The 115,343-nt window shown below is 62.7% G+C and carries 98 protein-coding genes, 1 other RNA gene and 1 riboswitch (1 of these 100 running past the window's edge); of the genes, 51 read left to right on the plus strand and 48 right to left on the minus strand.

Annotated elements, in window-relative coordinates:
* Positions 1-350: 350 nt before the first annotated feature.
* On the plus strand, positions 351-3,044 hold the full coding sequence (gene aceE, locus EKH80_RS07715; RefSeq protein WP_126684168.1) for a pyruvate dehydrogenase (acetyl-transferring), homodimeric type: 2,694 nt from the start codon (positions 351-353) through the stop codon (positions 3,042-3,044).
* Between the two features lie 165 nt (positions 3,045-3,209).
* On the opposite strand, the gene EKH80_RS07720 is transcribed toward aceE, so the two are convergent.
* From EKH80_RS07720 to EKH80_RS07730, 3 genes are all read right to left on the minus strand, one after another.
* Complete coding sequence (locus tag EKH80_RS07720) at positions 3,210-3,524, minus strand: hypothetical protein (RefSeq protein WP_126684169.1); 315 nt, start codon at positions 3,522-3,524, stop codon at positions 3,210-3,212.
* A 156-nt stretch (positions 3,525-3,680) separates the two neighbouring features.
* Positions 3,681-4,925, minus strand: a complete 1,245-nt coding sequence (locus EKH80_RS07725; RefSeq protein WP_126684170.1) for an MFS transporter — start codon at positions 4,923-4,925, stop codon at positions 3,681-3,683.
* A gap of 643 nt (positions 4,926-5,568) precedes the next feature.
* Complete coding sequence (locus EKH80_RS07730) at positions 5,569-6,396, minus strand: hypothetical protein (protein WP_126684171.1); 828 nt, start codon at positions 6,394-6,396, stop codon at positions 5,569-5,571.
* A 508-nt stretch (positions 6,397-6,904) separates the two neighbouring features.
* Between EKH80_RS07730 and EKH80_RS07735 the strand changes: the two genes are divergently transcribed.
* The 3 genes from EKH80_RS07735 to EKH80_RS07745 all read left to right on the plus strand — a co-directional run bounded on the left by EKH80_RS07735 (position 6,905) and on the right by EKH80_RS07745 (position 8,448).
* Positions 6,905-7,642 carry an outer membrane protein assembly factor BamD gene (locus EKH80_RS07735; protein WP_126684172.1) on the plus strand — a complete coding sequence of 246 codons (738 nt, stop codon included), beginning with the start codon at positions 6,905-6,907 and terminating at the stop codon, positions 7,640-7,642.
* Positions 7,643-7,705: 63 nt separating this feature from the next.
* Positions 7,706-8,179 carry a DUF6491 family protein gene (locus EKH80_RS07740; protein ID WP_126684173.1) on the plus strand — a complete coding sequence of 158 codons (474 nt, stop codon included), beginning with the start codon at positions 7,706-7,708 and terminating at the stop codon, positions 8,177-8,179.
* On the plus strand, positions 8,179-8,448 hold the full coding sequence (locus EKH80_RS07745) for a hypothetical protein (RefSeq protein WP_126684174.1): 270 nt from the start codon (positions 8,179-8,181) through the stop codon (positions 8,446-8,448). Before EKH80_RS07740 ends, EKH80_RS07745 begins: the two co-directional genes overlap by 1 nt.
* Before the next feature lie 61 nt (positions 8,449-8,509).
* On the opposite strand, the gene EKH80_RS07750 is transcribed toward EKH80_RS07745, so the two are convergent.
* Together EKH80_RS07750 and EKH80_RS07755 are read right to left on the minus strand one after the other, a co-directional pair.
* On the minus strand, positions 8,510-9,331 hold the full coding sequence (locus tag EKH80_RS07750) for a ferritin-like domain-containing protein (protein ID WP_126684175.1): 822 nt from the start codon (positions 9,329-9,331) through the stop codon (positions 8,510-8,512).
* Positions 9,332-9,509: 178 nt separating this feature from the next.
* On the minus strand, positions 9,510-9,926 hold the full coding sequence (locus EKH80_RS07755) for a universal stress protein (RefSeq protein WP_126684176.1): 417 nt from the start codon (positions 9,924-9,926) through the stop codon (positions 9,510-9,512).
* 306 nt (positions 9,927-10,232) lie between these two features.
* Between EKH80_RS07755 and EKH80_RS07760 the strand changes: the two genes are divergently transcribed.
* The 7 genes from EKH80_RS07760 to EKH80_RS07790 all read left to right on the plus strand — a co-directional run bounded on the left by EKH80_RS07760 (position 10,233) and on the right by EKH80_RS07790 (position 14,500).
* Positions 10,233-10,694 (plus strand): hypothetical protein, encoded by a 462-nt coding sequence (locus EKH80_RS07760; RefSeq protein ID WP_126684177.1) that lies wholly within the window; start codon positions 10,233-10,235, stop codon positions 10,692-10,694.
* Between the two features lie 387 nt (positions 10,695-11,081).
* Complete coding sequence (locus EKH80_RS07765; RefSeq protein WP_126684178.1) at positions 11,082-11,633, plus strand: peroxiredoxin; 552 nt, start codon at positions 11,082-11,084, stop codon at positions 11,631-11,633.
* Positions 11,633-12,163 (plus strand): hypothetical protein, encoded by a 531-nt coding sequence (locus EKH80_RS07770; RefSeq protein ID WP_126684179.1) that lies wholly within the window; start codon positions 11,633-11,635, stop codon positions 12,161-12,163. The genes EKH80_RS07765 and EKH80_RS07770 overlap by 1 nt, the downstream gene beginning before the upstream one ends.
* A gap of 87 nt (positions 12,164-12,250) precedes the next feature.
* Entirely contained in the window at positions 12,251-13,003 is a 753-nt protein-coding gene (locus EKH80_RS07775; RefSeq protein ID WP_126684180.1) for a DUF2884 family protein, read from the plus strand.
* Positions 13,004-13,115: 112 nt separating this feature from the next.
* Positions 13,116-13,559 (plus strand): DUF2383 domain-containing protein, encoded by a 444-nt coding sequence (locus tag EKH80_RS07780; protein WP_230473493.1) that lies wholly within the window; start codon positions 13,116-13,118, stop codon positions 13,557-13,559.
* Between the two features lies 1 nt (position 13,560).
* A complete protein-coding gene (locus EKH80_RS07785; protein ID WP_126684181.1) occupies positions 13,561-14,136 on the plus strand; it encodes a DUF924 family protein in 576 nt (191 codons plus the stop codon).
* A gap of 46 nt (positions 14,137-14,182) precedes the next feature.
* The gene (locus EKH80_RS07790; protein ID WP_158628792.1) at positions 14,183-14,500 is read left to right on the plus strand and encodes a hypothetical protein; all 318 of its coding nucleotides are present in this window, start codon (positions 14,183-14,185) and stop codon (positions 14,498-14,500) included.
* 93 nt (positions 14,501-14,593) lie between these two features.
* Here the strand turns inward: EKH80_RS07790 and EKH80_RS07795 are convergent, their stop codons facing one another.
* The gene (locus tag EKH80_RS07795) at positions 14,594-15,607 is read right to left on the minus strand and encodes a 2-dehydropantoate 2-reductase (protein ID WP_126684183.1); all 1,014 of its coding nucleotides are present in this window, start codon (positions 15,605-15,607) and stop codon (positions 14,594-14,596) included.
* The gene (locus EKH80_RS07800; protein ID WP_126684184.1) at positions 15,604-17,259 is read right to left on the minus strand and encodes an FAD-binding dehydrogenase; all 1,656 of its coding nucleotides are present in this window, start codon (positions 17,257-17,259) and stop codon (positions 15,604-15,606) included. Before EKH80_RS07800 ends, EKH80_RS07795 begins: the two co-directional genes overlap by 4 nt.
* 223 nt (positions 17,260-17,482) lie before the next feature.
* On the opposite strand from EKH80_RS07800, the gene EKH80_RS07805 reads away from it, so the two are divergent.
* The 4 genes from EKH80_RS07805 (at position 17,483) to lpdA (ending at position 22,683) form a co-directional block, all read left to right on the plus strand.
* Positions 17,483-18,286 (plus strand): DUF2884 family protein, encoded by an 804-nt coding sequence (locus tag EKH80_RS07805; RefSeq protein WP_126684185.1) that lies wholly within the window; start codon positions 17,483-17,485, stop codon positions 18,284-18,286.
* 253 nt (positions 18,287-18,539) lie between these two features.
* The gene (locus EKH80_RS07810; protein WP_126684186.1) at positions 18,540-19,376 is read left to right on the plus strand and encodes a mechanosensitive ion channel family protein; all 837 of its coding nucleotides are present in this window, start codon (positions 18,540-18,542) and stop codon (positions 19,374-19,376) included.
* A 143-nt stretch (positions 19,377-19,519) separates the two neighbouring features.
* The gene (aceF, locus tag EKH80_RS07815; protein ID WP_126684187.1) at positions 19,520-20,878 is read left to right on the plus strand and encodes a dihydrolipoyllysine-residue acetyltransferase; all 1,359 of its coding nucleotides are present in this window, start codon (positions 19,520-19,522) and stop codon (positions 20,876-20,878) included.
* A gap of 20 nt (positions 20,879-20,898) precedes the next feature.
* The gene (gene lpdA, locus EKH80_RS07820; RefSeq protein WP_126684188.1) at positions 20,899-22,683 is read left to right on the plus strand and encodes a dihydrolipoyl dehydrogenase; all 1,785 of its coding nucleotides are present in this window, start codon (positions 20,899-20,901) and stop codon (positions 22,681-22,683) included.
* A 49-nt stretch (positions 22,684-22,732) separates the two neighbouring features.
* Here the strand turns inward: lpdA and EKH80_RS07825 are convergent, their stop codons facing one another.
* The 3 genes from EKH80_RS07825 to EKH80_RS07835 all read right to left on the minus strand — a co-directional run bounded on the left by EKH80_RS07825 (position 22,733) and on the right by EKH80_RS07835 (position 24,312).
* The gene (locus EKH80_RS07825; RefSeq protein WP_126684189.1) at positions 22,733-23,413 is read right to left on the minus strand and encodes a hypothetical protein; all 681 of its coding nucleotides are present in this window, start codon (positions 23,411-23,413) and stop codon (positions 22,733-22,735) included.
* A gap of 109 nt (positions 23,414-23,522) precedes the next feature.
* On the minus strand, positions 23,523-23,957 hold the full coding sequence (locus tag EKH80_RS07830) for a DUF302 domain-containing protein (RefSeq protein ID WP_158628793.1): 435 nt from the start codon (positions 23,955-23,957) through the stop codon (positions 23,523-23,525).
* Between the two features lie 13 nt (positions 23,958-23,970).
* On the minus strand, positions 23,971-24,312 hold the full coding sequence (locus EKH80_RS07835) for a carboxymuconolactone decarboxylase family protein (protein ID WP_126684191.1): 342 nt from the start codon (positions 24,310-24,312) through the stop codon (positions 23,971-23,973).
* Between the two features lie 99 nt (positions 24,313-24,411).
* Between EKH80_RS07835 and EKH80_RS07840 the strand changes: the two genes are divergently transcribed.
* On the plus strand, positions 24,412-25,341 hold the full coding sequence (locus EKH80_RS07840; protein ID WP_126684192.1) for an AraC family transcriptional regulator: 930 nt from the start codon (positions 24,412-24,414) through the stop codon (positions 25,339-25,341).
* A gap of 67 nt (positions 25,342-25,408) precedes the next feature.
* Here EKH80_RS07840 and EKH80_RS07845 read toward each other — a convergent pair whose 3' ends face one another.
* The gene (locus EKH80_RS07845; RefSeq protein WP_126684193.1) at positions 25,409-26,011 is read right to left on the minus strand and encodes a hypothetical protein; all 603 of its coding nucleotides are present in this window, start codon (positions 26,009-26,011) and stop codon (positions 25,409-25,411) included.
* A gap of 220 nt (positions 26,012-26,231) precedes the next feature.
* Between EKH80_RS07845 and EKH80_RS07850 the strand changes: the two genes are divergently transcribed.
* Positions 26,232-27,119, plus strand: a complete 888-nt coding sequence (locus EKH80_RS07850) for a patatin-like phospholipase family protein (RefSeq protein ID WP_126684194.1) — start codon at positions 26,232-26,234, stop codon at positions 27,117-27,119.
* Positions 27,120-27,132: 13 nt separating this feature from the next.
* Here EKH80_RS07850 and EKH80_RS07855 read toward each other — a convergent pair whose 3' ends face one another.
* From EKH80_RS07855 to EKH80_RS07865, 3 genes are all read right to left on the minus strand, one after another.
* Positions 27,133-29,304: an alpha-glucuronidase family glycosyl hydrolase gene (locus tag EKH80_RS07855; protein ID WP_425481137.1), complete on the minus strand. Its 2,172-nt coding sequence runs from the start codon at positions 29,302-29,304 to the stop codon at positions 27,133-27,135.
* The gene (gene dinB / locus EKH80_RS07860; protein ID WP_268991837.1) at positions 29,301-30,398 is read right to left on the minus strand and encodes a DNA polymerase IV; all 1,098 of its coding nucleotides are present in this window, start codon (positions 30,396-30,398) and stop codon (positions 29,301-29,303) included. Before dinB ends, EKH80_RS07855 begins: the two co-directional genes overlap by 4 nt.
* Before the next feature lie 95 nt (positions 30,399-30,493).
* Positions 30,494-31,399, minus strand: coding sequence for an ATP-grasp domain-containing protein (locus tag EKH80_RS07865; protein ID WP_126684196.1), 906 nt, complete (start codon positions 31,397-31,399; stop codon positions 30,494-30,496).
* Positions 31,400-31,629: 230 nt separating this feature from the next.
* On the opposite strand from EKH80_RS07865, the gene EKH80_RS07870 reads away from it, so the two are divergent.
* A complete protein-coding gene (locus EKH80_RS07870) occupies positions 31,630-32,970 on the plus strand; it encodes an APC family permease (RefSeq protein WP_126684197.1) in 1,341 nt (446 codons plus the stop codon).
* A gap of 114 nt (positions 32,971-33,084) precedes the next feature.
* On the opposite strand, the gene ahcY is transcribed toward EKH80_RS07870, so the two are convergent.
* Positions 33,085-34,533, minus strand: a complete 1,449-nt coding sequence (gene ahcY / locus EKH80_RS07875) for an adenosylhomocysteinase (RefSeq protein ID WP_126684198.1) — start codon at positions 34,531-34,533, stop codon at positions 33,085-33,087.
* A gap of 63 nt (positions 34,534-34,596) precedes the next feature.
* Positions 34,597-34,677: riboswitch (S-adenosyl-L-homocysteine riboswitch) on the minus strand.
* A 99-nt stretch (positions 34,678-34,776) separates the two neighbouring features.
* Here ahcY and ppc point away from each other — a divergent pair.
* Positions 34,777-37,482 carry a phosphoenolpyruvate carboxylase gene (ppc, locus tag EKH80_RS07880; protein ID WP_126684199.1) on the plus strand — a complete coding sequence of 902 codons (2,706 nt, stop codon included), beginning with the start codon at positions 34,777-34,779 and terminating at the stop codon, positions 37,480-37,482.
* A gap of 40 nt (positions 37,483-37,522) precedes the next feature.
* Here ppc and EKH80_RS07885 read toward each other — a convergent pair whose 3' ends face one another.
* Positions 37,523-39,403 carry an ATP-binding cassette domain-containing protein gene (locus tag EKH80_RS07885; protein ID WP_126684200.1) on the minus strand — a complete coding sequence of 627 codons (1,881 nt, stop codon included), beginning with the start codon at positions 39,401-39,403 and terminating at the stop codon, positions 37,523-37,525.
* A gap of 266 nt (positions 39,404-39,669) precedes the next feature.
* Here EKH80_RS07885 and EKH80_RS07890 point away from each other — a divergent pair, with 266 nt between their 5' ends.
* Entirely contained in the window at positions 39,670-40,755 is a 1,086-nt protein-coding gene (locus EKH80_RS07890; protein WP_230473494.1) for a D-alanyl-D-alanine carboxypeptidase family protein, read from the plus strand.
* 106 nt (positions 40,756-40,861) lie between these two features.
* On the opposite strand, the gene metK is transcribed toward EKH80_RS07890, so the two are convergent.
* The 5 genes from metK to EKH80_RS07915 form a co-directional block, all read right to left on the minus strand.
* Positions 40,862-42,061, minus strand: a complete 1,200-nt coding sequence (gene metK, locus EKH80_RS07895; protein ID WP_126684201.1) for a methionine adenosyltransferase — start codon at positions 42,059-42,061, stop codon at positions 40,862-40,864.
* A gap of 249 nt (positions 42,062-42,310) precedes the next feature.
* Positions 42,311-43,141: a class I SAM-dependent methyltransferase gene (locus tag EKH80_RS07900; RefSeq protein ID WP_126684202.1), complete on the minus strand. Its 831-nt coding sequence runs from the start codon at positions 43,139-43,141 to the stop codon at positions 42,311-42,313.
* Positions 43,142-43,196: 55 nt separating this feature from the next.
* Positions 43,197-44,141: an alpha/beta hydrolase gene (locus EKH80_RS07905; RefSeq protein ID WP_126684203.1), complete on the minus strand. Its 945-nt coding sequence runs from the start codon at positions 44,139-44,141 to the stop codon at positions 43,197-43,199.
* Positions 44,142-44,209: 68 nt separating this feature from the next.
* The gene (dusB, locus tag EKH80_RS07910; RefSeq protein ID WP_126684204.1) at positions 44,210-45,196 is read right to left on the minus strand and encodes a tRNA dihydrouridine synthase DusB; all 987 of its coding nucleotides are present in this window, start codon (positions 45,194-45,196) and stop codon (positions 44,210-44,212) included.
* Positions 45,197-45,231: 35 nt separating this feature from the next.
* Positions 45,232-46,491 carry a nucleoside permease gene (locus tag EKH80_RS07915; RefSeq protein WP_126684205.1) on the minus strand — a complete coding sequence of 420 codons (1,260 nt, stop codon included), beginning with the start codon at positions 46,489-46,491 and terminating at the stop codon, positions 45,232-45,234.
* Positions 46,492-46,801: 310 nt separating this feature from the next.
* Here EKH80_RS07915 and EKH80_RS07920 point away from each other — a divergent pair, with 310 nt between their 5' ends.
* Positions 46,802-47,431 carry a LysE family transporter gene (locus EKH80_RS07920; RefSeq protein WP_126684206.1) on the plus strand — a complete coding sequence of 210 codons (630 nt, stop codon included), beginning with the start codon at positions 46,802-46,804 and terminating at the stop codon, positions 47,429-47,431.
* 27 nt (positions 47,432-47,458) lie between these two features.
* Here the strand turns inward: EKH80_RS07920 and EKH80_RS07925 are convergent, their stop codons facing one another.
* Genes EKH80_RS07925 through EKH80_RS07940 form a run of 4 tightly spaced genes read right to left on the minus strand, consistent with a single transcriptional unit; the run spans position 47,459 to position 51,635 of the window.
* Entirely contained in the window at positions 47,459-48,052 is a 594-nt protein-coding gene (locus tag EKH80_RS07925) for a uracil-DNA glycosylase family protein (RefSeq protein ID WP_126684207.1), read from the minus strand.
* Entirely contained in the window at positions 48,049-49,419 is a 1,371-nt protein-coding gene (locus EKH80_RS07930; protein WP_126684208.1) for an FAD-binding oxidoreductase, read from the minus strand. The genes EKH80_RS07925 and EKH80_RS07930 overlap by 4 nt, the downstream gene beginning before the upstream one ends.
* A 9-nt stretch (positions 49,420-49,428) precedes the next feature.
* Entirely contained in the window at positions 49,429-49,785 is a 357-nt protein-coding gene (locus EKH80_RS07935) for a YraN family protein (protein WP_126684209.1), read from the minus strand.
* Complete coding sequence (locus EKH80_RS07940; protein WP_126684210.1) at positions 49,785-51,635, minus strand: penicillin-binding protein activator; 1,851 nt, start codon at positions 51,633-51,635, stop codon at positions 49,785-49,787. The genes EKH80_RS07935 and EKH80_RS07940 overlap by 1 nt, the downstream gene beginning before the upstream one ends.
* A gap of 87 nt (positions 51,636-51,722) precedes the next feature.
* Here EKH80_RS07940 and rsmI point away from each other — a divergent pair, with 87 nt between their 5' ends.
* From rsmI to lpxC, 17 genes are all read left to right on the plus strand, one after another.
* Complete coding sequence (gene rsmI / locus EKH80_RS07945; RefSeq protein ID WP_126684211.1) at positions 51,723-52,550, plus strand: 16S rRNA (cytidine(1402)-2'-O)-methyltransferase; 828 nt, start codon at positions 51,723-51,725, stop codon at positions 52,548-52,550.
* A 74-nt stretch (positions 52,551-52,624) separates the two neighbouring features.
* An RNA gene (gene rnpB, locus EKH80_RS07950) (RNase P RNA component class A) lies at positions 52,625-52,988 on the plus strand.
* A gap of 315 nt (positions 52,989-53,303) precedes the next feature.
* Positions 53,304-53,750, plus strand: coding sequence for a division/cell wall cluster transcriptional repressor MraZ (gene mraZ, locus EKH80_RS07955; protein ID WP_126684212.1), 447 nt, complete (start codon positions 53,304-53,306; stop codon positions 53,748-53,750).
* A gap of 50 nt (positions 53,751-53,800) precedes the next feature.
* Positions 53,801-54,721, plus strand: coding sequence for a 16S rRNA (cytosine(1402)-N(4))-methyltransferase RsmH (rsmH, locus tag EKH80_RS07960; protein WP_126684213.1), 921 nt, complete (start codon positions 53,801-53,803; stop codon positions 54,719-54,721).
* Positions 54,718-54,990: a cell division protein FtsL gene (gene ftsL, locus EKH80_RS07965; protein ID WP_126684214.1), complete on the plus strand. Its 273-nt coding sequence runs from the start codon at positions 54,718-54,720 to the stop codon at positions 54,988-54,990. The genes rsmH and ftsL overlap by 4 nt, the downstream gene beginning before the upstream one ends.
* On the plus strand, positions 54,987-56,807 hold the full coding sequence (locus EKH80_RS07970) for a peptidoglycan D,D-transpeptidase FtsI family protein (protein WP_126684215.1): 1,821 nt from the start codon (positions 54,987-54,989) through the stop codon (positions 56,805-56,807). The genes ftsL and EKH80_RS07970 overlap by 4 nt, the downstream gene beginning before the upstream one ends.
* Positions 56,804-58,282, plus strand: coding sequence for a UDP-N-acetylmuramoyl-L-alanyl-D-glutamate--2,6-diaminopimelate ligase (locus EKH80_RS07975; protein WP_126684216.1), 1,479 nt, complete (start codon positions 56,804-56,806; stop codon positions 58,280-58,282). The genes EKH80_RS07970 and EKH80_RS07975 overlap by 4 nt, the downstream gene beginning before the upstream one ends.
* Positions 58,279-59,646: a UDP-N-acetylmuramoyl-tripeptide--D-alanyl-D-alanine ligase gene (locus EKH80_RS07980; protein ID WP_126684217.1), complete on the plus strand. Its 1,368-nt coding sequence runs from the start codon at positions 58,279-58,281 to the stop codon at positions 59,644-59,646. Before EKH80_RS07975 ends, EKH80_RS07980 begins: the two co-directional genes overlap by 4 nt.
* The gene (gene mraY / locus EKH80_RS07985) at positions 59,636-60,718 is read left to right on the plus strand and encodes a phospho-N-acetylmuramoyl-pentapeptide-transferase (protein WP_126684218.1); all 1,083 of its coding nucleotides are present in this window, start codon (positions 59,636-59,638) and stop codon (positions 60,716-60,718) included. Before EKH80_RS07980 ends, mraY begins: the two co-directional genes overlap by 11 nt.
* A gap of 3 nt (positions 60,719-60,721) precedes the next feature.
* A complete protein-coding gene (gene ftsW / locus EKH80_RS07990) occupies positions 60,722-61,960 on the plus strand; it encodes a putative lipid II flippase FtsW (RefSeq protein ID WP_126684219.1) in 1,239 nt (412 codons plus the stop codon).
* Positions 61,957-63,030: an undecaprenyldiphospho-muramoylpentapeptide beta-N-acetylglucosaminyltransferase gene (murG, locus tag EKH80_RS07995; protein ID WP_126684220.1), complete on the plus strand. Its 1,074-nt coding sequence runs from the start codon at positions 61,957-61,959 to the stop codon at positions 63,028-63,030. Before ftsW ends, murG begins: the two co-directional genes overlap by 4 nt.
* A complete protein-coding gene (gene murC, locus EKH80_RS08000) occupies positions 63,027-64,469 on the plus strand; it encodes a UDP-N-acetylmuramate--L-alanine ligase (RefSeq protein ID WP_126684221.1) in 1,443 nt (480 codons plus the stop codon). Before murG ends, murC begins: the two co-directional genes overlap by 4 nt.
* Positions 64,466-65,404, plus strand: a complete 939-nt coding sequence (locus tag EKH80_RS08005) for a D-alanine--D-alanine ligase (RefSeq protein WP_126684222.1) — start codon at positions 64,466-64,468, stop codon at positions 65,402-65,404. Before murC ends, EKH80_RS08005 begins: the two co-directional genes overlap by 4 nt.
* Positions 65,401-66,138, plus strand: a complete 738-nt coding sequence (locus EKH80_RS08010) for a cell division protein FtsQ/DivIB (protein ID WP_126684223.1) — start codon at positions 65,401-65,403, stop codon at positions 66,136-66,138. The genes EKH80_RS08005 and EKH80_RS08010 overlap by 4 nt, the downstream gene beginning before the upstream one ends.
* A complete protein-coding gene (gene ftsA / locus EKH80_RS08015) occupies positions 66,135-67,367 on the plus strand; it encodes a cell division protein FtsA (protein ID WP_126684224.1) in 1,233 nt (410 codons plus the stop codon). Before EKH80_RS08010 ends, ftsA begins: the two co-directional genes overlap by 4 nt.
* Positions 67,368-67,491: 124 nt before the next feature.
* Positions 67,492-68,673, plus strand: a complete 1,182-nt coding sequence (gene ftsZ / locus EKH80_RS08020; protein ID WP_126684225.1) for a cell division protein FtsZ — start codon at positions 67,492-67,494, stop codon at positions 68,671-68,673.
* A gap of 510 nt (positions 68,674-69,183) precedes the next feature.
* Complete coding sequence (gene lpxC, locus EKH80_RS08025) at positions 69,184-70,098, plus strand: UDP-3-O-acyl-N-acetylglucosamine deacetylase (RefSeq protein WP_126684226.1); 915 nt, start codon at positions 69,184-69,186, stop codon at positions 70,096-70,098.
* A gap of 217 nt (positions 70,099-70,315) precedes the next feature.
* On the opposite strand, the gene EKH80_RS08030 is transcribed toward lpxC, so the two are convergent.
* Positions 70,316-70,795 (minus strand): DciA family protein, encoded by a 480-nt coding sequence (locus tag EKH80_RS08030; RefSeq protein WP_126684227.1) that lies wholly within the window; start codon positions 70,793-70,795, stop codon positions 70,316-70,318.
* A gap of 31 nt (positions 70,796-70,826) precedes the next feature.
* On the opposite strand from EKH80_RS08030, the gene EKH80_RS08035 reads away from it, so the two are divergent.
* The gene (locus EKH80_RS08035; RefSeq protein ID WP_126684228.1) at positions 70,827-71,759 is read left to right on the plus strand and encodes a M23 family metallopeptidase; all 933 of its coding nucleotides are present in this window, start codon (positions 70,827-70,829) and stop codon (positions 71,757-71,759) included.
* Positions 71,760-71,929: 170 nt separating this feature from the next.
* Positions 71,930-74,653, plus strand: coding sequence for a preprotein translocase subunit SecA (gene secA / locus EKH80_RS08040; RefSeq protein WP_126684229.1), 2,724 nt, complete (start codon positions 71,930-71,932; stop codon positions 74,651-74,653).
* A 118-nt stretch (positions 74,654-74,771) separates the two neighbouring features.
* Here the strand turns inward: secA and EKH80_RS08045 are convergent, their stop codons facing one another.
* From EKH80_RS08045 to EKH80_RS08070, 6 genes are all read right to left on the minus strand, one after another.
* Positions 74,772-75,620, minus strand: a complete 849-nt coding sequence (locus EKH80_RS08045; RefSeq protein WP_126684230.1) for a symmetrical bis(5'-nucleosyl)-tetraphosphatase — start codon at positions 75,618-75,620, stop codon at positions 74,772-74,774.
* A gap of 52 nt (positions 75,621-75,672) precedes the next feature.
* Complete coding sequence (gene apaG, locus EKH80_RS08050) at positions 75,673-76,056, minus strand: Co2+/Mg2+ efflux protein ApaG (RefSeq protein WP_126684231.1); 384 nt, start codon at positions 76,054-76,056, stop codon at positions 75,673-75,675.
* A gap of 100 nt (positions 76,057-76,156) precedes the next feature.
* The gene (gene rsmA, locus EKH80_RS08055; protein ID WP_126684232.1) at positions 76,157-76,951 is read right to left on the minus strand and encodes a 16S rRNA (adenine(1518)-N(6)/adenine(1519)-N(6))-dimethyltransferase RsmA; all 795 of its coding nucleotides are present in this window, start codon (positions 76,949-76,951) and stop codon (positions 76,157-76,159) included.
* On the minus strand, positions 76,951-77,943 hold the full coding sequence (pdxA, locus tag EKH80_RS08060) for a 4-hydroxythreonine-4-phosphate dehydrogenase PdxA (RefSeq protein WP_126684233.1): 993 nt from the start codon (positions 77,941-77,943) through the stop codon (positions 76,951-76,953). The genes rsmA and pdxA overlap by 1 nt, the downstream gene beginning before the upstream one ends.
* A gap of 23 nt (positions 77,944-77,966) precedes the next feature.
* Positions 77,967-79,313, minus strand: coding sequence for a peptidylprolyl isomerase (locus tag EKH80_RS08065; RefSeq protein WP_126684234.1), 1,347 nt, complete (start codon positions 79,311-79,313; stop codon positions 77,967-77,969).
* Between the two features lie 109 nt (positions 79,314-79,422).
* On the minus strand, positions 79,423-81,918 hold the full coding sequence (locus tag EKH80_RS08070; RefSeq protein WP_230473496.1) for an LPS-assembly protein LptD: 2,496 nt from the start codon (positions 81,916-81,918) through the stop codon (positions 79,423-79,425).
* Between the two features lie 246 nt (positions 81,919-82,164).
* Between EKH80_RS08070 and msrB the strand changes: the two genes are divergently transcribed.
* The gene (gene msrB / locus EKH80_RS08075; protein WP_126684236.1) at positions 82,165-82,581 is read left to right on the plus strand and encodes a peptide-methionine (R)-S-oxide reductase MsrB; all 417 of its coding nucleotides are present in this window, start codon (positions 82,165-82,167) and stop codon (positions 82,579-82,581) included.
* Between the two features lie 75 nt (positions 82,582-82,656).
* Here msrB and EKH80_RS08080 read toward each other — a convergent pair whose 3' ends face one another.
* The 3 genes from EKH80_RS08080 to EKH80_RS08090 are packed head-to-tail and all read right to left on the minus strand — an operon-like array spanning position 82,657 to position 84,751.
* Complete coding sequence (locus EKH80_RS08080) at positions 82,657-83,577, minus strand: histone deacetylase family protein (RefSeq protein WP_126684438.1); 921 nt, start codon at positions 83,575-83,577, stop codon at positions 82,657-82,659.
* Positions 83,578-83,581: 4 nt separating this feature from the next.
* The gene (locus EKH80_RS08085; protein WP_126684237.1) at positions 83,582-84,148 is read right to left on the minus strand and encodes a cob(I)yrinic acid a,c-diamide adenosyltransferase; all 567 of its coding nucleotides are present in this window, start codon (positions 84,146-84,148) and stop codon (positions 83,582-83,584) included.
* Between the two features lie 3 nt (positions 84,149-84,151).
* Entirely contained in the window at positions 84,152-84,751 is a 600-nt protein-coding gene (locus EKH80_RS08090; RefSeq protein WP_126684238.1) for a hypothetical protein, read from the minus strand.
* Between the two features lie 187 nt (positions 84,752-84,938).
* Here EKH80_RS08090 and ubiH point away from each other — a divergent pair, with 187 nt between their 5' ends.
* The 3 genes from ubiH to EKH80_RS08105 all read left to right on the plus strand — a co-directional run bounded on the left by ubiH (position 84,939) and on the right by EKH80_RS08105 (position 88,256).
* Positions 84,939-86,165: a 2-octaprenyl-6-methoxyphenyl hydroxylase gene (gene ubiH / locus EKH80_RS08095; protein ID WP_126684239.1), complete on the plus strand. Its 1,227-nt coding sequence runs from the start codon at positions 84,939-84,941 to the stop codon at positions 86,163-86,165.
* Positions 86,162-87,364, plus strand: coding sequence for a UbiH/UbiF/VisC/COQ6 family ubiquinone biosynthesis hydroxylase (locus EKH80_RS08100; RefSeq protein ID WP_268991838.1), 1,203 nt, complete (start codon positions 86,162-86,164; stop codon positions 87,362-87,364). Before ubiH ends, EKH80_RS08100 begins: the two co-directional genes overlap by 4 nt.
* Positions 87,365-87,461: 97 nt before the next feature.
* Positions 87,462-88,256: a dienelactone hydrolase family protein gene (locus EKH80_RS08105; protein ID WP_126684240.1), complete on the plus strand. Its 795-nt coding sequence runs from the start codon at positions 87,462-87,464 to the stop codon at positions 88,254-88,256.
* Between the two features lie 40 nt (positions 88,257-88,296).
* Here EKH80_RS08105 and EKH80_RS08110 read toward each other — a convergent pair whose 3' ends face one another.
* Positions 88,297-89,301 (minus strand): polyprenyl synthetase family protein, encoded by a 1,005-nt coding sequence (locus tag EKH80_RS08110; protein WP_126684241.1) that lies wholly within the window; start codon positions 89,299-89,301, stop codon positions 88,297-88,299.
* A 209-nt stretch (positions 89,302-89,510) separates the two neighbouring features.
* Here EKH80_RS08110 and EKH80_RS08115 point away from each other — a divergent pair, with 209 nt between their 5' ends.
* The 5 genes from EKH80_RS08115 (at position 89,511) to ssb (ending at position 95,280) form a co-directional block, all read left to right on the plus strand.
* Positions 89,511-90,314 (plus strand): DeoR/GlpR family DNA-binding transcription regulator, encoded by an 804-nt coding sequence (locus tag EKH80_RS08115; protein ID WP_196240351.1) that lies wholly within the window; start codon positions 89,511-89,513, stop codon positions 90,312-90,314.
* A 163-nt stretch (positions 90,315-90,477) separates the two neighbouring features.
* Positions 90,478-91,986 (plus strand): glycerol-3-phosphate dehydrogenase, encoded by a 1,509-nt coding sequence (gene glpD / locus EKH80_RS08120; protein ID WP_126684242.1) that lies wholly within the window; start codon positions 90,478-90,480, stop codon positions 91,984-91,986.
* 172 nt (positions 91,987-92,158) lie between these two features.
* The gene (locus tag EKH80_RS08125) at positions 92,159-93,004 is read left to right on the plus strand and encodes an MIP/aquaporin family protein (RefSeq protein WP_126684243.1); all 846 of its coding nucleotides are present in this window, start codon (positions 92,159-92,161) and stop codon (positions 93,002-93,004) included.
* A gap of 14 nt (positions 93,005-93,018) precedes the next feature.
* Entirely contained in the window at positions 93,019-94,515 is a 1,497-nt protein-coding gene (glpK, locus tag EKH80_RS08130) for a glycerol kinase GlpK (protein WP_126684244.1), read from the plus strand.
* 240 nt (positions 94,516-94,755) lie between these two features.
* Positions 94,756-95,280 carry a single-stranded DNA-binding protein gene (gene ssb / locus EKH80_RS08135; RefSeq protein ID WP_126684245.1) on the plus strand — a complete coding sequence of 175 codons (525 nt, stop codon included), beginning with the start codon at positions 94,756-94,758 and terminating at the stop codon, positions 95,278-95,280.
* 299 nt (positions 95,281-95,579) lie between these two features.
* Here the strand turns inward: ssb and EKH80_RS08140 are convergent, their stop codons facing one another.
* The 12 genes from EKH80_RS08140 to EKH80_RS08195 all read right to left on the minus strand — a co-directional run bounded on the left by EKH80_RS08140 (position 95,580) and on the right by EKH80_RS08195 (position 112,168).
* Complete coding sequence (locus tag EKH80_RS08140) at positions 95,580-96,566, minus strand: hypothetical protein (protein WP_126684246.1); 987 nt, start codon at positions 96,564-96,566, stop codon at positions 95,580-95,582.
* Between the two features lie 455 nt (positions 96,567-97,021).
* Positions 97,022-97,600: a 2-hydroxychromene-2-carboxylate isomerase gene (locus EKH80_RS08145; protein WP_126684247.1), complete on the minus strand. Its 579-nt coding sequence runs from the start codon at positions 97,598-97,600 to the stop codon at positions 97,022-97,024.
* Between the two features lie 21 nt (positions 97,601-97,621).
* On the minus strand, positions 97,622-98,533 hold the full coding sequence (locus tag EKH80_RS08150; RefSeq protein WP_230473497.1) for a CmcJ/NvfI family oxidoreductase: 912 nt from the start codon (positions 98,531-98,533) through the stop codon (positions 97,622-97,624).
* Between the two features lie 137 nt (positions 98,534-98,670).
* Complete coding sequence (locus tag EKH80_RS08155) at positions 98,671-99,576, minus strand: LysR substrate-binding domain-containing protein (RefSeq protein WP_126684248.1); 906 nt, start codon at positions 99,574-99,576, stop codon at positions 98,671-98,673.
* 91 nt (positions 99,577-99,667) lie between these two features.
* A complete protein-coding gene (locus EKH80_RS08160; protein ID WP_126684249.1) occupies positions 99,668-100,867 on the minus strand; it encodes a glycoside hydrolase family 27 protein in 1,200 nt (399 codons plus the stop codon).
* A gap of 211 nt (positions 100,868-101,078) precedes the next feature.
* Complete coding sequence (locus tag EKH80_RS08165; RefSeq protein WP_126684250.1) at positions 101,079-102,278, minus strand: glycoside hydrolase family 27 protein; 1,200 nt, start codon at positions 102,276-102,278, stop codon at positions 101,079-101,081.
* A 45-nt stretch (positions 102,279-102,323) separates the two neighbouring features.
* Complete coding sequence (locus tag EKH80_RS08170) at positions 102,324-104,168, minus strand: glycoside hydrolase family 35 protein (protein ID WP_230473498.1); 1,845 nt, start codon at positions 104,166-104,168, stop codon at positions 102,324-102,326.
* Positions 104,169-104,199: 31 nt separating this feature from the next.
* Positions 104,200-107,067, minus strand: coding sequence for a TonB-dependent receptor (locus EKH80_RS08175; RefSeq protein WP_158628794.1), 2,868 nt, complete (start codon positions 107,065-107,067; stop codon positions 104,200-104,202).
* 373 nt (positions 107,068-107,440) lie between these two features.
* On the minus strand, positions 107,441-108,658 hold the full coding sequence (locus EKH80_RS08180; RefSeq protein WP_126684252.1) for an AGE family epimerase/isomerase: 1,218 nt from the start codon (positions 108,656-108,658) through the stop codon (positions 107,441-107,443).
* Positions 108,655-109,632 carry a carbohydrate kinase family protein gene (locus EKH80_RS08185; RefSeq protein ID WP_196240352.1) on the minus strand — a complete coding sequence of 326 codons (978 nt, stop codon included), beginning with the start codon at positions 109,630-109,632 and terminating at the stop codon, positions 108,655-108,657. The genes EKH80_RS08180 and EKH80_RS08185 overlap by 4 nt, the downstream gene beginning before the upstream one ends.
* 148 nt (positions 109,633-109,780) lie before the next feature.
* The gene (fucP, locus tag EKH80_RS08190; RefSeq protein ID WP_126684254.1) at positions 109,781-111,103 is read right to left on the minus strand and encodes an L-fucose:H+ symporter permease; all 1,323 of its coding nucleotides are present in this window, start codon (positions 111,101-111,103) and stop codon (positions 109,781-109,783) included.
* A gap of 15 nt (positions 111,104-111,118) precedes the next feature.
* On the minus strand, positions 111,119-112,168 hold the full coding sequence (locus EKH80_RS08195; RefSeq protein ID WP_126684255.1) for a LacI family DNA-binding transcriptional regulator: 1,050 nt from the start codon (positions 112,166-112,168) through the stop codon (positions 111,119-111,121).
* A 227-nt stretch (positions 112,169-112,395) separates the two neighbouring features.
* Between EKH80_RS08195 and EKH80_RS08200 the strand changes: the two genes are divergently transcribed.
* Positions 112,396-114,726, plus strand: a complete 2,331-nt coding sequence (locus EKH80_RS08200) for a GH92 family glycosyl hydrolase (RefSeq protein ID WP_196240353.1) — start codon at positions 112,396-112,398, stop codon at positions 114,724-114,726.
* 316 nt (positions 114,727-115,042) lie between these two features.
* A protein-coding gene (locus EKH80_RS08205) for a sensor histidine kinase (protein ID WP_126684444.1) crosses the window boundary here: on the plus strand, positions 115,043-115,343 show its start. Its footprint extends 1,466 nt past the window's final position; only the first 301 of its 1,767 coding nucleotides appear in the window; the start codon lies at positions 115,043-115,045; its stop codon lies beyond the right edge, outside the window.

Consider the following 115,343-nt stretch of genomic DNA (forward strand, 5'->3'; position numbering starts at 1 on the left):
GCGATGCTCGCAGACCTGGCTGCCGGCTTACTCCGATCCCGCCCCTTGCCGGAGCGGGATCTTCGAAACCCTACTGAGACTCGACGCTAATCAAGTCTCCTTGGGAGAGAGGGGTATTGTGCGCCGCCACAAACCCTGCGCATACGTATGTATGGTCCGACAATTGGCGAGATCGTTGCGCCGAGGCTAGAATCGGGCGGTTAGCTCGTCTTGCGGCGAACACGCCACGCGGTCCCTCACTGTTCCGTGCCGGCCCTAGCCGACGGATCGATGCCTGCCTCGGCTACGTCGCTGTCCCCGGCGACGCGCACCCACCGCAATGGCGGCGCATGGCGCCGCGGAGACGCTTCATGGATCAGCTCGACGACATCCTCCACCAGGACCTCGACCCCACCGAAACCCAGGAATGGGTCGAATCGCTCAACGCCGTCATCGATCGCGAAGGGACCGAGCGCGCGCATTTCCTGCTGGAGCGGCTGGTCGACTCCACCCGTCGTTCGGGCGGCTATCTGCCGTTCGATCCGACCACCGAATACGTCAACACCATTCCGCCGCATCGGGAAGCAAAGATGTCCGGCGATGCCGCGATGGAGTGGCGCATCCGCACCCTGATCCGCTGGAACGCGATGGCGATGGTGGTGCGCGCCAATCGCAAGCCGGGCGAACTGGGCGGCCACATCGCCAGCTTCGCATCGTCCGCTACGCTCTATGACGTAGGCTTCAACCACTTCTGGCGCGCGCCAAGCGCCGAGCATCCGGGCGACCTGGTGTTCCACCAGGGCCATTCCAGCCCCGGCGTGTACGCGCGTTCCTTCCTCGAAGGCCGCATCACCGAGGACCAGCTCGACCTGTTCCGCATGGAAGTGCTCGGGGGCGGCCGCGGCCTTTCCTCGTATCCGCACCCGTGGCTGATGCCCGACTACTGGCAGGTGCCGACGGTCTCGATGGGCCTGGGGCCGATCCAGGCCATCTACCAGGCGCAGTTCTGGAAGTATCTGGAACACCGTGGCCTGATGCCGAAGACCGACCGCAAGATCTGGTGCTTCATGGGCGACGGCGAATGCGACGAACCCGAGTCGCTCGGTGCGATCTCGCTGGCCGGTCGCGAAGGCCTGGACAACCTCGTCTTCGTGATCAACTGCAACCTGCAGCGCCTTGACGGCCCTGTGCGCGGTAACGGCAAGATCATCCAGGAACTGGAAGGCGTGTTCCGCGGCGCCGGCTGGAACGCCATCAAGGTGGTCTGGGGCAGCTACTGGGACCCGCTCCTGGCGCGCGACAAGAACGGTGTGCTGCGCAAGCTGATGATGGAAACCGTCGACGGCGAATACCAGGCCTGCAAGGCATTCGGCGGCGCGTACACGCGCGAACACTTCTTCGGCAAGTACCCGGAGACGCGCGAGATGGTCGCCAACCTCAGCGACGACGACATCTGGCGCCTCAATCGTGGCGGCCACGACCCGCACAAGGTGTACGCGGCCTATCACGCGGCGGTGAATACCAAGGGCATGCCCACCGTGATCCTCGCCAAGACGGTGAAGGGCTACGGCATGGGCGCGGCCGGTGAATCGCAGAACCCCACGCACCAGCAGAAGAAGCTGGACGATGAGGCCGTGCGCCACTTCCGCGACCGCTTCAACATCCCGGTGCCGGATGACAAGCTCAAGGACGTGCCGTACTACCATCCCGGCAAGGATTCGCCGGAAGTGCAGTACATGCTTGAGCGCCGCAAGGTCCTGGGCGGTTCGCTGCCGCAGCGCCGCCGCCACACGGACGTGAAGCTCAAGGCGCCGGAACTGGCGGCGTTCGAGCAGATCACCAAGGGTACGGGCGACCGCGAAATCTCCACCACCATGGCCCTGGTGCGCGGCATGAACCTGTTGCTGCGCGACAAGGGTATTGGCCCGCGCGTGGTGCCGATCGTCGCCGACGAAGCGCGCACCTTCGGCATGGAAGGCATGTTCCGCCAGATCGGCATCTACGCGCCGTTCGGCCAGAAGTACCGTCCGCAGGACGCAGACCAGCTGCTGTACTACCGCGAAGACCAGAAGGGCCAGGTGCTGCAGGAAGGCATCTCCGAAGCCGGCGGCATGGCCGCGTGGATGGCGGCGGCGACCAGCTACAGCATCAGCAACCAGCCGATGCTGCCGTTCTTCATCTACTACTCGATGTTCGGCTTCCAGCGTATCGGCGATCTGGCCTGGGCGGCCGGCGACATGCGTTCGCGTGGCTTCCTGATCGGCGGCACCTCGGGCCGCACCACGCTCAACGGCGAAGGCCTCCAGCACGAAGACGGTCATTCGCACCTGATGGCCGGCGCGATTCCGAACGTGCGCGCCTACGACCCGACTTTCTCCTACGAAGTGGCGGTGATCCTGCAGGACGGCACCCGCCGTATGCTGGAGGATCAGGAAGATGTGTATTACTACATCACCGTGATGAACGAGAACTATGCCCATCCCGATCTGCCGCAAGGGGTCGAGGAAGGCATCGTCAAGGGCATGTACCTGTTCAAGGATGCCGGCAAGCCGAAGAAGGGCGAGCCGCGCGTGCAACTGCTCGGCTCGGGCACCATCCTGCGCGAAGTGATCGCCGCGGCGGAACTGCTGGAGAAGGACTTCGGCGTCAGCGCCGACATCTGGTCCGTGCCCAGCTTCATCGAAGTGCGACGTGACGGTTTCGATGCCGAGCGCTGGAACCGCCTGCATCCGGAAGCCGAGCAACGTGTGCCGTACATCACCGGCCTATTGCAGGGCCGTCAGGGTCCGGCGATTGCTGCTACCGACTATGTTCGCGAATACGCCGACCAGATCCGCGCCTTCATGCCGGACGGCATGAACTACACCGTACTCGGCACCGATGGCTTCGGCCGCTCGGATACGCGCGAGCACCTGCGCGGCTACTTCGAAGTGGACCGCTACTGGATTGCGCATGCCGCCCTCGCCGCGTTGGCAAAGGACGGCAAGGTCAACGCCAAGGATGTATCGCGTGCGATCCGCGAATACAAGCTCGATCCGGACAAGCCCAACCCGCTGTCGATGTAAGAAATGAGAAGCCCGCCGAAAGGCGGGCTTTTTTATGTACGTCCGTCATTTCCGCGCAAGCGAAGGCGCTTTTCAATGGCGAATGCCGGTCAATCCATTTTCATTGGCACATCAGAGAAAAATGGCTTCCCGCTTGCGCGGGAATGACGTCTTCACAGGAGCCGCTCAATCCTCTTCTCGGCGCAGCGCGCGATAAAGCAGGAACAGCGCACCCACGGTGCCGGCAACGATCGCCGCCGTGGCCACCGGGTGCCGGCCCGCATGGCGGCGCAGGCGGCGGTACTGGTAATTGGCTTCGTCGGCCAGGTCTTCGGCGCGGCGCGCAATGCGCTTGCTGGCATTGCTGCTGCTGAGCCTGCCTACTGCCCGGCGACCGCGAGAAAGCCAGTCGTCGGCGGTATCGGCGGCACCGTCTGCATACTCGCGCACACGGTTGCCAAGGTGGTCGAGTCGGCGTTCGATGTCGGCTTGCCTGCTCATGGCATTGTTCCTTCTCTCGGTGTTTCCAGGGTTTTAAGAACTTGCCAGCGCTAACGTGAGCAGGACGTTAACCGAAAGTCGACATTCGGGCTTTGATTTGCGTCATCTGCACAGTTGCCACGCGCAGGCTGGAATGGCCATTTCAGCCTACACGATTCATGCCGACGAAGACGCCATGTGCAGCCGCTGCCTGCGTCGCAGGGTAGGGAACAGCAGCACCCACAGCCCGACCACCGCCAGAGTGCCGATGCCGCCAACCACGGCCGAGCCGACCGCGCCCAGCCAGGCGGCCACCATGCCGGATTCGAACTCGCCGAGCTGATTGGAGGTGTTGATGAAAATCGCATTCACTGCACTTACGCGACCGCGCATGGCGTCGGGCGTATCCAATTGCACCAGCGAGCCGCGGATCACCATGCTGACCATGTCGAAGGCACCCAGCGCAAACAGTGCCAGCAGCGACAGCCACAGCACTTTGGACAACGCAAACACCAGCGTCGCCACGCCAAAGCCGGCCACCGAGGCGAACATGATCTTGCCCACGTTGCGCTCCATGCTGTGCCGCGCCAGCCACAACGACATCAGCAAGGCGCCGAAGGCGGGGGCCGCGCGCAACAAGCCCAAGCCCCATGGCCCGGTATGCAAAATGTCCTTGGCAAAGATTGGCAGCAGCGCGGTTGCGCCGCCCAGCAGCACGGCAAAAAGGTCCATCGAAATCACGCCAAGCACGTCTTTGCGCTCGCGGATGAAATGGACTCCGGCAAACAAAGTCTTCAGCGTAGCCGGTTCGCGCTTCGGCGGTGCCTGCTCGTAGCGCAGCTGCGACACCATCACGGTGGAAACCAGATACAAAGCCGCCGCCGCTGCATAGACGACGCCAGGGCCGGCGACATACAGAAGGCCGCCCAACGCCGGTCCCATGATCATGGCCGCCTGCATTGCCGAAGCGTTTACCGCCATGGCGCGCGGCAGCAGGGTGGTAGGAACCAGCGCTGGTACCATGGACTGCAGCGATGGTGACTCGAACGCCTTGGCGGTGCTGACTGCAAAGATCAGCAGCAGGACGCCCGCTTCGTTGATCGCATGCAGCAAGGTCATCGTCGCCAGCATTACGATCGCCAGCCATTCCACGATCTGCCCGATCAGCACGATGCGCCGCCGATCGAACTGGTCGGCCAGGTGGCCGGCAGGCAGCGCCAGCAGAACCGACGGAAAAAATTGCACCAGGCCAATCAGCCCCAGATCGAATGCGCGACCGGTGATCGCGTAGATCTGCCAGCCCACCGCCACGGAGAGCATCTGGAAGCCGAAACTGGAGGCGGTGCGGGCGCACCAGAAAGCAAGGTAGGCGCGGTGGTGGAGCAGCGAATCGGCCGAGTTCGGCGCGGATTTGGGTGACATGCGGGGTCCCTGGCTGGAGCAGGCATTATCGGGGGATTGGGGTGTTCTGATCTATTCAATCTACCCGTCACCGCTCCATATGCGATCCCGGCTGCACTCCAACGCGTAGGCTGGGGTGCAAACCCCAGCATTGCCATCCGCACACATCGCTATGTTGGGGTTTGCACCCCAACCTACACGCTGCAAGCCTCCGGCTCATACGTAAACCTGCACGTACGTGGCCGAGACTCCCGGCTGCGCGCCAACATGGCTGGCTTCGAAGCGCGGCTCGACGCGCACTTTTTCGTGCACATGCACCGCAACTAGTGTAGTTAACCTCGACTTTCAGGCCGAAATCGACTCCCTGGATACCGACGATGCCCGCCTTACGCGACGCGACGGCATCCACGTCCCCTGCAGCAGACGCTACCGTGCGGCATTGTGGGAGCGCTTCGGTCGGTCATCGGCGGCCTAGCGACGCTCTGATCGATGCAATCAGCTGGCTGGGTGCGGTGATGAAGTGGTCCAGATCAAGCTGGATTTCCAGGCTGCTTGCAGCTGCGGTTGACGTGATTGCGCCCGCGCCCAGATCAATGAAGACGAGCCGCGTGCGACGCCTACACCCCGCCCAACGCTCTGTCGGACGGGGAAAACGCACTGACGATTATTGAAAAACAGCAACCTGTCCCATTCCCGTACGGCAGAAAGCAGGAATACACCCCTCCAAGGTGGTGGGGTAGAAACCAGCGGTGGGACCGGAAAGACAATTCACATACGCGGAAATGGATCCTGTTTGGCCCGCGCTGGCGGGGTCAGCGGACCGCATAATGCATCTCCCCATGATCGTCAGTTTTGCAGAAACCATGCCAACAACTATGGTGCCATAATAGGAAGTGCCGATAGTGTAGAAATTTTGGTTAATAATGGTGCTGGTGCTAGGGGCTACAGGATTTACATAATTGGAAGTCGCCTGCAGGCTGCCGGAGATATTAGCCTCGCTTCCGTCATTTATTTTGAGATCGGGCGACTCTTTGAATGTGCCGTTCACTATGGCGCCCGCTTTAGGCAGGTGCTTGGAAGCTTTTGAGTTGGGTTGTTTGCAAGACCCTCCATCCAATGTCTCTTCGCCAATGACGACGTTAGACTGGTTGGTAACGTCTATGCCTCCGATTTTTTGACAAATTTTCTGCCGGTATACATCGGCATTTTCCGGCTGTTGCCCGGGTATCAAGAGCAGCTCGCCATTTTCCTGCTTTTCCAGCACCTGCCCGATCACGATTTTTTTGCCAGCTTCGTCAGGGCTGTCGACTTCAATCGAACGATGAATGATGACCTTGCCATCGGCATTGGTATTTTCGGTATAAGAAACGACGCCAGGTACCGTGGCGGGAGTGAAGTGGTCGTCTTCGGCGCTTTGCTGTTGGGCCATACTGAACGAGGGAGTGGTGGCAGCGGCCAAACCCAGGACCATGTATTTGATTGGCAGATGCATAAGAGTCGCCTCAATCGGAAGGGGTAAGGGTGACTATAAAAAAGCACGGCGGCGAAAGTGCAAGGACTTTTCCTTAAAATTTAGGCTTGGCATGCAAAATAAAGTAATTGAGATAAATCTCAGGTCATGTGACATTGTTTGTTGCGCGTATGCGAGTTAAACGGCCTGATATTTCGATTGCGCGGGGCCGAGCTTTGTCTGTCGGGAACCGTTCGCCATCGAGCGCCGTCATGCGGCCTATGCCTGCATGCTCGAAGAGGTGTTCAATCACATTCTCAAGGAAGCAACCCACATAGCACGTAGGCTGCGATGGCAATCCCAGCATTGCGACACCCTAGACACGAAGCTGGGATTTCATCCCAGCCTACGCGGTTCGTCGCCGGGCACTGCCAAACGCGCATAGAGTGTAGCGTCGGCTGCGTGGCATACATCAGGGCATCTGTAACGGTTGCATCTGGGCTGGTGCTCGTTTCAAGCTAGAGGCCTCACTTCGCTGGGACCGCCGCCGATGACCCGTACGCCTTTCCGCCATGCCCTGGTCGCGACCGCTGCCTGTGGCTGGCTGCTGCTTGCCGCCTGTTCACCGGATCAGAACTCCCCGTCGCCGGAGGATGCCGCCAAAGCGCAGGCGCAGCAGATGACCCAGGAAGCGAACCGGGAACTTGAGACCTACCAGCAAGCGCTGCAAGCTAAGAACGATGAGCTTGCAGCTCAGATCGGCGAGACCATCGTCAAGCAATTCCCGGCATCCGATGCGGCCAAGCAAGTCCAGCAAAGCTTGCCCGAGGTGGCGCAGCGGGCGAAGGAATCGGCCGAAAAACGGCGCCTGGAGGCGAATTGGAGCTACCAGGTCGGCCCGATGGAAGGCGGTACGCAATCGACCGCCAGCCTCTACAGCACGCGGCCCAGCGGCGATCGCTCAGTGCGGCTGGTATTGCGCCGCCATACCCAATGGGGCCAGAGCGTATTCCTGTTCGGCACCGGGCACGGCTTTGCATGCAAAGGCAATTGCACGATCACCGCCCAGTTCGACGGCAAGCCGCATCCGCTGCGCGCCTTCCTGCCGACCACCGGCAGCGAGCCGGCGATTTTCATCCGCGATGACAAGCCTTTCATTACCGCCCTGGAGAAGACCAGGCGCATCAGTATGAACGTCACCACGCGCGATGGCGACCAGCAGGAACTGGTGTTCGAGGTAGGCGGTTTCGATGCGTCCAAATGGCAGCCGGTGGGCGGCAAGAAGTAGGCCCGTGCACCGGTAGTTGGCTCGCGCGTTAGGGTGACTACCTGGATCAAGGAGGCAGGTGTCATGTCGAAGCTACGCATTCTGGCTCTCGTGCTTCTTGGTGTGCTGCTGACAGCATGCGAAACCGCGCCGTATGCGCAGCGCCTCCAGCAACGCCAACAGGCCTACAACGCTGCTGCCGGCGCGCCGGTACGCAGCTTCCGTCTGATCATGGGGATGCAGATCTATTCGTGGGAGCCGCTCAGCGATTCGCAGCTGGTGATCTACACGCTACCCAGCAAGGCCTATCTGCTTGACGTGTGGCCTTGCAACAATCTCACCTTCACCAATTTCATCGGCTTGACCAGTTTTACCAATGAAGTGCAGACCGGCTTCGACAAGGTACTCACCGGCCGACCTTATATTCCTTGCGTGATCAAGCAGATTCGCCCGATCGACCTGGCGCAGTTCAAGCTCGAAAAGGAAAGCCAGCGTCACATCGACAGTTTGCCGCGCGATAACAGCGGCAATGCGCCCGCGTCCAGCAGCAGCCGATAATGGCTGAGCCGGAAATCTACTGCCCACTGTGCGCCTGGCGTCCGCTGGGCAGCAGCCGTTGGCTTTGCTCGCGGCGCATGGGCGGCTGCGGTACGCAGTGGAACACCTTCTGGACCGGCGGCGTCTGCCCGGGTTGCGGCTATCGCTGGGAGATCACCGCTTGCCTTGCTTGCCGGAAATTTTCCCTGCATCGCGACTGGTATCACTGGCCTGAGCCGCAGACGCAGGGCGAACAGCAAGAGCAGGAGCTTGAAACTTCATCGCATTGAGGGCGAGAAGGCTGGGATGGCGATCCCAGCTTTCACCCCCGGTTTGCCGTTGCTTCCCAGCCTACTGCAGGAAGAAACGCTCGCTGATCCGCGCGAGCGGCTTTTCCAGCGTCTGCTGCAGGCGCGGTGGCAGGTCCAGCGGCTTGAGCAGCATCTTTACGGTCATTTCCGCGGGAATATGCCGCCGCAGCAGTGCCTGCGCGGGACCGGCCACTTTCAGGAATTGCGACTGGTCGGCCTTGTGTTGCGGGTAGCACTGGTTGAAGACGTGGCGCAGGGCAATGTCGCTGTCTTCGTTCCTGATTTCGTTGACGCGGCGCAGGATGGTGCGGAACACCTGGTAGCGGCTCAGCTTTTCCTGCGTGCGATAACGCTGGAAGTGCTGGTAGAAATGCTTGAAGTGCCGTACCTCGTCGCTCTTGATGTGGTTGGTGAGCTGCTTGAGCACCGGCTCGTCGACGATGTCGTTCAAGGCGCGGTACAAGCTGGCGGTACCGGTTTCCACTACGCAACGGGCGGCCAGTTCCAGGCCGCGCGAGGGTTCCAATTGTTCATTGGTGCAGAGCGCGCCGTAATCTCTCCAGAACGCCTGGAATCCGGCTTCCCAGTCGAACTCCGGCCACACGTGGCGCACGTAGGTGGCAAGGGCGCGGCCGTGCTGCAGTTCCTCATGCTCCCAGTGATCGCGCAGCCAGGCCTGCAGCTCCAGGTCGCCGTCGAAATGCTCGATCAGGTTGCTGGTGTACAGGTCCGAGCCGCTTTCCACGAATGACGCGCTGCACAGCAACAGGAACAGGTTTTCGTTGTGGCGCACGCGCGCCATGTCAATCTCGGCAAAATCCAGACTTTCCAGAGTCCATGGAAGGACGGTGCTGTAGTCCACGTAGGGGTTCCTGTGCAAAAAAAAGCCATCGGATCTGTGACAGATCCGGGACAACAGGATAAATGGTGAACGCTGGAACGGATTAATGCCAGCTTTGCGGGAAGAGCAAGCCCAAACCGCCCATCGCAAGACGGGGACGGCTTTGGTGGGAGCTGCCTGGCCGCTGTGTTCTTCTGCGCTACCGCACCACCGTCACGGGTACGTGGGCGCCGGCCAGCACCTCTTCCGATACCGAGCCCAGTAGCCAACGGCCGAGAGCACCGCGTTCGGTGTGCCCGATCACGATGTGGTCGATGGGGTGCTGCTTGACCTGGTTGAGCAGGATATCGCCAGGACTGCCGTGGGTGATTTCCAGGTCCACCAGTGCGTCGGTATCGGAGTCGAGCGCACGCAGTTCCAGCAGAGTTTCCCGGGTTCGCTCACTGGCAGAGTCGGTCATGACCAGGGCGCAGGCATCCGCCCCGCCCTGGGTGACCTGCAGCACCGACACCACTCGAACCCGGCCCTTGCAGGCACGTGCCAAGGCCATCGCGAAACGGTAGGCGCGTCGCGAGGTTTCCGAACTGTCATAGCCGACCAGCGAATACTTGGGCATGATTACTCCGGATCAAAAAAGCCGCCCAGCTTCAGTGTGCGCGGCGCATTGTTAGTTAAGCATCAAGGGATGCCCTGATCCATTCCACCCACCCGGCATCAGGTGCAGAAGGCCTGCAGGGGGGGGCTGGGCGGGCACGTCACACGCTAATTTCTGGGCAAAAGACCGCCACAGCCCTCTACGCGCACCTCACGGGGGGCTTGCCAACACTGAACGCGGCCAGCCGTGCTTGGCGATCTGTTCAGTTTTTGGATCCCACACTCTTGCTACGGCATGGCTGATCCATGCCAGCGTCCAGGAGGCTTTATGAGCAAGCGTACTTTTGGATTGACGGCCGCCGTGCTGCTTTGTGCAGGTGCCCTGGCTGGTTTTTCCACCAGTTCGGTCCAGGCGGGCGAAGCGCCGGTGAAATGCCACCTGACCTACAGCCTGTCCGGGTGGTCAGTGATCTACCAGCACGCCGAGGGGCGCGGCGATGTCAAATGCGATAACGGCCAAAGCGCTGCTGTCAGCATCAGCATGTATGGCGGCGGGCTGACAGCGGGCAAGTTCCATGTCACCGGCCATGGCGACATCAGCCATGTCTATGGCATCAAGGATGTTTATGGTGGTTACGCGCAAGCAGGGGCTTCCGCTGGCGTGGTGCGCAGCGGCACGCTCCAGGTGCTGACCAAGGGCACTACTTCGATTGCGCTGTCGGGTAGCGGCGAAGGCATCAATCTTGGTGTGGCCGTCGACAAGTTCGATATTGAACCGATCGGTCGCTGAGCAGTTGCTGCCCCGCACCCAACGAAAGGCGCCGCAAGGCGCCTTTCGCTTAGGGACGCTCTGATCTATTCCACGTACCCGTCACCGCACTGTATGCGCGTCTGGCTGCGCCCCAGGGGTGAAGGCAGACTGGCTGTCTGTCTAGGCACTGGGGCGCAGCCAGACACGCATACAGTGCGGCCCCAGCATTTTAAATTTTGATGACGGGGTGACGCCCAGAAGGCCCGCAGGCCGTGCCCCGCGGCTTGAACAGACGGCCAGTCTGCCCTGTGCCGCGCGACACACCCTGCGAGCCTTCTGGACGTCATGCCGGGTGCGTGGAATAGATCAGAGCGTCCCTACGTTGGCCGCGCGTATACTCAGCCCTTCTCTAGGCGGGAGCGCTTTATGCGTCGTTGGTTGACCTTGCTTGCGACGATCGGCCTGCTGGGCCTGTCGGCGATTCCTGCGCTTGCCGGCACCGGACCGCAAGGCAATCCGCAAGTCGGGCAGGTGGCGCCCGCGTTCCGCCTGCAGGACCAGAACGCCCATTGGCGCAGTCCCGCCGACTTTCACGGGCATTGGCTGGTGGTGTATTTCTACCCGAAGGATTTCACGCCCGGCTGCACGACCGAGGTCTGTACCTTCCGCGACGAGATCGTAAAGTTGCGTCAGGCCGGGGCGGACGTGCTGGGCGTAAGCCTCGACGACGTGAAGTCGCATGCCGAGTTTGCCGCGAAATACCACGTGCCGTTTCCGCTGCTGTCCGATGCCAGCCGCCAGGTCGCTATCAAATATGGTGTACTCACTTCGGCCGTCGGTTTTCATTTCGCCAAACGCACCACCTTTCTGATCGACCCCACCGGCAAGATCGCCAAGATCTACCGTGACGTCGATCCGAAGGAAAACGCTACGCAGGTGCTTGGCGATCTGGCCACCTTGAAGAAGGCTGCGGCCTGATGCTGATCTCGCGCTTCGATTCGGACCTGCACAGTAGGAAGCCCGGCTTTGCATGGTGGCGAATGTTCACCTGGATCATGCTGTTGGTGGCCGGCTTTCTCGGTTCGCAGTACCTTCGCCACGCCCAGCAGGTATGGGCGGAGTTGCACAAGCTGCCGGCGAGCGACGCGGAACAGGCATTGGGGCTGCGCTTCATGCTGGGCTGGGACCTAGGCTATCTCGCCGCCGCCTTCGTGGTGATCATTGCCACCGCGGGGTGCATCCTGCGCCAGCCGTGGGCGCGTTCGGTACTGCGTGTCGTAGCGTTGGTACTGGGGGTGTGGCTCGCGTTTCGAGGCGTATCGCTCTGGCACCAGTGGAGCGCGCTGGAGCAAGTTGGCGATAGCTCGGTCCAGCAGCAACTGGATGCGTTCAAGCGTCCGTTGCTGATCGCGCTGGGAATGCAGGTGTTCGCAGTGCCCGCCCTGATATGGCTTGCGTGGCAGTTGGGCCAGCCCGCCGTGCGCCTGCAATTCCGGCCACGGCCGTAGGGCGCTCCGTAGAAAGGCCCTGATTCAGCGACCGTTGTCCCGTTGGGCATTATCGCTGTCGGGCCTTGCTCGACGGAGATCCCTGCCATGCGTTCCAATCGCCTGCTCGTTGCCTGCCTGTTCCTGTTCGCGGCCGGTAGCCTGCAAGCGCAGGACCTGTCGCAAATCTGCCATGCCACCAGCAGCTACGACCTCAGCCTGCAGCAGGGGCGGCTGGTCTTTGACCGCGCCCAGCCCGCGCCGCTGCGGGTGGTCATCGCCTCCGGCACGCTGCAGACAGACGGGCAAAACGTGCCGCTTAATGCCGAGGACCAGGACCGCCTCAGCTTGTTCCAGCGCGAACTGCTGGCCTTGGAGCCGCGGGTGAAAGCCGTCATCAACCATGGCGTGGACGTGGCAGTACAAGCGGTGCAGCAGGAGACAGAGGGTCTCAATCTCGATCCGGGGACTCGAGCCGAGCTGCAACGCCGCCTGGCGGCCCATGCCGCCGATCTGCATCAGCGCGTCGCCGCCAGCCAGAGTACGCACGACTGGCATGGCGACACTGCCGATCAATACGCCAATCAGGTGGCCAGCGATATTGCGCCGTTGATCGCCTCGGCGTTGGGGCAACAGGCCATTGCCGCAGCCATGAGCGGCGATTTGCAGCAGGCTGCCGCACTGCGTGATCAAGCCGCCGATCTCACCACGGGATTCCAGCCCCGCTTGCAGCAGCGGCTGCAGGTATTGCGCCCCGAAATCCAGGCGCTCTGTCCTGCTATCCAGCGCCTGGCCGAGCTCCAGCAAGGCATTGGCGCAAGTCATGGACGCCCGCTTAACTTACTTGATGTCGCGCGGTGAAACGCCAGCTGAGCGAAGGCCGCTCGTGACAGCTGGATTTATCCGCCGCTAAGTGCTTGTCCTGCAACATGGCGACGGTTTTAGATCCACGCGCGGACGGGAGGCGAACTTAGTGTCGCTGGCGATCCAACATCTATGCAATGGCCTGATCCGCCGCAGCATCGAGCTGCGTGCGATGTATCGTCGTGCTTCGACCCAGGTGGGCGAGCCCGGGTTGCGCACCGTGCTGGATGAGGAAGCGCAGTCCCTGAGCCTGGTGATCGCGGCCTTGCAGGATCAAATCCGCAGCCACGAAGGCACCCCCGCTACCCGCCGCCGCGTGCTCGGCGCAGTGCGCTACCGTTTCGACGCCATGCTGCCGCGCAGCGATGACGCCTGGATTCGCCTGCTGGCGCGCCACGAGCAAAGCCTGCTGCGCTCGTTCGAGCGTGTGATCACACGGGTGGGAGCTGGCGATGTGGAGATGAAGGCGGAGCTGCACCGCCAGTTGCCGCGCCTGCACTCGATCGACCTGGATATGCACAGCCTGGCTAAGGCCATCGGAGTCGGACATTAAAATGCCGAACGAGGCGCTGGCGGTACTCGCTTTCTGGTTCGATTCAACCCATCACGAATTTTGGTTCGCAACAGATCCGGCATTCGATGCGGAGATCCGCACCCGTTTCGCCGACACCTTGCGGCTGGCCGAGGAAGGCCGGCTCAAGCATTGGGCCGATACGCCACAGGGCTGGCTGGCGCTGTTGATCGTGCTGGACCAGTTTTCGCGCAATCTTTACCGCCACGATGCACGCGCATGGATGCAGGACCTTCATGCACAGCGGCTTGCGCTGTGGGGGATCGAGGAAGGTTTCGACCGCCAATCGCCACCCCTGCAGCGCGTCTTCGCCTACCTGCCGCTTGAGCATGCCGAAGACATCGGACTTCAGCAGCGATGCGTCGCCCTGTTCGAAGCCCTGTGCCGGGATCTGCCGGCCGAACTGCGTGAGCCCTACATCGTCCATCTCGACTATGCTCGCCGGCACGCGGCGGTGATTGCGCGCTTCGGCCGCTTTCCCCATCGCAATGTGTTGCTTGGCCGAACCAGCAGCCCGGAGGAGCTGGCATATCTTGCCGAAGCCGGCGCTGGTTTCTGAGCGGAAAGTCACGCCAGGGGTGGCCGGATACGTCAGGGAACCGATCATGCGTCGCTATGTTTTGCTTGCCTTGCTGATTACGACCTGCAGTGCGCGTGCCTTGCAAAGCATTCGCGTGGGCAGTCAGCTGCTGGTGGTCGGTGACAGTACCGCGCGCGTCAAGGAACTGCTGGGACAGCCCTCGGTGCGCGCCAGCAGCAGTTCCGGCCAGTGCAAGGCGCGCAAAGCGGTTTCCGGAGCGTCCGGCAGGGGCAAGCAGCGGAAAGCCGGCTGCCAGCAATGGCAATATCGGCGCGACGGGCACACCACCACGTTCTTCATCGTCGACGGAAAGATCGCGCGTATCGACGACGTGGCACGCTGAACGCGTAGGCTGGGATTACGATCGTGGGCTGGAGTGCAAACCCCAGCATTGCCATGCATGCCACCCGCGCGATGCTGGGATTGTCATCCCAGCCTATGAATCGCGTAGCTCCCTCAATAGCGACTGGGCGTTCCAGCGCACATACGACTGCTCGGCTTCACGAATCAGTGCCACGATGCGCGCATTCGCCGGCGCGCGTCGTCCTTTCGACTTCGCCAGCGCCACGATCTCGCCATTGATGTAATCCACCTCGGTGCGGCGACCAGCCTGCAGGTCGTCCCACATCGAGGAGCGTGCCAGTGGATCGATCGCCAACATGCGTGCGGCAATGCCGTGAAAGAGCCGATCCGGCAGCGATAGCACCCTCGGCAGCCAGCGCGTGGGCAGGCTGGTTAGGTGGGCGGGGCGGATACCTGCAGATTCCAGCACCTGCAATCCTTCCTGCTGCAGCAAGGCCAGGCATTGACGCCAGGCACGCTGGGCCAATTCTTCGCGCAAGGGCAAGCCGCTCAGTGCATTCAACGGGTTGTTGAGATTGATCAGCAACTTGGCCCACAGCACTGCCTGCATGTCGTTGCGCTGCTGCAACGGAAGGCCACCAGCGGCGAAAGCGGAAAGCACAGATGGTGTAAGCGCTGCAGAGCGCTCCACCATCAGCGAGCCGGACGATCCTTGGTGGAAGTGTGCCGGTTCCGGCTGTGTCACATTGAACGGGATCATGCCCGTCAGCACTTGGCAGTCAGGCAATGCGGCGCGTAGGTCCGCAGCGTTGTGTACGCCATTTTGAAAACTGATCACCAGCGTACCTGGGGCGAGCACGTCGGCCAGTTCGTGCGCGGCCTCCACCGTTGCCGCCGATTTTACGGTGACCAGGACGGCGTCGGCATCCTGCGCGGCGGTTGGTTGCGTAGCGATTTCGAGCGTTGCCGGCAGGGCGCGTCGACGATGTCCGTGCAGATCGCTGACGGTCAAGCCGTGTTCCTTCAGGCTGGCCGCGATGCGAGGCCGCGCGATCAGGCGAATTCGTGCATGGGCATGCAAGCGGCCGCCGAGGTAGTTGCCGACCATGCCGGCGCCGTAGATGACAATGCGCGGCGCAGCCATCATGCGACGGCCGCCGCGGCAGCACGTCCAGCCACGCGGCCCGAGTACAGGCAGCCGCCGAGGAAGCTGCCTTCCAGAGCACGATAGCCATGCAAGCCACCTCCGCCGAAGCCGGCGGCTTCGCCTACGGCATAAAGACCTCGCAATGGCTGGCCGTCATGCCCCAGCACGCGTGCGGCCAGGTCGGTTTCCAGGCCGCCCAGCGTTTTACGCGTAAGTACATGCAAGCGCACCGCAATCAACGGCCCGTTGGCCGGATCGAGCATGCGATGCGGCTTGGCCACGCGTACCAGTCGATCGCCGCGATAGCGGCGCGCGTTATGGATCGCCATGATCTGGCCGTCCTTGGCAAAGGCATTGTCAAACTGCAGATCGCGTGCCTGGATCTGTTCGCGCAGACGTGTCACGTCCAGCAACTGACTTCCGGCAAGCGCATTCATCCCTACCACGAGGTCATCCAGGGTGTCGCGCACAATGAAGTCGCGGCCGTGGCGCTTGAACGCTTCCACCGGTGCCGGTGCCTGCTTTCCGATGGCGCGCTTGGCGACCTGCCGCCAGCTTTTGCCGGTGAGATCGGGATTTTGCTCGGAACCGGACAAAGCGAATTCGCGTCGGATGATCTGCTGGTCGAGAATGAACCAGCTGTAGTCAAAGCCGGTACGACGCAGATGTTCCAGCGTACCCATGGTGTCATAGCCTGGCCACAACGGACCAGGCAAACGATTGCCGCGTGCGTCGAACCAAAGCGAGGACGGGCCGGGCAAAATGCGTATTGCATGCATTGGCCAGATCGGGTTCCAGTTCTCGATGCCTTCCACGTAGTGCCACATGCGGTCGCGGTTGATCAACCGTGCACCACTCGCTTCGGTGACGCCCAACATACGTCCATCGACGTGTGCGGGCACGCCGCTCAGCATGTGCAAAGGCGGCGGCCCCAGGCGTTCGGGCCAGTTTTTGCGTACCAGTTCATGGTTGCCGCCGATGCCTCCGGAGGCGACGATCACCGCTTGCGCGCGGATTTCGAAATCGCCGGCCGGTTCGCGCGAACTCGGCTTGCCGCGTTCGACCCGGTCCTCCGCCAACCGAGCACCGTGTACGCCGACCACACTGCCGTTTTCCGCTATCAGTCCATCGACGCGATGACGGAATGCGAAGCTCAGCAGACCTGCTGCCTGCGCTTCACGTGCGCGCCGCACGAACGGCTCCAGCACGCCGGGCCCGGTGCCCCAGGTCACGTGGAACCGCGGTACGGAATTGCCATGGCCGATCGCGCCGTAACCGCCGCGCTCGGCCCAGCCCACGACCGGGAACCAGCGCATGCCCATGCCGTAGAGCCATGTCCGTTTCTCGCCCGCCGCGAAATCGACATAAGCTTCAGCCCATTTGCGCGGCCAATGGTCCTCGGGGCGGTCGAACGCGGCGCTGCCCATCCAGTCCGCAAGCGCCAACGCCTGCGAATCGCGAATGCCCATCCGGCGTTGTTCCGGCGAATCCACGAAGAACAGCCCACCGAATGACCAGAACGCCTGCCCGCCAAGGCTCTGCTCCGGCTCCTGCTCGACGATCACCACGCGCCGGCCGGCATCGGTCAGCTCAATGGCCGCAACGAGTCCGGAGAGGCCAGCGCCGACCACGATGACATCGGTGGATTGCATGCAAAGGCCCCTGGTTCTTTGCCACCCCAGGCGCCAACTTATCGTGCGCCCGGGCGTTTGCCTATGTGCGCTGCGCCATTCGTCACGGCGGGTGCGCATGACCGATGGCACGGAATGACGTACGGCCCATGCCGCCAACCCGTCTGGCGTTAAACCTTATGCGCATCGGCATGCATCTAACCGTGCAGCCGCCGCTCCGGCTGGCATCCTGGGAGGGATACTCATGCGCCGCCACATGCTTTCGTTGATGACCTTGCTGGTGTTCGCCACGGCGGGTGGTGTGCAGGCTGGGGGCAATCATGGCCACCACCTGACATGTTCCTATACCAGCGATTACGACATGCAGGTGCAAGCCCAAGGCATCGCGTTCCAACGCAGCAGCGGCCATCCGGGCGATGTCTTCATGCATGACGGCAAGCTGCGCGTGGAGGGCCAGGATGTCACCGTATCCGAAGCGGATGCCGCCCGCTTGCGCGAATACGAACGGGAGGTGCGCAACCTGATGCCAGCCGTTGCCGGCATCGCCCGCGACGGTGTGGATATCGGCTACTCCGCGCTGACCACGGTAGTTGCAACCTTGTCCGACAATGGTGACGAACGCACGCGGTTGCTGCGCGAATTGCGCGATCGTCATGGCGAAGCCATGCGCCACATCGACAACACGCTCGGACAGGGCAGGTGGAAGGTGGGTGAGGAGGGTGAGCTTTTTGGCAATGAGCTGCAGCAGACGGTCGCCGACCTGGTCAGCAACGTCACGCGCGACGTCGTGAAGGACGCGCTCAGCGGCGACGCGGGCAGGCTTGCTTCGCTCGAGGCGCGCACCGATGCGCTGGACACCACGATCGACAAGGCCGTGGATGCGCCTGCCGAGAAACTTGGCCAGCGCGCCGAAGCGCTTTGTCCTCATCTGAGCCATTTGCAGCAATTGCAGCAGCAGTTCCAGTTCCGCCTGCCGAATGGCGAGCACCTGCAACTGATCGATTCGAACATGGAGCGTTCCGACAAGGCGAGTTACGCCCAACGCTAGTTCCTTGAGCTGGCGAATATCCCCACCGTGCTCCCCAGCACGGGATAGTCACATGCCCGGCTCCCCTACCGGGCTTTTTTTAATTTGGCGCGTTGTTCATCTGCACTTCTTGCCGATAGCGCCTAGGCTGGGATGGCAATCCCAGCGCCGCGATATCGAGTAGAAGCTGGGCTTGTCATCCCAGCCTGCGCGCTGCGATGCACAAGCCGCAGGCGACTGCTAGGCTAGGCGGCCAGCCTGCCAAGGATGCCCCATGTTCGAACGGCTCTTGAGCGTTTCCCGCGACGATCTGCTCGCGTTCTTCACTGTGCATGGGCCCGCCTTGCTCGGCGCATTGCTGGTGCTGCTGATCGGCAACTGGTTGGCCAGGCGGCTGGCGAATTTCCTGCAGCGCGCGATGAACCGAGCTGCGGTCGATCCCACCCTCAGTGGTTTTCTGCGCAATCTCTTGTATGGCGTGCTGATTGCCGTGCTGATCGTGATTGCCTTGCAAACGGCGGGCGTGCCCAGTGCGCCGCTGCTGGCCGCGCTGGGCGCCGGCGGCCTGGCGATCGGTCTGGCCCTGCAGGGGTCACTGAGCAATCTGGCTTGGGGCGTGTTGCTGATCGTATTCCGTCCTTTCAGGGTGGGCGACTATATCCAGGCCGGCGGCGCCGAGGGCACGGTGGAAGGCATCAATCTGATGCATACCCAGCTCGTACTGGCGGACAATCGGGAGGCAGTCGTTCCCAATGCCAAAATCGGGGCCGATGCCATCATCAACTTCAGCCGACGCGGCTCGCGCCGCTTCGAACTGCGCGTGGGCATCGGCTACAACGAGGACATCGGCAAGGCGTTGGCGACCGTACAGCGCTTGTTCGAGGCCGATCCGCGCATCCTGAAAAGCCCACCACCCACCGCATGGACGGAAAGCCTGGCGGACAGCGCCGTGCATCTGCTGTTACGCGGCCACACTAGTACCGACGATTTCTGGCCTGCCCAGACGGATTTGTTGCGCGCGGTGAAGGAAAACTTCGAGGCTGAAGGCATCCGCATTCCCTTTCCGCAACGCGAGATCCATATCGTTACCGGCCAGTTGCCGATTAAATAGGACAAATGCGCCGCATACGTATGCGAATGGCTGCCTATGGCGTTTTTGGCATGTCCTGAACGGATGCCGGTTGCTATGATGGACGTCTTGCGGCCGCTCGAAGCCTTCCCCAGCGCGGCCGCCTTCGTTCCGCAGGAGAAATCATGGCCGACCTCAAAGAAGCCCGCGTCCCAGATATCGGCGGTCACGGTGATGTGCCCGTGATCGAGGTGATGATCAAGCCCGGTGACACGGTAGAGAAAGATCAAAGCCTCATCACCCTGGAGTCGGACAAGGCGACGATGGAAGTGCCCGCGTCGTTCGCCGGCGTAGTCAAGGAAGTGAAGCTGAAGGTGGGCGACGAGGTGTCCGAAGGCGCGCTGATCGCCATTATCGAAGCCAGTGGCGCCGCGACGCCTGCCCCGGCAGCCAAGGCTGAAGAGCCTGCCGCGAAGGCTCCTGCTCCTGCTCCGGCACCTGTGCCGCAGGTAAAGGAAGAGCCCGCACCGATCGGCGGCCGCAGCGTGCTGCCGGGCAACGCGCCCGAAGGCGACGTGGCACCGCAAGCCCGTCCGCCGTTCGACGCCAAGCTGGTCATGCCGGGCGATGCCCCCTACGCCACGCCGGCGATCCGCGCCTTTGCCCGTGAACTGGGCGTGGACGTTCGCCAGGTGAAGGGCAGCGGCCGTAGCGGCCGTATCGTGCGCGAAGACATTGCCGCTTACGTCAAACATGCGCTGGCTTCCGGCGCGCGTCCCGTCGAGGGGGGCGCGGTGGCCGCCGGAGGCGGGCTCAACCTGCTGCCGTGGCCGAAGGTGGATTTCGCCAAGTTCGGCGAGGTGGAAGAGAAGCCGCTCACCCGCATCCAGAAGATTTCCGGCGCCAACCTGGCGCGCAACTGGGCGATGATCCCGCACGTCACCCAGCACGAAGACGCCGACATCACCGAGCTGGAAGCCTTCCGCAAGAAGCTCGGCGACGAGAACAAGGATCTGAAGATCACCCCGCTGGTGTTCCAGATCAAGGCGGTGGTCGCGGCGCTGAAGAGATTCCCGCAGTTCAATGCCTCGCTGGACGTAAGCGGCGAGAAGCTGATCCTCAAGAAGTACTTCCACGTCGGCATCGCGGTGGATACGCCCGATGGCCTGGTGGTGCCAGTGATCCGCGACTGCGACAAGAAAGGCCTGCTGGATCTGGCGGCCGAGCTTGGCGAGATTTCCAAGAAGGCGCGCGACAAGAAGCTCGGTCCGAACGACATGTCCGGCGGCTGCTTCTCGATTTCCTCGCTTGGCGGTATCGGCGGCACGGCCTTCACGCCGATCGTCAACGCGCCGGAAGTGGCGATCCTCGGTGTGTCCAAGGCGCAGACCAAGCCAGTCTGGAACGGTAAGGAATTCGCGCCGCGCCTGATCCTGCCGTTGTCGCTGAGCTACGATCATCGCGTGATCGACGGGGCGGTTGCCGCACGCTTCGCCTCCTTCCTCGCCACCCAGCTTGGCGACATCCGCCGCTTGCTGCTCTGACGCGAGGAGAACTTGAGATCATGGCCAATACGATCGAACTGAAGGTCCCCGACATCGGCGGTCACGAAAACGTGCCGGTGATCGAGGTGATGGTGAAAGCTGGCGACAGCGTGGCGAAGGAACAAAGCCTGATCACGCTGGAGTCGGACAAGGCGACGATGGAGATTCCCGCCAGTGCTTCGGGCGTCATCAAGGAGATGAAGCTGAAAGTAGGCGATGAGGTGTCGGAAGGCGCCGTGATCGCCATCCTGGAATTGGTGGGTGCCGAAGCGGAGGCTCCAAAGGCTGCCGCGCCAGCTCCTGCTGCACCTGTGCCTGCCCCGGCCGAGACCGCTACGCCTGCGAAACCGGCTGCGCCAGCACCGCAGGCCGCCGGCGCCACCGGACGCAAGGCGGACCTCGAGTGCAAGCTGGTCGTGCTCGGCTCCGGCCCTGGTGGCTATACCGCTGCGTTCCGTGCCGCCGACCTGGGTGTCGACACGGTCCTGGTGGAGCGCTACGCCTCGCTTGGCGGTGTTTGCCTCAATGTGGGCTGCATTCCTTCCAAGGCGCTGCTGCATGCCGCAGCGGTGATCGATGAAGCGGAAGCGATGGCCGCACACGGCGTGAGTTTCGGCAAACCCAAGCTCGACCTCGACAAGCTGCGCAGCTTCAAGAACAAGGTGGTGGGCCAGCTGACCGGCGGCCTGGCCGGCATGGCCAAGCAGCGCAAGGTGCGCGTGGTGCAAGGAGTCGGCACCTTTGTCTCGCCGAACGAAATGGAAATCGACACGGCCGAAGGCAAGAAGCTGCTGCGTTTCGAATACGCCATCATCGCTGCCGGCTCGCAAGCAGTGCGACTGCCCGCGTTCCCGTGGGATGACGAACGCATCATGGATTCCACCGGTGCGCTGGAGCTGAAAGACGTTCCCGCCAAGCTGCTCGTCGTTGGTGGTGGCATCATCGGCCTGGAAATGGCTACCGTGTACTGCGCGCTAGGCAGCGAAGTGACGGTGGTCGAGTTCATGGACCAGATCATTCCGGGTTCCGATGCCGACCTGATCAAGCCGCTCGCCAAGCGCTTGAACGGCAAGCTCAAGGGCGTGCACCTTAAGACCAAGGTGGTGGAGGCCAAGGCCACCAAGAAGGGCATCGAGGTCAGCTACGAAGGCGAAAGCATTCCCGAAACCAGCGTGTTCGATCGCGTGCTGGTGTCGGTAGGCCGTTCTGCCAACGGCAACAAGATCGGCGCGGACAAGGCCGGCGTGGCAGTGACCGAGCGTGGCTTTATCAATGTCGATACGCAGATGCGCACGAACGTGGCGCACATCTTCGCCATCGGCGACCTGGTAGGCCAGCCGATGCTGGCGCACAAGGCCACGCACGAAGCGAAGGTGGCCGCCGAAGTCGTGGCAGGCATGAAGAGCCACTTCGATGCGCGCGTGATTCCTTCCGTGGCCTTCACCGACCCGGAAATCGCCTGGGTCGGCGTCACCGAGCGCGAAGCGAAGGAAAAAGGCCTGAAGATCGGTGTGGGCAAATTCCCTTGGGCAGCCAGCGGCCGCGCCATCGGTATCGATCGTACCGAAGGCTTCACCAAGCTGCTGTTCGACGAGGAAACCCACCGCGTGGTGGGTGGCGCCATCGTCGGCCCGCACGCCGGTGACCTGATCTCGGAAATCGCGCTGGCGATCGAGATGGGTGCAGAAGCGGCCGATATCGGCCTCACCATCCACCCGCATCCGACGCTGAGCGAGTCGGTGGGCATGGCGGCCGAGGCGTACGAAGGGACCATCACCGATCTGTATATGCCCAAGAAAAAGTAAGGGTTTGCAAACGAAAAAAGACCCGGAGCGATCCGGGTCTTTTTTCGTGTCATTGCGGTGATCGAGCGAGCTGGTTTGCCACTGCGTCATCAAGCCGCTTTTCGAGTGTCTTCAGACCATTCACTGCCTGTTGTTGCAGAGCGGTCATCTGGCTGACGGTATGTAGAAATTCGCGTGGCTGCACTTCTCCGGTTTGCAGGTCGGCGACCATGTCGGCCAGATGCATGCCGCTCGTCAGCAGGGTCGTATTTTCCGTCATGGTGGTGAGGGCGTCACGTTGACTGGCATAGGCGGCGGAATAGCGTTGCATCCGCTCGGCATCCATCCAACTGGCCGACTGGTTGGCCACCGCGACATCCCAGGCCTCATGTCGCAGCGTGGGAAAATTCATGCCCAGATCGAAGTGGCCGCCAGCCTGAGCGAGGATGTGCTGCTTGACCACGTCATCCGGCAGGTGTGACTTGAGATCCTGGATCACTCCTGCGCGGATCTTGTCCAGCCGCTGCAGCTGTTGGGTATCCTGCTGAAGACTTCCCTGCACTTCCGACAGATTGGTGCGGATTTCAGCTTCGATCTGGCGGCTGCCGATCTCGGCCGCGTGGGCGTGGTGCGCGTGCTCAATCCACGCCTCCAGCCCCAGCGCAGTGAGGATACTGAGCACGATCATCAGGTAATGCTTGAGGAAGTCGCCGAGGGTCTTGAGCGGTTCCTTGGGAAGCTCCAGGTGCATGAGTGCGGTTCCAGGTAGAGGGTCGCCAAGCCTAACCAGTCCGGAGCAGGTGGAAAACATCTGTGGTGACAAGGGCGGGGCCCTTGCCACCTGCGCGCAGGGAAAGGCTCTAGCCAGCTTGCGCAACAGTCTTCATCAGGTCTTGCGAAATTTCGGACAGCTCGCTGGCAAGCGCGGCCAACCCGGGATAACGGCCGAAAAGCGATTCCACATCGTTATGTCTTACCGTGACCGAGTCATCCGGCATTTGCATCACGACCAGCTTCAGCGGTATTTCGGCTACCGCGCTGGGATCCGTGGCCAGCAAGCGCGCGACGTAGCGGGGGTGGAAGAACAGCAGCTGCCTCGCCGGCAAGATCGAATACCCTCCGCGCTCCAACAGCATTTGCGGATTGATTTCCTGGATCACCCACATATCCTTTTCCGCCACTCCCTGCCTGAGCCGTTCGAGCGTTGCCTCGAAATCCCATCCCGAAGTGACGACTTTTTGGTGAGACGGATGGGATGCTGCGGCATAGGTGACGGCTGTCGATGCTGCGTTCATGGGACGAAACTCCTTATTGGGCGCTGTAAGCGCTTGCTGCGTCGAGAACGCGGGCCGAATAGACCATGGCTGCGCCGGCATTCAAGGCTACTGCCACGCCCAGGGACTCGGCGATCTCTTCCTGTGTCGCGCCCTGCTTCAGCGCCTCTGCAACGTGCACCGTTATGCATCCATCGCAGCGTGCGGTAACGGCTACTGCCAATGCAATCAGTTCGCGCGTCTTGGCATCGAGATGGTTGGTCTTTTGGCCGGCCTTGGACAAGGTCTGGTATCCGGCGAGGGTATCCGGGCTGAGCTTGCCGATTTCGCCGATGCGGCCAAGCAGTTCTTTGCGGTATTGCGGCCAATCCAACATGGTGAGCTCCCTTGCGGCTCCGTTGTGGTGTGGCTAGTGTTGCGCGGCCGCCGGGATGCCTGAATACTCGACCGACTCAATCTTTAGCGCGAACGTCTCATGGATGCTTTGAGCAGGGTGCTTGAATTGGCGCAGATCCGCGGCAGCCTGGATCTACGCTGCCTGTTTGCAGGCGGTTTCGCCGTGGACCACCCGCCGATGCCGACGGGCGAGGCGCCTTTCCATCTGATGCTGCAAGGGGCGGCCGTGGTCGAATTGCCGGATGGCAGTTCGCAAAGGCTCGCCGCCGGCGAGCTCTTGTTGTTACCGCGTGGCAATGCGCATCTGGTGCGCGACGTGAGCCGGGCGTCGCCGATCCATCCCATGAAGTTGAGTGGCGAGGGAATCGTGCCGATTCGCCGCAATACCGACCGCGGAGCAGAGGTGGATTTGCTATGCGGTCGCTTCGTCTACGCGCCGGGGGCCGCCGATTTGATCATGCGCTCGCTACCCGACGTGCTGCATCTGTCGCTGGAGGGCGATGACGTCCTGGAAGGGCTTCGCGGTATCGTAAGCTTGTTGCGGCGTGAAGTGGAGGAGCCACGGCCAGGTGGATTAGAGCTAGCGACAGCATTGACTCGCGCCTTGTTCGTGCTGGTGTTGCGGGGGTATGGGCTGGGTGATGGCGTGCGGATATCGTTGTTGGCGCTACTCGGCGACCTGCGTTTGAGTCGTGCCGTGACGGCGATGTTGCAGGACCCGGGCAAGGACTGGACGCTCAGCCTGCTCGCGGAACAAGCTGCGATGTCGCGTGCCACGTTTGCACGGCAGTTTGCCCGAAAAAGCGACAAGTCGCCGATGGAATTGCTGACCGTGCTTCGTATGCAGCTGGCTGGCGAATGGCTTCGGCAGGGGCAGCTCGCCATAGGAGACGTTGCGGAGCGGGTCGGCTATCAGTCGGAATCGGCGTTCGGCAAGGCGTTTTTTCAGTATATGGGGGCAACGCCTGCCCATTTTCGTCGCGCGCATGGTCAGCTTGCGGAAAAATAGACGGCCAGGCGGCATGGTTCAGGGCAGCCTTCAGTCAGCTTGCCCCCATGATCCTTGCCAAATCCCTTCAGTGCGCTGAGACATCCAGCGCGCTCTGCATCCGCTTCTGCAATTGGCTCAGGCTGCTTTTTGCTTGGTGCTGGACGACCTCCATCTGTGCGACCACATGTAGGAATTCGCGAGGCTCTACGCTGCCGGAGCGCAGGTCGGTCATATTGTCGGTCATCCGCGGACCATTGATGATCAGTTGAAGATTGGCGGTGAGCTTGCTGTCGGCTTCCCGCTGAGAGGCATATGCAGCGGAATAACGGTACATCCGTTTGCTGTCGATCCAGCTCGCCGACTGATTGGCGACAGCTACATCCCAGGCTTCGTGGCGCAATGTCGGCCAACGGAGATTGAGGTTGAAGTCGTCCACCTGACTCAGGATGTGTTGCTGTATGTCCTTATTGGACACATTGGATTTCAAGTCCTGTTCCAGCGTATTGCGGATTCGGGTCAAGCTATCCACCTGATGCGTGTCTACCGCGAGAGCCTCGCTGACCTCGGCCAGGTTGGTGCGGATCTCAGCGTCGATCTGCTCGCTGGCCGCTTCGGCCGCATGTTGATGATGGACCCGCTCGATCCAGGCCTCGAGCCCCAGGGCGGTAAGGATACTGAGCACGATCATCAGGTAATGCTTGAGAAAATCCCTGAAGGATTGCAGCGGGGTCTTTGGCAACTCCAAGTGCATGACAGGTGATTCCTTGTGCGATAGGAGTGCAAGCGTAACCAGACTGTGGCCCTCACGGAAGGTACGGAAGGCATCGCTTCGCGCGGTCCGGGTGGCGCACGTTCTGAGGGGTATGCCATGCTCCCGCGATGGGCCGCGATGCTCTGAAAGGAAACCTATGCTCGGCAAGGTCAATGAGGTCAGGGGACTCGACTTTGGAAGGATCGAAACACTGGTCCTGGCTGGAGGAGGCAACCGGTGCTGGTGGCAAGCAGGGGCGTTACAGCATCTGCTGGAACATCGACCGCGTCTGCCACGACAGCTGATCGGTACAAGCGCCGGTGCAGGCATTGCCGCCTCGTTCCTGGCACAAAGTACCGACACTGCGCTGCGGGCTTGCCTGGAGCTGTTTGCAGGCAATCCAAGGATTTTCGACTGGTCGGCCTTGCCCAGGCTCAAACTGAAGTTTGCGCATCAGCAGATCTATCCCGCCTGGATCGAGGCATTCCTGAATTCGGCCACGTTCAGCACGCTGCGCCATGCCTCATCGCAGCTTACCGTAGGGCTCTCGCGACCGGCGAAATACCTCGGCACGGGGGCATCGGTAGCCATGGGCACGCTGGCTTATCTCGTCGACAAGTACTGGTGGAACAGCATCCACCCGCGGCTCCCTGGATTATTAGGGCTTAGGCAGGATTTCATGCTGCTGAACGACTGCACTTCAGTCGAAGCGGCCCAGGCGATTCTCATTGCGGCAGCTTCAGCGCCGCCCATCATGGCTGCCCGCAAAGTGGGAGGACAACAAGCCTTTGATGGCGGCTATACCGATAACGCGCCGATTCCGCCCCAGTCGGATCAGCAACGATCGCAGACCTTGGTGATGCTTACGCGCCACTATCCGAAACTTCCCCAGCTATTTACCTGGCTGGGGCGGACGTATTGGCAACCGAGTCAACGCATTCCCGTTTCAACCTGGGACTGCACCGCCAAAGCCACGGTGCGGGAAGCGTATGAATTGGGCCTGCAGGATTCGGTGCGGGTGTTGGGCACGGGATTGATTCGCTAGCCGGCGAACTTGATCACCACGACGAAAAGCCCGGCGCATAGGGAAAAGTAAGCGACTCATAGTATTGGAGCGACTGCGGTGGCGAGGCATAGGCCGGCGGCAGCGGCAGGCCGGAGATGCTCTGGAAGTACCCGATGCTCGCATCTCGCCACCATTGCGCTTCTTTCTCCTGGATGGTGAGAAACGCGGCGGTTTGCTCATAACGCTGCTCGTCGATATAGCCGTGCAAGCCAAGCCAGGTTTGGCGCATCCGCTTCACGTCATCCACGCCCTGCGTATAGTGCGCCACCAGTTCGTACCACAGCGTGTGGCCGGAACGCATGCGGTAATCCCAGCCGATGTGGTGGAAATAGAGCAGGTACTGCTCGGGAGTTTGTTTCAGGTCATTGAACTGGGCCGCGAGAGGCGCGGCGTATTGATCCACCGCGTCGCTGCCGCTGCGGCTGCGGTCGAAGCCGATGCCTTGCCGATTCGCTCGGTGGTAGTAAACCGGTCGCCAATCGGCACTCGACTCACTGGCATCCCAGGGCGCGGGGCCGTAGTGATGGCCTGGTCCCATCAAATGCAACAGCCCAAGCGGGGTCATGTAGTCGACCGCTGCTTCGCGCGACCCCATCATCATTTCGACCACGGGTTTGACGAAGGCCTGGTCGTTGCTGAAGGTCATGCGCACCCATTCCTCGGCGATGGCGCGTGACGACAACGATGGATTCCAGGCAAGCCGGCCGAACACGTACCAATTGGCCTGGTTGAAATCCGAGCCGCACCAGTCGCGATCGGTGCCGATATTGGCGACGCCGGCCATGCCCGTGAGCGCGTGGCCGTCCAGCGAACCGTCGATAACCTTGGCGACCATGGAACCTTTGCCGTGCGCCATGGTGTCGGCCGACAGCACTTCCTCGAACAAGGGGCCGAGATAGACCAGGTGCGTCGCGAAGCCGAGATATTCCTTGGTGATCTCGAACTCCGTCATCAGCGGCGTCTTGGGCATGGCGCCGAACAGCGGATGGAACGGCTCGCGCGGCTGGAAATCGACCGGGCCATTCTTGACCTGCACCAGCACGTTGGCGCGAAAGCGTCCGTCGAGCGGCTTGAACTCGTCATATGCCTGTTTGGCGCGATCTTCGGGGTTCGACGCCGAATAGACGAAGGCCCGCCACATCACTATGCCGCCATGTGGCGCGAGCGCATTGGCCAGCATGTTGGCGCCATCGGCGTGGCTGCGTTGGTAGTCCTCCGGCCCGGGCTGGCCTTCGGAATTGGCCTTGACCAGAAAGCCGCCAAAGTCCGGAATGAGCTTGTAGATCTCGTCCGCCTTCGCTTGCCACCAGGCTTGCACTTGAGGATCGAGTGGATCGGCCGTTTTCAGGCCGCCGATTTCGATCGGCGAGCTAAATCGGATGCTGAGATACACACGGATGCCGTAAGGGCGGAACACATCCGCCAGCGCGGCCACCTTTTGCAGGTACGTGGACGTGAGGATCGTGGCGCCCGCGTTGACGTTGTCGAGTACGGTGCCATTGATGCCGATCGACGCATTGGCCCGCGCATAGTCGGTGTAGCGTGGTGCGCGCCAATCCGGCAGCTTCCACCAGTCCCAGATCGAGGCACCGGCATAGCCGCGTTCGACCTGGCCGTTGAGATAGTCCCAGTGATTGAGCACGCGCAGCTTCACGCGCGGCGTTTCGTGCAGGTCAAGATGGTCGATGGCTTGTCCGGTCTCAAGCAGGCGCAGGAAGTGGAAAGCGCCGTACAGCGCGCCCATGTCTTCTTGAGCGACGATGGCGGTTGCGGCATGACCATCCACGACCACGTTGCGAATCACATAGCCGTCATGGCCCAGGTGCTGGGTGTCCAGATGAAGCTGTGCGATCAGCGCCGATGATCTGGGTGTTCCGACGATGATCGCGTTATCACGGGTCACGCTATCAGACAGTGGCACATCGCGGCCGAGCAAACCTTGGAGCCCGCGCAGCAATTCGCCGCGAGTAACGCTTTGTGTGGGGGTCGAGGAGCCCGCAATCAGCTCGGTAGCGCGATTCTTGTAGAACTTCGCCTGCTCCGGCGCGAGCAGGCGATAGCGCAGCCATAGATCGTAGCCGTCTTCGGCACGCAACGGCGCCGCGCCCAGCAGCATCGCCAGCACTAGAAGGAGCGTCGCCCCACTGCGCAAGGAGGGGATCATGTCTGCGGCATGCTTTCGAACAGATCGCTTTGTGCCATGAAACTGTCCTGATCTACGAAGCCGGACAACCCTACACCGACCAGGCGATAGCGGCTGTCGGCGGAACGTTGGACCCGTTCCCGCAAGGCACAGGCCGCGTCTGCCAGTTCGCCGGCCGAGTGCGGCTGTACGGACGGCGTAAGGCTACGCGTAAGCGTGTGAAAGTCCGCCGTCTTGAGCTTCAGCACGATGGTGCGGGCAATACGGCCGCGCTGCACTTCCCGTTGGTGCGCAGACCAGGTTTTCTCGGCCAGGCGGCGGATGTGCGGCTCCAGCTCGTCGAGCGTAAGGTCGTGCTCGAAGGTGTCTTCGGAGGATACTTGCATGCTGAGCTGGTTCGGCTGTACCGCATGATCGTCGATACCCATGGCAAGCTCATGCAGGCGGCGGCCCCAACGGCCGAAGCGCAGTTCCAGTTCCGCCAACGACAACGCGCGTAGTTCGCCAACGGCTGCAATGCCCAGGACTGCCAGCTTTGCCTCCATCACCTTGCCCACGCCAGGCAGACGGTTCACGGGTAGGGGCACGAGAAAATCCAGCACCTGGTGCGGGCGGATCACGAACAGGCCATCCGGCTTGTTCCAGTCCGAGGCGATCTTGGCCAGAAATTTGTTCGGCGCCACCCCGGCCGAAGCCGTGAGCTGGGTTTCCTCGCGAATGGCGGCGCGAATGGCCTCGGCCGTGGCCGTGGCGGAGGGCAGGCCGGTCTTGGTCGTGGTCACGTCGAGGTAGGCTTCGTCCAGCGACAGCGGTTCGATCAGGTCGGTATGCCGGGCGAAGATTTCACGCACATGGCGCGAAACTGCCTTGTAGCGCACGAAATCCGGAGGCACGAAGACCGCTTGCGGGCAAAGCCGCTCGGCGCGTACGGCGGGCATCGCGGAACGTACGCCGAATTTGCGTGCTTCGTAACTTGCTGCGCAGACCACCGAGCGTGCACCGCGCCAGGCGACCACGACCGGCTTGCCGCGCAGGGTGGGATCGTCACGTTGTTCCACGGACGCGTAGAACGCATCCATGTCGACGTGAATGATCTTGCGTGACGCGTTGGGCACGGGGGGGCTGCACAGCTAGGCGACAGCGGGATTCTAGGGGAGTGCGTAGGCTGGGATGAAATCCCAGTTTTCGTGCGGGTGGCGATGTTGGGATTTCATCCCAACCTACGGGCTTCGTGCCCAAGCTGCCGCAACTGCTCCAACAGCAAGTGCGCGAACCGCTCCGTGGCATCCGGCCTGTCCGCCAGGAACAGCGACGGCTCGATCAGCTCCAATTCCATGGTCAGGAACTGTCCGTTCGCCACCACCCCATCGACGCGGGCGTAGAGCGGTTGCTGATGGCCCAGTGCGCCAACCGCCGCCAGGATCTTGCCACCGGCATTCAGCATGGCCTGGTCCGGCATGGCTGGCGTGATGCTCCCGCCATGCTCCACCTGTACGCGGTAGTCGCCTGACATAGGGCGTTTGAGCACGGCATGGCTAAATTCGCCGCCAAAATACAGCAGCGACCATTCGCCGTTGCTGGCGATCTCGGGTACGAAGGGCTGCACAAGGTAATCGAGCCGCTGTGGCAGCTGCGCAAGCGCCTGTTCGAAATCCGCGCTTCCGATCCTGCCGCGCACGGTATGCCACGCTCCGCCGCTCACCGTGGGCTTGATCACTATTTCGCGGGCATCCATCGCCGACAGCATTTCGTGCAACGCAACTCCGCTGGCCGCGCGGGTCGGAATGATCGGCACACCTTGCCGTTGGAGATCAAGCAGATAGTGCTTGTCACTGTTCCAGCGCAGCATGCCCGTGTCGTTGATGACCGTTATACCAAGCCGATCCAGCGTATGCGTCCAGGCGAGGAACGCCGGATAGTGCTCGTAATAATCCCAGATGGTGCGAACCAGCACGGCATCGTATGCCGTCCAGTCGAGTTCGGGATCGTTCCAGACACATACCGTGGATTTCATGCCAACCCGCTCCAGCATGGTGGCGAGATGGAGGTCGTCCTCGTGCAGGGACGAATACTGCCGGGACGAAGCAATGGCAAGGCGAAACGGCTGGGTAGGCATGTGTACACCTCCAAATCAATGGGGTGGGCGCCCTTGAAGCAGGTTGGTCGGTAGACCGAGCGTGGCGGACCATAGCCCGTCGCAGCCCCCCCTCGGGGACCGATGCGCCAGTGGAACGGTCATGGCGCGATTACCCGAGTATTGGAGGCCGCTTCGGGTATGTCAATGAAACATCTAGGGCAAAAGTCACCCCGGACATCAGGTATCGACTCGGGTTAATGTCAGCGGATATGACCGACGAAACCTCCTCATCCTCTACCTACCTGCGCCGGCTCGGTGTCTGGAGCGGCGCAGCCATCGTGATCGGCGGCGTGATCGGCAGCGGCATTTTTCGTACGCCGGCTACCGTGGCTGAGCGCACGGCGTCAGGCTTGCCACTGCTCGCGCTATGGGCACTTGGCGGCCTACTCACGCTGGCTGGGGTGCTGTGTTACGCCGAGCTGGGTGCGCGCCGTCCACAGGCGGGCGGCATCTATCTTTATTTGCGCGAAGCGTTCGGCGCGCTGCCGGCCTTTCTGTTCGGTTGGACCATGGCGCTAATCAACTATCCAGGCAGCGTGGCGGCGGTGGCAGTCACCTTTGCCGACTACACGTGCCGGGCCATGAGCCTGCCGGCCTTGTGGGTGAAGCCAGTGGCAGTGGGCGCGATTTTCTTCATCGTTGGTGTCAACTTGTTCGGTATTCGCGCCGGGGCGTTGTTGGTAAACGTGTTCACACTGCTGAAGCTGGCGGCGATCGCCATGCTGCTGATAGTGGGCCTGGTGCTGGCCCATGGGCATTTTGGCGGTGTGCTGGCCATCGACGCCACCCATCAGGTTTCCGGCGGAGCGTGGATCGGCGCCCTGTTGCCGGTGTTGTTCACCTATGGCGGCTTTCACTACCTAAATGACATGGCGGGCGAAGTGCGTGATCCGCAACGCAACTTGCCGCGAGCGCTTACTTTGGGACTGGTCGGCGTGGCACTGTGCTATGTGCTGGCAAACCTGGCTTACCTGGTTGGCTTGGGCCACGCGGGATTGGCGGCGAGCAAAGCGCCTGCCGCGGATCTGATGAGCAGCATCTTTGGCCCGCGTGGTGCCACCATCATGGCGATCGGCATCGCCTGTTCCACATTTGGTTACTGCAGCATCGCCGTAGCCGGCGGAGCGCGAGTACTGCAGACCATGGGCGCGGATGGCTTTTTCTTTCGCGCGGTGGGGCAAATCGACACGCGCTGGCGCTCACCGCAAGTCGGCCTGGCCGTATTGGGCATATGGGCCATCGTGTTGATCATCACCGGCACGTTCGATCAATTGGTCAACTTCACCACGGTAGGCGAGTGGCTGGGACATGCCTTTGGCATCGCCACCCTGTTCTGGTATCGACGCCAATTCGGGGCAAAGAGCTCGCCGTTTCGCGTGCCGCTGTATCCCATTCTCCCGTTCGTGTTCGTATGCACCGTGCTGGGCGTGATCATTGCCACGGTGATCGATACCCCGCGTGATGCCGGCATGAGCCTGGTGATCATTGCGCTTGGCGTGCCGGTGTATGCGATATGGCGTCGGTGGCCAAGGCAGCAGGCGGGCGCGTAGTGTGTAGGCTGGAATGGCAATCCCAGCATTTTCACGCCGCTTAAAGCTGGGATTGGCATCCCAGCCTACGCCGCCGGGCCCTCTCCCCGAGGGGGAGAGGGCCGCAGATTTGCATCAATAGCGGTAGTGATCCGGCTTGTACGGCCCTTCCACCGGCACGCCGATGTACGCGGCCTGTTCCGGCGTCAGCTTGGTCAGCTTCACACCGATCTGCTCCAAGTGCAGGCGTGCCACTTCCTCATCCAACTGCTTGGGCAGGCGGTAGACGGTCTTCTCGTACTTGTCCTTGTTTGCCCACAGGTCGATCTGTGCCAGCGTCTGGTTGCTGAAGCTGTTGGACATCACAAAGCTCGGATGGCCGTGCGCGCAGCCCAGGTTCACCAGACGGCCTTCAGCCAACATGTAGATGCTGTGGCTGCCGCTCTTGGACGACGTGCCGCCGAAGGTATAACGGTCCACCTGCGGCTTGATGTTCTCGCGCGTCACGTCCTTGGCCGCGTTCAGGCGATCCATCTGGATCTCGTTGTCGAAGTGGCCGATGTTGCACACCAGGGCGTTGTTCTTCATCGCCGACATGTGTTCCAGCGTGATGATGTCCTTGTTGCCGGTGGTGGTGACGTAGATGTCGCCGATGCCGAGCGTGTCTTCCACGGTGGTGACCTGGAAGCCTTCCATCGCCGCCTGCAGGGCGTTGATCGGGTCGATCTCAGTGACGATCACGCGCGCGCCGAAACCCTTGAGCGAATGCGCGCAGCCCTTGCCGACATCACCATAGCCGCACACCACCGCCACCTTGCCGGCCACCATCAGGTCGGTGGCGCGCTTGATACCGTCGGCCAGCGATTCACGGCAGCCGTACAGGTTGTCGAACTTGCTCTTGGTGACCGAGTCGTTTACGTTGATCGCCGGCACCAGCAGCTTGCCGGCTTCCATCATTTGATACAGGCGGTGCACGCCGGTGGTGGTTTCTTCGGAAACACCCTTCCATTCGGCGGCGACCTTCTTCCAGAAGCCCGGACGCTCCTTCGCAGTGCGCTTGAGCAGATCCTTGATGACCTGTTCTTCATGGTTGCCGCTGGGCGTGTTGACCCAGTTGTCACCGTTTTCCATGTCCACGCCCTTGTGGATCAGCAACGTGGCGTCGCCGCCGTCGTCGACGATCAGCTCAGGGCCCTTCATGCCGGGGTGGGTGAGCATGTCCAGCGTGCAATCCCAGTATTCCTCCAGAGTTTCGCCTTTCCAGGCGAACACGGGGATGCCTGCGGCAGCCACGGCGGCGGCGCAGTCGTCTTGGGTGGAGAAGATGTTGCACGAGGCCCAGCGCACCGAGGCGCCTAGGGCGCTCAGCGTCTCGATCAGCACTGCGGTTTCCTTGGTCATGTGCAGCGAGCCGGACAGGCGCACGCCCTGCAGCGGCTTGGTGGCCGAGTAACGGGCGCGGATGGCCATCAGGCCGGGCATTTCCTCCTCGGCCATGCGAATGCGGCGGCGGCCGAGGTCGGCCAGCGAGATATCGCGGACCTTGTAATCGTGGGTGGTGGAATCGTTGGTGACAGCATTCATTGAGGGATGTCTCCGAGTCTCATGGGGAAAACCCGGCCCGGGAGGCCAGGCCGACGCGGTATCGCGTCATGAGCGCCGTTGCATTCGAGGCATCCACCGAGCCTGGCCGTAGACTTGCCCACGGTCGCAGCGCCCCTCGGCGAAGATCTCCATTCTAGCCAGAGATGTGGGCTTATGACGAATCGATTGCTGCGCTGCCGTATAAATTCGGTAGGCTAGGGGTTCGACCCCACGGAGGCCCCCATGGAAGCCAGTCGCGACCCGGAATTCCTGCCCCACGACGGCCCGCTGCGCGAAGACGTGCACCGGCTCGGCGCGATGGTGGGGCGCATGCTGGCCGAGCAAGGTGGCGAGGGCTTCTTGCAGCGTGTCGAGCAGGTCCGCACGACCGCCATTCGGCGCCGGCGAGAAGGCCGCGCGGTGGACGACCTGGCTGAATCACTAGCCGGGCTGGGCGCTGGGGAAGCCGAGGCGCTGGCGCGCGCGTTTGCCACCTACTTCCAGGAGGTGAACACAGCCGAACGTGTACACCGGATCCGCCGCCGCCGTGACTATCAGCGCGAGGGCGGACCGGTTCAACCGGAGTCGCTGCTCGATGTCTTGCAGCGATTGAAGGCCGAAGGCGTCGATGCCGACGAACTCCTGCAATGGCTGTACAAGCTGAAAGTGGAACCGGTGTTCACCGCCCACCCGACCGAGGCGATGCGGCGCTCCCTGCTCGAAAAGGAGCAGGCGGTCGTACGCGCCCTGGTCGACAACTTCGATCCCACCCGTACCCCACAGGAGCGCAAGGAAGATGACGACCGCATCTTCATGGCGCTGTCCGCGGGCTGGCAGACCGCCGAAGCCTCGCCGATCCGGCCCAGCGTGCAGGATGAGCATCATCATGTTGGCTTCTATCTTGCCAACCCGATCTACCGCATCGTGCCGGCGTTCTACGAGTTGCTCGCCGATGGCCTGCAGGAGGTATATGGCGTGGCCGTGCCTTTGCCGCGCCTGTTGAATTTTGCGACCTGGGTGGGCGGCGACATGGACGGCAACCCGAACGTCGGCGCCGACACGATTGCCAACAGCCTGGCCACTCAACGCGCGCACGTGCTGGAGCATTACATGGCCGACGTCGATGCACTGGCGCGCCTGCTCAGCCAGACGGTCGACCGCGTGGCGTTCGATGCCTCGCTGCTCAAGCGCTTGGCCGACTATCGCGAACAGTTTCCGCGTGCAGCCGCAACGATCCGTCCGCGCCACACCGACATGCCGTATCGCTGCCTGCTGACGCTGATTCGCGCGAGGCTCGAAGCCACACTCGAGGATGGGCATGCGGAGGGCTATCACTGCGCCGACGAGCTGATCGACGACCTGTTGCTGATCGTGCACGGCCTGATCGATCATCGGGGCCTCCACGCAGGCGCGTACGCGGTGCGCCGTCTGATCTGGCGTGTACGTACTTTCGGCTTCCACCTTGCGCGCCTGGACGTACGGCAGGATTCGCGCGTGCATGACGATGCGCTTGCCGCGCTGCTGCGCGACGAAACCTGGACGCAGCGTGCGCCGGCCGAACGCATCGCCGCGCTGCGTCCTTACGCCAGCGGCGAACGAACGCTGGAAAAAGCCGAGGATGCGCAAGCCGAATCGTTGCGCGCCGTATTTGCCACTTTGTATGAATCCCGCCGGCGTTATGGCCAAGATGCCATCGGCTTGTACATCATCAGCATGGCGCGTTCGGCGGCCGACGTGCTGGCGGTGCTGGCTCTGGCGAGGCATGGGGGCCTGAGCAGCGAAACGCATGTCCCGCTCGACATCGCACCGTTGTTCGAAACCGTCGACGACCTGAACAACGCGCCGAATACCCTGCGCGCCTTGCTCGACGATCCCATCTATCGCGACCATCTACGCGCCCGCAATGAATGCCAATGGGTGATGCTCGGCTATTCCGACAGCGGCAAGGACGGCGGCACGCTTGCGTCGCGCTGGGGGCTGCAACGTGCGCAAGTGGAATTGCTGGAAGTGGCGCAACAGGCGGGCATTCGCCTCGCGTTCTTCCACGGCCGCGGCGGCTCGGCCAGCCGGGGTGGCGCACGCATCACGCCGGCACTGATGTCTTCGCCGCGTGGTTCGGTCAACGGCGTGCTGCGCGTGACCGAACAGGGCGAAGTCATCCATCGCAAATACGGCATCCGTGCCTTGGCGCTGCGCAACTTCGAACAAACCGTGGGGGCGGTGCTCAAGGCCAGTGTGCGTCCCCGCGAGGAAGAGGCACGCGAGGTAAACTGGCGCCAGATCATGGCGGTCATGGCCGCCGAAAGCCGGCGTGCCTATCGCGCCTTCGTCGATCGCGAAGGTTTCGTCGACTACTTCCGCGCCGCCACGCCGATCGATGTGATCGAGCAGATGGCGCTCGGCTCGCGTCCATCGCGCCGGCGCAGCATGCGCGGCGTGGAAGACCTGCGGGCGATTCCGTGGGTATTCGCCTGGACGCAATGCCGCTCCATAATTACCGGCTGGTACGGATTGGGCACGGCGCTGGAAGCGGCTGTCGCCAGGCATGGCGAAGCGGCCATGGGAACAATGGCGCGCGACTGGCTGTTCTTCGCTAACGTGCTGGACGACGTGGAGATGGTGCTGGCCAAATGCGACCTGGATATCGCCGAGGCGTTCTCCAAGCTGGCCGGACCGTTGCACGCTACGTTTTTCGGCCTGATTCGCGAGGAATTCGACCGCACCCGCCGGTGGCTGCTAAAGCTGAAGAACAGCGAAGACCTGCTGCGCGATGATCCGCGCTTGTCACTGTCGATCCGCTTGCGAAATCCTTACGTGGATCCGATGAGCTTGTTGCAGGTGGACCTGCTGCAACGCTGGCGTGCGACCGATAGCAGCGATGATCATCTGCTGCGCGCGCTGGTGGCTTGTGTGAACGGTGTTGCGCAGGGTCTGCAGAACACGGGATAAGAGCAAGCAGGTCGGGGTTTACGCCCCAACCAACGCGCGCCTAGCCGTCCAGCTCCGTCCACCGCGCGTACGCGAGGTCCAACTCCGCTTGCGTTTTCGCCAATACCTCATTGGCTTTTTGAATCGCCGCGCTGTCCTGTTGGAAGAACGAAGGATCGTTCATGGCTTCGGCGCGCTTGGCGATTTCGGCTTCCAGTTGTTCGATGCGCGCAGGCAACTGTTCCAGTTCCCTTGCCTCCTTGTAGCCGAGCTTGCGCTTGGGCTTTTCGACGCTCGTCGTAACGGCGGGTGTTCCGGTCTTGGCGGGCGTGGCCGCGGGTGCGGGCATTTCGGTAGCAAGACGATTCACCGGCCTCTGCCGCAACCAATCGCTGTAGCCACCTACGTATTCGCCCACCTGTCCTTCGCCTTCCAAAACCAGTGTGCTGGATACGACGTTGTCGAGGAATTCGCGGTCGTGCGACACCAGCAACAGGGTGCCTTTGTATTCGGTGAGCAGCTCTTCCAGCAGTTCCAGCGTTTCGACGTCGAGGTCGTTGGTGGGTTCGTCCATCACCAGCAGATTGGACGGCTGAGCGAATAGCTTGGCCAGCAGCAGGCGGTTGCGTTCACCGCCCGACAGACGCGTTATCGGCGCGCGGGCACGTTCCGGCGAGAACAGGAAATCCTGCAGATAGCCGATGATGTGTTTGCGCTGGCCGTTGAGCTCGATGTATTCGCGGCCTTCGGCCACATTGTCCAGCGCGTTCAAGGCGTCGTTGAGCTGGGCGCGATGCTGGTCGAAATAGGCAATCTCGAGGCCGGTGCCCAGGCTCGCTTCGCCGCCCAGGGGCTTGAGTTCGCCGAGCAGAATCTTCAACAAGGTACTCTTGCCCGCGCCGTTCGGGCCGATGATGCCAACGCGATCTCCGCGCATGATCGCAGTGCTCAGGTCATCGATCAGCACGCGCCCGGCATACGCCTGATGGACATGATCCAGTTCGATGACCTTCTTGCCGGAGGCCTGCGCATTGGCCAATGCCATCTTTGCGTTGCCACCCAGTTCGCGGCGATCGGCGCGCTCGCGGCGCATTGCTTTCAACGCTCGTACACGGCCTTCATTGCGTGTGCGGCGTGCCTTGATGCCCTGGCGGATCCACACTTCTTCCTGCGCCAGCTTTTTGTCGAACAAGGCATTGGCTTGTGCTTCGGCGTGCAGCCGTTCTTCGCGGCGACGCAGGTAGTTGTCGTAATCGCCCGGCCAGCTGGTGAGCTGCCCTCGATCGATCTCGACGATGCGCGTGGCCAGTGCGCGCAGGAAGCTGCGATCGTGCGTAATGAACACGATGCTGCCCGCGAACTGCTTGAGAAAGCCTTCCAGCCAGCCGATCGCTTCGATGTCCAGGTGATTGGTCGGTTCGTCCAGCAGAAGCACATCCGGTTTGCGCACCAGCGCCTGCGCCAGCAGTACGCGGCGTTTCATGCCGCCGGAAAGCGCGGCAAAATCGGTATCGGCGGGAAGCTCGAGCTTGGTCAGCACGTCGCCGACGCGTCGATCCAGATCCCAGCCGTGTCGGGCCTCGATCTGGTCTTGTACCGCGCCAAGGCCATCCAGGTCGCCTTCGGCAAGCAAGTGGTGATACCGAGCAAGCAGCCGGCCCAGGTCGCCAAGGCCTTCGGCCACCACGTCGAAGACGCTGCCGGCCGTTGCTTGCGGCACCTCTTGCGCCATGCGGGCCACGATCACGCCGCTTTGCACGCGCACTTCACCGTCATCCGGCTGCAGTTCGCCGGCGATCAGTTTCATCAGGGTGGATTTGCCTTCGCCGTTGCGACCGACGATGCACACGCGCTCGCCGCCATCGATCGAAAGGTCGACGTGTTCGAGCAGAAGAGGGCCGCCGATACTGAAGTCGACGCGCTGGAGTTGGATCAGGGACATCCTGCCATTGTACTGGCTCGTTCTTTGCATTCCTCTGTCGGAAGTCGCTGAAAGCTTCGCTTAAAGAAATAAGTGCTAACTGTCGATCTGAACTTCGGGCAGGCGTCACCGCGAGATAACGAAATTTTACGCTGCTGGAGCCGGTAAGATTTACAAAAACATATACTTAGCATGGCTGATTAAAGCTTTTCCTATGGAAATTGCGGTCCCCATGCATTAAGGTTGCGCGACGCGGGGGCAGTACCGCGGTTTGGGAGTGAAAGACCGTGGCGAACATCCAATCCATCCAGCCAATGCTGCTGCTCAACCGGCTGTGGGGCCTGTTTGCGGCGATGCTGTTGCTAGGCCTTGCCGGGTACACCGGGGCGGCGCGTGCAGGTTATGCCGCTATAGTGATCGACCCGGCCACGGGTGAAGTGCTCAGCGCGGTGAACGCGGACGAGCAGAACTACCCGGCCTCGCTGACCAAGATGATGACCCTGTACCTCACCTTCCAGGCGCTGCAGAACGGCAAGCTGAAGGTGGACCAGGATCTGCCGGTGTCGAACTGGGCAGCGTCCCGGGCGCCGACCAAGCTGGGCTTGCGCTCCGGACAGACCGTGTCGGTCAACGATTGCATTCTCGGCATGGTGACCAAGTCGGCCAATGATGCAGCGACCGTGGTCGCTGAGAGCCTGGGCGGAAACGAGGGTCACTTCGCCGAAATGATGACGGCCCAGGCGGCTCTGCTCGGCATGACTTCCACCCATTTCGCCAACGCCCACGGTTTGCCGGACCCGAGCAACACTTCTACAGCGCGCGACATGGTCAAGCTCGCCATGGCGCTATATCGCGACTTCCCGCAGTACACGCACTACTTTGCGACCAAGGAATTCGTGTTCCGAGGCCAGCTGATCCGTGGTCACAACAACCTGATGGACCGCTATCCCGGCATGGATGGCCTGAAGACCGGTTTCACCGATGCTTCGGGCTTCAACCTGGCTTCTACCGCAGTGCACGATGGGCGCCGCCTGTTCGCCGTGGTGCTCGGCGGACGCAGTGCGTCTGCTCGCGACCGCCTGATGGCTCGCCTGCTCGATGATGGTTTCGACAACCAGCCGACGCCCGAAGCACTGGTGGCCCAGGCCGGGGTGCCCAGCACTACCCGCCGTGTGCTGGCAGCGCTGTCCCCGATCGGCACTGCGGAAGCAGACGAAACAGCACCTGCACACCATCGCGCTTCGCGTGGCTGTACGCGGCACAGAGGCAAGACTTGCCCAAGCGTCGCCAAGTCCCACGGCAAGTCCACCACCCGGCTGGCGCATCGCCACAAGGCCAAGAAAGTGGTGCTGGCTTCCTCAAGCGACAAATGAGCCATAACCCGAAGCAAGCCTGACTGGCCAGTTAGGCTGGGGGCGCCCAAACAAAAACCCCGCGGCTGGCCGCGGGGTTTTTGTTTTGCCATGGAAGCGATCGGGCTTACTTGAGCTTGGCGTCTGCACGCAGCTCGTCGGCCTTGTCGGTCTTTTCCCAGGAGAACGCCGTGTAGGTATTGCCGTTGGCGTCCTTCATCTCGTACGGCGAGCGGCCGAAGTGGCCGTAGCTGGCGGTGGCCTGGTACATCGGATGGATCAGGTCGAGCATCTTGATGATGCCGTACGGGCGCAGGTCGAAGTGCTTGCGGATCAGCTTTTCGATCTTGTCGTCGGAGATCTTGCCGGTGCCGAAGGTGGTCACCGAGATCGAGGTCGGCTCGGCCACGCCGATGGCGTAGCTCACCTGCACTTCGCAGCGGTCGGCGATGCCAGCGGCCACGATGTTCTTGGCCACGTAGCGCGCGGCGTAGGCGGCCGAGCGGTCCACCTTCGACGGATCCTTGCCCGAGAACGCGCCGCCGCCGTGACGGGCCCAGCCGCCGTAGGTGTCGACGATGATCTTGCGGCCGGTCAGGCCGCAGTCGCCAACGGGGCCGCCGATCACGAACTTGCCGGTCGGGTTGATGTGGAACTTGGTGCTCTTGTGCAGCAGCTTGGCCGGCAGCACCGGCTTCAGGATGTGCTCGCGCACCGCTTCGACCAGATCCTTCTGCTTCACGCTCGGATCATGCTGGGTGGACAGCACCACGGCGTCGATCGCGGTGGCCACGCCGTCTTCGTAGCGCAGGGTGACCTGGCTCTTGGCATCCGGACGCAACCACGGCAGCGGGGAATTCTTCTTCTTGCGGATCTTGGCCTGCTGTTCCACCAGGCGATGCGAATAGTAGATCGCCGCCGGCATGAAATCCTTGGTTTCATTGGTGGCGTAGCCGAACATCAGGCCCTGGTCGCCAGCGCCTTGTTCTTCCGGCTTCTTGCGGTCCACGCCCTGGTTGATGTCGGGCGACTGCTTGCCGATCAGGTTCAGCACGCCGCAGGTGGCGCCGTCGAAACCGACGTCGCTGGAGTTGTAGCCGATGTCCAGGATCACCTTGCGAGTCAGCGCCTCCAGGTCGATCCAGGCGCTCGTGGTGACTTCGCCAGCAACGATCGCCACGCCGGTCTTCACCATGGTTTCGCAGGCCACGCGGGCGCGCTGGTCCTGGGCCAGGATCGCGTCCAGTACGGCGTCGGAGATCTGGTCGGCGACTTTGTCCGGATGGCCTTCGGAGACCGATTCGGAGGTGAAGAGGTAGTTGCTCATCGCGGCTTATATCCTTCTTTACGGATAAAGAGATGGAAAGGGGAAACTGCGCATGATACACGCACCAGCCCCAGGTTTCACCGTCCAGTCTGGCATATCCGTGTGACGGGTGAGGGCGGGATTCAGGCGCGTGGCCAAGCCTGCAGCCTCAGGATGGCAAGCCCGACTTTCCGTGCTGGAGGCTGGGATTGCCATCCCAGCCCAGAGGGCTGGTAACGAAAGAGGGGCGGCGCAGCCAAAGACCGCAGCTCAATACACCGTGGCCCGCGCCTGTACGAACGCGAAGAAAAACACCGCGTTCGGATCATTGCGCACCGCCTGCATTTCTTTGCGCATGCCTTCCACGGTGGCCGAATCGGTCTTGCCGGTAGCGATGAGCTGTTCGGCGGCGGAAAGCAGCAGTTCCTCCCAGAATTCGATCATCTGCTTGCGGCGCCCTGGCTGGCGGTTGTCCAGATGGACACTCTTCACCTCGGTCTGCACATCACGGTAGCCGCCGGCGAGCAGCAGGTTGCCGAGCTTGGCGCCGATGAACGGATCGCCGCCGCTGTCGTACTGGTGATCGTTGAAGGCCATCCAGTAGCGCAGCAAATTGGGTGAATAGGGATCGAGAAAGAACGAGGAATTCAGCACTTCGGTGACGTACACCACCGCACCGGGCGCGAGTACGCGGCGCACCTCGCTAAGTACGCGCGCGGGGCTGGGTACGTGTTCCAGCACCCAGCACAGATACGCCGCGTCGAAGCTGCGATCGGCGAAGGGCAGATCGGCGGCATCGGCCTGGCGCAAGGCAAAGCGGGATTCGCACCAGGCCTTCGCAGAGAGATTGTGTTCGGCCGCAGCCAGTTGCGCGGCCGAGAGGTCGACGCCGGTAACGTGCAATTCGGGGAAGCGCCGCAGCAGAATTTCCGTCTGCGCACCCACGCCGCAGCCTACTTCCAGCAGGCGTGTCGCACCGCCGTAGTCGATGTGGTTGAACAAGCTGCTTTCGAACATGCGCGCCTGGCGCACGAGGCGCAGCTGCTCATCGCCGGAAAAGCCATGGATGTAGGGAAAGTCACCGGTGGCGATGCTGTTCATGACGAATCGTTGGCCTGAGGAGGGGCATTGGACCGGTTCACGCCGCCTTCGTACGTTACTCCTTCGCCGCGTTTTCGGGGAGTGTATGGCCTTGCTCCCGCGCAGCCGCCGGGTGCACCTGGATGAAATGCAGTACGTCTTCCAGTGTGGGTGCGTCGGCACGGAACGGTCGGGACAAAGCAAAAACCAGCGCGTTGTGCCCCGTACCCGGATACATGCGCAAAGTTACATCCTCACCCTGCGCCGCCAGCGCATGGGCCAGCGACAAGGCATTGGTCGGCTCGACTTCGCGATCGGCACTGCCTTGCAGCAATAGCATGGGCGGCTCTGCTCCATGCACAAAGCGCACCGGCTGCGCGCGGGCTTGCGATGCCGCATCGCGGCCGAACATGCCGAGCATGTCCTGCTCGCTTGCGGGAATGGGTATGAAGTCGTAGCAGCCGGCAAGGCCGATGAAGCCTGCCAGTTGGCTTGGGCGCAAGTCGTACGGCGCCAGCCACGATGCATCCGTAGCGAGCAATGCGCCGATCTGACCGCCGGCCGAGTGTCCCATGACGAAGAGATCGTCCGGCTCGCCGCCCAGCGTGCCGGCGTGATGGTATGTCCATGCCACTGCGCGCGCTGCGTCCTGCATGAAACCATCCATTTTCACCTGCGGATACTTGCGGTAATCGGGAATGACCACCGTTACACCATGCGAGGCCAGCGCGGTGCCTACGAAACGATACCAGGCACGCTCGCCGCGCACCCAGCTGCCGCCGTAGAAGAACACCACGATAGGTCCTTGGGTGGCTGTCGAGGGACGATAGATGTCCAGTTTCAATCCGTGCGCCGGATCGAACACGATACCGCGCTGCGTTGTAATCCCCGTATGCCGGTCGGTGGCGTTCAATCCAGCGAACAGGGTGCCTTCACAGCCGCCAAACAGGAGTGCAACGCTTAGCAGAACGGTGCATCGAAGTGCATGCGAAAGCCAGCGGCGTCGAGGTGAATGGGTCATGGCGCGGTGATCTGAAACGATCCGCCCATGATGCCTGCATGGGGGCGCAAAGGCTTGCGAACCGGGCGTCAGGCGGCGATACGCCACCCATCCTGCAGCGCCTGGAAATACTCGTGCGTGAGCTGCCACTGGTCGCGCGCATGCTCGGCGCGATTGACCACATGGCGGAATGCCCCGTTTTCCAGGCGATCCTTTGCATACCAGCCTAGGTGTTTGCGTGCAATGCGTACGCCGGCAGGCTCGCCGTAGAACGTATAAAGATGTTCCAGATGGCCGAGCAGGATGGTCGAAACCTCTGCGGGCGAAGGCTCGGGCAGCTCTTCGCCAGTGGCGAGGTAATGAGCGATCTCGCGGAAAATCCACGGGCGGCCTTGCGCGCCGCGACCGACCATTACGGCATCGGCGCGCGTGACGTCGAGTACGTGCTTTGCTTGTTGCGGCGTGCCGATGTCGCCATTGGCGAGCACGGGAATGCGCACGGCCGCTTTCACCGCGGCGATGGTTTCGTATTCCGCCTCGCCTTCGTATTTGTCAGCGCGGGTGCGGCCGTGTACCGCCAGCGCCGCAATCCCGTTGTCTTCGGCTATGCGGGCAATGGCGAGGGCGTTTTTGTGCTGGCGATCCCAGCCGGTACGGATTTTCAGCGTGACCGGCACTTCCACCGCATCGACCACCGCTTTCACGATGCGCGCCACCAGCGGCTCGTCCTGCAGCAGTGCGGAGCCCGCCCATACATTGCAAACCTTCTTGGCGGGGCAACCCATATTGATGTCGATGATTTGCGCGCCATTGGCGACGTTGAGGCGCGCCGCTTCCGCCAGCATGCCCGGATCGTAGCCGGCGATCTGCACGCTGACCGGTTCGGGCTCGCCCTCGTGATCCATGCGTTTGAGCGACTTGCGCGTTTGCCACAAGCGCGGATCGGCCGTAGTCATCTCGGACACGGCAAGACCCGCGCCCAGCCGTTTGCACAGCAGGCGGAAGGGCTTGTCGGTAACCCCCGCCATGGGAGCGAGCACCACGGGCGGGTCGATGCGGTAGGGGCCGATTTGCATCGACGTATTGTAGCGCCGGATGCCCAGGACGATGCCTAATGAGCGGGCAGCTCCTGCAGCCCCTCCGGCACGTGCTTGTGCTTGAACAGGAACACGAACAGCACCGCCACCACCAGCGAATACGCTGCGAACGCCAACCAGATACCGTGCCAATCCCGCGATTGGTCCGGTTGAGTGAAATACGCATCGATCACCAAGCCACTGATGTAGCTGCCCAGCACCGCGCCGATGCCGTTGATCATCAGCACGAACAGCCCCTGCGCGCTGGCGCGGATGGCTGGGTCGCTCTGGCCCTCCACGAACAAGGAGCCTGAGATGTTGAAGAAGTCGAAAGCCATGCCGTAGACGATGCATGACAGCACGATCATCCACAGCCCATCACCGGGATTGCCGAGCGCGAACAGGCCAAAGCGCAGTGTCCACGCCAGCATGCTGATCAGCATCACCGTCTTGATGCCGAAGCGCTTGAGGAAGAACGGAATCGCGAGAATGAAGAGCGTTTCAGAGACCTGCGAGATCGACATGATGATCGCCGGGTAGCGTACGGCGATCAGGTCCTTGTACGCCTCCACGTGCGCGAAGTCGTGCAGGAAAGTGTCGCCGTAGGCATTAGTCAACTGCAGCGACGCGCCAAGCAGCATCGCGAAAAGGAAGAAGATCGCCATCTTGGGCTGCTTGAACAGCGCGAAAGACGTCAGGCCCAGCAGGTCCAGCCACGAGCGGTGATCCTGGCCGCGCAAGCGCGGTGGGCAGGGCGGCAAGGTGAACGCGTAGACGCCCAGCAGCAGCGATGCGCTGGCGGCGACGTAGAACTGGCCGGTGGTGGTTTCCAGGTGCAGCAGGCTCACCATCCACATGGCGGCAATGAAGCCCACCGTGCCCCACACACGGATCGGCGGATAGACGCGCACCACGTCTGCGCCATCGCGCTTCAAGGCGTTGAACGCGACAGTGATGGCGAGCGAGATGGTGGGCATGTAGCACATCATGTCCAACAGCATCACCCAAAACAGGGTGCCGGGGTGATCGATCTCCGGCACGATGCACAGCACAGCCGCGCCAGCGATATGCAGGCAGCCGTACAGCCGCTCGGCGCGAATCCATTTGTCGGCCACCACGCCCAGGATCGAAGGCATGAACAGCGCGGCCAGCCCCATGGTCGAGAAGATCGCGCCGAACTGCGTGCTCGACCAGTGCCGGTTCTGGAACCAATAGGCGCCGATGGTGATCAGCCAGGCGCCCCAGATGAAGTACTGCAGGAAATTCATCGCGATGAGTCGCAACTTCAGGCTCATGGGCTGGTTTCCTGCATGGTTTGCTTTCCCCTGGGAGGTCGGTCCGCTGGTCGCGTCGCAAGTCATTCCGGCGAAGGCTGGAATCCGGTCAAGTACGCTGCGCGAAGCGCTCCGAATCTTATTCCGAGGCTTAGCTCAACGTATAGAACTGGATTCCGGCCTGCGCCGGAATGACGGGCCGTAAGTTGTCTGGCAGGGGTGGCCCGTGCCTGGATGTTCGGCAGCGTAGAGGAAGCCCGGCCCGGCCGGCAAGGTTCGCCGCGGCAGACGCTGCCGCTAAACTGCATCCCAAGTTTGCCGGAGCGACCCTATGAGCCTGTTCATCACCATCGCGATCGTCCAGATTCTCGCTCTGATGATTCCCGGGCCGGATTTCTTCTTCGTCTCGCAGACAGCAGTGTGCCGCTCACGGCATGAGGCCATGGCCGGCGTGGCAGGTATCGCCCTGGGCGTGGCGATGTGGGCGGCGCTGGCCTTGCTCGGCCTGCAACTGCTGCTGCAAAGGTTGATTTGGCTGGAGCGCCTGATTTCCATCGGCGGTGGCGTTTACTTGTGCTGGATGGCGGTGAAGCTGCTGCGCGCTGCTTTGTCCAAGCCGGCCGAAACGCTGTCGGAGGCATCCGTGCAGGTGTTCGTCGGCGCCTGGCGCTCCTTGCGCAATGGCTTGTTTACCAATCTTTCCAATCCGAAAGTGGTGATCTATTTCGGCAGCATCTTCTCGGCGCTGGTTGGCGAAGGTGTGTCATCGGCCACCCGCTGGGGTTTAGGGGCGATGGTGGTGGCCGAGACCTTTCTATGGTTCTCTTTCGTGGCCGGTTGCTTTGCCCTGCCGGTGATGCGCCGTGGCTACCTGCGTATCAGCCGCTGGATCGATGGCTGTGCGGGCGCGGCCTTCATGTTGTTCGGCCTGCACCTGATCTTTTCGCGCCGCGCCGCTTGAATCGCCGGCTGGGATAGGCATCCCGGCCTACAGGACGTGGCTGACCCTGTCGCGTAGCACCGGCAATAATTCCGCTTCGAACCACGGATTGCGCTTGAGCCAAGCCTGGTTGCGCGGACTGGGATGCGGCAATGGCAGGATGCCTTGGGCGAGATGTTCACGCCACGCGTGCACGGTATCGGTAAGCGATGCGCCACATCGCGCGCCGAGCACACCGGCTTGCGCGTACCGCCCGATGGCCAGCGTCAACTGCACTTGTTTCAGCAGCGGCAGCAGTTGCGGATGCCAGGCAGGCGCGCATTCGGGCCGGGGCGGCAAGTCGCCGTTGCGGCCGCTGCCCGGAAAGCACAAGCCCATCGGTACGATGGCGATGCGCTGCGCGTCGTAGAAGGTTTCGCGATCCAGTCCCAACCAGTTGCGCAACCGATCGCCGCTGACATCGTTGAACGGGATGCCGGTCGCGTGGACCTTGCGTCCTGGGGCCTGGCCCACGATCAGCAGGCCTGATGATGCACTGGCTTGCACTACGGGCCGCGGACCGTCCTTGAGATGCGCGGCGCAAAGCCGGCATGCGCGGATCTCAGCCAGCAACGCATTGAGCGGATCGACAGCTTTTTTCACGGCAGCAGCTTGCCGGGATTCAAGATGCCGTCCGGGTCGAAGGCGGCTTTCACGTTGCGCATCAACTGAAGCGTGGCCGGTTCGAGCGCCAATGGCATGAATTCCCGCTTCACCAGTCCGATGCCGTGTTCGCCGGACAGGGTGCCTTGCAGCGCAATCACCAGTGCGAACACTTCGGCCAGACAGGCGTGTGCGCGTTCGCGCTCCGCTTCATCGCGCGGCAGCAGGTTGACGTGCAGATTGCCATTGCCGGCGTGACCGAAGGTTACGATCAGTACGTTATGCTTGCGGGAGAGTTCGCGTATGCCGTTCACTAGTTCGGGTAGCTGGCTGACCGGCACGACGACGTCTTCGTTGATCTTGTTCGGCGAGATCGTACGTTGCGCGGGCGATAGGGCTTTGCGTGCCGACCATAGCGCCTGCGCTTCCTCTGTAGTTTGCGCGACGCGCAATTCCTTCAATCCTTCGCCTTGCGCGGCGCGCGACACAGCATCCACGGCTGCGGGCAGTGTCTGAAGTTCGCCATCCACTTCGATCATCAGCATGGCGCCCGCGAGCGGGACATCGCCGCCAGCGTGGTCATGTGCGAGCCTCAGCGCGACGTCGTCAATGAATTCCAGGGCGCATGGTGTCACCGGCTGCGCCATGATGCGCGCCACCGCGTGCGCAGCACTGCTGACATCGCGATAGGTGGCGCGCAGGGTACGCAGGGCCGAGGGCTTGGGCGTAAGCTTGAGCGTGGCTTCGGTGATCAACGCCAGCGTACCTTCGGAGCCGATCAGCAAGCGGGTTAGGTCATAGCCGGTGGCGCCCTTGCTGGTATAGGTGCCGCAGCGAAAGCTTTCGCCCGTGCCGGCGACTGCGCGCAGACCAAGCGTGTTTTCACGCGGGCTGCCGTATTTCACCGTACGCGGTCCGGCCGAATTGCAGGCGAGATTGCCGCCGATGCTGCACCAGGGCGATGAGGTCGGGTCGGGTGGCCAGAAAAATCCGTGCGGTGCGAGCGCGCGCTGCAGATCCCCGTTCAATGCGCCGGGCTCGACCACGGCGAAACGATTGTCCGGGTCGATGCGCAGAATGCGGTTCATCCGCTCGAAGCTCACCACCACGCCGCCTTCCACCGGGACCGTGGCGCCGGTGGTATTAGTGCCGCGCCCGCGCGCGACCACGGGTACGCGATGTTTGCGGCAGCTACGGACCAGCGTTTCGACTTGCACGTGTTCCCGGGCGAAAACTACCGCGTCGGGCAGGGCGTTACGGCGCGAATTATCGTAGGCATAAGCGATGCGCTCGGCTTCGTGGGTGGAGCACGCGGCTTCGCCAAAGGTGGTGTGCAAAATGTCCAGCAGGGACGCGGGCAGGGTCATGGCAAGCTTCTACTCCGCCTCGAACGCGTTGCGCAACCACTCCATTTTTGCGCTGTCGCGCGGTCCGTCGTACGTCACCACGTCGAACCGGCAAGCCTGTTGCGCATATTTGGGATGGGCGGCCAGCCAGAGCTGGGCGGTCCGCACCAGCTTGGCCTGCTTGGCGGCCGTGATCGACATGACTGCATCACCGAACCCGGATCGAATCCGGTACCGTACCTCCACGAACACGACAGTGCCGCCGTCGCGCATCACCAGGTCCAGCTCTCCATGGCGTGTCGTGTAGTTGCGGGCGAGCAGCTTCAGTCCGGCCCGCTCGAGTTCCTCGCAGGCGCGCTGCTCGAACGCGTTTCCCGCCGCGCGCATCAACCACCGGCTGGTTGCGCGGCTTGCATCGGCATGCTGCTGGCCGGCGTAGGTACGCTGCTTGCAGGAGCGACTCCCGCGGGCGTGCTGTCCAATTCCAGGCTGCCGTTGCTTGGGCGCGCCACGCCATCCTGGAACTTTAGCCAGGTCAGTACGCGCTTCACGTGGCCGAAGGTATCGACGGCAAGTTGGCCGGTGGCGCCTGGCAGATAGCTGCCGGTATGGCTGCGCAGCCAGTCGAGATAGGGCACGAGGTTCCAGGCGTCCATGCCGAATGCAAACAGCTGGGACGTTCCAGAGCGCGCGGCCGGCAATTGTCCGGCGACGTCGTGATAGCTGGGCAGGCCCGATTGCGCGTCGAACAGCCAAGGCGCGCCACAGAATTCCACGCCCTCCAGGTCACGATCGGCGGTGGCGTTATCGCTGCCGCCATAGATATGCGAGGTGCCGAACACGGGCAGGCTGATGCGTTGCACACGCAACTGCGGCAGCAGCAGGCGCGCCTGCTCGGCACGCATACTGATAAAGATGCCCGCGTCGGTGCCGGCGCTGCTGACGTTCAAGGCGTTGATGGCGTCGCTGTCATTGACGCCACTCGAGGGGAGTTGCGCGTTGCCGGCGATTTGACCGCCTTTGGCCTGCAGCTCCGCCTTGAACGCCACCGCCGCGCGCTTGGCGAAATCGTCTCCGGAAATGAGCACATAAGCGTTGTGCAGGCCGCGCTCGACCATGTGGTCGGCCGCCTGGGCGCCTTCGTCTTCCGGCATCAGTGCGAATTCGCTGGCGGTTCCGGCGGACAGGTTCCTGTTCTCCAGGTGGTTGAGGGCGAGCACCGGCACTGGCAGAGAAGATTGGCCAAGCACTCCCGTCACTTCCGTGCGCAGCAGCGGTCCCACCACGATCTGGGCCCCATCGCTGACGGCCTGGTTATAAGCCTTGATGGCGCTGGCGGCATTGCCGCCACTGTCATACACGCGCACGGTCGCGCGTGGCGCATGCGTATCGGCGGACTGGAAATAGGCGGTGAAGAAACCTTCGCGAATGGCTGCGCTGACGGCGACAAGGCCATCATTATTGGGCAGCAGCAGCGCAACGTGTGCCGGCATCTTGTAGCCTTCGCGCACACTGGCGCCGCTGCCGGGTACCAGGGTGCCTACGGCTTGCTCGAGATTCGGCTGGGCCTGGGCGACGGTCACGCCGAGGCGACCGAGTGCTTCGTTCACCCATGGCAGCATGCGATCACCCGACTGCATGGCTGCGGCCCGCTGCTTGAGCGGTTCTGCGCCGAGCTTGGTCAACAGGATCAGTGCCTGGTCGCGATTCTGGGCGCGATCGACGCCATGCAGGGTGTCGTCCAGTTCAATGCGGCTGCGAGCCGCACCCCAGAGATCGCCGGTGCCGGCAAGCGCATCGGCGCGCAGGATCAGCAAGCGTGGGCGCAGATTCGGCGGAACATTCAGGTTCGGCTGCGTGGTAAGGCGCAGTGCCGTGCTTGCGTCGCGCTGGCGCAGTGCAATCTCCGCGCGCAGCAGATCCAGGCGCACGGGCTCGTCGTCGGCAAGCTTGTCACGATCGATGGCCGAGACGATGGGTGCGGCGCGATCGAGCGCGTTCTCTTCGCGATAGGCCTCGGTAGCCAGCAGCTTGTAGTGATCCGTGCGGCTGGGCGTCTGCGCGGCGAGCGCCATATAAGCCTGTGCAGCCTGGTCAAATTGCCCCTGGCCGGCGAGGTTCGCGGCATGTTGTGCGGCGGCAATTTCGGCCGGCGAGCGCGGCACCACGGCTGGCACGCAGGCACTCAATGCCAGAGAAATCAGCAGTCCTGACGCAACATGACGACTTGAGCGCATGGGTTTCCTTAAGGTCAAGGGGCACATCACCGGTGGCAATTGCGCGATCATAGCCGATCGCATCAGGGCTACGCGGCGAAGGGTTCCATGTCCAGTAAACAGATAGGCAGTCTATGGGTGGTGGCGACACCTATTGGTCATCGCGATGACATTTCCGCGCGCGCCATCGAGACCTTGCGCAAGGTCACATTGATTGCCGCCGAGGACACCCGGCACAGCCGTCCCATGCTGCTTCAACACAACATCGGCACTCCGCTGGTGGCCTTGCACGAGCACAACGAGCGCGAAGCGGTGGCTTCCATCGTGCGGCGACTCGAACAGGGCGAATCGATCGCGCTGATCTCGGACGCCGGCACGCCGCTGATCAGTGACCCGGGTTTTCGCCTCGTGCGCGCGGCGCGCGAGGCGGGCATTCGCTGCATCCCGGTGCCTGGTGCGTGCGCTGCCATCACGGCACTGTCCGTGGCGGGGCTGCCGAGCGATCGCTTTGTGTTCGAAGGTTTTCTTCCACCCAAGTCGGCGGCGCGCCGCAGTCGTCTGGAAGAACTTGCGGGCGATCCGCGCACGCTGATTTTTTACGAGTCCTCGCATCGCGTCGTGGAAAGCCTGGCCGACATGCGCGATGTGTTCGGCGCGCAGCGCGAAGCTGTGCTGGCACGCGAACTCACCAAGATGTTCGAGACCGTGATCGGCGAGCCGTTGTCCCAATTGGCGCTGCGTGTGGCGAACGATCCAGACCAGCAGCGCGGCGAGTGCGTGATTCTCGTCGCCGGCCGCGGCGAGGAGGCGGATGCGAAACTGGCCGAAGGCCAGCGCGTATTCGCGATCCTGCGTGAGGAGTTGCCTCCTTCCAAGGCGGCAAAGCTGGCTGCAGCCATCACGGGTGCGCCACGAAAACAGCTTTACCAGGAGTGAGCGCGGCCGGGCTGGGCCGCGCTACGCCTGGGGCGTTTTCCGCCTTCCGCTTGAGTCCCGCTATAATCGATGTCGGAGTCGGCCGGGCAGTCGCGTCGCGCCATGTGCGCGTCGAGGAAAGTCCGGGCTCCACAGGGCAGGGTGCCAGGTAACGCCTGGGCAGCGCGAGCTGACGGCCAGTGCAACAGAAAGCAAACCGCCGATGGCCCCAACGGGCACAGGTAAGGGTGAAATGGTGCGGTAAGAGCGCACCGCACGCGGGGCCAACGCCGCGTGGCACGGTAAACCCCACCCGGAGCAAGACCAAATAGGGGAACGATAACGCGGCCCGCGTTGTTCCCGGGTAGGTTGCTGGAGCCAGGCGGCGACGCCTGGCCGAGAGGAATGACTGTCACGCCGCAAGGCGTACAGAACCCGGCTTATAGGCCGACTCCACCCCTTTTAGCTGTAGGCGTTGCCGCCCGATGGATGTCGGGCGGCAACGCCTACATGGGCCTCGCGGGCATGAACGGGCGGTTCATGCGAAGTCCTTTCTGGTAGCGCAAAACAGGGGCTCCGGAAACGGCTGTTCGGAACAAAAAATCCACCACGATCAAATACCTCGGGGAGCTTCCTCGAAATTGCTGGAAATTCAGCCACACTATTGCCTTTCTCCTTGATTCACAAGCAAAAAATCCTTGACAGTCTCAAGGGGCGAGACTATCGTGGGATCCTGTGTGAAATCGTGGGATTTCGTGGGAGTTTCCGAGGGCCGTGTTCCAGGGCGAGACCGCCATCACTGTCGATGACAAGGGCCGGCTGGCCATCCCGACCGCATATCGGGAGCTGGTTGCGGATGCCTGTGCCAATCGGCTGGTGATCACCTACAACCCGTTCGAGTCGGGCTGCCTCTGGCTGTTCCCGCAAACCGAATGGGAGCGGGTGCGCGACCAGGTCAACGCGCTGCCGAGCGTCAAGGCCGTGCACCGTGCCCTGCAGATGAAGCTGGTGGGTGCGGCGGCGATGGTGGAGCCGGACGGCGCCATGCGCATCCTGTTGCCGGCCAGCCAGCGCATGGCGGCAGGCATCGAGAAAAAGGCGGTACTGCTGGGCATGGGCAACAAGTTCGAGCTGTGGAGCGAACAGGCCCACCTGGCCAAGATCCGTCAGACCATCGGCGAAGACGAAATCAGCGATGACATGGCGGACCTGCGCCTGTAGACCGAAATGGTCTGGCGCGGGATAGATGCGAACAAGAGCGGGAGTGCGGCATGGTTGAGCGTCAGCACATCCCGGTGATGCTGAATGAAGCGGTGGAGGGTCTCGCCGTGCGGGCAGGCGGGAGTTATCTCGATGGCACCTTTGGACGCGGCGGTCACGCCCGCGTGGTGCTGTCGCGCCTGGGGGCGGATGGCCGCCTGCTGGTGATGGACCGCGATCCGCAAGCCATCGCCACGGCGCAAGCGGCATTTGCCGGTGATCCGCGCGTGTCGATCCGTCACGCGAATTTCTCGACCCTGGCCGAGTGGGACGAAACGGCGGCAGGCCTGGACGGCGTCCTGCTCGATCTCGGAGTTTCTTCGCCGCAGCTGGACGAGGCTTCCCGCGGTTTCAGCTTCCTGGCCGATGCGCCGCTGGATATGCGCATGGACCCGACGCAAGGCGAAAGCGCGGCGGATTTTCTGGCCCACGCCGATGAGCGCGAGATCGCCGATGTGCTGTGGCTCTACGGCGAGGAGCGCTTCAGCCGCAAGATCGCACGCGCCATCGTCGAGCGCCGCAAGGAAGCGCCGATCACCCGCACCGGCGAACTCGCCGCCCTGGTGGAGCGCTTGATCGGCCGGCGTGAACCAGGCAAGCATCCGGCCACGCGCACGTTTCAGGCGCTGCGCATTCGCGTCAACGGCGAACTGGGCGCGCTGGAGCGCGGGCTCGAGGCAGCGCTGGAGCGACTCAAGCCGGGCGGCCGCCTGTCGGTGATCAGCTTCCACTCGCTGGAAGATCGCATGGTGAAGCAATTCATCCGCGATCATTCCGGCCGCGTACAAGGCAGTCGCCGCGGTCCGCCGGTCGCGGCGGCACCCGCCAGGCTGGCTGCCGTAGGCAAGGCACAATTTCCGTCCGAGGCCGAGCAGGCGGCCAATCCGCGTGCGCGCTCGGCCGTGCTGCGCGTGGCGGAGAAGCTCGCATGAGGGCCGTGGGCATTTTCAGCCTGCTGCTTCTGCTGGCCTCGGTGATGGTGAGCGCGATTGCGGTCGTGTGGACGCGCCACCAGAGCCGTTCTCTGTTCGTGCAGCTTTCTCAGATGCAGAGCCAGCGCGATGAATTGAACATCGAGTACGGCCAACTCGAGCTGGAGCAGGCTACCTGGGCCGAGCCGCGCCGCATCGATAGCGAGGCACGCACCAAGCTCGGCATGTTCGCGCCGCGTCCGCAGGACGTACAGCTGGTGCGGCAATGAGCCGGCTGCAACCGTCCACCGCCCAGCCCGGTTCACGGCGCAAGGCTGCCGGTCCCAGTGCGCGTCGTCGCATGCTGCTGGTGGTCGGCATACTCGGTCTTGCCTCGGCAGGGCTGGTGGCGCGCGCCTTCGACCTGCAGGTCGTGCGCAAGCAGTTCTATCAGGATCAAGGCGACGCACGCTTCCTGCGCGTGATGCCGATCGCCGTGTCGCGCGGCACGATTTTCGATCGCAACGGCGAGCCGCTGGCGGTCTCCACGCCGATGGTGTCCATCAGCTGTGTTCCGTCGGAAGTGCTCGACAATGCCGACCGCATCCCCGCGCTGGCGCAGGCGCTGGGCACCAACACGGATGACTTGAAGTCGTACCTGGAGCAGCGCGCCGATCGCGACTTTGCCTACCTGCGGCGCCAGATGAGTCCGGACGCCGCCCAGGCCGTGCTTGCGCTGGGCGTTCCCGGCGTGAACGGGCAGCGCGAATACAAACGCTACTATCCTTCCGGCGAAGTGACCGCGCACGTGCTCGGCTTCACCAACATCGACGATCACGGCCAGGAAGGCCTGGAACTGGCCTTCGACAACTGGCTGGCCGGCAAGCCAGGCGCCAAGCGAGTGATTCGCGATCGCATGGGTCGGATCGTGGAGGACGTGGAGCAGGTGCATGCGCCGCAGCCCGGCCAGAACCTCACGCTCAGCATCGATCGCCGCATCCAGTTCCTCGCCTACAGCGAGCTGAAGAAACAATTGCAGGATCTCGACGCCGATTCAGGTGAAATGGTGGTCCTGGACATACGTACTGGCGAGATCCTCGCCATGGTGAGCCTGCCCACGTACAACCCCAACGTCGTTACCGGCAGCGCACCTGCGGCACGCCGCAACCGTACCGTGACCGATGTGGTGGAGCCGGGCTCCACTATGAAGCCGTTCACGATGGCAGCGGGCCTTTCGAGCGGCAAGTACACGCCTACCTCACCGTTGGTGGACACCGGCAACGGCCACTGGATGTTCATGGGCAAGGACATCCGTGACGTGGAGTCCGGCGGCAACGGCCTGCTCACACCCACCGGCGTACTCACCAAGTCCAGCAATATCGGCGCGGCCAAGATTTCGCTGTCGCTGGACACTGGCTTCGTCTATGACACCTATCGCGCGTTTGGCTTCGGCGAAAGCACCGGCAGCGGCTTTCCCGGCGAATCGGCCGGCTTCCTGCGGCCAGGCCGAAGCTGGCGTCCGATCGAAAAGGCCACCATGGCTTACGGCTACGGCCTCAACGTCACGCCCCTGCAACTGGCGGTTGCGTACGCCACGCTAGCGGACGGCGGCATGATGCACTCACCGACGTTCATCAAGGGCGGCGGCGAGGCAGGCAAGCAGGTCGTCTCGCCGACCATCGCGCGCGAGCTGGTGGACATGCTGGAGACGGTGACGGCACCGGGTGGCTCGGCCACTCGCGCGCAGATTCCCAACTACATCGTCGCCGGCAAGACCGGTACGGCGCACCTGGCTGCGGGCGGCGGTTATGCCAAGAACAACTACAACTCGCTGTTCGCCGGTATCGTGCCAGCCACCGATCCACGCCTGGTCGGCGTGGTGGTGGTCAACAATCCCAAGAAAAATGCCTACTACGGTGGCGTGGTTTCCGCGCCGATATTCCCGCTGGTGATGACCGGCGCACTGCGTTTGCTCGACATACCGCCGGACAACATCGGGCGCTGGTATGTCGGCGGTCCGCTGCAGGCTGGCGGCGGGTTGGCCGGCACCGCGCCGCCGCAGAATACGCAGGACGACCAATCTGCGGTGGAGGCCGTCGAGCCATGAGCGGCCAACGCCTGGACCACCTGCTGCAAGGCATCGCCGAAACGAAGGCCGTCGGGCCCGTCGTTGTCTCCGGGCTGGCGCTTGATTCGCGCAAAGTGCAGCGCGGCGACGTCTTCTTTGCTCTGCGCGGTACCCGCGGGCATGGCATCGAATTCGTGCAAGGCGCAGTGCAGCGCGGTGCCAGCGTGGTGCTGGCCGAAGCACCGGCGCCAGCCGAATGGCGGGACCCGGGTGTGCCGGTGCTGTGGATCGATGGCTTGCACGCTTTCGTGGGCGAGATCGCCGCGCGCTTCTTCGGCCGTCCGTCCGAAGCGATGCGCGTGATCGGCGTTACCGGCACCAATGGCAAGACTTCCACGGTGCAATTGTTGGCGCAGGCGCTGCAGCATCTCGGGTTTCGCGCTGCCACCATCGGTACGCTGGGGGCGGGCCTGCATGGGCAACTACGCGAAGGCGAACGCACCACCCCGGATGCGGTCGCCGTGCAGCAGCTGTTCTCCGAGTTCCGTCGGGATGGCGCCTCACACGTGGCGATGGAAGTGTCATCGCATGCGCTGGAGCAGGGGCGCGTCGCCGCCACCGCTTTCGAAATCGCCGCCTTCACCAACCTCACGCGCGATCACCTCGACTATCACGGCAGCATGGAAGCCTATGGTGCCGCCAAGGCCAGGCTGTTTGCGTGGCCAGGGTTGCGGGCGGCCGCGGTCAATATCGATGACGCTTTTGGCCGCGAACTGATCGGCAAACTGCCGCCCGGCGTGCGCGCATGGCGATTGAGCAGTGCGGGCCATGAGCAAGCCGACATCGCGGCGGACAACATCGTTACTTCCGCCGAGGGCGTAGCCTTCGCGTTGCGTACGCCGTGGGGCGAAAAGCAGATCCGCAGCCACCTCCTTGGCCGCTTCAACGTGTCCAACCTGTTGACCGTGATCGGTTGTCTTGCCGCGCTGGGCGAATCATTCGAGCGCATCGCTACAGCCGTCGAAGCGCTGGAGCCGGTGAACGGCCGCATGAACCGCATAGGTGGCCTGCATGGGCTGCCGTTGGTGGTGGTCGATTACGCGCATACGCCTGATGCGCTCGAGCAGGCACTGAAGGCGCTGCGCGCCCACTGCGAGGCGCGGCTGATCTGCGTGTTCGGCTGCGGTGGCGAGCGCGATGCGGGCAAGCGCCCGCAAATGGGTGAAATCGCCGAACGGCTGGCCGACGTCGCGATCGTTACCGATGACAACCCGCGCGGCGAAGACGGCGACGCCATCGTTGCGCAAATTCTGGCCGGCATGATTCGGTCGCAGGCAGCCACCGTGTTGCGCGATCGCGAAGCGGCGATTCGTGCGGCGCTGGATATGGCGCGTACCGGAGATGTTGTATTGATTGCCGGCAAAGGCCACGAAACCTATCAGGAGAGCGCAGGCGTCAAGCGAGCGTTCGATGACATGGCGGTAGCGCGAATTGCGCTGGGAGCACGCGCATGATGCGGCTGAACGCCATCGCCATGTGGACGCACGGGCAGCTGCACGGTGCCGATGCCGAAGTGACCGGCGTGGCGATTGATTCGCGCAGGGTGAAGGCGGGCGATCTGTTCGTTGCATTCAAGGGCGAGCGTGTGGACGGTCACAACTACCTCGCCGATGCGAAAGCACGCGGGGCCGTGGCCGCTCTGGTCGAATACCGGGTGGAAAGCGACCTCCCGCAGGTCGAAGTACAGAGCTGCGAACTGGCGCTGGGCGACCTGGCCAGCGCGGTACGCGCACAGCGTAATGCGCGGGTGATCGGCATCACCGGCTCGAACGGCAAGACCACGGTGAAGATGCTCACCGCGTCGATCCTGTCCTTGCACGGCCGCACGCACGTGAACACGGGCAGCTACAACAACGAGATCGGTCTGCCGCTCACGCTGCTGTGGATGCCGGAGGACGCCGAATACGCCGTGCTCGAAATGGGTGCGGGCAAGCCTGGCGACATCGACTACCTGGCGGCCATCGCCAGGCCCGATATCGGCCTCGTCAACATCATCGCGCCCGCGCATCTTGAGCGGATGGGAACGATCGAGATGGTGGCGGAAACCAAGGGCGCGGTGTATCGCGCGTTGCCGGCGGACGGCGTGGCGGTGATCAACGCCGACGATGCCTTCGCCAGCTTCTTCATGGGCCTGGCCGGAGGGCGTCGCGTGCTGCGCTTTGGCCTGGACCACAAAGCCGATGTGCGCGCGGAAATCCTTGAGCAACGCGTCGACGGTTCGCGTTTCGTGCTGAGTACGCCGCAAGGTGATGCCGAAGTGCGATTGCCGCTGCCGGGCCGGCATAACATCGCCAATGCCCTCGCCGCGAGCACGGTTGCGCTGGCACTGGAGGTTCCGCTCGACTGCATCGTCGCGGGGCTGGAGCGGGCGAGCGCCGTCGAAGGACGCCTGCAGCGCATCGCGATGCCGGATGGCTGGACGCTGATCGACGATAGCTACAACGCCAATCCGAGCTCCATGCACGCGGCGATCGACACTTTGGCGCTGGCCGAGGGCGAGCGATGGCTGGTGTTGGGCGATATGGCCGAGCTGGGCGGGGATGCGCGTGCATTGCATGCAGGCATCGGCCGCCATGCGCGCGAGCGCGGCATTGACCGGCTGTTCGCGGTCGGGCCATTGAGCGCGGCCACGGTCGAAGCCTTCGGTGCGGGCGGCGGGCATTTCGCCAACAAGACCGCGCTGGCCGATGCCCTGCGCGCCGAACTGCATGCCGGCATTACCTGCCTGGTGAAGGGGTCGCATTCGTCGGGCATGGAACAAGTCGTGGCTGCGCTCAAGCACGGCCCATCGAAGGGGGGCGCACACGATGCTGCTTGAACTGGCCGAATGGTTCGCACGGCATTTCGCCACGCCGCACCTGTTCCAGTACATCACTTTCCGCACGATCATGGCGGCGCTCACCGCCATGGCGATGTCGCTGCTGTTCGGTCCGGCGCTGATCCGCAAGCTCGCTGCGCTCAAGGCCGGGCAGGTGGTGCGCAAGGAAGGCCCGCAGACGCATCTTGCGAAGGCCGGCACGCCCACGATGGGCGGCGTGATGATCCTGTTGTCCGTAGCCATCGCCACCTTGCTGTGGGTGGATCTGTACAATCGCTACGTGTGGCTGGTGCTGCTGGTACTGCTTTGCTACGGCGCGATCGGCTTCTACGACGACTATCGCAAGCTGGTGCTGAAGGACAGCCGTGGCCTGGCATCGCGCTGGAAGTATTTCTGGCAGTCGGTGTTCGGCGCCGGCGCCGCGTGGTTCCTGTTTCACACCGCCAACCTGCCGGCGGAAACGGCGCTGTACGTACCGCTGTTCAAGCACGTGGCGGTACCCCTGGGTGCGTTCTTCGTCGTACTCGCCTACTTCATGATCGTGGGCTTTTCCAATGCGGTGAATCTGACTGATGGCCTGGATGGCCTGGCGATCATGCCGACCGTGCTGGTCTCGGGCGCGTTGGGCATCTTCGCGTATCTCGCCGGCAACCGCGTGTTTTCCGAATATCTGGGGATTCCCTCCATTCCGGGCGCGGGCGAACTGGCGATTTTCTGCGGTGCGCTGTCCGGCGCTGGCCTGGGCTTCCTGTGGTTCAACACCTATCCCGCGCAGGTATTCATGGGTGATGTCGGCGCGCTGGCCATCGGCGCGGCGCTGGCAGCGATCGCGGTGATCGTGCGACAGGAAATCGTGCTGCTGATCATGGGTGGTGTGTTCGTAATGGAAACGGTGTCGGTGATGATGCAGGTCGCCAGCTTCAAGATGACCGGCAAGCGCATCTTCCGCATGGCGCCGATCCATCACCACTTTGAATTGAAGGGATGGCCCGAGCCGCGGGTCATCGTGCGGTTCTGGATCATCAGCGTGGTGCTGGTGCTGATCGGCTTGGCAACGTTGAAGGTGCGTTAGACGATGTTTGGCTTCGACACAACTCAGGCGAAGCGCCGGCAAGGCCCGCGCGGCAAGTTCGACTTGCTGCTGCTGGTGGCCTTGATCGGCCTTGCCTGCGTGGGTGTCGTAATGGTGACGTCCAGTTCGATCGCCGTGGCCGACAGCTCCCACATGGGACAGTTCCATTTCCTGAAGAAACACCTGCTGTTTCTTTCACTCGGCATCGTGGCAGCCGGTGTTGCCATGCGCACCGAGCTGAAGGAACTGGAAAAACACGCCTTCTTCCTGATGCTGGTGGCCTTCATCATGCTGCTGGCGGTGTTCGTGCCGCACATGGGCATGAAGCTCAACGGCGCAAGGCGCTGGCTCAACCTGGTGGTGACCTCGTTCCAGCCGGTCGAGGCGGTGAAGCTGATCCTCGTGGTGTACCTGGCCAGCTACCTGGTGCGTCATCGCGAAAGCATCGAAACGCGTTTCCTGGGCTTGATCAAGCCGCTCGCGGTATCGGGTGTCATGGTGTTGCTGTTGCTGGCGCAGCCGGACTTCGGCTCCGCCACCTTGATCATTGCCGTGACCCTTGCGATGGTGTGGCTGGGCGGCGCCCGGCCGATCTTCCTGTTCCTGATGGGCCTGCCGCTGATGCCCCTGCTGGCGGTGGCGGCAACCAGCGAAAGCTATCGCATGAAGCGGCTGACGTCGTTCCTGAATCCGTGGGCGCATCCGTTCGACGACGGGTTCCAGCTCACGCAGTCGCTGATGGCGATCGGCCGCGGCGAATGGACCGGTGTGGGCCTGGGATCGAGCGTGCTGAAACTGTCGTACCTGCCCGAAGCGCATACCGACTTCATTTTCGCGGTGATCGGCGAAGAGCTGGGCTTGGCCGGCATCATCACCGTGATGAGCCTGTTCGCGCTGGCCGTCTGGCGCGGCTTGCATGTGGGCCTGAAGGGGGTGGAAATCGGCCAGCGTTTCGCCGGCTATATCGCCTTCGGCATCTCGTTGATGCTCGGCCTGCAGACCATGGTGTCGATCGGGGTGAATCTAGGCGCGCTGCCTACAAAGGGGCTGACCCTGCCGTTGATCAGCTATGGCGGTTCGTCGATCGCACTGACTTGCGCGATGGCGGGCGTGCTGTTGCGTGCGACCTTCGAGATCTATCGCGCCCTTGACGCGCGGCAGATGGCTACGCGCATGCCGGCAGCGGCGGTACCGGATGCCAACCCCAACAACGCGCGTGAGCGCGAAGCGGTGGCGGCATGAGCAAGCAGGCACCCGTACTGATCATGGCTGGTGGCACCGGCGGCCACATCTTCCCTGGCCTGGCCGTGGCCGAGACGCTGCGCGCGCAAGGCGTGCCGGTGGTGTGGCTAGGCGCGGAAGGCGGCATGGAAACCAAGGTGGTGCCGGCGCATGGCATCGAGCTGTACACCATAGGCGTGGGCGGTTTGCGCGGAAAAGGCTTGAAGACGCGTCTCAAGGCACCGTGGATGCTGCTGCGTGCGCTACTGTCGTCGTTGGTTGTGCTGCATCGTCTGAAGCCGCGCAGTGTGCTGTCGATGGGAGGCTATGTGGCCGGTCCGGGCGGTATCGCCGCGCGCCTTCTGCATCGTCCGTTGTTGGTGCACGAGCAGAATCGCGTGGCGGGCTTCACCAACCGCAAGCTGGCACAGCATGCTCGCCGCGTGATGGCCGGCTTTGCCGACGCGCTACCCAACGCGGAGTGGGTGGGCAATCCCGTGCGCGCTGCGATTGCATCGCTGCAGGCACCTCAGCAGCGTATGGCCGAACGCTCCGGCACGCCGCGTCTGCTGGTACTGGGGGGCAGCCTGGGCGCGCGCGCCCTGAATACGTCCCTGCCCCAGGCATTGGCGCAAATGCCTGCCGGGCAGCGGCCGGAAGTGCTGCATCAGTGTGGCAATCGTGGCATCGATGAAGCGCGCAAGGCCTACGCTGACGCCGGCGTGGAAGCGCGGATCGTGCCCTTCATCGAAGACATGGCGGGAACCTACGCATGGGCTGATCTGGCCGTATGCCGCGCCGGTGCGTTGACCCTGGCCGAGCTCACGGCTTGCGGGCTGGGCGCCGTGCTGGTGCCGTTTCCGCACGCGGTCGACGACCACCAGACGCGCAACGCCGAAGCGCTCGTCGCTGCAGGCGCCGCTGAATTGATCCAGGAACGTGATTTGAATACCAAAGACCTGGCGCAGCGTCTGACTGCGCTGTTGGGCGATAACAGCAAACTGCTGGCGATGGCGGAAGCTGCACGCACGTTGGCAAAGCCTGATGCCGCCGCGGATATCGCGCGCGCCTGCGTGGAGGTGACTGTATGACGCCGCGTCGCCTGCTTGCCCACGAAGACCTGATGAGCACCTTTCGCCGCGTGCACTTCATCGGCATCGGCGGTGTAGGCATGAGCGGCATTGCCGAAGTGCTGCACAACCTCGGCTATGCGGTATCCGGTTCGGACCGCAGCGAGTCGCCGACCGCGCAGCGCTTGCGTCAGCTCGGTATCGACGTTCGCATCGGTCACGCTGCTGCGCATATCGGTGATGCGGATGTCGTGGTTACGTCCAGCGCGATCAAGAGCGACAACCCGGAACTGATCGCCGCACGCGAAGCACGCATCCCGGTCATTCCGCGCGCGGAAATGCTTGGTGAGCTGATGCGCTTTCGCCGTGGCATCGCCATTGCGGGCACGCACGGCAAGACCACCACCACCAGCCTCGTCGCCAGCGTGCTGGCCGAAGCCAACTATGACCCCACCTTCGTGATCGGCGGCCAGCTCAATGCGGCCGGTGCGAACGCGCGCTTGGGCACCGGCCAGTACCTGGTGGCGGAGGCGGACGAATCGGATGGTTCGTTCCTGCTGCTATCGCCGGTGATCGCAGCGGTGACCAACATCGATGCCGATCACCTGGAGAATTACCAGGGCGACTTCGCGCTGGTACGCAAGGCGTTTTCCGATTTCCTGCATCGCCTGCCGTTCTACGGCCTGGCCGTGTTGTGCGTGGACGATCCGGAAGTGGCTGAGCTGGCCAAGCTTACGGTGCGCCGCGTGATGACCTACGGCATCGACGCCGGGCATGCCGATGTGCGCGCCGCCAATGTGCGGCAGCAGGGCTTCGAAATGCACTTCGACCTGTTGCTGCCAGGCAACCACGCGCCGATTCCGGTCACGCTGAATCTGCCGGGCCGGCACAATGTGCTCAATGCGCTGGCGGCTGCGTCGATCGGTTGGCAGCTAGGCGTGGAGGCCGATGCCATCGCCCATGCTCTGCAGCATTTCCAGGGCGTGGGCCGCCGCTTCCATCGCCGCGGCGAAATCGCCATCGATCAAGGCAAGGTGATGCTGGTCGATGATTATGGCCATCACCCGCGCGAGCTTGCCGCCGTGTTTGCGGCAGCGCGTGGCGGATGGCCGGATCGCCGCCTTGTGGTGGGCTTCCAGCCGCATCGCTACAGCCGTACGCGCGACCTGCTCGACGATTTTGCCAATGTGCTGGCGGAAGTCGACGTGCTGGTGCTGACCGAGGTCTATCCGGCCGGCGAAGCACCGATCGCGGGAGCGGACGGCCGCGCGCTGGCGCGTGCGGTACGCGCACGCGGCAAGGTCGATCCGGTACTGATCAGCCACCCGCGCGAATTGAAGGACGCCTTGCCGGCGCTGTTGCGCGACGGCGATCTGCTGCTGCTGCTTGGCGCAGGAGATATCGGCGCCGCCGCAGTGGAACTGGCGCAAGCGGGTATTTTGAGGACGAGCGAGACATGAGAAAGATCAACGATCCCGCCCAATTCGGCCGTGTCGCCGTGGTCATGGGCGGCAGCTCGGCCGAGCGCGAGGTGTCGCTCGATTCCGGCCGCAACGTGCTCGCCGCGTTGCAGGCGCGTGGTGTGGATGCGCAGGGGATCGACGGCATCCCCGCCTTGCTGGACGCATTGCGCGCCGGCCATTTCGCGCGCGTGTTCAACATCCTGCATGGCCAGCACGGCGGCGGCGAGGACGGCGTGCTGCAAGGTGCGTTGGAGTCGCTGCATGTGCCTTACACTGGTTCGGGTGTGTTGGGTTCGGCGTTGTCGATGGACAAGACGCGTTCCAAGCGCGTGTGGCAATCGCTCGGTTTACCGACACCGAAATTCGTGCCGCTGCCGCGCGGTGCGGATGTGCACGCCGCGGCGAAGCAAATCGGCTTTCCGCTGATTGTGAAGCCGTCCTGCGAAGGTTCCAGCGTCGGCGTGACGCGCGTGTTCGAAGAGCGGGACCTGGATGCCGCTGTGGCGCTGGCCGCGAAATATCCGGGCGATCTGCTGATGGAAGCGCTGATCGAAGGCGATGAACTAACCATCGGCATCCTCGGCCGCCAAGTGCTGCCGAGCATCCACATCGTGCCGAAGGGAGCTTTCTACGATTACAACGCCAAATACGTCGCCGAAGACACGCGCTATATCTGCCCTGGCCTGGAAGGCGATTCAGAGGCGTCGCTGCGCGCGCTGGCGCTGGAAGCCTTCGATGCGCTTGGATGCCACGGCTGGGGCCGCGTCGATGTGATGCGCGACACCCAGGGCCGCAACTGGTTGCTTGAGGTGAACACCGCGCCGGGCATGACTTCGCACTCGTTGGTGCCGAAGGCGGCTGCGGTGTCCGGCATCGATTACCAGGAGCTTTGCTGGCGCGTGCTGGAAACCAGTTTCAGGGAGGAGCAATGAGGGGAAGCATTCGCCTCGTCGCCTGGTGCCTGGCCATTGCGCTGGTGGTCTTGCCGGTCGTTGGCGTGTTGGGCGGCTGGTTCGCTGCCGACCGCTGGCCGGTCACCCAGCTGACGTTGCAGGCCGAGTTCAAGCATGTGAGCGCGGAGCAGATCCGCGCCGCTGTGCTGCCGCGCCTGGGCAAAGGCTTCTTTGCATTGAATCTGGATGGCGTGCAGAAGGCGGTCGCCGCGCTGCCGTGGGTGGAATCGGTGGAGGCCAGCAAGCGTTGGCCCGATACGCTGCTGCTGCGAGTGTACGAACGCCAGCCGTTCGCGCGCTGGAACACCAACCAGTTGATCAGCCGCGAAGGCAAGGTGTTCAGCGTGCCGGATGCGGCTGACTACGACCAGCTTCCCGATCTGCACGGTCCCGAAGATCACCTCGCCGAAGTGGTCAGCTTCTTTGCCGATGTGCAGAAGCCGTTCGCCGGCGCGCATCTGAAGATCATCGGCGTCACGCTTACCGAGCGCGGCAGCTGGAGCGTGAGTACCGATACCGGCGCGCAGATCGTGATCGGCGATCGCAGCCAGGCTGGCCGCCGCCTGCGCCGCTTCCTCGACGTGTATCCGCAGGTGGCTGCGGGCCGCGGACAGGGGCTTGAGTACGCCGATCTTCGTTACACCAACGGCTTTGCCGTGAAATGGCCGCAAGCGACGGCCGCCCCGACCGCCGGAGGCACGCCACGCACATGAAAGGCAAGAACGAAAAGCAACTGGTAGTCGGACTCGACATCGGCACTTCGAAAGTGGTGGCGATCGTGGGCGAGTACGAACCGGGCGAGCCGATCGAAGTGATCGGCATCGGTTCCCACGTTTCACGTGGCATGAAGCGCGGCTCGGTGGTGGACATCGAATCGACCGTCCACTCGATTCAGCGCGCGGTTGAGGAAGCCGAGCTGATGGCGGGCTGCGACATCCGCTCCGTCTACGCCTCGATTTCCGGCAGCCACCTGGAAACGCGCAATTCGCACGGCACCGCGGCGATCCGCGACCGCGAAGTGGCGCCGGGCGATCTCGATCAGGTACTGGAGGCGGCGAGCGCGGTGGCGATCCCGGCCGACCGCAAGGTCTTGTACAAGGAGTCGCAGGAGTACCGCATCGACGGCCAGGACGGCATTCGCGCGCCGGTCGGTATGAGCGGCGTGCGGCTGGAAGCTTCCGTGCACCTGGTGACGGGCGCTGCGGCGGCGGTGCAGAACATCAGCAAGTGCATCCAGCGCTGCGGCCTGTCGGTCGATGAGCTGGTGCCCTCGGCGGTAGCCAGCGCGAAGTCGGTGCTTACCGACGACGAACGCGAGCTGGGCGTCTGCCTGGTCGACATCGGCGCAGGCACGACGGATATCGCCATCTACACGCAGGGCGCGATCCGCTATACCAAGTCGCTGCCGGTGGGCGGCGATCAGGTCACCAACGACATCGCCTACGGCGTGCATACGCCGACCGCGCACGCCGAGGAAATCAAGATCAAGTACGCCTGCGCGCTGGCACAGCTTGCGCATGCGGAAGAAACCATCCAGGTGCCGAGCGTGGGCGATCGTCCGCCGCGCCGGCTGGCGCGCCAGTCGCTCGCACAGAGCGTGCAGGCGCGTTACGAGGAAATCTTCGAGATGGTGCAGGACGAGCTGCGCCGTTCCGGCTACGACAGCCTGGTTGCTGCGGGCGTCGTGCTCACGGGTGGTGCTTCGCGGATGGAGGGCGCGCTGGAACTGGCCGAGGAGATCTTCCACAAGATGGTGCGCATCGGCGTGCCTCAGCACGTGATGGGACTGGGCGAGGTGATCGCCAATCCGCTGCATTCCACCGGCGTGGGCCTGCTATTGCACGGCGCGCGCTCCGGTGGCATGCGAGGCAACGGCCCGGCCGGTGGCAGTGTCGGCGGCCTGGTCGACAAGCTGCGGACCTGGATCACGAAGAATTTCTAGAAGCGAAAGGGTTAGGCCGCGCAGGACAGCGCAGCCCGGGCGAATGGAGGTTCGCCCATCACCACGGGAAGACAGGAGTCGTACCGCGGTTACAACGACAACGAAGCACTACGGAGGACGGGAAATGTTTGAACTGGTCGAAAAACTGGCACCGAATGCGGTGATCAAGGTCATTGGCGTGGGCGGCGGCGGCGGCAACGCGGTCGCGCACATGCTCAACTCCAACATCGAAGGCGTCGATTTCGTGGTGTGTAACACCGACGCACAGGCTATGAAGGGCTGCGGCGGGCGCATGCACCTGCAACTGGGCGCCAACGTCACCAAGGGCCTGGGCGCCGGCGCCAATCCGGAAGTGGGCCGCCAGGCCGCGCTGGAAGATCGCGAGCGTATCGAAGAAATGCTCGAAGGCGCGGACATGGTGTTCATTACCGCCGGCATGGGCGGCGGCACGGGCACCGGTGCGGCTCCGGTCGTTGCCCAGCTGGCGAAAGAGAAAGGCATTCTGACAGTGGCGGTGGTTACGAAGCCGTTTCCGTTCGAAGGCCGCCGTCGCCTGCAGGTCGCTTTGAAGGGTATCGAAGACCTGTCGCAGCACGTCGATTCGCTGATTACCGTGCCGAACGAGAAACTGCTATCGGTGCTGGGCCGCGAAGTGACCCTGCTCAACGCGTTCAAGGCGGCCAATGACGTGCTGCTGGGCGCAGTGCAGGGTATTGCCGATCTGATCACCGCCCCGGGCCTGATCAACGTCGACTTTGCCGACGTGCGGACAGTCATGAGCGAGATGGGCCTGTCGATGATGGGCTCGGGTACCGCCCGCGGCGATGACCGTGCTCAGGCGGCAGCGGAAGCGGCGATCAACAACCCGCTGCTGGAAGACGTCAACCTGAACGGCGCTTGCGGCATCCTGGTGAACGTCACCGCCGGTCCGAACCTCACCATGCGCGAGTTCGACGAAATCGGCCGCATCATTCACGACTTCGCCAGCGAAGACGCCACGGTGGTCATCGGCACCTCGCTGGATCCGGAAATGCAGGACGATGTGCGCGTAACGGTGGTGGCCACTGGCCTCAATCGAGCCGCCGCCCGCCAGCCGCTCCGCCAGGCCGCGACCCAGCAGGTGGAAATGCGCCAGCGTCCCCGTCCCATGGTGCTACGCACCGGCACCGGCAACGAAGTGGTGGATTACGCGCACCCAGAGGTGGCGGCAAGCAATCCGCGCGGCAGCGAGGGCCTGGCCAAGAGCGCCGATCCCAGTTTCGACTACCTGGACATTCCCGCCTTCTTGCGCCGTCAGGCCGACTGAAGGGCGCCCTGAGGCGGTAGGAGTGAAAAAATAATGTAAGAGAGCTTGCACCGCATGAACTAACGCCGCATTAACTTGTCACTGTTCCTTGTGCCGGGCGAGGAGGGTATCCTCTTCAGTCCGCTGCCTGATTGCCGCCGGGGTACCGGCAGCGATGTAGGGGGGACATCCACTGATGTCGGCTGGCGTCGCGTTTGTGCGTTGGATGCGATAGGCAGTGCGAGCTTAAGGATGGCGCACGATTGGCTGCGTGGACTCGGATTCCATGCCGCCGATCCGGAATCCCGTTGCCGGATCTTTCCCGTCCCCGGCGCGGGGTTTTGTGTCGAATCGCAAGTGCTTGTTTTACCTATAGTGCTTGCAGCATCGGAATGCGAATGACTCGCATTATTTGATGAAAGGAAAATGAAGGATTGACCGTTCGATACGGTACGGTTTGTTTTTCCGCAGGTTAAGACTGTGTTAGCATCCGAGCTCAAATTGGCTGCTGCCCCTATAGGTACCCAATAAATGATTAAGCAGCGTACGTTGAAGAACATCATCCGTGCCACCGGCGTCGGGCTGCATACCGGCGACAAGGTCTACATGACGTTGCGTCCGGCGGCGCCGAACACGGGCATCATCTTCCGCCGCACGGATCTCAATCCCCCGGTGGAGATCCACGCGCGCCCCGATCACGTGGGTGATACGCGTTTGTCCACCACGCTGGCCAACGGTGACGTGCGTGTTTCGACTGTGGAACACTTGCTATCGGCCATGGCGGGTCTGGGCATCGACAACGCGTATGTCGACCTGTCTGCGCCGGAGGTGCCGATCATGGACGGCAGCGCCGGTCCGTTTGTCTTCCTGCTGCAATCGGCGGGCATCGAGGAACAATCCGCGCCAAAGCGCTTCATCCGCATCAAAAAGCCGGTGAAGGTGCAGGAAGGCGATAAGTGGGCCAGTTTCGAGCCGTTTGAAGGTTTCAAGGTGGGCTTCTCGATCGAATTCAATCACCCGATCATTTCCAAGCGCACCTCCCGCGCGGAGATCGATTTCTCCACTACGTCGTTCGTCAAGGAAGTGAGCCGCGCACGCACTTTCGGTTTCATGCGCGACATCGAGATGCTGCGCGAACACAATCTTGCGCTCGGCGGTTCGATGGACAACGCCGTAGTGCTCGACGACTACCGTGTGCTCAATGAGGATGGTCTTCGCTACGAAGACGAATTCGTCAAGCACAAGATCCTCGATGCGATCGGTGATCTGTACCTGCTCGGCCACAGCCTGATCGGCGCTTACTACGCGCACAAGTCTGGTCACGAGTTGAACAACAAGTTGCTGCGCGCGCTGATGGCCGATGCCACGGCATGGGAAGAAGTCAGCTACCAGGATGATCCGGCCACCGCCCCGATCTCCTACGCGCACCCAGCCCAGGCGATCTGAGCCCAAGGGCCCAGGGAAGGCCGTCCCACCTAGCCGAGACCGGGCTCTTTGGGCTCGGTCTTTTCATTTTCGCGGACTCCATCACACTTTCCTCGTCCCAGGGTTCACGCTCCGGCCACGGGCCATAGCGACCTGGAAGGGCGAAGCCGTGGTATAAAACCGCCTCCCACATCGGGGCCGGCGGCCGTATGCCTGCTGGAACCCCGGCGTCCGCAGCTCAGGGCGTGACGGAGGAACTGGAATCAGTGGTTTCGGCGATGGACGCCAACGCCAGGAACATGGCCCGTAATTCGGGGTCGTGGATGGAACCCGCGGCGACCTTCAGATGAAGTGCTGCGGCGGGCGAAAGCGGTTTTGATTGCTCCGGCTGGGGGTCAGGCGGAGGAAGGGGGGCCACTTTCACGGTAACTGAGCTGGCATTCGCGCCAATGGCGCGTGCGGCAGCGAGGATTTGCGTCTGTTGCAGGCGCAACCGCGAGGCCCAGGCCGGCGAGGACGCCAGAAAAACAAGACGATCGTCGCGCAGATTTGCGAATCTGACCTGTTCGCGCAGGGGCGACGGCAACGTTTGACGCAATGCGCGGTCCAAAGCTTCCAGCTTGCCAGCCTTTCTGGCCAGCGCTGCGACTGGGCCGACCTCGGTGATGGGTTGCGGCCCATGGCCTGATCGATGGGAAGCGGGCACGTCGCGTTGCATCAGTGGTTAAAAATTTCAAACCGGAAACGACATGCAGATCATACTCGTCTCACGCGCAGGGAAGGTGCCCAAAACTTTGGATCTCACCAACTCGCGTCTGCGCTGGCGGGTATGTGCAATGGGGGCCGCGATCGTGCTGGCCCTGGCGAGCATCGGCGCCGGCGTGGCGTTGGCGGTGGCCAGTCCCCGCAATCGGGCGCTGGCCGAGATCGACACGCTGCACCGGCAAGTGAAGATGCAGGACCGGCAGCTTGGTGAATTGCGCGAAGATGCGCACCGCCAGCTCGATGCCTTGGCCATCAAGCTCGGCCAGCTGCAGGCGCAGGCAACCCGCATCAATGCCCTGGGCGAGCGCCTGGTGGCGGTGGGCAAACTCGATGGCAACGAATTCAACTTCGACCAGCCGCCGCCGGTCGGCGGCGTGGAAGTCACCGACGGCAGCAGCGCCTATGCGCTGCCGCAGACGCTGGACGTCGGCATCGACCAGCTGGCCACCCAGTTCGAAACTCAGCAGGCACAATTGAGCGCAATGCAGAGCCTGCTGCTGAATGCACGCATCGACTCGAACCTCAAGCCCACCGGCATGCCGGCGGAGGGCTATATCTCGTCCTACTTCGGGGTCCGCGCCGATCCTTTTGACGGGCTCGCCGCCCGCCACACTGGTCTGGATATCGCCGTGCCCTATGGCAGCCCGGTCCATACGGTGGCCGAGGGCATGGTGACCTATGCCGGTGTGCGTAACGGCTACGGCAATGTGGTTGAAATCGACCACGGCAACGGTTACATGACCCGCTATGCGCACAACAGCAAGCTGCTGGTGCATCCCGGCCAGCACGTGCGGGTGGGGGACGAGATTGCCGCGGCCGGTTCCAGCGGCCGCTCAACCGGCTCGCACGTGCACTTCGAGGTCTGGTACGGCGGTCGCGTGCTCAATCCGCTGGCGTACGTCAAGAATCATCGCTGAGCAGACCCTGGCAGCACCCTTGAAAGCGGGGTGCCGTACCGCCACCCCTGGGCGTAGTCACGTGGTGATTTCCCGCGTTTGGGATAGCCGGCGGACCCTAGTATCATCAAGCCTTTGCCCGCCTGGATTGGCCCCGGCGTGCCCCCTCAGTTTCCAGATCCGGAAGATCGATGCTTAACCGTGCCCTGACGAGCCTCTTTGGCAGCCGTAACGATCGAGTACTGCGCCAGCTGTCCAAAACCGTCGCGCGCATCAACGCGCTAGAGCCTGAGTTCGAGAAACTCAGCGACGAGGCCTTGCGCGGCAAGACCGACGAGTTCAAGCAGCGTCTGGCCAACGGCGAGCCGTTGGACAAGCTGCTGCCGGAAGCCTTCGCGGTGGTGCGCGAAGGCGCCAAGCGTGTGCTCGGCATGCGCCATTACGACGTGCAGCTGATCGGCGGCATGGTGCTGCACATGGGCAAGATCGCCGAGATGCGCACCGGCGAAGGCAAAACCCTGGTCGCCACTGCGCCGGTCTACCTGAACGCCCTGGAAGGCAAGGGCACGCATGTGGTCACCGTCAACGACTACCTGGCCAAGCGCGACGCCGCCCAGATGGGCAAGCTGTATAACTTCCTCGGCATGAGCGTGGGCGTGGTGTATCCGGGCATGGATAACGCCGACAAGCATTCTGCCTACGCGGCGGACATCACCTACGGCACCAACAACGAATTCGGCTTCGACTATCTGCGCGACAACATGGCGCTGTCCAGGGAGCAGCGCGTGCAGCGCGGCCTGCACTACGCCATCGTCGACGAGGTGGACTCGATCCTGATCGATGAAGCGCGCACGCCGCTGATCATCTCCGGCCCGGCCGAGGATTCGCCGCAGCTGTACATTGCGGTGAACAAGATCGTGCCGCGCATGACGCGTCAGGAGCTGGAGGACGGCCCGGGCGACTATTGGGTTGATGAGAAGCAGAAGCAGGTCCACCTTTCCGAAGAAGGCATGCAGCACGCGGAAGAGCTGCTGCAACAGGCGAAGGTCATCGACCCGGAAGGCAGCCTGTACGATGCGCGCAACCTCGCGGTGGTGCATCACCTCAACGCCGCGCTGCGCGCAAACGCCATTTATCAGCGTGACGTCGACTACATCGTGCGCGATGGTGAGGTCATCATCGTCGACGAATTCACCGGCCGCACGTTGCCGGGCCGTCGCTGGTCCGATGGCTTGCACCAAGCGGTGGAAGCGAAGGAAGGCGTGCCGATCCAGCGCGAAAACCAGACGCTGGCCACGGTGACCTTCCAGAATCTGTTCCGCATGTACAAGAAGCTGGCCGGCATGACCGGTACGGCCGACACCGAAGCCTACGAGTTCCAGACCATCTATGGTCTGGAAGTAGTGGTGATTCCCACCCACAAGCCGATGATCCGCCGGGACAACGCGGACATGGTGTTCCTCGGCCAGGATGTGAAGTACAAGGCGGTGATCGAGGACATTCGCGATTGTCACCGCCGCGGCCAGCCGGTGCTGGTCGGCACGGCTTCGATCGACGTATCGGAGCTCCTGTCCAACCTGCTGCGCAAGGAAAAGATCCCGCACGAAGTGCTCAACGCCAAGCAGCACGAGCGCGAGGCGCACATCGTGGCGCAGGCTGGTATGCCTGGTGCCGTCACTATCGCCACCAACATGGCCGGCCGTGGCACGGACATCGTGTTGGGCGGCAGCCTGGAGGCAGAGTTGCATGCGCTTGGCGCAGAGGCCAGCGACGTCGAACGCGCACGCGTGAAGGCGCAGTGGCTCAAGCGCCATGAACAAGTGATTGCCGCCGGCGGCCTGCACATCGTCGGTACCGAGCGCCATGAATCCCGCCGCATCGACAACCAGCTGCGTGGTCGTTCCGGCCGCCAGGGCGACCCGGGATCTTCGCGCTTCTACCTGTCGCTACAGGATAATCTGCTGCGCATCTTCGGCGGTGAAGGCCTGGTGCGCTGGATGAAGCGCTTCGGCATGAAGGAAGACGAGGCGCTGGAAGATCGCATGATCAGCCGGCAGATCGAGAAGGCGCAACGCAAAGTCGAGCAGCACAACTTCGACATTCGCAAGAATCTGCTCGAATACGATGACGTCGCCAACGACCAGCGCAAGGTGATCTATCGCCAGCGCGACGAGCTGTTGGAAGAAGCGGAGGTCTCCGCGACCATCGCCGACATTCGCGACGACGTGGTCAACGAACTGGTGCGCCGCCACGTGCCGGCCGAAAGCATCGACGAGCAATGGGACATTGCCGGACTTCAGCGCGAGCTTGAAAGCGAATTCGGCGTTTCCGCCCAGCTCAAGGCGTGGTTGGAACAGCAGTCGGAAGCCGATGCCAACGCCGTGCTGGGGCATGTGCGCGAACTGGTCAACGGGATGTTCCAGGCCAAGGAACAGCAGGTGGGTGCGGAAACCATGCGCCAGCTGGAAAAGCACATCATGCTGAGCGTGCTCGACAACGCCTGGAAGGAACACCTTTCCAGCATGGATTACATGCGCCAGGGCATCTACCTGCGCGGTTACGCGCAGCAGGATCCCAAGCAGGCGTTCAAGCGCGAATCCTTCGAGCTGTTCTCGCAGATGCTGGCGCGCATCAAGACCGAGGTGACACAGATGCTCGCGCGCATCCGCATCCGCAGCGAGGAAGAAGTCGCCGCGATGGAAGCCGAGCAACAGCGCCTGGCCGAGCGCATGGCGCGCCAGATGCAGGCCTCCGGCGGTGGTGCCCCGGTCGGCGGCGCGCTCGGGTTGGATGCGGCGGCGGAGGCTGCGGCCACCGTGGAGCCGTCGGCGGCAGGTCCAAAAGTGGGCCGCAACGACCCGTGTCCATGCGGGTCGGGCAAGAAGTACAAGCACTGCCACGGGCAGTTGAACTGATCTCATGCTCTTCGTCCTGGCTAACGCCAGGACGTAAGCGGCTATCCATCACCGTAGGCTGGGATGAAATCCCAGCTTTCGTGCAGCCGGCAATGCTGGGATTTCATTCCAGCCTGCATTAGTCCTCGCCAGGCATCCGCTTGCGATGCGGCTCGGCATCCACCGTGATGTATTGCGGTTCCTCACCATCCAGGCGCAGCGCGGTGAGCTTGCCGCCCCATACGCAGCCGGTATCGATACCGTACACGTCCATGCCGGCGAAGCGGCCGAGTGCCGACCAGTGCCCGCATACGATGCGGGTGTCGCGCTTGCGCATGCCGGGCACCTCGAACCAGGGGTACATGCCGGGTTTTTGCGTGCCGGGTGCCCCTTTGCTTTCGAAGTCGATGCGGCCATTGACGTCGCAGTAGCGCATGCGGGTCAGGGTATTGATCGAAGCACGCATACGCTCGATGCCCTGCAGGCGGCTGCTCCATGCCGCCGGCCGGTTGCCGAAGAGATTCTTCAGCAGACGCGTATGCCGCGGGCTGGCCAGCTCGCGTTCCACTTCCACCGCGCAACGCTGTGCCTGTTTCAGCGTCCAGCTCGGCGCCAGGCCTGCGTGCACCATCGCCCAGCCGATGGTTTCATCCAGATGCAGCAGCTTCTGGGTGCGCAGCCAGTCGAGCAGCATCGGCGCATCCTCGGCAAACAGCACTTCGCGCAGCTCCGGATTCACACGCGCCTGCGCGTCCTGCTTGCGCTGTGCGATCGCCAGCAGGCTGAGATCGTGGTTGCCGAGCGTCACTATCACGTTGTCGCGCAACGAGTGCACCAGGCGCAGCGTGTCCAGCGACTGTCCGCCGCGATTGACCAGATCGCCACAGAGCCACAGCCGGTCCGCCGCCGGGTCGAAGCGCAGTTTCTCCAGCAAGCGCTGCAGTTCCGGATAGCAGCCCTGGATGTCGCCGATTGCATAGATGGCCATCAGCAAGTCGCCTTTGGGGTCTGCCGTGCGCGTGTCATGAACGAAGCCTCGATCAGTGCAGCGTGCGGGGAATGGATAGCGTGAAGATCGGAATCGGCGCTTCGAAGCGCGTACCGTCGTCGGCCATCATCTGATAGCTGCCTTGCATCGTTCCGACCGCGGTTTCCAGTACCGCGCCGGAGGTGTATTCGAAATCGTCGCCCGGACGCATCCATGGCTGCTCGCCTACCACGCCCTCGCCGAACACCTCTTCGACTTTGCCGTTGGCATCCGTGATCACCCAGTGGCGGGTCAGTAGCCGCGCGGATACGAAGCCTGCATTGTGCAGCCTGATCGTGTAGGCAAAGACGTAGCGGTTTTCATTGGGGGCGGACTGGTCAGGGACAAAACGGGTTTGCACCTGCACGTCGATCGTGTAGGGAGACTTGTCTTTCATGAGGCGCATTGTAGCGGGACTCGCGACGCCACGTAGGTCGGGGTGCAAACCCCAACATCACCCTGCGCACATTATTCCGATGTTGGGTTTGCACTCCAACCTACGGGGTATCCCGCAACTTGGCCAACGCCACGAAATCCATCGGCGCCAAGACCTCCGCCCGCGCCTTCGGATCGATCCCGGCTGCCCGGATGGTCTGGGCATCCATCAATTGCCGCAACGCATTGGAGAGTGTTTTGCGGCGCTGAGCAAAGGCTGCCTTCACGATCGCATATAGACGCGCTGGGTCGGCGTCATGGCGTGCCTCGGGCGGAAGCGGCGCCAGCCGCACGACCGACGAATCCACCTTCGGCGGCGGCCGGAACGCGCCGGGAGGTACGTCGAACAGAGGCTCCACTCGGCAGGCCAGCTGCAACATCACGGATAGCCGTCCATACACCTTGCTGCCGGGCGCCGCCGCCATGCGATCGACCACTTCCTTCTGCAGCATGAAATGCATGTCGGTGATCGACGCCGCATGATCGATGCAATGAAACAGGATGGGGCTGGAAATGTAATAGGGTAGATTGCCGGCGATGCGCAGACGCTCCACCCCCGCCTGTCGCGCCATTGCGGTGAAATCCACCTTCAGAACGTCGGCATGCACGATCGACAGCTCGCCAACGCCGTTTGCCTGTTCGCGCAGCCGCGGGATCAGGTCGGTATCCAGCTCGATCGCAGTGAGCTTGCCGGCGGCGCGCAGCAACGGAAACGTCAGCGCACCTTCGCCAGGACCGATTTCGACCATGAAATCATCCTGGCGTGGCGAGATGGCGGCAACAATGCGCTCTATGTAGCGCCGTTCGTGCAGGAAGTGCTGGCCAAAACTCTTTTTGGGGCGGGCAGAGGTATTCATCATTTTTTGCTGCGGGCGGCCAGATCCAGTGCCATGTGCGCCGCTGCGATCAAGCTGGATGGATCCGCCTTTCCAGTGCCGGCAAGGTCGAGCGCGGTGCCGTGATCGACGGACGTGCGAATGAAGGGCAGGCCGAGCGTGATGTTCACCGTACGGTCGAACGCTTCGCTCTTGAGCACCGGCAAGGCCTGATCGTGATACATCGCCAACACGGCGTCATACCGGTGGCGCTGCGCGGGAACAAACGCGGTATCGGCCGGCAAGGGGCCCAGCAGCTGCATGCCTTCCTGGCGCAGCCTGTTCATCAGCGGAATGATCGTGTCGATCTCCTCGCGCCCGATATGTCCGCTTTCGCCGGCATGCGGATTGAGGCCGAGCACGGCGATGCGTGGTTCGCTGAAGCCGAATTTCGCGCGCAGCTCGTTGTGCACGATGCGCAACGTGCGCTCGAGCGACGCGGCTTCGATGGCGGCGGAAACTGCACGCAGCGGCAAATGGGTAGTGGCCAAGGCCACGCGCAGTTGGGGGCTGGCCAGCATCATCACGACGTCGGCGTGACTGTGCTCGGCGAAAAACTCGGTATGGCCGCTGAAACGAATGCCGGCGTCGTTGATCGAGGATTTCTGCAGGGGGGCCGTAACGACTGCAGCGTAGCGGCCACTCCGGCATCCATCCGCGGCCTCGGTCAGCGTGGCCAGCACGTGCCGGGCGTTGCGCGGATCGGGATGGCCAGGGAGTTCGGGTTCGAGTAGCGGAATATGCCTTACGCGCAGCGTGCCGGGCGGGCGCAGTTCGGGGCTTTCACCGTCATCGTCCAGCAAGCGGATGGCGACGCCACAGCGTTTCGCCGCGCGTTCAAGCAAGCCTCGATCGGTCAGCGCAATGAAATTGGCCGCCAGCGGGGTGGCGGCCAATCGGACCAGCAGCTCGGGACCGACACCGGCCGGCTCGCCGGCAGTCAGGGCGAGCCGCGGCAGCGCAAGACTGTTCACCGCTTAGCCGTACTGCGTCGCCATTACGACGCAGCCTTGCTATTGCCGGCAGCGGGCTCGTCCAGCTCCGGCACAAGAATCTTCACGTACGAACTGGAGCGCAGGTCGCGCAGGAAGTCGTCGTAAGCCTGGTCGGCCTTGCGGTTGCCAATGGCCTGGCGCGCCTGGTTGTGTGCAATCTCGGTGGTCATGTCGCTGTTGCGCGTGCCAAGGCGTTGCAGGATGTGCCAGCCGGCCTCGCTCTGGAAGGGTTGCGAGACCTCGTTGTCCTTCATGTCCGCCAGCTTCTGGCCGATCATTGCACCCCAGTCACCCTGCTGGAACCAGTTCATGTCACCGCCCGCGTTGGCCGTGGTGTCGTCATTGGAGTTGTCCTTCGCCAGCTTGGCGAAGTCCTCGTGCTTGTTGACGATGCGGCTGTAGAGATCCTGCGCCTTCTGCTGGGCCTGCGTCTGCGACAGCAGTTCGCTGGGGCGGATCAGGATCTGGCGCGCATGGAACTCGGTCACCATCTGCTTGGCCTGGGCGCGCTGATCCACCAGCTGAAGGATGTGGAAGCCGGTTGGGCCATGCAGGATGCCGCTGGTTTCGCCGGGCTTCAGGCTACTGATGGTGTCGACGAAGGCCGGCGGCACTTCATCCACGCGGCGCCAGCCAAGATCACCGCCATCCAGTGCGTCCTGGGCGTCGGAGAAGCGGATGGCCGCCGCCTTGAACGGCATGCCGCCCTTGACCGCGGCCAGTGCCTGCTCGGCCTTGCTCTGAGCGGACTGGATGTCCGAGGCGGAGGCGCCGCCGGGGATGCTGACTTGAATGTGCGCCAGATGCACTTCACCCGCCTTGTAGGTGGGGCTGTTGAGCAAGTTGTTGATTTCGCTCTCGGTCACCGAGACCGAACTGCGCACCACGTTTTCATGCAGCTTCTGCACCACCAACTGGTCGTGCAATTGCTGGCGGTAGGCGGCGTAGCTCATGCCACTCTGTTCCACTGCGGCACGCAACTGCTCGGGCGCCATCTTGTTCTGCGCGGCCACGGCCTGCACGGCTTGGTCGACGTCGGCGTCGGACACACGGATGCCCTGGTCATCGGCGCGTTGCAACTGCAGCTTCATCAGGACCAGGCGATCGAGCACCTGCCGGCGCAGCACATCGATGGGAGGCAGTTGTCCAGGTTGGCTGGCGTACTGCTGCTGGATCGCGGCGACGGCGTCGTTCAGTTCGCTCTGCAGGATCACCTCGTCTTCGACGACGGCAACGATGCGGTCGATCGGTCCGGAGCCCGAGTCCTGCGGCGCCAGGAACTGAGCCTGGGCCAGCGACGGGATCGCCGTGACGATCGTCAGCGCGAACAACGCAAAAATCTGCTTCATCAGTGAACAGCCTTCTGTCGCCGGTGGCGAAGGATTGGTAAACGATATGGCTCAAAAAGCGGCCGCGATGGCTGCTCTTTCGAGGGCGTCCGAACCTGCCTGGACGCGCTTATTGATAGCCAAGGATATCACGCCGCAGTACGCTCTCCGTCTGGCCGCTGAAGGCGCCTAGCCCCTTGAATTCCAACTGGAACATGACGGCAGTGTCGCTCCCCGGCGGCTTCTGGCCCGGTGGCAGGCTGGCGATCACGCCGTAATAGCCGGTGACGTAATGGCGGGCCACCAGGGCCACCTTCACGCAACAGCCCTCGTACTGCACGCCAGCCAGGCCCTCCACCGTGCGCTTGTCCCTCATCGAGTAGGTCCACTCGCCGATCAGGCGCCAGCGTTCCGTGAGCGGATAGACCGTCGAGGCCTGATATTGTTCCAGCAGGCCGCGACGGAAGCGGTAGGAGAAGTTGAGGATGCCGTCGAAGCCCAGGCGGCGCTGCACCGTGAACGTGCCCAGGTCAGTCTGCCGGGTGTTCGGGTTCCACAGGTATTCGCTGCTGGCCGTCCACTGGTCGTCGAGTTGGGTGCTGAGTTCGACGACGTAGTCTGAGCCGCGCCAATCCGTGGTGGCCTGGCAGCCATTGGGATTTTGGCGGGGCGTACCGTCGTAAACGGTACAGGGCGACTGCACCTTTTGGGGCGTGAAATAGTGAATCTGCCCGAACGTGGCTGACAGCCGCTCCACGCCACCGTCATCAAGCAGGCGCGTGGTGACGGCAGCGGTCAGGTTGTTCGCGTTCATCTGGCGGTCTGCGCCTGAAAACTGGTTCGGCGCAAACAGCATCCAGTCGTCGAACGCCATCGGCGCGGTATCGAACAACGGCAGGTTGTTCTGATTGCGATACGGTACATACAGGTAGTACAGCCGCGGCTCCAGCGTTTGCGTGTAGTGCGTATCGAACAGCGAGGTGCTGCGTTCGAAGATCAGCCCCTGGTCCAGACTGAGGATCGGCAGCGCGCGGCTCGGATTGCTCTGTGTGAACGGTGAGAGTGACTTGGCTTTGGGGTCGGCAGGGAGGGGAAGCGCGCCGTAATAGCTGTAGCGCTGGTAGCCACTGTCAAGCGAATAGCCGGTATAGCGGTAGGCCAGCTTGGGCTTGATGAACCATGCCGCACCCCGGAAATCCGCGTCGACGTAGGGATACAGGTCGATACGTGAGCCTTCCACCTGGTCGAATTTGTGGAACTTCACCGCTTCGCTGGTCAGGCCAACGTCGTACCAGCGGGCGAACGGAATATCCATGTTGAACGTGGCGCGCGGCAGGCGCTTGTAGGGTTCCACGCTGTTCGGTTGTGACGGATCCACGTTCTGGTAGATGTCGCCGCCCACCGAAGCGCTCCACCAGTTGCCGGCGCCGTTCAGATAGACGCTGGAATACAGCAGCGCGGTGGAGATGCTGAACAGGTCGTCGCCGAAGTCGCGCAGGTAGTTCCGGTCCGACGCGCGGTTGATGTTCGTGTTGAGCGACCAGCCCGGCCACAGGCTGGTCGTGTTGACGAAGCGGTACAGGTAGCGCTGCCGACCTTGTGTGTCGATCGAGGTCGGGGTGAGCTTCTGGTCGTTGTAGTTGTCGTGGGGCAGGAATTCGAACTGGAACTGGCCGCTGGTGCGCGGGAACAGGTAGCGCACCTCGCCGGACAGCATCGCGCCGCGCCGGCTGTAGTAGCGCGGCGTGAGTGTGGCATCGTAGTTAGGCGCCAGGTTGAAGTAATACGGAATGCGGAACTGATAGCCGGCACGGCTGGTGTGCTCGAAGTACGGATACAGGAAGCCGCTCTGGCGATCGTTGTTGAGCGGGAACGACATCCACGGGAAATAGAAGAACGGCACCCCGTACATGCTCATGGTGGCGCTGTGCGCCACGCCACGGCCGGTAGTGTCGTCGGTGTCGATCTCCCTGGCACGCAACTCCCAGATGTGGCCGCCGACGTCGCAGGTGGAATAGCTCGCCATGGTGTAGCGGTTGCGATCCGCGTCCAGCATTTCCGCGCGCAACGCGGTGCCGTTGCCGTGCGAATCAAGCAACTGGTAGCGCACGTTGCCGCTCGCCAGCCCGGTGCTGTTGCCGGTATTGCCGGTGATATGGTCGGCCGACACCAAATGGGTGGCTTCCTGATAGTTCACGTTGCCGCGGGCATCGTAGTCGGTGGTATCGCTGTTGTAGTCTGCGACGTCCGCGTGCAGTTCCTGGTCGGCACGGACGGTTTTCACGTGGCCGTCCAGGTGATAGGTGATCTGGTCCGGACTTTCCACATGGTCGGCCCATACTTGGGTGTTGGCCGAGGCGCGCAGGGCCGAATCCCTGCTCAGGAACGGATCGTAGAACTCCAGCATGCCGTTGGGTCTGCACAGCGCGAAGTTGTCTGGGCGGGGGGGGCAGATGAACTCGCCCAGGGGGCAGACCACCTCCGAGCCGTTCAGCGTGGCCTTGGGGTGTTTGGTCTGGGAAGAAGCATGGGCGCCCTGACTGCTGAACAGAGCAGCGGCAGCAGCGATTGCTAGCAGGCGGCGTGGAGGCAGAGAACGAGAGGGCAACAGGCTCTTGGGCTTCACGGAGGCGATCAATCGGCGACGAAGGGGCGTTAAGCTATCAGAAAGGCCCTTCGTACGGCATCCGTCCCGGGCATGCTCTGATCCATCCCTTGCCCTCGGCATTCATTCCAGTAGGCCTGCAGGGCGTGTCGGGTGGCGCAAGGCAGGTGGTCGTCTGGACTGCTGCGGGCGCAGCCCGTCAGACTCGCATACAGTTCGGCCGCAAGCGTGCAGTGACGGGTACCAGGAATAGATCTCGGAGCGCGAATGAATCAGCACAAACCCCAAAAGACCGACGAAGAATGGCGCGCCAGCCTGGATCCGGCGCAGTACGCGGTGTGCCGCTGCTCGGCCACCGAGCCGCCCTTCAGTGGCAAGTGGTACAAGCACAAGGAGGCGGGAACCTACCTGTGCGTGGCATGCCACGCGCCGTTGTTTGCCTCCGAAGCCAAATACGATTCCGGCTCCGGCTGGCCGAGCTTCTTCCAGCCGATCAAGCGCGAGACGGTCAACCTGGTGCCGGACGAGAGCCACGGCATGCATCGTACGGAGGTGCGATGCGCGGTATGCGACTCCCATCTGGGACATGTTTTTCCGGACGGACCCAAGCCGACCGGCTTACGTTACTGCGTCAACTCGGTGGCCCTGGATTTTGCGCCCGACCCCCATTCCCTTGCGCCGTAGGCTGGGTTGGGAAACCCAGCATCGCCATGCATGCAATGCCCCGCGATGCTGGGATTGGCATCCCAGCCTACAGGCCTAATTCATCAGCGCACTTACATGCGCGCCCACGCTGGCTGCCAGTGCCTGCAGGTCGTAGCCGCCCTCCAGGGTGGAAACCAGCCTGCCACCCGCGTGCGCATGGGCCAGGTCGACCAGCCGCTCGGTAATCCACGCGTAGTCCTCGGTCTGCAGTTGCAGATTCGCCAGCGGGTCGCGCTGATGCGCATCGAAGCCGGCCGACACCAGCACGAGCTGAGGCTTGAAGTCATGCAGCTTGGGCAGTAGCACGTCGTTCCACAACGCGCGGAACTCCTCGGAACCCTCGCCGGATGACAAGGGCGCATTGACGATATTGCCCACGCCCCGTTCCTCCGGGCTGCCGGTGCCCGGATACAGCGGCTGCTGGTGCGAAGAAATGAACAGCACCCGCGGCTCACGCTGAAAAATATCTTGCGTGCCGTTGCCGTGATGCACGTCGAAATCGGCGATCGCCACCCTCTTCAGGCCATGCGCAGCCAGTGCGTGCGCAGCACCTATGGCGACATTGTTGAAAAGGCAGAAGCCCATCGCGGCATCGGGGGTGGCATGGTGGCCGGGAGGGCGCACCGCACAGAAGGCGTGCGTAGTGTTCCCCGACATCACGGCATCCACCGCGGCGACCAGGGCACCGGCAGCGCGCAAGGCGGCCTCGGCCGAGGCCGGCGACATCAAGGTGTCCTCGTCGAGCCGCACGGCTTCCGAGTCGGGCGTGATGGCCAGGATGCGATCCACATGCTCCGGGGTATGCACCCGCAGCAGATGTTCACGGGAAGCCCGCGGCGCTTCGATGCGATCCACGCTGGCGTAGCGGTCCTGATCCAATGCCTGCAATACCGCGCGCAGACGGGCGGGGGACTCAGGATGGCCCGCGCCAGGATCGTGCTGCAGGCATACGGGGTGGGTAAACAGCTGCAGCATGCTTTCAGCCTGCTGGCTTGCGGCGACGCTCATGCTGCCAGAGCACCTCGCCATGGCCGCTCGCACGGGCCAACACGCGGCACAGTACGAATAGCAGGTCGGATAGCCGATTGAGATAGCGCTGCGCCTGCGGCCGCACGCTTTCCACGCGTCCCAACGCGATCACTTCACGCTCCGCTCGCCGACACACGGTGCGCGCAAGATGGCAGCAGGAGGCGGCCATGCCGCCGCCCGGCAGGATGAAATCCTTCAGCGGCGGCAGCGGTTCGTTGAACCGGTCCAGGACCTGCTCGAGGCGATCGATGTCCGCGTCCTCGATCATCGCCATGCCAGGAATACACAGCTCGCCGCCAAGATCGAACAGCTCGTGCTGCACCTGGGTGAGCGTTTCTTGCACTTCAGCGTCGAGTCCGACGCAGGCCAGCACCATGCCGATCGTACTGTTGAGTTCGTCAACCGTACCGTACGCATTGACCCGCGCGGAATCTTTCGGCACGCGTGATCCGTCGCCCAGGCCGGTGCTACCGTCGTCACCCGTGCGCGTATAGATTTTCGAGAGCCGGTTGCCCACGGCTTAGTGCTGCGTCTGGCCGCTGTGCTGGGATACTCGGGCCAGTTGTACTGCCAGCACGTGCAGCACAGCACCAAGCGCCACGTACGCCGCGGTAGTCTGCAGGAAAGGCAGGTACCAGTGGCCCAGGTTTTCGAACCAGGCCGCGAAACTCTTCGGCGCTGCCACGTGCGCGCTCAACCAGTAGAAGCTGCCGTTGGAGATCACATAGCACGCGTTCTCGCTCACTAGCAGTGCAGCTGCGGCCATGCCCAGCGTGGTGAGTTTGATGCCGTGCTGGTGCTTGGCTAGCCAGCTGCCGCCGATCCACAGCGAGCCGTAGGCGGGAACCAGGAACCAGTAGCCGGCGGATACGCAGTAGTGTTCCCAAAAATTGGTGCCAGAGAGCGTGATGACCACGTAGTCGACCAGCACCGCCTCGGCCATCAGCAGCGGAAACGCCCAGCGGCCGGTGCCGCGCAGCCAGAAGCCGGCCAGGAAGAACACGCCCCACGACGCGTCCCAGATATCGTGGTGGAACAGTGACAAATGCACGCGGGTCACCGCCAAACCTAAGGCGAGCGCGGCGAAGATGCCAAGGCGCTGGGTCGATGTCGTAGCCATGAAGAACTCCCTAGGAAAGCAGGCGGCTCATATGAGAGGGTGCGAAGACTGCGCAGTTTAGCCCAATGCGGACCTACTTATGGGGGGGCTGTGGTCCCTCGGGTACCCGTCACCGCGGCGTCCCGACGCCGGGATTGCCATCCCTGCCTGCGCGCAGTCAGATGCTTACACCGCGTATCATCCGCGCATGACTATCTCTCCCCCTTTTGTCCCCGCAGGCAACGTGCTGGTGGTCGGTGGCGGCCTGGTCGGCGCCAGCCTGGCGATCGCGCTGGATGCAGCCGGGTGCCGCGTCACCCTGGTCGAAGCCGCCGCGCCGCGCGCCGATGCGCAGCCCAGCTATGACGAACGGAATCTGGCGTTGGCCCGTGCCACCGTGAATGGGCTTAAGGCAATCAGCGTGTGGCCGCTCGCTGCCGCGCAAGCAACGCCGATCCATCGAATCCACGTCAGCCGCGCAGGCGAATTCGGCAGCGCGCGGCTGGACGCAGCCAGACATGGCGTCGATGCGCTGGGTTGGACCTTGCCGGCGCGCGAACTGGGCGCCGCCCTGCTGCGCCGGCTGGATGCTTGCCAGCGCCTGGTGCGCCTGGCGCCAGCCAGCCTCACCGGTCTTACTCGCCATGCCGATGGCTGGCGGGCGCAGATCAAGACGCCTGATGGGGAGCAGCACGTTGACGCTGCCTTGCTGGTCGGTGCGGACGGCACCGACTCGTTCGTGCGCGCGCAGCTTGGCATCCAGGCCGATGTGCACGATTACCAGCAGACCTTGTTCGTATGCACGGTCACTCCGGAGCGCGATCCGGCGAACCGTGCCTGGGAGCGCTTTTCCGATGAAGGCCCGATCGCCATGCTGCCGCTGGCGGAGCGCCGCTGCGGACTGGTGCTTACCGTTGATTCGGACGTGGCCGCCACCGTGTCGACCTTGAACGACGCCGATTTCATCGCACTGGCGCAGCGCCGTTTCGGCTGGCACCTGGGGCGCTTGAACCGACCTGGCAAACGTCATCCCTACGCCATCAAGCGGGTCGCTGCCCGCGGCCTGATCGCATCGCGAGCCGTGCTCGTAGGCAATGCCGCTCAGACCGTGCATCCGATCGGTGCGCAGGGCTTCAATTTGGGATTGCGCGATGCGCTGACCCTGGCCGAGCTGGTCGCCGGGGCGGCAGACCCCGGATCGTCCGAACTGCTGGAGCGCTATGCCGCGCGCCGTGCGCCGGATCGCCAAGGCACCATGGCCATGAGCCACGACCTGGTGCGCTTTGCCTGCATGCCGGAGCCATGGCTGGCTCCGTTCCGCTCGCTTGCCCTGCTTGCATACGACCGCGTGCCGCCGTTGCAACAAGCACTGGCTCGGCGTGGCATGGGATTTCGCGGCGAGCCGCCGCGTGCCGTGTTGGAGCGACTGCCGTGAGAACGATTCCTGCAACACAGCGTCGCGCACCAGCCCTGGATGTCGCCGTAGTCGGCGGTGGCATGGTTGGGGCTGCCGCAGCACTGGCATTGAGTCGTGCCGGCTTCAGCACCGCACTGCTGGAAGCGCGCGAGCCGGCGGCCTGGCATCCGCAGGATGACGTGGATCTGCGCGTGGTCGGGCTGGCGCCTTCATCGATCAAACTGCTGGATGAGCTGGGCGTCTGGACATCCATACGCGATGCACGTGCCTGTCCTTATGCGCATATGCACGTTTGGGATGCGCAGAACGGTGCGGCCATCGATTTCGATGCCGCCGACGAGGGGCGCAGTGAGCTTGGCTATATCGTCGAAAACAACCTGGTGCAGTGGGAGCTGTGGCAGGCGCTGGATGCGGCCGGCGTGCAGCGCTTGTGCCCGGTGGCGGTGAAGGATTTCGAAACACGCGCGGATCGGGTTGTGCTCGAGTTGGCCGATGGTGAAAGCGTGTCAGTACGATTGCTGGTTGCTGCCGATGGCGGCAATTCACCCCTGCGCGTACGGGCCGGCATCGCGACGAGCGGCAGGGATTATTCGCAGCGCGCGGTAGTGGCGCACGTCAACACCGAACGCCCGCATGGGCATGCTTGCTGGCAGCGTTTCCTTCCGTCCGGGCCGCTCGCTTTGCTGCCGCTTGCCGATGGGCGCAGTTCCATCGTGTGGTCGCTACCGGAAGGCGAGGCACGACGCGTACTGTCGCTGGAGGATGAGGCCTTTATCAAGGAGCTTGGCGTCGCCAGCGATTTCCGCCTTGGACGCGTCACGGCCACCACCCGGCGCGTGGCTTTTCCGCTCAAGCTGCAGCTCGCCAGTGCCTATCATGCTGAGCGTTTCGCGTTGCTTGGCGATGCGGCCCATGTCGTACACCCGTTGGCCGGGCAGGGCGTAAATCTGGGTTTGCGTGACGTCGCCGAACTGCGCGACGTGCTGGCCGCTGCACGCGACGAAGGACGCGATTTTTCTTCCCCGCAAGTGCTTCATCGTTACGCACGCCGCCGCCGTAGCGCGGATATGCTCGATGCGTATGGCTTCGATGCACTCGCTCGCGTTTATGCGTGGCAGAGCGCACCATGGGTAGCGGCACGCGGGGTGGGCGTGCGCCTGGTTGACCGTTTGCTGCCACTCAAGCGACGCCTGGCGGCGCATGCAGCAGGACTGTAGGCTGAGGGCAACCCTCAGCATCGCAATGTACGTGCACGGCAGAGTTGGGGTGTGCATCCCAGCCTGGGAACTCTCCCTCCTGCAAAGGAAGCCACCTATGCGTTTCGTTCGAACAGTCGCTCTCGCGTTACTCGCCAGCCTGAGCTTCGCCGCGCAGGCCAGGATGGTGCAACGTCCGGTGGAGTGGACGCTTGACGGCACGCATTTCAAGAGTGTCCTGGTCTACGATGACGCCAGCCACGCCAAGCGACCCGGCCTGGTAATGGTGCCGAACTGGTATGGGTTGAACGACACCGCCATCCAGAAGGCGCAAATGATCGCCGGCAAGGATTACGTGGTCCTGCTCACCGACATGTACGGTGAAAACGTGCGGCCCGAGCCGGGTCATGCCGATCAGGCGAAAGCCGCCACCACGCCGTTGTATACGGATCGTGCGCTGATGCGTAGGCGTATCAACGAAGCACTCACGCAATTGAAGGCACAGGCGGCAAACGTGCCGATTGATACCGCCAAGCTCGCGGCGATCGGCTTCTGCTTCGGCGGTACGGCCGTGCTGGATCTCGCTCGCAGCAGTGCGGATGTTGCCGCCGTCGTGTCTTTCCATGGCGGCCTGACTACGGATGATCCTGCGCTTGCCAAGCACATCAAGGCGCGCGTGCTGGTGATGAACGGTGCCGACGACAAGGGCACCATGCCCGATGCCGACAAATTCATGGACGAAATGCGCGCCAGTCCCGTCGATTGGCAGTTCGTGGTACTCGGCAACGCCGTGCATTGCTTTACCGAAACCGAGCAGAATTCGCCGGGTTGCAAATACGATGCACGGGCGGCGGCACGCAGCTACCGCTTGATGCATGAATGGCTGCGCGCTGCGTTCGCCGGTACGCCTTGAGCTATTCACTCCCTCTCCCCCCTCCGGAGAGAGGGGATACTTAGAACGTACGCTGCACCGAATAATCGGCCAGTGTCGCCAGCGCATCCCGATAGGATGAAGGCGGCAATGGCGCCAGCGCCTCGCGTGCCGCACGCGCATGCCTTAGCGCGCATTCGCGGGTACGCTCCAACGCGCCCGATTCGCGAATTGCCGCGATGATGTGATCCAGCGAGCCCAGTCCTCCATGCTCGATGGCATGGCGCATCTCGTTCGCCTGTTCCACGCTCACACGCTGCAGGGCATAGATCAGCGGCAGGGTTGGCTTGCCTTCGGCCAGGTCGTCGCCGATGTTCTTACCCAGGGTGCGGGCATCGCTGATGTAGTCGAGCAGGTCGTCGGCGATCTGGAAAGCGTAGCCCAGTTGCATGCCGTAGCGGCGCAGTGCCGCGACCTGCGATTCCGGCAGGCCGCCGAGTAGGCCCCCGAGCTGAGTGGCCGCCGCAAACAGTACCGCGGTCTTGCGTTCGATCACGGCCAGATAGGCGGCCTCGTCCACATCGGCATTGCCGATGTTGAGCAGTTGCAGCACCTCGCCTTCGGCGATGGTGTTGGTGGTATCAGCGAGGATGCGCATGATGCGCATGTCGTCCAGTTCCACCATCAGCTGGAAGGAGCGCGAATACAGGAAGTCGCCCACCAGTACGCTGGCGGCATTTCCCCATAGGGCATTGGCGGTCTTGCGGCCGCGGCGCAGGTCCGACTCATCCACCACGTCGTCGTGCAGCAGGGTGGAGGTGTGGATGAACTCGATCACCGCCGCCAGCTTGACGTGCCTGTCGCCGGAATAGCCGGCCGCGCGGGCGGCCAGGGTGTGCAGCATCGGGCGCAGGCGTTTGCCCCCGCCAGCGATGATGTGGTCGGCGATCTGGTTGATCAGCACCACGTCGGAAGCCAGCCGTTGCCGGACCAGGGCATCGACGCGCTGCATGTCACCTTCGGCGATGGCGCGTACCCCGGCAAAATCGCGAGCAGGGTCGATGGTCTGGAGAACGGAGGTGTTCATGCGGCTGGGGCTGGACATAGAACTTCGATTATAGAGGCGGAGGCCTCGCTACGTGTGATCCGGCCCGAAAGTTCTGTCGGGCTTGGGCTAGTGGGCGTAGAGGAAGCCTCTGATCCATTCCTGCTGGGCCTTGTGGGCGTGATGCCGGGTGCCGAAGTAAGATCAATGGCTTCTCCGGCGCCCTCGAGCCGTTATGCGCTCACGCTACCATGGCGACCATTGTGCCGATGGAAGCGATGATGGGCGATCAGGTACTCAGCCGCAGGCAGGAGCAGCTCGTGGCGCGCGTGCGCGAGGCGGGCTTTGCCACCGTGGAGGATCTGGCCGCGCACTTCGATGTCACCCAGCAGACCATTCGCCGAGATCTGGCCGCGCTGTGCGATACCGGCCTTTTGCGCCGCTACCACGGAGGCGTGAGCCTGCCTTCGAGCGTGGAGAACCTGGCCTATGCCAAGCGCCAGCACCTGCTGCACGAGGAGAAGGCCCGCATCGCCGCCTTGCTGGCCCGGTACATACCCGATAACGCCTCGTTGTTCATCAACCTTGGCACCACTAATGAGGACGTGGCGCGCGCACTGATGAACCATAAGGGCCTGCGCGTGATCACCAACAACCTGAATGTGGCGACCATGCTCAGTGAAAACCCGAGCTTCGAGGTGATCGTGGCCGGTGGCGTGGTGCGCGGACGCGACCACGGCGTCACCGGTCAACCGGCCATCGAGCTGGTCCGCCAGTTCAAGGTGGACTTCGGGGTGATCGGCATCTCCGGCATTGATCCGGACGGCACCCTGTTCGATTTCGACTTGAATGAAGTGCGCGTGGCGCAAGCGATCATCGAGCACTCCCGGCAAGTGTTCCTGGCAGCGGACCACAGCAAAGTGGGGCGCAACGCCCTGGTGCGCCTGGGGCCGATTTCCCTGGTCCAGGCCTGGTTTACCGACCGCGTCCCGCCGCCTGAGCTGGCAGCCGCATTGGCTGAGGCTGGCACCCAGGTCCACGTCGCCGATGGCTGAGGTTTTGCTGCGTCGCGGCAAAGCTCGCAACAAATGTTTGAATGTGCTCGTTTCTTGATCGAATTCGAAATAAAACGCCACCGATTCGGAGTATTCAAACAATTTTCAAGCTTTCGATGGTCGAAAACGAGCATCATGGTAGGGGCGCTCCCCGGGACGTGCGATGACTGAGCAATTCGATCTACTAGTGGTGGGGGGCGGCATCAATGGCGCAGGCATTGCGCGGGATGCGGCCGGGCGCGGGCTGTCGGTATGCCTGTGCGAGCGCGACGACCTGGCCGCACACACCTCCAGCGCCAGTACCAAGCTGATCCATGGCGGCCTGCGCTACCTGGAGCAGTTTGAGTTCGCCCTGGTGGGCAAGGCCCTGGCCGAGCGCGAGGTGTTGCTGCGCGCCGCTCCACACATCATCTGGCCCTTGCGCTTCGTGCTGCCGCACCAGTCCCATCTGCGCCCGGCCTGGATGATCCGGCTGGGGCTGTTCCTCTACGACCACCTGGGCCGCGGCCGGCGCACCCTGCCGAAATCGCGGCGCGTGTCCTTGAAACGCCACAAGTCCGGCCTGCCGTTGCGCGACGAGTTTCCTATTGGCTTTGTCTACTCGGATGCCTGGGTGCAGGATGCGCGGCTGGTGGTTCTCAATGCTATGGATGCGATGGAGCGCGGGGCGACGATCTTCACACGCACGCGCTGTGTGAGCGCCGACCGCGACGATGAAGGCTGGACCGTGCAGTTGCAAACTGTGCACGGCGAGCTTTCCACCGTCCGTGCCAAGGCGCTGGTCAACGCGACCGGCCCTTGGACCGTGCAGTTCCTCGATCAGGTCGCCAGGGTCGGGCACGATCACGCGCTGCGCCTGGTCAAGGGCAGCCACATCATCGTGCCGCGCCTGTTCGAGCATCCTTACGCCTACATCTTCCAGCAACCGGATCGTCGCATCGTGTTTGCCATTCCTTACGAACACGATTTCACCCTGATCGGCACCACCGACCTAGATTACCGCGACGATCCTTCTGCACCACGCATCAGCGAGGAAGAAACGCGTTATCTCTGCAACGCGGCGAATCGTTACTTCAAACGCAGCATCACGCCGGCCGATGTGGTGTGGAGTTACAGCGGCGTGCGTCCCTTGCTCGATGATGAGTCAGGCAATGCATCGGAAGTCACGCGGGATTACCTGCTGGAACTGGATCAGCGAGGCGCACCGCTACTCAATGTGTTCGGCGGCAAGCTGACCACCTATCGCAAGCTGGCGGAGGAGGCCATGGACCGGCTGGCGCCGTTGTTTCCCCATGCAACCGAAGCATGGACTGCCAGCGGCCATCCGCTGCCCGGCGGCGAAAGGCCGGATGTGAATGCCTGGCAGCGCGAATTGCAGGCGGCGCACCCATGGCTGCCCGAATCGATGGCGTGGCGCCTGGTGCACAGTTACGGCAGCCGCGCCGCGCGCATCCTTGGGCAAGCGCGTTCGCTGCACGACCTGGGCGAGCATTTCGGCGCCGATCTTTACCAGGCCGAAGTAGATTACCTGCGCGCAATGGAGTGGGCCGTTGATGCGAGCGACGTGCTCTGGCGGCGCAGCAAGCTGGGTTTGCGCCTTACCCCCGAACAAGTGCAGCGCCTGGCGGCTTATCTCACTGACACGCCGCCACGCCGCGCTTCGTTCGCTTGAGCCGGCCGTTGAAGCAAGGTCCTGCACATGGGTCATCAAGCCCCGGTTCGTCTCGCCGCCATTCCCCTGAAAGCGGGCGGGATGGCAGCATGGGGAGATTATCAAGGGAGGAACATATGTCGAACTGCACCAACCGCCTGGTCACCCCTACGCGTACGCCGGAGGCAGGGCCATGAGCCGACAAAGCATCGGTGAGCTGATTTCCGAGGCGATCGCCACGTTCATCATTCTCGCTTTGGGCGATTCGGTCGCCTGCATGTACGTGTTGTACGACCCGAGCCCTTACGCCAACGCGTACTGGGGGGTGTGCATTGCCTGGGGCCTGGCGGTGACGATCGCGATCTACGTCACCGGCTCGGTATCCGGTACGCATGCCAATCCAGCCGTAACGCTGGCGCTGGCCTTGTTCCGCGGCTTTCCGTGGAAGAAAGTGCTTCCTTACAGCATCGCGCAAGTGGTCGGTGCCTTTCTCGGCGCGGCTGTCGTGTATGTGTTGTTCTCCCCGGTAATCGATCATTACAACCAGGTGCATCAGCTCACGCGCGAAGCAGGCGGCGCGGCCGGCGTGTTTTTCACGCATCCGGGCCTGGCTGTCACGCCCATGCACGCGCTGCTCGACCAGGTCATCCTCACCGCGTTCCTGCTGTTCGGCATCTTTGCGATCACCGAGCAATACAACGAAATGGCGCCGGGTGCCAATTCGGGCGCGCTGGTCATCGGCTTGCTGGTGGCCACCATCGGCGCATCGATGGGTTATCTCGAAGCCTGGGCGATCAATCCGGCGCGTGATTTCGGGCCGCGGTTGTTCGCCTATTTCGCCGGCTGGGGCTCTTCCGCGCTGCCGGCACCCGATCATTACTGGTGGATTCCGATCGTAGGTCCCTTGCTCGGCGGCGTGCTCGGCGCTGCCGCGTACCGGTGGCTGGTGTATCCCTTCCTGCCGGCACGCCTGCGCGTGTTGCGATCGGCGCAAGAGGCCAGCGGTGGGGAGCGCGCCGTGGCCGATACTAACCATTGAACGGGAGCTGTTGCATGGATAAGTCATATATCCTGGCCATCGACCAGGGCACGACCAGCTCCCGCGCGATCCTGTTCGATCGCGCCGGCAGCATCGTCGGCATTGCGCAACGCGAATTCGGACAGATTTTTCCGCAGCCAGGCTGGGTGGAACACAACCCGCGCGAAATCATGACCAGCGTGCTCACCACCATCACCGAGGTGATGAACAACGCGCAGATCGATCCGCGCTCGGTAGTCGGCATCGGCATCACCAACCAGCGCGAAACGGCCGTGGTCTGGGACAAAGCTACTGGCCAACCGATCTACAACGCCATCGTGTGGCAATCACGTCAGACGCGCGAGATCTGCGATCAGTTGATCGCAAGCGGCCATGACGGGATGGTGCGCGCGAAGACCGGCCTGCTGATCGATGCCTACTTCTCGGGTACCAAGGTGAAGTGGATGCTGGACCGCACCGACGGCGCGCGTGAACGCGCCAAGCGTGGCGAACTGCTGTTCGGCACCATTGATACCTGGCTGATCTGGAATCTCACCGGCGGCAAGGTGCATGTCACCGACTACACCAATGCCTCGCGAACGATGATGTACAACATCCATGAGCAGTGCTGGGACGACGAGCTGCTGGAGATGCTCGACGTGCCGCGCGCAATGCTGCCGGAAGTGCGTTCCTGCAGCGAAATCTACGGCAAGACGCTGGGCCAGCATTTCTTCGGCCAGGAAGTGCCTATCGCCGGCGTGGCAGGCGACCAGCAGGCGGCCTTGTTCGGCCAGGCCTGTTTCGAGCCGGGTATGGCCAAGAACACCTACGGCACCGGCTGCTTCATGCTGATGAACACCGGCGACAAGGCGGTGACTTCGCACAATGGCCTGCTTACCACCATTGCCTGGGGCGTAGGCGGCAAAGTGGAATATGCCCTGGAAGGTGCCATCTTCGTGGCCGGTTCGGTAATCCAGTGGTTGCGCGACGGCCTGCGCATGCTTGGCAGGGCCAGCGACTCGCAGGATTACGCCGAACGCGCCAAGTCCAATGAAGGCGTGTACATGGTTCCCGCGTTCGTGGGCCTGGGGGCGCCGTACTGGCGCAGCGACGTGCGCGGCGCGGTATTTGGCCTGTCGCGCGGCACCAGCAAGGAACATTTCGTCCGCGCCGCGGTGGAGTCGATGGCCTACCAGACGCGCGATGTCCTCGCGGCGATGGAAAACGATGCCGGCATCAAGCTGAAGGAGCTGCGTGCCGATGGCGGCGCCATCGCCAACGGATTCCTCGGGCAGTTCCAAAGCGACATTCTCAATGTGCCCGTGCTGCGGCCGATGGTGGCTGAAACGACCGCGCTGGGTGCTGCCTATCTTGCCGGTCTCGCGACCGGCTTCTGGCCCAGCCGCGAAGACATTGCCCGCCACTGGGTCATCGACCGCCGCTTCGAGCCGCAGATGCCGGAGGCGCAGCGAGAAGCGCTCTATGCGGGCTGGAAGCAGGCGGTGGAGGCGACGATGGCCTTCAAGATTTGAAGCGCTGGCGGTAGCGGAGGTCGACGGATGGCCGCCACCGCTTCAGGGTGTGGGCCAGTGGCTGGCGGCGAAGTGCTCAAATCGCGGACATGGCTCCGGGGGCAGGGCGTGTATCATGGAAGGTCATGGGCCTATGGCCATTGGCTCCTGTGAGCACTAGCTACGCATCCAGGAGTCGCCCTAAGCTCTTTGAGCCTGGCTGGAAAGTCCTTATCCCGATTCAGTTTTTCGAGGTCATACATGGCACGCGGTATCAATAAAGTCATCCTGGTAGGCAACCTCGGCGCAGACCCCGAAGTGCGCTACACCGCCGGCGGCACGGCCATCGCCAGCCTCAGCGTGGCGACTTCCGAGCAGTGGACCGACAAGCAGAGCGGCCAGAAGCAGGAGCGCACGGAGTGGCACCGCGTGAAGCTGTTCGGCCGCCTGGCCGAGATCGCCGGCGAATACCTCAAGAAGGGGCGCCAGGTGTACGTCGAGGGCTCGCTGCGCACCGACAAGTACACCGACAAGCAGGGCGTTGAACGCTACAGCACCGACATCATTGCCAGCGACCTGCAGATGCTGGGCGGCATGGGCGGTGGCGAAGGCGGCGGCATGGGTGGCGGCGGCGGTGGATACCGCGAACGCTCGCAGGGTGGCGGCGGTGGTCCGCGTCAACAGAGCCGCGACGACTACGGCAGCGCACCACAGCGCCAGTCGACGCCGGCTCCGGCGCCGGATATGGGCGGCAACCAGTTCGACGATGACGACATTCCGTTCTAAGATTTAGCTGAGATATCGCTGGTACGATTTGTTAAACAACCCCCTGAGCTTCAGGGGGTTATTTTTTTACGGTGACTGAAAGTGCTGTCGGCTTGTCGGATGCCGAGCTTCGGTAACACCTTGAGCACGTGCCAGGCATGTTTCGTGGATGAAGTGCGTCCTGGCTAGAGGATACAGAGCCTTGCAGTGCGCTCCGGCCAGTTCGCGGATACGTGCCTCCGGCGCCAGGCCGGCTTTCGGTGTTGCCCCCGGCATGTTGCAACGCCCTTCGCTTGATGACCGGTGTACGCGTCGCGTCCCTACGTCGGATATGCAGCCAAAAGATCCTGTATCAGCTTGGCTTTGGCAGGTGTCGAACTGGAAAAGGCGGCGCTCACCAGATTGCGGTGCTTTAGAAAGTTGCTGGATTCATCGTCACCGCTGCCGTCGACCAGTTCTTCCAATTTCTCCTTCAGCCGTGTCGGATTACGCATGGTGTCGTACCAGGTAATAATGTCCCTGAGCTTTTTTTCGCGCTCATCCGTGACATCCTTGGGGCCGGTTCCCAGCAGGCCGGTGCCTTTGAGCTGGATGGTCTGGACAATCTGGTCGACGCTGTAATCGGCCCACAGGATCCGGCGCCCGTCCAGGGTCGTCGCCTCGATATAGTTATCGCCGGGATCGTAGGCGGCGAAGCGCATTACTCTTGCGTCGCCGTTGAAGGTGAAGAGCACCTTTGTATAGGGCACTTTGGGCAGGAAGAATCTCTCCAGCCGGCCATAGACCGGTTCGTACGCCCGGTGGCTGAGCTGGGAATTGGTCCTGCGCCCATCAGGGGTCGCGATGATCGATTCCGTACGCGCGACCAGATCGACGAAGACATCCCAGTCCGTCAATCCATCGTGCAACTTGGCCGCTGGCGAAGTATTGGCGCGACCGTCAGGTGTGCGGCCGAACAGACAGGAAATCATGTTGACCTGGCACAGCTGGCTGGTGGCCTTGCTGGTGTTACGCCCCTGCAGGCCGTCGCTGACCAGATCGACCAGCTCATCGACGTTTTTCTTCACGGTTTGCGTGTCGTCGGTGATGTAGTCAATGCCGACGCCGCCATGTCCAGAGATGAATAGCTTTATGCGCTCATCGCCGGGAATGCCACGAACCCAGTTACGGAGATTGGTGGTGGTCGATCCATCGAAGTAGATGCGATGGAAATTGGCTCCGTATTTCGCCGTTGCCTTGCTGATGAAATTCGGCAACACCTTCGGTTCCATGTTTTGCCAGGTGACGAGAACGGCATGGGTAGGCATGGGTGACACTCCTGTTCGGCAACGAATGGGAAGCAGTGACCGGATGCAACAACCGCTTTTTGGAATGGATGCAGAGATGAACGGCGCAAACCTGGGGTAGCGTCGAAGTGCCTTTCCCAGAGGAACGGCCAGCTGATGCGCTGTTAGGTAAAAAAGAGCGGTTCCAAGTCGGGAAACGATACGACGGGGATCAAGGGAGCTCAAGGGGAGGCCCTGCGGTTTCCGTTCCTTGCGAGATATCTCATTGAAAAACTGACGCTTGTCTTGTGCGGAGATCCCCAATCCGAGGCCGTGATGATGGGGCGAGCACCGTTGAGATGATCGTCAGGCAAAGCGTCGGCTGGGATGACAATCCCAGCATCGCACGCCCTGCTGTACGGCCATGCTGGGTTTTGCAACCCAGCCTACGCTTCGCCAAATGCACACGCAGGGTGGTGACGAGTACGTGGAATAGATCAGAGCATCTCTAGTGCGTCCTCCAGGCGGTCGTCGCCCCAGAACATCTCATCGCCGACAAAGAAGGTCGGCGCGCCAAAAATGCCACGCGCCTGCGCTGCCTCGGTCTGTCTGCGCAGCGCGAGTTTGTTTTCCTCCGACTGGGCTTGCGCGATCAGCGCTGATGCTGGCAGCTCGAGCGCCGTCAACGCTTCCGTAACCGCCTCGACATTGTCGATGTCACGATCTTCCGCGAAATTCATCTGCATGATGTGTTTGCAAAAGGCGGCCATCCAAGGCTGATCGGCGCCGAGCAACGCCACGCGCATGGGCAGCAAGGCGCGTCGGGGAAAGCTTGTCGGCTGCTGCCATGGCAACCCATACCTCTCGCAGCGCCGAGCCATGTCGCGCCATACATAGCGACCTTTTTGAGGTTGCAGGACGAAGGGCGAGCTGTCCCAGCCGAAGGACTTGAAGATGGGGGCGAGCAGGAAGGGACGCCAGACTATGGTCACGTCATGGCGAGCTGCTAGGGCTTCAATGCGCATCAAGCTGAGATAACTGTAGTTGCTGCCGAACTCGAACCAGAACTCGATCATAGAGAAATTCCCAGGGAGACATTAATCGTAAATGACGAGGCAGCGTGCTTCGATACTCTCGCGCAGCGGCGCATCGGCCGGCACTTCGGGAAGATCGAATGCCGTGTGGGGCGTATAGCGCGCAACACCGCTTGCTTGCGAATCGTATTGCTTGAACACCAGTGCCTCGTGGCGATCCATCCTGGAGAAGTACGACCAGCCATGGCGCGGCGCATAGCGCAAGAGGTAAATCTCGCCAGTGCGCCTGGGGTAATGTACGTCCGCCGGCACCAAGTCGGATGCCGCGATACTGCGCGCGTCACATACCGCCAACGGAGTGTCCAGCACGGGGCCGCTGATAGAACGCCACACGTTGACGATGCTATAGCGTCCGTGCCGAGCCGGCGCGGCATGCTCGCCGAGCACCCGTTGCAGCCGCTGCATGCCCGATTGCTCGGTGTAGTCGTTGTGGATGCGCCCATTGGCCGTCGCGGAGCCGCCTTTGACCGAGCGTCCGAAGTCGAGCGTGCCGCGGCCTGCCTCGCGCTTGCGCACCAGATGGTCGAACACGTAGGCATGCCGAGCGCCCGTCACCTGGCAAGCCAGCTCGGCCAGCTCGGGGTAGTACGAGCGGGTGACGACGTCCGGGTCGGCAAAGTCGCGCAGCGCAGAAGGCGCATCCCATAGCTCGAAGCCTTCCCGATCCACCGAGATGCCATCCGCGTGATAGCGCGCATCGGCGACGTGGACATCGCGCCATTCGTAATGACTGTTTTCCCAGGGCATGCCGTTCGGGGGCGGGAAGGCGTACTGATAGGGCTTTTCTTCGCTGGAAAGCAGATAGCTCAATCGTGCGCTGACAAAAGCCTTGGTAGGTATCGATCGCGCATACACCGGGCGCAGGGTCGTATCCGTGCCTAAGAACCTAACAGAGTGGTGATGGACGTCGCTCATATCCGCCGTCTTGCCGTTGGTTGGGGGGACATTGAGCGCCCTGGCCCGCCCGCGTTCAAACGCAAAACCTGCATGCCTGGTATGCACTACGCGCATGCGTCCAGCCGTACCTTTCAGATCTCTGCGGTGCGAGCCGTTCAGCCGCGGGCTTCTTCAAGCAGCCAATCGACCACGGCCTGCACGTTTGCGCGTGGAGCTTGATCGGCTTGCAGCAGCCAATAGCCATGGTGGTTCTGTCGGATTGCCGGTACGGGCGCCAGTACCACCAGGCTGCGCTCGGCAAGCATGGGGCCAAGCAGGGGGAGTCGTCCCAGTGCAACGCCCTGACCGGCCATCGCCGATTGCACGACCTGGTCGTATTGATTGAAGCGCACGATGCTCCTGGGCTTGAGACCCTGCCACCCGGCCGACGCCAGCCAATGGCGCCAATGCAGCCATGGGCGTTGCGGGTCATCGAATTCGAGCAGCGCCTTCCGGGCCAGTTGTTCCTCTCTGAGGGGAATGTGCAAGCCGAGCGAGGGGTGTGCCACCGGCGCTACGGTTTCATCGAACAGGTGGATCGCGCCGGCGGGCGCGGCGTCGCGCGCGCAGTAGCGGATGGCCAGGTCGATGTCCTCGCGTTCGATGTCGACCAGCCGGTTGCTGGCCGCAATGCGTAGATCGATGGGCGGGTGCTGCTGCTGAAAACGCCCTAGCCGCGGCAGCAGCCACAATCCGGTGACACCGACGCTTGCAGTCACCGTGACCGGGCGCAATGGCGCGTGATCGCCGATGGCGTCGAGGGTATCCTGCAATTGCTGCAGCGCCTGGTCCGCGCTGCGAAACAATCGCTCGCCGTCGGTGGTGAGGGTGATCGAGCGGTGTCCACGCACCAGCAGCTTGCTGCCCAGCCGCTGTTCCAGGGTCTGAATCTGCCGGCTGACTGCCGATTGTGTCAGGCACAGATCGGCAGCGGCCTGCGTGATGCTCATGCGCCGCCCCACGGCGACGAACCCTCGCAAGGGATCCAGCAGGGATGAGAGCGACAGCAGCGAGGCAGGCATGCCGTCATTGTAGGTGCGAGTGGGGACGCCGAGAAGCGAAGGCGACCGGCTTCGGCCGCTTGCCCTTTCCCAGCGCGGTATTCTGCGTACGCTAATCCTCGCGAATGCGATACATGGCCGTCGCGTGCGCCGCCAATTGCAGCTTCAGCGTGTCTGCGCCTTTGACTTGCGAATGTGCCCAAAGATCACGCAGGGTGTGGCTGGTGCGCGGCGCCAGGCCGATCACGGTAGTGGCGATGGAGACATCGCGCGGCGTGTCGTTTTCGTTGAACACCGCCACTGCGCGGCCGCCATCCTGGAGCGGCTTGACGATCACGTGAATGCCGTCGACATCACGCACCTGCCTGCCCTGGATACCTAGCGGATCCTGGTCTACCGCGATCACTTCCTGGTTGAGCAGGATCTTGAGCGTGTCCGGCTTGACCGTGCGCAAGTCGGTACCGATCAACAGCGGTGCGGCCATGATCGACCACAGGCTGAAATGACTGCGGTATTCGGTGTCGGTCATGCCGCCGTTGCCCACTTCCAGTATGCCCGGATCGTTGTAGTGCCCGGGCGTGGCATAGCGATCCAGAACTACGTTCTGCTTGAAATTTTCCAGCATCGAGGTGTATGCATCGCTGATGTCATCCGTAGTGCGCCATGAGTCGGCGTTGACGGGCAGCTTGCCGGCCCACGTCCAAGGCTGGTTTTCGCCCCTTTCGCACACACTGTAGATGATCGGGCGTGCGGCGCCACGCAGCGCCTGGCCCATCGCTGTGTAGCGCTGCTGGGCATCAATATCCAAATGGTTGCAGTTGTCGTACTTGAGGTAGTCCACACCCCATGACGCAAAGGTGGTGGCATCGCGCTTCTCGTGATCGAGGCTGCCGGGAAAGCCTCCGTTCTCCCGCGGCGGTTCGCAGGTAAAGGTGCCGGCGCTGGAGTACAGGCCGAACTTCAGTCCACGTTGGTGGATGTAATCGGCCAGCGCCCGGATGCCGCTTGGGAAGCGTTTGGGATTGGCTTCGAGGTCGCCTTGTTTGTCTCGCCGCCCGTTGGCCCAGCAGTCGTCGATATTGATGTAGGTATAGCCAGCATCGCGCAGTCCCAAGCTGATGAACTTGTCGGCGATGTCGCGCATCGTCGTTTCATTGAATTCATCGCCGCACTGGGTGGCGTTGCGGTTGTTGAAGCCCATCTGCGGCACGAGAGGCTGGGCGCTGGGGGTGGAGGTGCCGTAGACGGCGGAGGCAATGGAAAATGCGAGGAAAGCGGCGATGCGCCGCGAGCAGGCACGGGAAGCAATCATCGAATTCTCTCCACTGAAAAATGGGAAGCACGATCGAACGCTTGGCGTGCAAAGTTTAGGCTGGCCTATGCGCACAACAGCCGGAGCCACTGGTAGAACTTTCTTTCAAGAAATTACAAAAGTTTCCGGATGTAAGACGGAAGGCCGTTTGAACATTGCGGCGGTGGATCGAATGAGCCTGAGCTCATTCGATCCACCGCCAACGGGTCATTCAAAGACGGCTGATGCGATAGATGGCCGTCTCATGCGCTTGCAGGTGTACCTTCAGCGTGCCGTCGCCCTTGGCTTGGGTATGCGCCCACAGATCGCGCACGTTGTAGCTGCTTCTCGCCGTCAGCCCGGTTTCGGCGTCGGAAACGGCGACATCGCGCTGGGTATCATTTTCGTTGAACACCGCCACTGCGCGACTGCCGTCATTGAGCGGCTTGACGAGCACGTGGATGCCATCGGAATCGCGCACCTGTTTGCCCTGCACGCCCATCGGATCCTGATCCACCGCGATTACTTCCTTGTTGAGCAGGATTTTCAGTGCATCCGGTTTGATCTTGCGCAGATCGGTACCGATCAGCAATGGTGCGGCCATGATCGACCATAGGCTGAAGTGACTGCGGTATTCCGTGTCGCTCATTCCGCCGTTGCCCACTTCGAGCATGTCGGGGTCGTTGTAGTGGCCGGGTGTGGCGTACCGGTCCAGCACCACGTTCTGCTTGAAGTTCTTCAACATCGAGGCGTAGCTATCGCTGATGTCGCCGGTGGAGCGCCACGAACCGGCGTCGACCGGCGGCTTGCCGGCCCAGGTCCAAGGTTTGTTCTCGCCCCATTCGCAGACGCTGAAGAAGATCGGCCGAGCGGTGGCGCGGAGGGCTTCGGCCATCGCTGTGTAGCGTTGAATGGCGTCGACTTTCTGGTTGTTGCAGTTGTCGTACTTCAGATAGTCCACGTTCCATGCTGCAATGGTCGCGGCGTCCTGCTTTTCATGCCCTAGGCCGCCCGGAAACCCTCGGTTTTCCTGCAGCGGTTCACAGGTGGAGGTGCCGGCGCTGGAATACAGGCCGAATTTCAGGCCGTGCTGATGGATGTAATCCGCCAGTGCCTTGATACCGGCAGGGAATCGTTTGGGGTTGGGCTGAAGGTTTTCGTTCTTGTCGCGTTGCCAGTTGGCCCAGCAATCGTCGATATTGACGTAGGTATAGCCGGCATCGCGCAGTCCAAGGCTGATGAACTTGTCGGCGATGCCGCGGATCATGGTTTCGTTGAATTCATCGCGGCAGTGGGTGGAATTCCAGTTATTGAAACCCATTTGCGGAGGTGCCGCTTGCACATCGGATGCAGCGGCGCCGCCCACGGCGACGGCCGCAACGAACGCGACGGCAGCGGTGGTGTGCCGCAGGCATGCAGGGGAAGCCTTCATCGATTTTTCTCCATCACTTGAAAATCAGGATCGAACGCCAGTGGTTCAAGGTGCCTGCTTGGGCGTACCCAGCACCGGCTGTTTCAACGTATGCAGCGTGGGCTCGCCTTCGGTCAAAAGATCCAGCACCACCAGCTGATTGCCACTGGGTTTCAGCCATGCGCCTGGTACGTACAGCGTACGCTGCGGGCCGATGTTCCAGAAGCGGCCGAGAGGATGCCCGTTGAGCCAGATCATGCCCTTGCCCAGGCCCTTGGTGTCCAGGAAGGTATCGGCGTCGGCATTGCCGGACACCGACGCGTTGAACGTCGCGCGATACACGCATGGCGCATGGCGGCAGGGACCCCGGGCGTATGCCGAATTCTCGTCTTCGACGAAGGGCAGGGGATGGATCTGCCAATCGAGCAATTGCTTGCCTTGCAAGCTGACTGCGCCGAGGATGCCTTTGCGTTCATGGGTCAGCTTCTCGCCGAAGTTGATGCGCCCGTCGTTCTGCACCAGCAGATCCAGGGTGTCGCCCTTGGCGAGCTTCATGGCGAGCGAATCCTGCTTCAGGCGACGATCGAGCGTGCCGATCCGTTTGCCGTTGATATAGATCAAGGCGTAGTCGTGCAGACCATCGATATGCAAGGTGCCGGATGCATCGATGTCGATGCGTTTGCGATAGAGGATGTCACCGTAGGATTCCCCAAGTTCCTCCATGGTCTTGAGTTCGTGCGATGCCGTGGGAGTCGGCAATGCGTCCCACAACGACAACGATTCATCCAGCTTGATGTCGGCGATAGCCTGTGTTGCGGGCGCGGCCGGCACCGGTGGCGGCGTGATGCCGGTGGCCTCGGCAATCACTTTGCGCAGTGCATAATACTTCGGCGTGGGCCGGCCGCTTTCGTCCAGCGGACTGTCGTAGTCGTAGCTGGTGACATCCGGCTGGTAGCTGTCGTCATCCCAGTTGGCGCCGCTCATCCAGCCGAACGAGGTGCCGCCGTGGAACATGTACAGGCTAACGGAATAGCCTTGTTTGAGCATGCCCGCCAATTCGTTTGCCATCTTGGCGGCGTCGATCACGTAGTGCGGGCCACCCCAGTGGTCGAACCAGCCGACCCAGTATTCGCCGACCATGTAAGGGCCGCCCGGCTGCCATTGCTGCAGCTTGGCGAGTTTTTCCCGTGCGTGGCCGACGCCGAAATTGATCACCTTGGGCAGGCCGGGTAGTGAGCCAGGCTCCGGCGCGCTATCGGAGGTGTACAGCATCGAGGCGTCGAAGCCGCTGTCGACGATGTCCTTGCGGATCTGCTGCAAGTAGGCATCGTTGTCCTTGCCGAAGCTGCCGTATTCGTTCTCCACTTGCACGGCAATGATGTTGCCGCCGCGTGCGTATTGCAGCGGCGCCAGCTCCTGACCGAGCCGATGCAGCCAGCGTTGGGCTGGCTGCATGAACTTCGGATCAGTGCTGCGGATACGGGTATCACGGTCTTTCAGCAGCCAAGCCGGCAGTCCGCCCAGATCCCATTCCGAGCAGACATAGGGACCGGGGCGAAGGATCACGTACAGGCCTTCCTGCCGTGCCTCGCGGACGAACTCACCGATGTCGTTCTGGCCACTGAAGTCGTAGTGGCCAGGCACGGTTTCGTGCGCGTTCCAGAACACATAGGTGGTGATCGTGTTCAAGCCCATGGCTTTGGCCATTTTCAGGCGCGCGCGCCAGTACTCGCGTGGAACGCGCGTGTAGTGCATGTCCCCGGCAATGATGCGCAACGGCTTGCCGTCGAGCACGAATTGCCCTTGTTCGATGGCCAGGCCTGGCGCGGTCTCAACCGGTGCGGCAAATGCGCGGCCGCATAGAAGGAGGCCGAGCCCTAGGCCCATCGACACACTTTTCAATACCTTCATTGAATCCCCTTGCGGTGCCAATGCGCCCGTCTCAGAAAGTGCCACGTACGCCTACGGTATACACGGTGCCATCCGCCTCCGCGTAGAGGAAACGATTGGGATAAGCGGAGTAGTCGTAAAGGTGTGACTGCGTCAGGTTGGTGCCGGACACGAATAGCGAGACGTGATTGCTGAGCTTGTAGCTGGCGCTCAGGTCCAGTTCGCCATAAGAGGTTCGCGTAGCGGGTTGCGCACCCGAGCCGTATGAAATGCTCTCCAGGTATTTCCCGCGCCAGTTATAGGCCAGGCGTACCTGCCAGCGTCCCTTCTCGTAGTAGCCGCTGAGGTTGGCCGAATCGCCAATGCCTGGGACGGCGAACTTGCCGGACGCAGCGATGGTGCCAGGGCTGAGGTTGGCGCTGCTTTGGACGTGGGTGTAATTGAAGGCCATGCCCAGTCCGTCGAACGGTGCCGGCAGCACATGCTTGAACTGATAGTTGAAGGTCAGTTCTTCGCCGTAGATCCGCGCCGAATTGAGATTGATCGGTTCGCTCAGCGACCAGGTCTGGCCGAGGAACGACACCGGCGTGCTGACGATCGTGCTGAAATTGCTGACCCGCTTATAGAAGGTTTCGAGGGCCAGATAGCTGGCGTCGTCGATGTACCACTCCATGCCGGTGTCGAAGTTGGTCGACGTATAAGGCTGAAGATTGGGATTGCCCTGGCTGATCGTCAACGATTCCGGACGCGTGCCGAAGCTCTGGTTATAGTACAGGTTGCTCAACTGGGGCGGCGTCAGGGTTTTGGAAGCCGAAAAGCGATAGACCAGATTGTCGAGCAGATTGAGCTTGAAATTCATCGACGGCAGCCACTTGTGATAGCCACCTTTGGCGGACTGCGGTTGCAGCGGCCCGTACGCTACCTGGCTCGCACTGCTGTCATTGGGATCCACTCGGTAGCTGATGGGCTGCTGGAAAATCGCCTGAGATTCCGAGTTCACGTGCATATAGCACGCGCCTATATCCACGGCCCAGGGCTTCTCCCACATCGTGCCCTCAAACACGGCTTTCGCGAATGCGGCCTTCTCGATTTCTCGCACCTCGTTGAAGCTGCCGGGATTTACCTTGGGCCCGAAGCTACCGTACTGCGCAAGTGCCGCGAGCAGAGCAGTGCGCTTGTCCGGGGTCAATTGGTTGTAGGCCGCAGGCGTGGTCAGCCAGTTCATGAACTGGGGTACGTTGTATTGAATCCACTGCGTGGGCAGACCCGGCTGTGAAACGCCGCTGATCGGCGAAGGTGGCGTATAGACGTATGCTCCGACGGCGCTGGCGGGTACGGACACGGCATATCCGCAGTACGCATTGCACAGGATGCCATCGGGCGTGGCCACATTCACCGATTTGTCGTAATCGTGGTTTTCCTGGATGCCAAATTCAAGGCTGGAAAGAACGCCGCTTTCAAAATTCTTGTCGAAATTCAGCTGATACTGGGTGACGCCAGAGGTGACGTTGTTCGACTGTCCACCTTCGTTGCAGCAGTGTGCGTACAGATCGTTCAGGTTGGTGGTGGAAATAATGTTGGTGTAGCTCGGCGGCTCACTGCTGCCATTGTTGGTCCAGGTCGGATTGACGCCGATATTCCGCGCGCCGATCACCGCGAAGTAGCCGTAAGGACTTTGCTTGTTCCAGGCCTTGGAGTTGGAGACGTCCAGGCTGATGGTGCTCGACGGGTCGAGATTGAAAGCCAGATTCAATCCGTTCTGAACCATCTTTTCATTGCTCGGGTTGTAGGCGACGACGTAGTCGTTCGCCATCACGCCGGCATTCTTCCGCACATAGTTCAAGACGGTGTTGTTGGCATCCGTGGTTAGCGACTGAAGGTCGCTGGCGTTGCCGTATTCGCCGAATTCGTGTTCGAGCGGTTTGATCTGATAGCCCGCATACAAGGTGTCGAACTTGACGGTCAGCTGGTCGATGGGACGCCAGTCGATGGCGCCCGTGAAGCTCTTGCGTGTGCGCTCCTCGTTGACCACGTTGTTGGCCAACGTTTCCGGGATGGCGACGCGGGTGTAATTCGGATTGGTCAACCCGGAGAGCTGGGAGATGTTCTGGTTGGCGTACCAGGAGTTGGCCTGCGTGTTGATCTGCGTGTCATCACGCTTGTAGTACTGCACGGAAGCCAGGACGCCGAAGGTGTGGTCTGCATTGGTCCAGCCAGCCAGGCCCGATACCTTGGGCGTGGTCTTGCCGGCCCAGCTACCGGTCAGGTTGCTGTTGACCCCGGCGGCGGAGCCGGTCGCGTGAAAGCCGCTGAAGTCCAGCGGGCGGGCGGTTTGAATGTCCACGACACCGCCGATGTCGACCTCGGGAATATCGGCCGATGAGGTCTTGTTGACCTGGGCGAGGCTGATGATGTCCGCAGGAAGGACATTGAAATCGAACGCGCGCGTCCCGGAAGCCGTCGCCATCTGGCGGCCGTTGATCGTCACGGCCACGAAGTCGGGACCAAAGCCACGAATGGCAATCTGGCTGGATTCGCCGCCGCTTCTATTGACCGATACGCCTGGCACGCGCTGCAGAGCGTCGGCGACATTCGGATCGGGAAATTTTCCATTCTCTTCCGCAGAAATCGAGTCGACGACGTTGACGGCGTTCTGTTTGATCGACTCGGCGCGTTGGATCGCGGCGAGCTGGCCGGTGACCGTAATGGCGGTGAGATTGGTGGCTTTTTTCTTGTTGTCGGTCTTGTTCGTACCGCTGCCGTCGTCGCCGCTACCTTGGCCGGACGGTGCGGCCGCAGCAGTGGATGGTGCCGGTGCGCTGGTTTGCGCGTGCGCTTGTACGTTATAGCCGATCATGCTGGCGATCCCCATCGCCGCCAGCGCCAGGCGCACCGAGAGCGCCATTGGGTTGCGTTGCATCGAATACCCTCCGCGTGGAACTACGTTGCCAACCACGAATAACGAATGCGATGTCACTTGATACATTGCTGCTACTCGTCGGCATGCTTCATGTCGACGCCGCACTCATCCCCACTGGCAAACACCATGGCCCGAGCGGCCATCTGTTCGATGTTCGCCAGTCTCGGCGCGAAGCAGGCTTGGTGAAAATCCCCGAAAAACCAGGCCGTGCTTCAGGCCGATCTCATTTGTCGTATTTTAGGATAATAAGATTGATTCGAGACCGACAAGCTGCGGCGCAACATTTCTCGATGCAATAAAAAAGCCCGCATTGCGCGGGCTTTTGGGGGGCGTCAGCTCCGGGAAAGCGAGCGTGACAGGCACTTGCTTTCGATCAGGGCATGCCGCCATGGCGAACCAATGCCATCACTTCATAGCAGGCCCCCATGGTGTGGTAATCCACTTTGCCGGCTGGGCTTTTCTCGTCGCTGTATTTCTGGTTGTCCTGCGTGAGGATGCGGTACCACGCGCCATGCTGGTGGTCGATGAAGTGCTGCCACGAGTACGCCCACAGCTTCATATACCATTCGTCGTATTTTGCATCGCTCGTACGCGCATGCAACAGCGCGGCGGCAGCCAGCGATTCGGCTTGCACCCAGAAGTATTTGTCGCCGTCGCAGATGCTGCCGTCCGGTGCGAAGCCGTAGCAGATGCCGCCGTGCACCGGGTCCCAGGCGTGCGTCAGCGCCGTGTCGAACAGGTGCTGGGCGGCAGGCAGGATCCATGCTTCGTTCCGGCCGCGTTCCTCGAGCAGCGGCTCCATGATCATCAGCAGCTTGGCCCACTCGGTCTGATGTCCGGGCTGGAAGCCCCAGGGACGGAACAGGTGCTTGGGGTCGTCGCGGTGGTAGTCCCAGTCGATGCTCCAGTCCTGGTGGTAGTGTTCCCATACCAGGCCGTCGGCCAGCTTCGCCTGGCGCTGCGTCATGCTGCGCGCGAGCGTCAGTGCGCGATCGAGATAGCGCGGATCCTTGCTGGCCTGATAGGCCGCAAGCATCGCCTCGCACATATGCATGTTGGCGTTCTGGCCGCGGTAGGTGCTGAAGTGCCAGGCGGGATCGGCTTCGTCGCGATAGAGATCCGCTTGCGCGTCCCAGAAATGCTGCTCCAGCAGCTGCCAGGTTTCATCCATCCATGCAGCGGCTTCCTGGATGCCGGCCTTCACCGCGGTGGAATAGGCGAGCAGCACGAACGCGACGCCGTAGCAATGATTGGTACGGTCCTCCGGCTTGCCGTCGCGGAGGGTCCACGCATAGCCGCCGGTGCGGGCGTCGCGGTGGACATCGCGCAGATAGCGCAAGCCGTGACGCGCCGCTTCGAGGTACTCCGGCTTGCCGAATTCGATCGCAGCCATGGCGTAGTTGAAAACAAAGCGGGTGCTGCTTACCAGATGGCGATGGCTGGAGTCATAGACCGTACCATCGTCAAGGAAGTAGTGGAAAAAGCCGCCGGCGGGGTCGATCGAGCGCGGGTGATAAAACGCCATGGTCTGCGCGACATGTCCGCGCAGGAAGGTTTCGGAACGGAAGTCCGGCTGGGATGGCGAGGTCATGCGTAGGTCTCCATGAATTGTTCTACCTCGCTGGCGTGCGGCATGGCGGCGAACGAGCCATGCCGCGTTACTGCCACAGCGCCACAGGCGCTGGCAAAACGCAGCGCGGCGTGCAGGCGCGGCAGCGTCGCCACCCAGGCATCGAGGTTGGCGGCAGTGAGGGTCATTTCGGCGAACTGGTAGAGCAGGCCGCCGACGAAGGCGTCGCCAGCGCCGGTACTGTCGACCATCGGCACGTCGTAACAGGGTAATTCGCCTTCCGCATCCGGGTGGAACCAGCGTAACGGCTTGGGGCCATCCGTGACGATCAGCAAGCGCGCATTGCCGCCCCACAGGCGCTCAAGCATGGTTTCTTCGCCGTCGTTCGCCAGCCAGTCGAATTCCTCGGCGCTGAGCTTCACTACATCGGCCAGCAGCAAGGCAGGCCACACGTGCGGACGCGGCTCGAAGCCGCGTGGCCACAAGGCGGGGCGTAAATTGAGATCAAAGCTCACCAGCGCACCAGCCTGCCGTGCACGCCGCATCCCGGTCAGGGTGACGTCGGCGAGGTCCGTATCGGTCATGCTGTTGGAGCAGACATGGAACACTGCGGTGTCATGGAACGTCTGCGGGCGGAAGTGCTCGATGCGGAACAACAGATCGGCGGACGGCGGGCGGTAGAACGCGAAGCTACGCTCGCCGCGCCCGTCCAGGGTTACGAAGGCCAGCGCGGTGTTCGCCTCGCCTGTGCGCACGACGTCGGCGGTATCCACGCCGGCCTGTTGCAGGCTATGCAACAGGAAGTCGCCGAAGCGGTCGACACCCAGCATGCCGGCAAAGCGTGCATGGCTGCCGAGCTTGGCTACGGCGACCGCCACGTTGGCGGGTGCGCCTCCGGCAAAAGGAATGAAGTGGCGCGCGAAGCCGTGGCCATCACTGCCTTCGCCGTGCATATCGATCAAAGCCTCGCCGAAGCAGAGGATGGAACGTTTCATCAAAGGACCCCAAGCATTGGATTTGTTTTCTTCAAGGGAGGAGCGGAGCCGCGACGCATCGGGATCGAGGCAGGCCTCGGACGATCAGCGTGGTGAGTTCGGCCCTTCACCCCAACCCTCCCCATGGGAGAGCGGGGCGTGTTTTGTCTTATTGGCTGCTGACTGGAGCGTTGCGAATCTTCGAACCGCTCAGGCCATAGAACACGATGTACCCGTAGCACAGCATCGGTAGTACGAATGCATGGTGGATGCCGATGTTGTCCGCCAGTACACCCTGCAGCCAAGGCACCAGCGCGCCGCCGACGATGGCCATGATCAGCAGGCTCGACGCCTTGCCGGTGAGCGGCCCCATACGCTCGATGCCGAGCGAGAAGATGGTCGGGAACATGATCGAGTTGAATAGGCCGATAGCCACGATGCTGTACATGGCGGCGGTGCCGGTCGTGCTCATGGTTGCGATCAGCAACAGCACGTTGACCGCGGCGAACACCGCCAGCAGCTTGCGCGGCGAAAGCTGGGCGAGCAGGTAGGAGCCGATGAAACGGCCCACCATCGCGCCACCCCAGTAGAGCGATACGTAGTGCGCGGCATCTTTCTCGCTCATGTGCCCGATGCTGGGTTCGGAAATGTAGTTGACCAGGAAGCTGCCGATCGACACTTCCGCCCCCACATAGAAGAAGATGCCCAGTACGCCGAACAGCACGTGCGGATAGCGCAGCGCATCGAGCAGGGTGTGGTGTCCGGTATCCGCCTTGACGGTGCTTTCTTCCAGCGGCGGCAGGCGGAATAGCCAAACGAACAGCGCCAGCAGCACTAACACAACAGTCAGGCCCAGATAGGGCATCTGTACCGACTGGGCTTCCTGGGTGCGGTAGAGCAACTGCTCGCTCGTCGACAGGCCGGCGATTTCCGTGGAGCTCTTCACCTGGGTGGAAAGAATCAGCAAGCTGCCGAACACGGGCGCGATGGTCGTGCCGAACGAGTTCAGTGCCTGGGCGAGGGTGAGGCGGCTGGAACTGGTTTTTTCAGGCCCCAGCAGCGCTACGTACGGGTTCGCCGCCACCTGCAGCAAGGTGATGCCGGTGGCGAGCACGAACAAGGCGCCGAGAAACGCCGGATACCAGCGCAAACCCGCAGCTGGCCAGAAGCCCAGGGCACCGATGCCTGCAATCACCAGCCCGGTGACGATGCTCTTCTTGTAGCCAAGCCGCCCCACGACCCAGCCGGCGGGCAGCGACATCAGGAAATACGCGCCGAAGAAGGTGAACTGCACCAGCATCGCTCGCGCGTAGTTGAGTTCGAACACCGCTTTCAGATGCGGAATCAGAATGTCGTTGAGGCAGGTGAGGAAACCCCACATGAAGAACACCGTCGTGATGACGGTAAGCGCCAGCTGGTTGTACGTGTAGCGGTTATCAGTGGAGTCTGTCGACAATCCCGGGGACGGCGGTGTTGCTGCGGTAAAAGCCATGAGTTAGTCCGGTGATCAGGCGGGCGGCGGGCAACTGCTTGCGCGTACCAGCAATTGCACGGGGGCGATGGTTTGACGTGGAGGAGGGGAGGGATCCTTGACGCGCTGAAGGATCAGTTCCGCGGCCTGCCTGCCGCGGTCGCGGGGCGTCACCGCCAGCGTGGTCAATGGCGGTGCGCTGACGGCGGCTTCGGCAATGTCGTCGAAACCGGTGAGGGCGAAATCGCGACCCGGCTGCAGGCCGCGCTGATGCAGGCCCAGCATCAGGCCCAGCGCCACCGCATCGTTGTAGCAGACCGCGGCGGTAGGGGCGGTCTTGCCCTGGAACAGCTGCTCGCTCTGCGCCACCGCATCCAGGCGATTGGGAATGCATTCCACCATCCAGCTTGGCTCCACGCTCAGGCCAGCGGCTTTCATGGCCTCGGTATAGCCCGCGCGACGCTGGCGACACGAGCTGGAACCGAGATGGCCGCCATAGAACGCGATGCGCTTGTGTCCCTGTCCAATCAGGTGTTCCGTGGCCAGGCGCGCTCCGCGCTGGTTGTCGAGGAACAGTCGGTCCCAGTGGTCGCAGGCAGCCACATCGCCGCTCACTTCGCGGTTGAACAGCAGCAGCGGCGTCACCCCTCCCACGGCCGAGAGGATCTGCTGGGCATCGCTGCCTTCGGCCGGCGAAAGAATAATGCCGGCCGGCCCGTGTTCCATCAGCGAGGAGAGCACTGCGAGCTCGCGCTCGGTGGATTCGCTGGTGCTGCCCAGCAAGGTCACGAACCCGGTATCCCCCAGCACTTCGTCCACGCCAGCGGCGAATTCCGCGAAGAACGGATTGGCCAGGTCGTTGAGTACCAGCGCAATGCTCGATGACGTGCGCCGTCGCAGGTTCGCCGCGGCGCGGTTGTACACATAGCCCTGGCGTCGCAATTCTTCCTCGACGCGCGCGCGCGTGTGTTTATTGACCAGCGGGCTTCCCCGCAGGACCAGCGAAACGGTGGCGCGGGAGACGTCGCAGCCCGCGGCAATGTCGCTCAGGGTGACCTTGCGGCCGACCGGCGGTATGTTCCCCATTTATGCCAGAACCTCGCCTTTGTAACGATCCAAATGTACCCGAACCAGCGAAGTCGTGATCCTGCAGTGCAGCATGTCAATTCTCCGCCCCCAGTGCTAGCTTCCGGCGCCTTGGAACGATCCAAGCCGCCAGGCCCCCTTCGGTCCGGTCCCGGCAACCCAAGGACGGACACTTGCGCGGGCTCCCCGGCCCGCTTCAGCCGCGCACATTAACAGGCCCCCATGCAATGAACCATCGCCTGCTCCGTTCCGGTCTTTCCCTGGCACTCCTCGCAGCTCTGGCCATCCTGCCCGTGCTCCAGGCTGCTGAGCCGCACGCGCCCGAGGTCGACCCGCGCATCGGTACGGGCGGCGACGGCCATGTGTTCCCGGGCGCCACGGTGCCGTTCGGCATGATCCAGCTTTCGCCCGATACGGCGATGCCGGATTTCAAGCGGGCCTACAAATGGGCCGCGGGCTACCAGTACAACGATCCCACCATCATGGGTTTCTCCCACACCCATTTCTCCGGTTCCGGCCACTCGGATCTGGGGGACGTGCTGGTGATGCCGATCGCTGGCGACGTAAAGCTGGATCCGGGCGACGAGAAAGTGCCGGGCAGCGGCTATCGTTCGCGCTTCGAGCACACGAGCGAAGTGGAGCAGGCCGGCTATTACGCGGTCACGCTGAGCGACTACGGCGTGCGCGCCGAATTCACCGCCAACCGCCGCGTGGGATGGCACCGCTATACCTTTCCTGCGGCCAAGCCTGCGCACCTCTTGCTCGATCTTCGTCCCAGCATCTACGACTACCCCGGCAAGGTACTGTGGTCGAGCCTGCAGGTGCGCGCGGATGGCACCATCACCGGCTGCCGAACCACGCGCGGCTGGGCGCCGGGACGCGAGCTGTGCTTCGCCCTGCGCTTCAACCAGCCGATGACCGCGCGCGCGCTCTACAACCGCGAAACCGATTTGCCCTACAAGGGCTTCAAGGGGCCCGGCTACCAGCCACAGGACCAGAACGCACAGAACGGTCGCGCCATCGTCGGCGTGTTCGACTTCGGCAAACTCAAGGCTCCGCTGCAGGTGAAAGTGGCCATTTCGCCGGTGAGCGAGGCCAACGCCGTAGCCAATCTCGACCAGGACGGCAAGGGCTGGAATTTCGATGAGCAGCGTCACTCCGCCATGGAAGCGTGGAACAAGGCGCTTGCTCCGATCGACATGGACGGTTCGAAACCCTTGCGTACGCAGTTCTATACCGCGCTGTATCACGCGCTGATGTCACCGAGCCTCAGCATGGACGTGAACAACGAATATCGCGGGCCGGACCATCAGGTGCATCGTACCGACGGATTCGATTTCTATTCGAGCTGGTCGATCTGGGACGTTTATCGCGCGCAGCAACCGTTGATGATCCTGCTGCATCCGGATCGCAGCGTGGATTTCGTGCGTTCGCTGATCGCCGCGCAACAAGCCAGCCCGTTCGGCATGTTGCCGGTATGGGCATACCAGGGCCTGGAAACCTGGTGCATGACCGGCTATCACGCAGTGGCGATCATTGCCGACGCCTATGTCAAAGGCATTCGCGGCTACGACGCCGACAAAGCCATGCAGGCGATGCTGTCCACCGCCACCTACGGCGACTATGGCGATCTTGACGACTACATGAAGCTTGGCTACGTGCCCATCGACAAGGAAGTGGAGGGCGGCTCCAAGACCCAGGAATACGCCTACGACGACTGGGCCATCGCGCAGATGGCCAAGGCAATGGGCAAGCATGACATCTACGACGGCTTCGAAAAGCGCGCCGGCTACTGGCGCAATGGGTGGGATCCGAAGACCGGTTTCATGCGCGCGCGCCTCTCCGGCGGTCAGTTCCGCGAGCCGTTCGATCCGGCCAGCGCCGGTTACGGCGACGATTACACCGAAGCCAACGCCTGGCAGTATTCCTGGTACGTGCCACAGGACGTGGCCGGCCTGATCACGGCGATGGGGGGCGATCGGGCCTTCACGCACAAGCTGGACGAACTGTTCGATGCCAAGGTCGACCCCGCCATCTTCAAGAATGTGGAGGACATCACCGGCCTGATCGGCTGGTATGCGCACGGCAACGAGCCCAGCCACCACATCGCTTACCTGTACGACTACGCAGGCCAGCCTTGGAAGACGCAAGCCAGGCTGAAGCAGATCATGGACAACGAATACGGCCCCGGCCCGGCGGGGCTGATTGGCAACGACGACCTGGGCCAGATGTCCGCCTGGTACATCTTCACGGCCCTGGGTTTCTATCCGGTCACCCCGGCCAGCGACGAATACGCCATCGGCCGGCCGTTCGTGCCGCGCGCGACGATACATCTGGGGAACGGCCGCAGCTTCACAGTAAGCTGTGCACCGTTCGACGACGTGCATCCATACGTTGGTCAGGTCACGCTCAACGGCAAACCGCTCGATCGCGTGTATCTGAAGCACGCGGACATCCTGGTCGGCGGCGAGCTGCATTTCACGATGCAGGCGCAGCCGAACCGGGACTGGGGCAAGTCGGCTTCGGCGCGTCCCACGGCGATGAGTCCCTATCGATAGCGGCTAGGCCGGGATGACCATCGCAGAACCGGGAAGCAACCAGGGGCTGGAGGAGTCATCCCAGCCTGCCCGGCTACCTGGCTGACTGGCCCTCCGGGCAAGGTGGGGTTTGCGCGGATTTTTCCGTCTGATTCCTTGATAACGGTTGCCCTTTTGTCCAGGACGGGCATCGTTGGCGGCGCGAACAGCGGCTTTACGCAAGTGATGGGCCGTCGCACTAGTCAGTGACCGTAAAACATGCGCAGAATGCATGCATCATGCCGAAACGATGGACCAAGGGCAGCCGATGATTGCAAGGGGAGTGCGACAAGTGGCGATGCCCTGGCGCACCGGCGGCCTGTTGCTTGCGGTGCTGGTGATCGTCGCCCTGCCGTACATGATCATGCGCGGCAGCTCCAAGGAATCCTTCCAGGCTGGCGAACGGGTGACCCGTTCCGCGGAAGTCCAGGCGCTGGTCTACCGAATCGGCGGCCAGACCTACGCAGCCGAATCGGCGATCCAGCATTTGCTGGCGGATGATCCGTCCAGTCACGCGGAGTCGGTGGCGGCGGGTGCCGAAAGCGAGATTCCCGGCCTGCTGGACGAACTGCGCCGCATCACTGCCGACAATCCCACGC

It is taken from the genome of Dyella choica (assembly GCF_003977665.1).
In the GTDB taxonomy this organism is placed as follows: domain Bacteria; phylum Pseudomonadota; class Gammaproteobacteria; order Xanthomonadales; family Rhodanobacteraceae; genus Dyella_B; species Dyella_B choica.

Coding starts and splice junctions, on each gene's coding strand:
- aceE (WP_126684168.1), top strand. CDS start 351: ATGGATCAGCTCGACGACATCCTCCACCAGGACCTCGACCCCACCGAA.
- EKH80_RS07720 (WP_126684169.1), bottom strand. CDS start 3,524: ATGAGCAGGCAAGCCGACATCGAACGCCGACTCGACCACCTTGGCAAC.
- EKH80_RS07725 (WP_126684170.1), bottom strand. CDS start 4,925: ATGTCACCCAAATCCGCGCCGAACTCGGCCGATTCGCTGCTCCACCAC.
- EKH80_RS07730 (WP_126684171.1), bottom strand. CDS start 6,396: ATGCATCTGCCAATCAAATACATGGTCCTGGGTTTGGCCGCTGCCACC.
- EKH80_RS07735 (WP_126684172.1), top strand. CDS start 6,905: ATGACCCGTACGCCTTTCCGCCATGCCCTGGTCGCGACCGCTGCCTGT.
- EKH80_RS07740 (WP_126684173.1), top strand. CDS start 7,706: ATGTCGAAGCTACGCATTCTGGCTCTCGTGCTTCTTGGTGTGCTGCTG.
- EKH80_RS07745 (WP_126684174.1), top strand. CDS start 8,179: ATGGCTGAGCCGGAAATCTACTGCCCACTGTGCGCCTGGCGTCCGCTG.
- EKH80_RS07755 (WP_126684176.1), bottom strand. CDS start 9,926: ATGCCCAAGTATTCGCTGGTCGGCTATGACAGTTCGGAAACCTCGCGA.
- EKH80_RS07760 (WP_126684177.1), top strand. CDS start 10,233: ATGAGCAAGCGTACTTTTGGATTGACGGCCGCCGTGCTGCTTTGTGCA.
- EKH80_RS07765 (WP_126684178.1), top strand. CDS start 11,082: ATGCGTCGTTGGTTGACCTTGCTTGCGACGATCGGCCTGCTGGGCCTG.
- EKH80_RS07770 (WP_126684179.1), top strand. CDS start 11,633: ATGCTGATCTCGCGCTTCGATTCGGACCTGCACAGTAGGAAGCCCGGC.
- EKH80_RS07775 (WP_126684180.1), top strand. CDS start 12,251: ATGCGTTCCAATCGCCTGCTCGTTGCCTGCCTGTTCCTGTTCGCGGCC.
- EKH80_RS07785 (WP_126684181.1), top strand. CDS start 13,561: ATGCCGAACGAGGCGCTGGCGGTACTCGCTTTCTGGTTCGATTCAACC.
- EKH80_RS07790 (WP_158628792.1), top strand. CDS start 14,183: ATGCGTCGCTATGTTTTGCTTGCCTTGCTGATTACGACCTGCAGTGCG.
- EKH80_RS07795 (WP_126684183.1), bottom strand. CDS start 15,607: ATGATGGCTGCGCCGCGCATTGTCATCTACGGCGCCGGCATGGTCGGC.
- EKH80_RS07800 (WP_126684184.1), bottom strand. CDS start 17,259: ATGCAATCCACCGATGTCATCGTGGTCGGCGCTGGCCTCTCCGGACTC.
- EKH80_RS07805 (WP_126684185.1), top strand. CDS start 17,483: ATGCGCCGCCACATGCTTTCGTTGATGACCTTGCTGGTGTTCGCCACG.
- EKH80_RS07810 (WP_126684186.1), top strand. CDS start 18,540: ATGTTCGAACGGCTCTTGAGCGTTTCCCGCGACGATCTGCTCGCGTTC.
- aceF (WP_126684187.1), top strand. CDS start 19,520: ATGGCCGACCTCAAAGAAGCCCGCGTCCCAGATATCGGCGGTCACGGT.
- lpdA (WP_126684188.1), top strand. CDS start 20,899: ATGGCCAATACGATCGAACTGAAGGTCCCCGACATCGGCGGTCACGAA.
- EKH80_RS07825 (WP_126684189.1), bottom strand. CDS start 23,413: ATGCACCTGGAGCTTCCCAAGGAACCGCTCAAGACCCTCGGCGACTTC.
- EKH80_RS07830 (WP_158628793.1), bottom strand. CDS start 23,957: ATGAACGCAGCATCGACAGCCGTCACCTATGCCGCAGCATCCCATCCG.
- EKH80_RS07835 (WP_126684191.1), bottom strand. CDS start 24,312: ATGTTGGATTGGCCGCAATACCGCAAAGAACTGCTTGGCCGCATCGGC.
- EKH80_RS07840 (WP_126684192.1), top strand. CDS start 24,412: ATGGATGCTTTGAGCAGGGTGCTTGAATTGGCGCAGATCCGCGGCAGC.
- EKH80_RS07845 (WP_126684193.1), bottom strand. CDS start 26,011: ATGATCGTGCTCAGTATCCTTACCGCCCTGGGGCTCGAGGCCTGGATC.
- EKH80_RS07850 (WP_126684194.1), top strand. CDS start 26,232: ATGCTCGGCAAGGTCAATGAGGTCAGGGGACTCGACTTTGGAAGGATC.
- EKH80_RS07855 (WP_425481137.1), bottom strand. CDS start 29,304: ATGATCCCCTCCTTGCGCAGTGGGGCGACGCTCCTTCTAGTGCTGGCG.
- EKH80_RS07865 (WP_126684196.1), bottom strand. CDS start 31,399: ATGCCTACCCAGCCGTTTCGCCTTGCCATTGCTTCGTCCCGGCAGTAT.
- EKH80_RS07870 (WP_126684197.1), top strand. CDS start 31,630: ATGACCGACGAAACCTCCTCATCCTCTACCTACCTGCGCCGGCTCGGT.
- ahcY (WP_126684198.1), bottom strand. CDS start 34,533: ATGAATGCTGTCACCAACGATTCCACCACCCACGATTACAAGGTCCGC.
- ppc (WP_126684199.1), top strand. CDS start 34,777: ATGGAAGCCAGTCGCGACCCGGAATTCCTGCCCCACGACGGCCCGCTG.
- EKH80_RS07885 (WP_126684200.1), bottom strand. CDS start 39,403: ATGTCCCTGATCCAACTCCAGCGCGTCGACTTCAGTATCGGCGGCCCT.
- metK (WP_126684201.1), bottom strand. CDS start 42,061: ATGAGCAACTACCTCTTCACCTCCGAATCGGTCTCCGAAGGCCATCCG.
- EKH80_RS07900 (WP_126684202.1), bottom strand. CDS start 43,141: ATGAACAGCATCGCCACCGGTGACTTTCCCTACATCCATGGCTTTTCC.
- EKH80_RS07905 (WP_126684203.1), bottom strand. CDS start 44,141: ATGACCCATTCACCTCGACGCCGCTGGCTTTCGCATGCACTTCGATGC.
- dusB (WP_126684204.1), bottom strand. CDS start 45,196: ATGCAAATCGGCCCCTACCGCATCGACCCGCCCGTGGTGCTCGCTCCC.
- EKH80_RS07915 (WP_126684205.1), bottom strand. CDS start 46,491: ATGAGCCTGAAGTTGCGACTCATCGCGATGAATTTCCTGCAGTACTTC.
- EKH80_RS07920 (WP_126684206.1), top strand. CDS start 46,802: ATGAGCCTGTTCATCACCATCGCGATCGTCCAGATTCTCGCTCTGATG.
- EKH80_RS07930 (WP_126684208.1), bottom strand. CDS start 49,419: ATGACCCTGCCCGCGTCCCTGCTGGACATTTTGCACACCACCTTTGGC.
- EKH80_RS07935 (WP_126684209.1), bottom strand. CDS start 49,785: ATGCGCGCGGCGGGAAACGCGTTCGAGCAGCGCGCCTGCGAGGAACTC.
- EKH80_RS07940 (WP_126684210.1), bottom strand. CDS start 51,635: ATGCGCTCAAGTCGTCATGTTGCGTCAGGACTGCTGATTTCTCTGGCA.
- rsmI (WP_126684211.1), top strand. CDS start 51,723: ATGTCCAGTAAACAGATAGGCAGTCTATGGGTGGTGGCGACACCTATT.
- rsmH (WP_126684213.1), top strand. CDS start 53,801: ATGGTTGAGCGTCAGCACATCCCGGTGATGCTGAATGAAGCGGTGGAG.
- ftsL (WP_126684214.1), top strand. CDS start 54,718: ATGAGGGCCGTGGGCATTTTCAGCCTGCTGCTTCTGCTGGCCTCGGTG.
- EKH80_RS07970 (WP_126684215.1), top strand. CDS start 54,987: ATGAGCCGGCTGCAACCGTCCACCGCCCAGCCCGGTTCACGGCGCAAG.
- EKH80_RS07975 (WP_126684216.1), top strand. CDS start 56,804: ATGAGCGGCCAACGCCTGGACCACCTGCTGCAAGGCATCGCCGAAACG.
- EKH80_RS07980 (WP_126684217.1), top strand. CDS start 58,279: ATGATGCGGCTGAACGCCATCGCCATGTGGACGCACGGGCAGCTGCAC.
- mraY (WP_126684218.1), top strand. CDS start 59,636: ATGCTGCTTGAACTGGCCGAATGGTTCGCACGGCATTTCGCCACGCCG.
- ftsW (WP_126684219.1), top strand. CDS start 60,722: ATGTTTGGCTTCGACACAACTCAGGCGAAGCGCCGGCAAGGCCCGCGC.
- murG (WP_126684220.1), top strand. CDS start 61,957: ATGAGCAAGCAGGCACCCGTACTGATCATGGCTGGTGGCACCGGCGGC.
- murC (WP_126684221.1), top strand. CDS start 63,027: ATGACGCCGCGTCGCCTGCTTGCCCACGAAGACCTGATGAGCACCTTT.
- EKH80_RS08005 (WP_126684222.1), top strand. CDS start 64,466: ATGAGAAAGATCAACGATCCCGCCCAATTCGGCCGTGTCGCCGTGGTC.
- EKH80_RS08010 (WP_126684223.1), top strand. CDS start 65,401: ATGAGGGGAAGCATTCGCCTCGTCGCCTGGTGCCTGGCCATTGCGCTG.
- ftsA (WP_126684224.1), top strand. CDS start 66,135: ATGAAAGGCAAGAACGAAAAGCAACTGGTAGTCGGACTCGACATCGGC.
- ftsZ (WP_126684225.1), top strand. CDS start 67,492: ATGTTTGAACTGGTCGAAAAACTGGCACCGAATGCGGTGATCAAGGTC.
- lpxC (WP_126684226.1), top strand. CDS start 69,184: ATGATTAAGCAGCGTACGTTGAAGAACATCATCCGTGCCACCGGCGTC.
- EKH80_RS08030 (WP_126684227.1), bottom strand. CDS start 70,795: ATGCAACGCGACGTGCCCGCTTCCCATCGATCAGGCCATGGGCCGCAA.
- EKH80_RS08035 (WP_126684228.1), top strand. CDS start 70,827: ATGCAGATCATACTCGTCTCACGCGCAGGGAAGGTGCCCAAAACTTTG.
- secA (WP_126684229.1), top strand. CDS start 71,930: ATGCTTAACCGTGCCCTGACGAGCCTCTTTGGCAGCCGTAACGATCGA.
- EKH80_RS08045 (WP_126684230.1), bottom strand. CDS start 75,620: ATGGCCATCTATGCAATCGGCGACATCCAGGGCTGCTATCCGGAACTG.
- apaG (WP_126684231.1), bottom strand. CDS start 76,056: ATGAAAGACAAGTCTCCCTACACGATCGACGTGCAGGTGCAAACCCGT.
- rsmA (WP_126684232.1), bottom strand. CDS start 76,951: ATGAATACCTCTGCCCGCCCCAAAAAGAGTTTTGGCCAGCACTTCCTG.
- EKH80_RS08065 (WP_126684234.1), bottom strand. CDS start 79,313: ATGAAGCAGATTTTTGCGTTGTTCGCGCTGACGATCGTCACGGCGATC.
- msrB (WP_126684236.1), top strand. CDS start 82,165: ATGAATCAGCACAAACCCCAAAAGACCGACGAAGAATGGCGCGCCAGC.
- EKH80_RS08080 (WP_126684438.1), bottom strand. CDS start 83,577: ATGCTGCAGCTGTTTACCCACCCCGTATGCCTGCAGCACGATCCTGGC.
- EKH80_RS08090 (WP_126684238.1), bottom strand. CDS start 84,751: ATGGCTACGACATCGACCCAGCGCCTTGGCATCTTCGCCGCGCTCGCC.
- ubiH (WP_126684239.1), top strand. CDS start 84,939: ATGACTATCTCTCCCCCTTTTGTCCCCGCAGGCAACGTGCTGGTGGTC.
- EKH80_RS08105 (WP_126684240.1), top strand. CDS start 87,462: ATGCGTTTCGTTCGAACAGTCGCTCTCGCGTTACTCGCCAGCCTGAGC.
- EKH80_RS08110 (WP_126684241.1), bottom strand. CDS start 89,301: ATGAACACCTCCGTTCTCCAGACCATCGACCCTGCTCGCGATTTTGCC.
- EKH80_RS08115 (WP_196240351.1), top strand. CDS start 89,511: ATGGCGACCATTGTGCCGATGGAAGCGATGATGGGCGATCAGGTACTC.
- glpD (WP_126684242.1), top strand. CDS start 90,478: ATGACTGAGCAATTCGATCTACTAGTGGTGGGGGGCGGCATCAATGGC.
- EKH80_RS08125 (WP_126684243.1), top strand. CDS start 92,159: ATGAGCCGACAAAGCATCGGTGAGCTGATTTCCGAGGCGATCGCCACG.
- glpK (WP_126684244.1), top strand. CDS start 93,019: ATGGATAAGTCATATATCCTGGCCATCGACCAGGGCACGACCAGCTCC.
- ssb (WP_126684245.1), top strand. CDS start 94,756: ATGGCACGCGGTATCAATAAAGTCATCCTGGTAGGCAACCTCGGCGCA.
- EKH80_RS08140 (WP_126684246.1), bottom strand. CDS start 96,566: ATGCCTACCCATGCCGTTCTCGTCACCTGGCAAAACATGGAACCGAAG.
- EKH80_RS08145 (WP_126684247.1), bottom strand. CDS start 97,600: ATGATCGAGTTCTGGTTCGAGTTCGGCAGCAACTACAGTTATCTCAGC.
- EKH80_RS08150 (WP_230473497.1), bottom strand. CDS start 98,533: ATGAGCGACGTCCATCACCACTCTGTTAGGTTCTTAGGCACGGATACG.
- EKH80_RS08155 (WP_126684248.1), bottom strand. CDS start 99,576: ATGCCTGCCTCGCTGCTGTCGCTCTCATCCCTGCTGGATCCCTTGCGA.
- EKH80_RS08160 (WP_126684249.1), bottom strand. CDS start 100,867: ATGATTGCTTCCCGTGCCTGCTCGCGGCGCATCGCCGCTTTCCTCGCA.
- EKH80_RS08165 (WP_126684250.1), bottom strand. CDS start 102,278: ATGAAGGCTTCCCCTGCATGCCTGCGGCACACCACCGCTGCCGTCGCG.
- EKH80_RS08170 (WP_230473498.1), bottom strand. CDS start 104,168: ATGAAGGTATTGAAAAGTGTGTCGATGGGCCTAGGGCTCGGCCTCCTT.
- EKH80_RS08175 (WP_158628794.1), bottom strand. CDS start 107,067: ATGCAACGCAACCCAATGGCGCTCTCGGTGCGCCTGGCGCTGGCGGCG.
- EKH80_RS08180 (WP_126684252.1), bottom strand. CDS start 108,658: ATGACCTCGCCATCCCAGCCGGACTTCCGTTCCGAAACCTTCCTGCGC.
- EKH80_RS08185 (WP_196240352.1), bottom strand. CDS start 109,632: ATGAAACGTTCCATCCTCTGCTTCGGCGAGGCTTTGATCGATATGCAC.
- fucP (WP_126684254.1), bottom strand. CDS start 111,103: ATGGCTTTTACCGCAGCAACACCGCCGTCCCCGGGATTGTCGACAGAC.
- EKH80_RS08195 (WP_126684255.1), bottom strand. CDS start 112,168: ATGGGGAACATACCGCCGGTCGGCCGCAAGGTCACCCTGAGCGACATT.
- EKH80_RS08200 (WP_196240353.1), top strand. CDS start 112,396: ATGAACCATCGCCTGCTCCGTTCCGGTCTTTCCCTGGCACTCCTCGCA.